Raw genomic sequence first — 100,710 nt, 5'->3', positions numbered from 1 at the left:
ATTTTTTGGGGTGATGGCCTCGTTCAATCCTTTTGGGTTGGGCGGGGCCATCACTGTATTCACCGGTTGTTGCTACCTGGCGGGGGCGCAGCTACCTCGCGCGAGGTTGCTGCGCCGCCGTCAGGTAGCAATTAGGAGAGGGGAAGGGTTGGAGACGAAGAGAATTGACGCTCTCAGAGCCGAGCTTGCTCGCGACGGCGAGGTTGCGATCGGGTTCAATCGGACGAAGCAGTTTCTGCGTAATCCTGCCGGTTTTCTCGGGCTGCGCCGTTCCTCCCCGCCCTCACCACAGGTGATCGTCAACAACTTCGGTCTGTGGGCCGCCGTGGACGGATTCCCCGAGAGAGGCGTGCCGTGGGCCCGTATTCTCGAAGTCCACATCACCAAGGTGAACGTCAGCTCGTATATCGACGTAAGCATCAGAACTCCCGATACGCCTGACCGCCGGCGTTCGCTGCGTCTGCCGCATATGCTCACGGTCGATCCGGAAGATCTGGCCAAATGGATCGTCATGGAACTGATGGAACGCGGCAACCCGATCTGACTTTCATCCCGACAGTCCAATGACGACTTTCAACCCGGTGTCCTCCTGAGGAGATCCCTTCCGGATGGTAGGCGACGCGTTCTCGCACCGAAGCTCACATGCTTGTCCATAGTTATGTTGCATGTCACGATGAAACTGTCCGCTGCGCCGGATGCAAGTGAATAGTGACATCCGAATAGACAGCAAGGGAGAGACCGCATGAACGTATCAACCATCATCTGGATCGTCGTCGCCATCGTCGTGGTCCTGATCATCGTCGGCATCATCATCGCAGTCAGCCGAAAGGCGGCGGCGAAGAAGCGCGAACACCAGCGGCAAGAGGCCGCCCAGATTCGACAGGAAGCTGCCGAATCCGAACATGATGTTCGCGCTCGAGAGGCCGAAGTCGAGAAACAGAGGGCAGATGCAAAGCGCGCAAAGGCTGAGGCCGATGCTCGAGCTGCCGAGGCTGATCGTCAGGCGGCCGAGGCTGAACAGCTGGATACTCAGGCCGCGAAGCGCGAAGAAGCTGTGAAGGCCGAACGGCTCGAGCACGACCGCAGGCTGCAACATGCCGACGAACTTGACCCGGATACACAGCAGGATTCCGGTGACGCTCGTCGTGCAGACAACGCCGGTGCTGCTGGGGCGGCCGCGGCCGGGGCTCATGGGACGTCGACGAACAGCCAGACTGAGCACCGCCCCGACGAAACCGTACCGCAGGACGGGCATCGGCCCGACGAGCCAGTCCAGCGAAACGATGTCCGCCATGAACAGCCTGTTCGGCCGGACGCACCTCGTCAGGACCATCCTGGTCATCGTGATCACGCCTATGTGGAACAGCCTGTTCGGCAGGATGCGCCGCGTCCGGACCAGCCTGGCTCTCAGGAGCCGGTGCGCCGCGATCCCTACGCACAGCAGCAGGACATCCGAACTGACCAACAACCGCCGGAAAACGGAGTCCGGCCCCACGCCGAGGAGCCGCCGGCCGAGGAGTACGATCCTCGAGTCGACCGACGCGGCACTCAAAGCCCATACGCTCGCGGCGATCGGAGGGTGGATCCGCTCGATGACGGAGGGGACCCCGACGTTCCGAAACACTGACGCATCATCGGCCTGAGTCAGATGAGACGGTGCCCGAACCACCCACGGTTCGGGCACCGTCTCGTTGGTCTCGGACCTCCGGGCACTGCGAGCGATCGTGCTTCGGATGGGAACTGCCGCCTCGGCGAGGGATCGAGCTGAGAACAACGACACGAATTCGTGACAAGCGGTTGCGTTGAAATCGATTGATGCTTCTGTAGTGTGTACGGCAAGATCCTAAGGAAGGCACCCTATGCTCGACAAGCTGCACGACGCACTTCGACTCCGCACCAACCCGGCCATCTTCTTCTCCTCAGCGGCCGTGATCATCATCTTCGTCCTGGGGACGATCTTCTTCACCGATCAGCTCGACGCAGGCGTCTCGGTCGCCTCGGATTGGCTGCTGACGAACCTCGGCTGGTTCTACATCCTCGGCGTCACCGTCTTCGTCGCGTTCCTCATCTACATCGCCGCCTCCCGCTACGGGCGAGCGAAGCTCGGCCCCGACGACGAACCCCCGGAGCATTCCAATGGCGCCTGGTTCGCCATGCTCTTCGCCGCCGGCATCGGCTCGATCCTCATGTTCTGGGGCGTTGCCGAACCCGTCAGCCACTTCGGCGATCCACCGCGTGCTTCCCTCGGCATCGAACCGGGCACGCCTGCCGCCGCGGTAGATGCCATGAACTTCACGTACTACCACTTCACCCTGCACACCTGGGCGATCTTCACCCTGCCCGCGCTGTGCTTCGCCTACTTCATCCACAAGCGGAACCTGCCGCCGCGGGTGAGCTCGATCTTCCAGCCCATCCTCGGTGAGAAGATCCACGGTCCCATCGGCAAGACAATCGATGTCGTCGCCATCATCGGCACAGTCTTCGGCATCGCCGTCTCGATCGGTCTGGGCACGTTGCAGATCAACGGCGGCCTCGCCCAGGTCATCGGCGTCCCCGAGAACGCTCTGTGGCAGCTGATCATCATCGGCGTCGTCTGCGGACTGGCTACGATCTCAGTCTCGCTCGGCCTCGACAAAGGCATCAAGGTCCTGTCGAACCTCAACATCGTCGTGGCTGTGCTGCTGCTCGTCTTCATCGTTGTCCTCGGCCCGACCCTGTTCATGGCCAAGGGCGTTTTCGAATCCCTCGGCACCTATATCCAACAGCTGCCCGAACTCGCGCTGTGGAACGACACATTCGCCAACACCGGCTGGCAGAACACCTGGACGGTCTTCTATTGGGCGTGGACGATCACCTGGTCGCCGTTCGTCGGCATCTTCATCGCCCGCATCTCCCGCGGACGCACCATTCGCCAGTTCGTCATCGGCGTGCTCGCCATCCCCTCGGCCTTCTCAATCCTGTGGTTCGGCATCTTCGGATACGCCTCATTCGACATCGAGCTCAACCAAGGCGGAGGACTGGTCGACCGAGTTGTCGATCAGGGCGACATCCCCGGTGCGCTGTTCGCGTTCCTTGACCACTATCCGCTGGCCGGTCCGATATCGGTGATCGCGATCGTCCTTGTGGTCATCTTCTTCGTCACCTCGGTGGATTCCGCAGCTCTCGTCGTCGACACGATGAACAACGGCCACGAAGACTTCAACCCGCTGCCGCAGCGTATCTTCTGGGCCCTTGCCGTCGCCGTCGTCACCGCGGCACTGCTGGTGTTCTCCGGTTCCGGCGGGCTCGAAGCGCTGCAGTCGACGATCATCCTCGTCGGCTTGCCGTTCTTCATCATCGCCTACTTCCAGATCTACGCACTCATGCGAGCCCTGCGCGAGGATGCGGGCGTTCTGCCGCGGGTGCGCATGCGCCGTTGGAAGAAGGTCCTGCCACCCGAAGAGGTCGAACGCCGACAGGGCGGAGACGAACAGTTCGGACACGAATACGACGACGATGAGGAAGTCGTTACCGAACCCGAAGCGGTCGAACCGGCACCGGAGTTCCGGGATCCGTATATCGAGGAATCCCGCGAGAAGAAGAGCCGGCGCGAGGGGACCTTGGCCAGCCGCACCGGCAGCCGTTCGAAGAGATCGGGCCACGGTAAGGGCGGTGACCCAGGGCAGGACGACGGCGCCGACTGAGGTGGCTCACCGTGGCCAGCGGCGACAGTCGATTGTCGCGGCCCGGAGCGATCAGCCTGATCGGCGCGGCCGGGCATGACGAAGGGGACGCTGCACATGCAGCGCCCCCTTCGCATCTTCGGATCAGATAGCTATGTCAGATCACTGACCGTTCTTGATCATCTCCGCGCACTTCTCACCCATCATCATCACGGTGATGTTCGGGTTGACCGTAGTGATCTCCGGCATCGCCGAGGCATCGACGACGCGCAGACGGTTGACGCCCTTGACCCGCAGCTGCGGATCCAGCGGCGACATCTCGTCTTCAGGTGCACCCATGCGCACCGTGCCGACCGGGTGGTAGACGGTGTTGTGGGTGCGGGTGATGTAGTCGGCGATCTGCTCGTCGGTCTGGACGTCCTTGCCGGGGAACAGCTCCTCGCCGGCCCATTCGGACATGGCGTCCTGGGAGACGATCTCGCGAGCCTTCTTGATGCCGGCGACCATGACGCGCATGTCATGGCCTTCCGGATCGGTGAAGTATCGGGGGTCGACCTTCGGCTTGTCACGGAAGTCCTTCGAACGCAGGCGCACGGTGCCGCGCGACTTCGCATGAGTGACATTCGGGGTGAGGCAGAAGGAGTTCTCCGAGGTCTTGTAGCCCTGACGCAGGGTGTGCATATCGAAGGGCACCGAACCGTAGTGCATCATCAGGTCGGGACGGTCGAGCCCATCCTCGGTGGGGGAGAAGATGCCGATCTCCCACCACTGGGTGGAATCCTCGACCATCGGCTTCTTGGCCTCCCAGGAGATGACGCCCTCCGGGTGATCGCCCAGGTGCTCGCCGACTCCCGGCGAATCCACGCGGGACTCGATGCCGACCTCGGCGAGGTGGGCCTTCGGACCGATGCCCGAGAGCATGAGCAGCTGCGGGGTGTTGATCGCGCCGGAGGAGACGATGACTTCCTTCTTCGCCTCGATCCGGTTGGTCTTGCCGAAGGCGTTGTTGACCACGAGCACGGCCGTGCAGTTGTCGTCCTCGTCGAACTCGAGCTCCTTGGCCTGAGTGTCGGTGAGGATCGTGAGGTTCTCACGGTCGAGGATCGGGTGGAGGTAAGACACCGAGGAGGACGACCGGGTGCCGTCGTCCTTGCGGTTGACCTGGAAGAAGTTCGCACCGTTGATGACGGTCTGGCCCTCGTTGAACTGCACGCGAGGGATGCCGGCCTGCTCGCAGGCGTCGAGGAGCGCGACACCACACGGATCGACCGGGGGCACGTTCATCAGACGGACGGGGCCGTCATGGCCGTGGTGATCGCCGGGCAACTCATTGTTCTCGAGCTTCTTGTACAGGCCGAAGGTGTCCTTCGAACCCCATCCGGCTGCGCCGTGCTTCTCTTCCCACTCGTCGAGATCCTCGCGCGGAGCCCAGAAGGCGATGCACGAGTTGTGGGACGAGCAGCCGCCGAGCACCTTGGCGCGGGCGTGGCGCATGTGCGAGTTGCCGTTCTCCTGCTCTTCGATCGGGTAGTCCCAGTCGTAGCCGGATTCGAGGAGCTCCATCCAGCGGTTGAGCTCAAGGACGACGTCCTTGTCCGTGTCGGTGGGTCCGGCTTCGAGCAGTCCGACGGTGACCTCGGGGTTCTCGCTCAGTCGGGCCGCGACCGCTGCGCCGGCAGAGCCGCCGCCGACGACGACGTAATCAAAGCTATGAGTAGTCTTCACTGTTCATCTCTCCTTAAACTGCGGTAATCGTCTACAGGCTGCGGCGGATCACTTGGTGTGATCGGGGAACCAGCCGGTGACCGCCGGCTCGAGGTTCTGGTAGATGTGCTTGGCTTCCTGGTACTCGGCCAGCCCCGTGGGTCCGAGCTCGCGCCCGAAGCCGGACTGTTTGTAACCGCCCCACTCAGCCTGCGGCAGGTAGGGGTGGAAGTCATTGATCCAGATGGTGCCGTGCCGCAGACGCTGAGCGACCAGCTGGGTCTTGCCCGCATCCTGGCTCCACACTGCCCCGGCCAGACCGTAGTAGGTGTCGTTGGCGATCTCGACGGCCTCATCCACGGTCGAGAAGGTCTCGACCGTGACTACGGGACCGAAGGCCTCATCGGAGACGACGGACATTCCGCGCTTGACTTGGTCGAGCACGGTCGGCAGGTAGTAGAAGCCATCGGCCAGATCGCCTTCACCGAACTTGCCGCCGCAGCGCAGACGCGCACCTTCGGCGATGCCCTTCTCCACGTAGGCGTGCACCTTGTCGCGGTGTGCCTCGGAGATGAGAGGACCGGTCTCGGCGTTCTCATCGAAAGGTCCGCCGAGACGGATCTGCTCGGCACGCTCCACGAGGCGGCTGACGAATTCCTCGGCGATGGAATCCTCGACGATGAGTCGGGCGCCGGCCGAACACACCTGACCGGAGTGGACGAAGGCGCCGTTGAGAGCATTATCCAGAGCCGCATCGAAGTCGGCATCGGCGAAGACGACGTTCGGGTTCTTGCCGCCGAGCTCAAGGGCGATCTTCTTGATCGAGTCGGCGGCGTTGCGGAACAGCAGACGACCGGTGACGAGGCCACCGGTGAACGAGACCATGTCGATGTCCTCATGCGTCGACAGCGGGGCACCGGCATCGGCACCCGCACCGAGGATGAGGTTGCCGGCTCCAGCCGGCAGACCGAGCTCTTCGAGCACCTGCATGGTGAGGATCGCCGTGTGCGGGGTGAGCTCGGCAGGCTTGAGGATGAAAGTGTTGCCAGCGGCGATGGCCGGGGCGATCTTCCACGCTGCCTGCAGCAGCGGGTAGTTCCACGGAGTGATGAGCGCGCAGACGCCGACGGGCTCGTGCACGATCTTCGACGCAACGGTGTCGGTGCCGGCGTCGACGACGCGACCGGCATCGTTTGCGGCGAGCTTGCCGAAGTAGTCGAAGCAATTCGCGATGTCGTCCATGTCGATCTGCGATTCGACGAAGCGCTTGCCGGTGTCCAGGGACTCGGCCTTCGCGAATTCGTCCTTGCGCTCACGCAGAACGGCAGCGAACTTCAGCAGCAGATCGCCGCGTTCGCTGGCGGGAACGGACGACCAGACGCCGGAGTCGAAGGCGCGACGAGCGGCCCTGATCGCCAGCTCGGTATCTTCGGGGCTGGCTTCGTCCACCTCGGCGACGAAGCTGCCGTCGGCTGGGTTGTGGATCTTCCGGGTTCCACCGTTGACGGCTGAAACCCACTGTCCGTCGATGAAGAGTGTGTTTGGCACGATTTCTCCTTTTCCTAGCGGGTGAACGAGTTGCAGTTCTGTGGAGTCGAGTGGTCTACGGGCCGTCTGACCTGCACGGCGACTGAGCTCTGCGGCGTCGACTCGCGTGCTTCCGGCAATCACAATAGGCGAAGTCAGGGGCCGAATGCGCAATCCGATGATGCTGGTCACATAGGCAAGTGATATTGCTCATGGCGCGGCAGGGGACTGCGGCTGAAGGGGCTGTGCTGTCGTTCGCAGAAAGCGCGACGGGCAGGTCGGTCGCCGCGGGGGAGAAGCGGGCGGTGCAGCCTGAAATTCTGATCGTGGAAAAGCGGAGACGTCCGTCATCCGCACAATGGGCTTCCACGTCAGGTGTCATTCATCTCCTGGTGTCGAGGCGGCGCAGATCTCCGCTGCCGCCGAACCTCTTCGATTGCCGTCGGTCGTGTTCGACTGGATTCGCCTTGATTCTAACAGAGCGCTGAGGCGGTGACCTGGGTCTCGACGCTCGTGACAGCGGGCACGATGGTGAGCAGAATCGGGGCGTTGACGTGTCCCCGCCCACACGGCGTTGGAGCAGTGAGTGCACTAGAATAGAGCGGAACATCAAAAAGACTTCATAGGGAGAATCGTGGCCCAAGGGGATTCGCGAGACAGCCAGGACAACCGCCGCGCAGATGGCGGTCACCGCTCAGATCGCGACAACAATCGCAACCGTCGACCGGACAACCGGGACGGCCGCGGGCCACGCCATTCCGACCGCCGTGGTGGTTATCAGGGCAACCGCCGGAACGACGATGATCGTCGCGGTGGCTACGGCCAGAACCGTCGGGACGACGACCGCCGTGGTGGTTATCAGGGCAATCGCCGCAACGACGATGATCGTCGTGGCGGCTTCAACCGTGACCGCCGCGATGGTGATGACCGCCGTGGTGGTTACCAGGGCAATCGCCGCAACGACGACGACCGTCGAGGCGGATACAACCGGGACCGTCGCGATGGGGACAACCGTCGTGGAGGCTATGGCCAGAACCGTCGTGATGATGACCGCAGGGGCGGGTTCAATCGTGATCGTCGTGATGATGACCGCCGAGGCGGTTACCAGGGCAACCGTCGGAACGACGATGACCGCCGTGGTGGGTTCACCCGCGATCGTCGCGGTGGCGACGACCGCCGTGGCGGCGACGAACGTCGCGGTGGCTATGGCCAGAACCGTCGGGATGACGATCGCCGTGGCGGCTACCAGGGCAATCGCCGCAATGACGATGACCGCCGAGGCGGCTTCAACCGTGACCGTCGCGACGGAGACGACCGTCGGGGCGGCTACCGCGGAAGCCGCCGTGACGACAACCGCGGAGGACGCGGCGGCCATGGCCGCAACGACAACGACCGTCGTGCATCACGCAAGACCGACACGGGCGACTACGCACGCGAACAGCGGGCCCGTCGCCCGCGCATCCAGGAACCCGAGATCCCCGAAGGCGTCACCGGCCGCGAACTCGACAAAGAGATCTCGTCACAGCTGCGTTCCCTCGATAAAGAGAACGCCGACATGGTCGCCAAGCACCTCGTCGCCGCCGGCGGCCTGCTCGACCTCGACCCGGAACGAGCCCACGAACATGCCAAGGCCGCCATGGCCCGCGCCGGTCGTGTCGCCGTCGTCCGCGAAGCACTCGGCATCGCCGCGTACTACGTGGAGCAGTACGACGAAGCCGTCCGCGAGCTGCGTACCCACCGTCGCATCTCCGGTTCGAACGACAACATCGCGCTGATCGCCGACGCCGAACGCGGCCGCGGAAAGCCCGAGAAAGCCCTCGAGCTGCTGAAGAACTCCGAGGAACTCGACCTCGAGAACGAGACCCGCACCGAACTCGTCATCGTCGCAGCCGGAGCGAAATCCGACCTCGACGACATCGCCGGTGCGCGCCGACTCATCGAAGCTGAGGACTTCACTCAGAAGCCCAGCGGCGGACTCGTCCGACTCATGGCCGCGTACGCCGAGGTGCTGCGCATCGACGGCGAAACCGAACTCGCCGACAAATATGAAGAGCTCTCCCGCCGCACCGCCAAGGCGACCGGCACCCTCTTCGGTGACGAGATGCCGGACCTCAACGCCGGCGTCGAGATCGAGACCGTCGAAGAGGTCGAAGACGAGCCCGAAGCTCCCGAAGCTGAGACCTCCGAAGAGTCTGACGCTGAGGCCGCTGACGCCGAGGCAACCGAGGGCGAGGCCGCGGACGCGGAGACTGTTGAGTCTGCGGACGACTCAACCAGCGAAGCCGATGATTCGTCGGCCGAAGCAGTCGCCGCTCCTGTCACAGCTGGCGAACCCTCGACGGAAGCCGACGCAGAGCCCGAGGCTCCGGCGGCAGCCCCGAAGTCGAAGACGCATGTCTCGGCGAAGGAACTGAAGTCGGTCAAGGTCACCGACGACGAGATCGAAGCCGAACTCGACGAGATCCTCGCCGATGCCGAAGCAGGATCTGACTCTGACGCAGACGGTTCCGACTCTGACGCAGCACCCGCCGAGGCCGACGGAGACCAGTGACACTGACCGCCGAACTGGACAACACAGCAGATGGGCGCCTGCCCGAGTCCCCGGGCACGCCCATCGACTGTGTCCTGTTCGACCTCGACGGAGTCGTCTACCACGGCAACCACGCCATCGACGGTGCCGCCGACGGCATCAACTGGCTCCACACGCAGTCGATCCCGGTCAACTACGTCACGAACAACGCCACCCGCACCGCAGAAGCTACGGCCGAAAAGATCACCGGCATGGGAGTCGACGCCTCCGCTGACGAGGTGATCACCTCGGCGCAGGTGCTCGCCGAACGCCTGGCCGAACGATTCGGACCCGGCGCCCGCGTCCACCTCCTCGGCACCACCGGACTGCGCATCGCACTCGAAGACGCAGGCCTCGAAATCACCGACTCGCTCGACGCTAATCCCGTTGCCGTCGCACAAGGACTCGACCCGGAGATCGACTACGCGAAGATCGTCCGCACCTGCGACATCATCCGCTCCGGCGCGGAATGGTGGGCGAGCAACCCCGACTTCTCCCTCCTCACGGAAACCGGGAAAGTCCCCGGCAACGGTGCCTTCGTCGAGCTCATCGCCCGACTCACCGACGCCACCCCCGTCATCGTCGGCAAACCCGCCCCGCACATGATGGACTTCGCGGCCGGCCGCCTTCGCGCGCACCGGCCGCTCATGGTCGGGGACCGACTCAACACCGACATCGAAGGCGGATGCGCCGCCGGAATCGACACGGCACTCGTCCTCACCGGAATCCACGACGTCCATGACGCCCTGCGCGCTGGGCCCGGGAGCCGACCGACCTTCATCCTGCCGAATCTGCGCGGACTCGAAGCCCTCATCACCGGCACCGACCGCGGGGAAGCCGGCCGGATCGAAGCCGAACTCCGGCGGGCATGGGCGGCCATCGATGCGGGGGAGACCGACGCCGAGGCGGTCCTGGCCGAAGGACGCCTGCCCCACCGGATCGGGGAGGACGAATGAGCGAGAACCAGACACCGACACCCGGGCCGACCCCGGGAACAATCCCCACCCCAGGCACGCCTTCAGCTCCAACCCCCGCCTCGGTGAGTGGGGACGTGCCGGTCGAGACATGGCGGGCCGGCCTCGCCGAAGCCAAAGAGGCACCGGCCGCAGAGCGCCATGAACACTTGAACTCCCTACTCAACGATCTCGACGCGCAGGTGGGTTCCTTGTGAGCAGACTCGACCGGGCTCTCGTCGACCGCGGACTGCTGAACTCTCGCTCCCGCGCGGCCCGCGAAATCGCCGCCGGCCGCGTCAGCGTCAACGGCCGCACCGCCTCCAAAGCCTCCCAAGACGTGAAAGACACCGACGACGTCACCGTCACCGAACCCGACCCCTGGGTCGCCCGCAGCGCCCACAAACTCCTCGGCGCGCTCGACGCCTTCGACCTCACCGACGAACTGAGCGGACTGACCGCCCTCGACGCGGGAGCCTCCACCGGCGGCTTCACCCAAGTCCTCCTCACCCGCGGAGTCGCGCAGGTCTGGGCCGTCGACGTCGGCCACGACCAACTTGCGCCCATCCTCCGCGTCGACCCGCGCGTGCACGTCCGCGAAGGACTCAACCTCCGCGAACTCGCCGACTCCGACGTGCCGACCGTCGACCTCGTCGTCGCCGACGTCTCCTTCATCTCCCTGCGCCTGCTCATCGCACCGCTGCTGGCCGCCACCGCCGCATACGGAGAACTCCTCCTCATGGTCAAACCCCAATTCGAACTGGCACGCGCGTCCCTGGACAAACACGGAGTCGTCACCAGCCGGGACAAACGCCGCCGCGCCATCGACTCCGTCCTCGAGTCCGTCACCGACCACGACGCGCGCGTCACCGACATCGCACCCTCACCGCTGCCGGGCCCGAGCGGGAACCGAGAGTACTTCCTGCGTGTTCGCCCAGGCCGAACACATGACCAGTCCGATAGGCTCGACCAAGCAGACATCCCCGCCCACCTGGACGAAATGATGAGAGGAGAGTCGTGACCAGACACATCATGGTGCTGCTGCACCCCCAACGTGATGAGTCGGCCGTGGCCGCAGTCAGCGTGTTCAAGGCCCTCCTCGACGACGGAGTCACCCCCGTCGTCCTCTCCGACGAGATCGTCGGCATCCGCGCCCGACAGGCCGAAGCCGTCGACGACGAACCCATCCTCAACCACTGCATCATCATCGATCCCTCCGAGCTGGGGGAGTGGAAGAACGCCTGCGAACTCGTCATCGTCTTAGGCGGCGACGGCACGATCCTGCGCGCCGCCGAACGCTTCCACGGCTCCGGCGCCCCGCTCATGGGCGTCAACCTCGGCCATGTCGGATTCCTCGCCGAAAGCGAGAAGGAAGACCTCGCCGAGGCGGTCCACCGCGCCTCCCAACGCGACTACTCCGTCGAGGAGAGGCTCGCCCTCGACGTGTCCGTGTGGCACGAAGGCGAGAACATCTTCAACGCCTGGGCGCTCAACGAGGCGACCATCGAGAAGACCTCGAAATCCCGGATGATCGACGTCGTCCTCGGCGTCGACGCCCGCCCCGTATCCTCCTTCGGCTGCGACGGCGTCATCCTCGCCACCCCCACCGGCTCGACCGCGTACTCGTTCTCCGCCGGCGGTCCCATCGTCTGGCCCGAGGTCGAAGCGCTCATCCTCGTTCCGATCTCCGCCCACGCCCTGTTCTCCAAACCTCTGGTCGTCAACCCGACCTCCCGCCTCGGCGTGGAGATCTCCCAGTCGAATCCCGAGTTCTCCGCCGTGCTGTGGTGCGACGGTCGCCGTGCCCTCGAACTGCCGTCCGGGGCGCGTGTGGAAGCCACGCGTTCGAAATCGCCGATCCGCCTCGCTCGCCTGCACACCGGCCCGTTCACCGACCGACTCGTCGCGAAGTTCCGCCTGCCCGTCTCCGGCTGGCGAGGACCGATCAAGGAGGCCTGAATGATCTCCGAACTGCGCATCTCCCACCTCGGCGTCATCGCCGAGGCCGCCGTCGAACTCGACACCGGCTTCACCGTCGTCACCGGTGAGACCGGTGCGGGCAAGACCATGTTCGTCTCCGCTCTGTCCCTTCTCATGGGCCGCAAGGTCGGCTCTGGAGTCGTGCGCAAAGGCGCGGAGAAGGCCGAAGTCGAGGGCATCTTCACCGGAGTTGCCGAACCCGTGCGCGAACGCATCGAGGAAGCCGGCGGCAGCGCCGACGACGAAGCGATCATCTCCCGTACCGTCGCACTCAAAGGCCGCGCCCGGGCGACGGCCGGCGGACGGACCGTGCCGATCTCCGTGCTCACCGACATCTCCTCGGACCTCATCACCCTCCACGGCCAGTCCGAACAGCTGCGCCTCAGGGGAGCCGCCCAGCAGCGGCACCTCCTCGACGCCGCCGGCGGGTCGGCCCTCGCCGAGGTGGCCGACCGCTACCGTGTCGCCTTCGAGAACTGGCGCGAGACGCAAGCCCGCGTCACTCGCATCAAAGACTCAACCGCCGCCCGCCGCGAACGCATCCTGTGGCTGCGCGGCTGCCTGGAGGCCATCGACAAGGTCCGTCCCGAACCCGGTGAGGACGAGACCCTGGCCGCGCAGGCGGCGAAGCTCGGGTCCGCCGCCGAGATCACCCGCGCCGTCGGCGCCGCCCACGACCTGCTGCTCGGTTCTGAGATCGACGATGCCGGGGCGGCCGTCGACCTCGTCCACCAAGCCATCAGCACGATTTCCGATGTCGAAGGCTCCGACAAGGAACTCGTCACCATCCGCGAGGCACTCAACGACGCTGTGCTGCGCCTGTCCGACTCCGCCGCGGAACTGTCGTCCTACCTCTCGGGATTCGACGAACTCGGCGAGACCTCGCTTGAGGAGACCGAAGCCCGTCGCGCGGAACTCGGATCTCTGGCCCCCTACGGCCAGGACGTCGCCGAAGTCCTCGACTTCGAAACCCGATCGGCCGCGGAACTCGCCGAACTCGAAGCCGAGGACCGCGACCTCGACGGACTCGACGCCGAACTCACCGAGGCTCGCGAGACCATGGAAGCGGCCGCCTCGGCGCTCACCGAGATCCGCAAGTCCACCGCGGAGGAGTTCTCCGCAGCCGTCAGCGAAGAACTGGCCGCCCTGTCGATGCCGAAGGCCTCGGTCGCCTTCGAGATCTCCGAACGCGAACCCACCACCCACGGGGCCGACGAGGTCCGGCTGACCTTCGCCGCCCACGAATCCTCCATCCCCGATGACATCGCGAAGATCGCCAGCGGTGGTGAGCTCTCCCGCGTCATGCTCGCCATCGAAGTCGTCCGCGCCGCCAGCGAATCCATCCCCACCTACGTCTTCGACGAAGTCGACGCCGGAGTCGGCGGCAAAGCTGCCGTGGAGATCGGTCGCCGACTGGCCAAGCTCGCCCGGAACGCCCAGGTCATCGTCGTCACCCACCTGCCGCAGGTCGCAGCCTGGGCCGACACCCATGTGACCATCGTCAAGGACGATGACGCCGAGACCGTGCGCTCGGGCGTGCAGGAGCTCACCGATGCCGAACGCGTCGTCGAACTCTCCCGCATGTTGGCAGGAATGGACGACTCCGCCTCGGCGAAGGCCCACGCGGCCGAACTGCTCGACAACGCTCGGCAGGTCAAGGAGGCCGGCGTTGGCAGCAGATGAGAGAATGGGCGGACCATGAAAGTGCGCAGACACCGTGAGAACCTCACCGCACCGACTCGGTCCGGTCCCGCCCCTGCCCGTCTGGACCGACGCACAAAGAATCTGACGAAACGCCTCCAAGCAGGCGATATCGCCGTCATCAAACACTCCGATATCGACCGCATCTCCGCCGAAGCCCTCGTCGCCTGCCGGCCGGCCGCGGTGATCAACGCGGACAAATCGATCTCCGGCCGCTACCCGAACCTCGGCCCGAGCATCATCGTCGACGCCGGCATCCCCCTCATCGACGCCGCCGGAGCGGAGATCTTCGACACCGTCGACGAGAACGCCGAGATCTCCATCGAAGGCGCCACCATCTACTCTGGCGAGACCGAAGTAGCCACGGGAGTCCTGCAGACGGCCGAGACGATCGCCGAGGACATGCACGCCGCCGAAGCCGGAATGAACTCCGTGCTCGTCGACTTCATCGACAACACGATCGAATACATCCGCAAGGACTCCGATCTGCTCTCGGCCGAACTCGTCGTGCCCGAGGTGAAGACGAAGTTCACCGACCGGCATGTGCTCATCGTCGTCCGCGGGTACCACTACAAGGAGGACCTGGCGATGCTGGCCTCCTACATCCGCGAATACCGGCCGCTGCTCATCGGCGTCGACGGCGGAGCCGACGCCATCATCGAAGCCGGATACCGACCGGACATGATCGTCGGGGACATGGACTCCGTGTCCGACACCGCTCTGACCTCGGGTGCCGAGATCGTCGTCCACGCCTACCGTGACGGCACGGCACCCGGCACCGAACGGGTCGAAGCCCTCGGCGTCGAATGCGTGGCCTTCGCAGCCTCGGGCACGAGCGAGGACATCGCCATGCTGCTCGCCGACGACAAAGGCGCCGAACTCATCGTCGCCGTCGGCACCCACGACACCGTCATGGAGTTCCTCGACAAAGGCCGCAAGGGCATGGCCTCGACCTTCATCACCCGACTGCGCGTGGGCTCGAAGCTCATCGACGCCAAGGGCGTGTCCCTGCTCTACCGGCAGCGCATCTCCAGCCTGCAGCTGGCCGTGCTCATCATCTCAGGCCTCGTCGCCCTCGGTGTGGCGATGACCGCGACCTCGGCCGGACAGACCTTCCTCGGCCTCATCGGCGCCCAACTCGACGGCCTCTTCGGCTGGATCGGCTCACTCTTCGGCGGCGACCCCACAGCATCGACCGATTCCGCCGGCCTCATCCAAGGACTGACCCGTGATTGATTTCCGCTACCACCTCGTCTCCCTCGTCTCGGTGTTCCTGGCGCTGGCCGTCGGCATCGTCCTCGGTGCGGGACCGCTGAAGGAGCCGATCGGCGAATCCCTGCAGAGCCAGGTCGACGCCCTGCGCTCTGACCGCGACAACCTGCGTTCGGATCTCGACGCGGCCAAGGGCAATATCGACAAGCAGAACGAATTCGTCACCGCCTCCGCCCCGGAACTCATCGGCGGCACCCTCGACGGGCAGGAAGTGAGCATCATCGCCGCCCCCGAAGCGGACTCCGAGCAGGTCGAAGAGGTGAGCAACCGGGTCAAGGAAGCCGATGGGACCATCGCCGGCGACGTCTCGTTCGTGCCGAACACGCTCAGCCTCGACGATTCCGATCAGTTCCTCAAGAAGCTGCGGATCCTCGTGCCGAACCTGCCGAAGGACGACTCGACCGCGATCCGCGCCGCCCTCGTCATCGCCCTGACCGGCGACGCCTCGATGCTCGAGGACGAGGACGACCAGGCGGATGCGGAGAAGCAGGCGGCGAAGCTCTACGACGCCTTCGTCGAAGCCGACCGTCTGCGCACCGACTCGGACCACAAGACGACCTCGCTGTTCATCGTCATCGACGATGAGAACTCGACCCTCGCCGAGGATACCGAGCCCAGTCCGCAGGCCTCCGACGACAAGGGCACCCGCACCCTCGTCACCGACTTCGTCACCGTACTCACCGCCGAAGCCACCTCGGTGGTCGTCGCCGGTGACGCCGGATCGGCACAGAACGGACTCGTCAACGTGCTGCGGTCGGAGAAGTCCCGCGCCAGCACCGTCGACGGACTCGGCCTCGGTGCCGGCCCCGTCATCACCGTGCGGGCACTGGCCTCCGGAGAAGACGGAAAACACGGGCACTTCGGATTCGCCGAGGATGCCGAAAGCATCCTGCCGGGCAAGATCGAAGACACATCCTCCGATGACACGCAGAACGGAGACGAGAAATGATCCGCTCCATCGTCAGCACCGCCGTGGCCGGACTCGCCGGCTTCACCGCGACGAAGGCCGTGCTCAGATCACGGCTGCGCACCCATGAGAGCGTGGTGCGCACCAACCACGCAGGACACGACGTCTCACTCGCCGAAGGCCCCGCCGTCACAGCGGGACTGCTGGCCGGGAGCCTGCTCATCGAAGATCCCCGTCAGCGGACGGCGACCCTGCTGGCCACGGCCGCGGCGGGCGGCCTCGGTGCTGTCGACGATTTCTGTGAGTCCGGGTCCTCCAAAGGCCTGCGCGGCCACCTGTCCGCACTGGCCCGCGGGGAGATCACGACCGGGACGTTGAAGATCACCGGCATCCCGCTCGCGTCGATCGCGGCCGCCGCGATCCTGCGCAGCCGCACCCGCCCGACTGGGATCTTCGGGATCAGCCATAAGGACGACCGGCCCTGGTACGCGGCCGCCGCGGATGTCATCGTCACCGGGGGAGTGATCGCCGGATCGGCCAACCTGTTCAACCTCCTCGATCTGCGTCCCGGCCGGGCACTCAAGGTCGGAGCACTCACGCTGGCCTTCACCGACCACGAACGCCGCGTGTCCTGGGCACCCTCAGGTGCGATCGCCGGAGTCACGGCCGCCGCCTGGCCCGATGACCTGGCCGGTGATGCCATGCTCGGAGACACCGGAGCCAACGCCCTGGGCGCGGCGATCGGCGTGATCCTCGCCGAAACCGCCACCCCGGCACAGCGACGCCTCATCCTCGCAGTCCTCGCCGGACTCACCCTGGCCAGCGAGAAGGTGTCCTTCACCTCCGTCATCGAATCAACACCGGGCCTGAGGGAGATCGACTCCTTCGGCCGCGAGGTCGTGTGAACAAGCTCGTTCGAGTCCTCGCCTCCACGGCGCTGCTCGTATCGATCATCACCCTGCTGACCCGACTGGTCGGCTTCTTGCGCTGGCTGGTGTTCTCGGCGACCGTCGGCGCCGGCACCGTCGGCACCGCCTACCAGAGCGCGAACCAGGTCCCGAACATCCTCTTCGAGGTCGTCGCCGGCGGCGCCCTGGCCGGAGCGGTCATCCCGCTGCTCGCGGTGCCGCTGGCCAGATCGGACAAGCAGACCGCGGGACGCATCGCCTCGGGCCTGCTGACCTGGGCGATCAGCGTCACCCTGCCTCTGTCGATCTTGCTGGCCGTCTTCGCCCCGCAGATCGCGAGGATCCTCGTCGACACGAAGACCAGTGACGCGGGAGTGCAGGCGACCGTAGAGCTGCTGCTCATGTTCTCCCCGCAGCTCGTCCTCTACGGAATCGGCGCCGTGCTCACCGGGGTGCTGCAGGCCCACCGGAGGTTCCTGTGGCCGGCTTTCGCCCCGCTCCTCTCCAGCCTCGTCGTCATCGGCAGTTATATCGCCTACAAAACAGTCGGCGGCAGCGACGACACCTGGCAGACCCACCTCGGTTGGCTCGGCTGGGGCACCACCGTCGGCGTCGCAGCTCTCGCTCTGCCGTTGGCCCTGCCGATGGCCTCGACCGGTTTGAAGCTGCGCCCCACCTTCACCTTCCCACCCGGAGTCGCCCACCGTGCGCTGCGCCTCGCCGGTGCCGGAATGTCGGCCCTGCTCGCCCAGCAGGCCGCTGTGCTCGCGACCCTGACTCTGGCAAACCACATCGGCGGGGACGGCACGCTCGTCCTCTTCAGCTACATCAACGCCGTCTACCTCCTGCCCTACGCCGTGCTCGCCGTGACCGTGGCGACCGTGGTCTTCCCGACGCTATCGACCTGGGTGGGACGATCCACCGACCCCGAGGCGACCGAGCACAGACGTGCGGAAGCCGGGAAACGCTTGCGGTCGGTGACCTCGACGACGACGGCGCTCATCATCGCCGTCGGCGGACTCGGCGCCGTCATCCTGCTCTCAGCTGCGGGCCCCCTGCAGACCTTCTTCATCGCCATCGACGCCGAAAACACATCCGCCGCTCCCTTCGACTCGATGGCACCGGCGATCATGGTCATGGCCCTGGCCGTGCCCGGTTGGTGCTTCGTCGCCTGGGGCACCCGCGTCTTCTATGCGCTCGAACGCTCCCGACACTCGGCCGCCGCCACGACGACGGGCTGGATCCTCGTCATCGTCGGCATGGTCGGGGCCATCCTCGTGACGAATGCGAACGGCAACGCGGGACTGACCCTCATCTGCATCTGCAGCGGCTACGTACTGGGCATGACAGTGGCCGGAGTGTTCCTCCTCGTGAACATGCACCGCGTCCTCGGACCCGCCGGACTCGCCCTCGTCGGACGTCGGTCGCTGCTCGCTCTCGGGGCCGCCGTCGTCGCAGGCACCGCCGGGGTCGTGACCTCGCAGTGGTTCGGGGGACTCTTCGACAATTCCGCGAGCTCGGCGGTCATCGCCGGAGTCGTGGCAGCCCTCATCGGCTGCGCGGTCTTCGGCCTCATCGTGCTCATCGTCGACCGCGGTTTCCTCGGCGAAGTCCGCAGTCTGTTGGCCGACCGCAACCGGGCAGGTGTCAACGACGAGACGACCGTCCACGCAGCAGAGACGCACAATAGAGACAACGGACCCAGCGACACAGACAACGGTTCCAGCGACACCGACAGGGAGGAAGACTCATGAGAATCGTCTTCACCATCGGCACCTCGACCGGGGGAGTCGGCACCCATGTGCACGCACTCGCCCGTGACCTCGCCGCCGCCGGGCACGAGATCGGAGTCATCGGACCGGCCGCCACCGACGAGCACTTCGGGTTCTCCCTGCTGCCCGGAGTCCGCTTCGGCGTCCTCGAACTCGGCACCGGAATCGGGGCCTCCGACGCCGCTCTCATCCGCCGCCAGCGCACACTGCTGCGCAGCTTCGCCCCGCAGATCGTCCACGCCCACGGCTTCCGGGCAGGGCTGATCACCCTGCTGACCCTGCGCACGCTGAAGAGCCGACCGAAATTCGTCCTCAGCCTCCACAACCAAGCCAGCGGACAGGGACTGCGCGGCCGGGTCGAAACCCGCGTCGAGACGATGCTCGCCCGCGGTACCGACCTCGTCCTCGGCGCCAGCACCGACCTCGTCGATCGTGCTCGCGAACTCGGCGCGCAGACCGCTCGCTTTCTTCCTGCCGCCGCCCCCGAGGTCACACCTGTATCCGCCGAGGCGGCCGCCGCCACCCGCGCGAACCTGGCCGAGGAATTCGACTTCGATCCCGGCGCACTCATCGTGCTCGCCGTCGGGAGGGTTGCCAAACAGAAGAACTACCCGATGCTCGTACGCGCACTCGCCCGCCTCGGCGAAGGAAACCGACAGGCCCAGGGGAACCGGCAGAACGAAGGAAACCGGCAGACCGAGGGGAACCAGCCGAGCGAGATCGTCGCGCTCATCGCCGGTGCCGCCGACGACGAAGTGCTCGCCGAAGTCCGCGCTCAATACGATGACGCCGCAGCCGCCTCGGCGATCCCTGCCCTGCATTTCCTCGGACCCCGCGACGACATCGCGGAACTCGCGGCCGCCGCGGACATCTATGCGCTCACCAGCGTGTGGGAAGCTCGTGCGCTGGTGCTCCAAGAAGCACTCATCTCCGGCAAGGCGATCGTGGCCACGGCCACCGGCGGCAGCGCTGAACTCGTCGGCGACGCCGGCATCCTCATCGACCCTGACGACGATGCCGCCTTCGCTGAAGCCGTGGCCGAACTCGCCGTCGATCCCGCCCGCCGCGCCGAACTCGGGACCCGGGCCCGGGCACGCGGGGCCGAGCTTCCCGATGAGAGGGAAGTTGCCGAAGAACTCGCAGGTCTTTACACGGAACTCGTGTCTGCCCAGGTAGGCTAGAACCAGCGTCGAACGAAAGAAGAGGATGAGGAAATGAGCGAATCCGGCGAGGTCAACCCACTGAGCGCAGACACAAGGATTCTGCACGTGCTCGCCGAGACCACCGGTCCCGTCGTCGAAGTGGCGAAGCTCGCCGTGCTCGGTCACCTCCGAGCCGGTTATAAGGTCGCCGTCGCCGCGCACCGGTCACTGCTGGGCACCTTCGGAGTCCCCGAGGAACTGGCCGGCGAATTCCGCGAGATCGAGCTCGCAGCACGCAGGCGCTTCACGATGGCCGACCCGAACACCGCCTTCACTCTTCACAAGTACTACCAGCACGTGGACATCGTCCACGCACACGGACTGCACGCGGCGACGCTCGCCGGCCTGGCCTTCACTGGTCTGCCCGCCCGCCTGCACCCGAAGGTCGTCGCCACCATCGAGTCCTTCGACTCCGCGAACGTCATCGAGAAGACCGGAGCCGAGATCGTCGGCCGCACCGCCACCGCAGTGCTCGGCACGACCGAACCCGTCGTCGACTACTACGGCGGCCGCGTCCCAGTCGTCGAACGCGCCGAACTCGTCCACCCGGACATCGACGTCGACCTCACTGTGCGCACCCCGCGCGCCGAGGTCCGTCGCGAACTCGGCATCGGCGAAGGCACCTGGATGGTTGCCAGCCCCATCGCCCTGCGCGACCACACGGCCCTGGCGACCGTCCTCGACGCCGCCGACCAGATCAACCAGCGCCGCCGCGACCGCAACGTCGTCTTCGCCCTCACCGGCACCGGCAAGGACCGCTCGACGATCTCCCGCGAATTCGCCGACCGCGGAGTCCTCGTCGCGCCCGCCGGCGACCTCGTCGATGTGGCGGCCGCCGCCGATGTCGTCATCGCCAGCGAAACCATGACCGGTCTGTCCCACGAAGACCTCATGCAGCTGTCGAAGCCGGCAGTCTTCATCGGCAGCGAACGTCGTGCAGGCATCTGGGGAGAGGCCGCGAAGGCCGTTCCCGCCGACGACACGGAAGCTCTGCTGCGTGAGATCAATCATCTTCTCGACGATCCGGCCGGACGCGGAACTTCCGCTGTGGCAGCAAAGAAGCGGGTCATCGACGTGAGCAACGGGGCGGCGATCTCCGAAACGCTGCTCGATCTGTACGCCGAGGTCGACGCCGTCTCGGATTCGTGAGCCGGACTTTGATAGAATCAAATCCCGTGGTGAATCGAACTGGCCCAGGCGGCACACATACGGCAAAGCACATCTTCGTCACGGGAGGCGTCGCCTCCTCGTTGGGCAAGGGTCTGACGGCATCGAGCCTCGGCCATCTGCTCACTCAGCGCGGTCTCACCGTGGCAATGCAGAAGCTGGATCCCTACCTCAATGTGGATCCCGGCACGATGAATCCCTTCCAGCACGGTGAGGTCTTCGTCACCGAGGACGGCGCAGAGACTGACCTCGACATCGGCCACTACGAGCGCTTCCTCGACAACAACCTCGACGGCGCAGCGAATGTGACCACCGGACAGATCTACTCCTCGGTCATCGCGAAGGAACGCCGCGGCGCGTACCTCGGCGACACCGTCCAGGTCATCCCGCACATCACCGATGAGATCAAGGCGCGCATGCGTGCCCAGGCCGAACGCCCCGAGGCGGACCGTCCCGATGTCATCATCACCGAGATCGGTGGCACCGTCGGCGATATCGAATCCCAGCCCTTCCTCGAGGCGGCCCGCCAGGTCCGTCACGACATCGGCCGGGACAACGTGTTCTTCATCCACGTCTCCCTCGTGCCCTACCTCGGGCCCTCCGGAGAGCTGAAGACGAAACCGACCCAGCACTCGGTGGCGACGCTGCGCTCCATCGGCATCCAGCCCGATGCGATCGTGCTCCGCTCCGACCGCGCCCTGCCGGATTCGATCCGCGCGAAGATCGCCGGCGCCTGCGACGTGGAGACCGAAGCTGTCGTGTCCTGCGTCGACGCCCCGAGCATCTACGACATCCCTAAGGTCCTCCACGACGGCGGCCTCGACGTGTTCGTCATCCGCAACCTCAACCTGCCCTTCCGCGACGTCGACTGGACGAAGTGGGACTGGGTACTCGAGCGCGTGCACAACCCGTCCCGGGAAGTCACCATCGGCATCGTCGGCAAGTACATCGACCTGCCCGACGCCTACCTCTCCGTCACCGAGGCGCTGCGCCACGGCGGATTCGCCAACGACGCGAAGGTCACGATCAAGTGGATCCAGTCCGATGACTGCTCCACCGAAGCCGGCTCGGAAGCGGCGCTGAACGGCCTCGACGCGATCTGCGTGCCCGGCGGATTCGGCATCCGCGGCATCGAAGGCAAGCTCGGCGCACTCGAGTACACACGCACCCACGGTATTCCGACGCTGGGCCTGTGCCTGGGTCTGCAGTGCATGGTCATCGAATACGCACGCAATGTCGCCGGCATCGAGGCGGCTTCGTCGTCCGAATTCGACCCCGAGACCACGGTCCCCGTCATCGCGACCATGGCCGAGCAGCTCTCGATCGTCGAAGGCGAAGGCGACCTGGGCGGCACCATGCGCTTGGGCACCTACGAGGCGAAGCTCACCGAAGGCAGCGTTGTGGCCGGCGTGTACGGAGACACGACGATCAGCGAACGTCACCGTCACCGCTACGAGGTCAACAACACCTACCGTGACCAGCTCGCCGAGGCGGGGCTCGAGTTCTCCGGAACCTCACCGAACGGTGAGCTCGTCGAATTCGTCGAACTTCCGAGTGATACGCACCCGTTCTACGTCTCCACTCAGGCGCACCCCGAGCTGAAGTCGCGTCCGACCTCTCCGCACCCGCTGTTCGCGGGCCTGGTCGCCGCGGCGCTCGAGCGTCAGTGACCGTTGTCCAACCTCACAGTGAATGCCGTCGGCCACAGCGCCGGCGGCATTCGCCGTTCCACCACCGTCGACATCCGGGAGGCAGCCGATGAACACACCGCACGATGAGATCCTGCAGGACGAACCGGTGATCCCGCCGATCACCTCTTCGAAGGTCGTCTACGAAGGCGCCGTATGGGACATCCGCAAGGAGACCTTCGACCTGCCCGAGGCCACCGGCCTCGTCCGCGACCTCATGGCGCACACCGGTGCCGTCGGAATCGCCGTCGTCGACGATCAGAAGCGGATCCTGCTGGCCCAGCAGTACCGGCACCCCGTCCGTGCCCGGCTGTGGGAGGTGCCGGCGGGCCTGCTCGACATCCCCGGAGAGGACCCGCTCGAAGCGGCGAAGAGGGAGCTCGTCGAAGAGGCCGACCTCACCGCCGTTCACTGGGACGTCCTCAGCGACTCCTGCCTGACTCCAGGCGGCAGCTCCGAGACGATGCGTCTGTACCTCGCCCGCGGTCTCACTGAGGTTCCCGAAGCCGACCGTCACGAACGCGGCGAGGAGGAGGCCGGGTTCCGCTTTGCCTGGGTTGATATCTCCGAGGCGCTCGATGCCGTCGCCGATGGGCGGATCACCAACGCGATCGCTCAGCTCGCGATCTTCCAGGTCGACCGCGTGCTGCGCGCAGAAGCGTCGGGAGCACGGGTGAAGTTCCGTCCCGTCGATGCGCCGAGGCGACTCGTCGACGGCCGCCCCGACTTCGGTCGCGGTGCGAGCGTCGAGACGACCGGCACGAGCGAGGATGCGCCGTCCACGCAGGTCGGCACGGGCGAGGACTGATAACCCGTGGCCCGGCACGGTGCTGAACTGCTGCCAGAGAATCTGCCTGACGATCTGCGTCGCGGTTTTGCGTCCTATCTGTCCTCCCTGCGTTTCGAACGGGGACTGTCGATGAACTCGATCGATGCCTACGCCCGTGACCTCGCCCGGTACGGAACCTGGCTGACCGAGGACGGGGTGAGCCGCCTCGGCGAGGTCGATCGACAGAAGGTGGAGAGCTATGCGCTCCACCTGCTCGATTCGGGATTGGCACCGCGGAGTCGTGCCCGCGCACTCGTCGCGGTGCGACGATTCCACACCTTCGCCCTCGGGGAGAACCTCACGTCCACGGATCCGGCCTCCGAGGTCAGCCCGCCGCAGGAGGGACTGCGCCTGCCCAAGGCCCTGGCGCTCGACGACATCGAAGCGATGATCGCGACCACGGACGGGGAGGAGCCGGTGCAGATCAGGGCCGCCGCCCTCCTCGAACTCCTCTACGCCACGGGGGCCCGCATCTCCGAAGCCGTGGGGGTCGACCTCGATGATCTCGACCTCGACTCCGGGCTCGTCCGGCTCTACGGCAAGGGCGGGAAGGAGCGGATCGTGCCCTTCGGATCCCATGCGGCCCGAGCCCTGGGCGCGTGGGTCTCACGAGTGCGGCCGTCGATGGCGGCGAAGGCGAAGTCCTCGGCTCCGGCCGGGGCACTGTTCCTCAACGCTCGCGGAACCCGGCTCTCCCGGGTCTCCGCGTGGCAGATCGTCAAGAACGCCGGGGAGGCTGCCAAGATCGACGCCCAGGTCTCTCCGCACACCTTCCGGCACTCATTCGCCACGCATCTTCTCGAGGGCGGGGCGGACATCCGCGTCGTCCAGGAGCTGCTCGGGCATGCCTCGGTGACGACGACGCAGATCTATACGAAAGTCTCCGAGGAGACACTGCGGGAAGTGTACGCGACCTCGCACCCTCGGGCGCGGTAGGGTTGTATGAAGAGCAACGAAAGGTGGCCATCCGAGTGATGAATACGCAAGAGGCGTTGGAGATCCCCCAGCAGAGGACCGCAGCAGTCGAGCCCCAGGATTTCCCGGAGCCGGCACCCCTGGATTCGCACGGACCCGCCCGCATCATCGCGATGGTCAACCAGAAGGGCGGGGTCGGGAAGACGACCTCGTCGATCAACCTCGGTGCTGCCCTGGCCGCCTACGGTCGCAAGATGCTGCTCGTCGACTTCGACCCGCAGGGCGCACTGTCCGTCGGACTGGGACTCAATCCCTATGAGCTCGATATCAGCATCTACAATCTGCTGATGAACCCGCGACTGGACCCGCACGAGGTCATCGTCGAAACGGAATTCGACAACATCGACATCCTGCCGGCCAATATCGACCTCTCCGCCGCCGAAGTCCAGCTCGTCGGCGAGGTCGCCCGCGAGCAGGTGCTCGCCCGTGCCCTGTCGAAGGTCGCCGACGAATACGATGTCATCCTCATCGACTGCCAGCCCTCGCTGGGTCTGCTCACCGTCAACGCTCTGACCGCCGCCCATGGTGTCGTCATCCCGCTCGAGACCGAGTTCTTCGCACTGCGCGGCGTCGCCCTGCTCGTCGAGACGATCGAGAAGGTCCAGGACCGGCTCAACCCCTCGCTCGAGGTCGACGGAATCCTCGCCACGATGTTCGACTCGCGAACGCTGCACTCGAAGGAAGTCATGTCGCGGGTCACCGAAGCCTTCGGTGACAAGGTATTCGAGACCGTCATCAACCGCACCGTGAAGTTCCCCGATGCCTCCGTGGCGGCCGAACCGATCACGAGCTTCGCACCGAAGCACGCCGGCTCCGAGGCCTACCGTCGACTGGCCAGGGAGCTCATCGCCCGCGGAGGCGCACCCTGAGCGACTCCGTAACCGACGAGGAGGAAGCGGCCCCCGATTCAACCGAGGCCGCTGCGGGCGATGCAGTCGCTGGTGATGTGAAAGTCGTTTCCGGCGAAGCATCCGCGGATGCCGAAGTCGCTTCCGGCGAGGGCTCTGCCTCCGGCAGCGAAGTAGTCTCCGGCGATGATGTCGCGCAGGGATTCCAGGTGCGGTTGGACAACTTCACCGGCCCTTTCGACCTGCTGCTCGGTCTGATCTCGAAGCGTCGACTCGACGTCACGGAGATCGCCCTGGCCGAGGTCACCGATGAGTTCATCGCCTACACCACCGAACTGAAGGATCAGGCGAATCTCGCCGAGATCTCCCAGTTCCTCCTCGTCGCGGCGACCCTGCTCGACCTCAAGACCGCACGGCTGCTGCCGCACGAAGAGGGAGAAGAGGTCCTCGACCTCGAACTGCTCGAGGCCCGCGATCTGCTCTTCGCCCGGCTGCTGCAGTACAAGGCGTACAAGTCCGTGTCCGGTTATCTGGCCGAGGCGATGGCCGCCGGGTCGATCCGCGCTCCACGTGACGTCGACCTCGAACCGGAGTTCCAAGACGTGCTGCCGCCGTTGGAGCTCAACATCGGTCCGGGTGAGCTGGCCGGAATCTTCGCCACCGTGCTCCAACGCGATCACACCCCGCCGAGCGTGGCCGTCGACCACATCCACCTGCCGCTGGTCAGCGTGTCCGAGCAGCGCGGGCACATCATCTCCCTGCTGCGGGTCGGAGACGTCGACTTCCAGGATCTGCTCGAATCGGCTGAGAACACTCTGGTGGTCGTGGCGCGGTTCCTCGCCCTGCTCGAGCTGTTCAAGGTCGGCCTCTGCGACTTCGACCAGCCCGAGCCATTGGGACGGCTGCTCATCCACCGGACCGAGATGAACGAAGACGGAGTCGACCTGCGCACCGAGGGTGACTGGAGCGGCGACGAAGAAGGGGAACACTCATGATCGATGACGAGATCCTCGCCGGCATCGAAGCCGTGCTCATGATCACCGATTCGGCTGTGACCGCCGAAGACCTCGCCGGCTCCCTCGGCCTCGACGAGGACACCGTCCTCGAAGCCATCCGCACCCTCAAAGCCGACTACGACGGAGATGAGAACCGGCGGCAGCGCGGGTTCGAGATCCGCCACGTCGCCGGAGGCTTCCGTATCTTCTCCCGCGGCGACTATCACGAAGTCGTCAAGGACTTCCTCACCGCCGGACAGAGCGCGAAGCTCTCCCAAGCCGCCCTCGAGACCCTCGCAGTCATCGCCTACCGGCAGCCGATCTCCCGGCCCCGCATCGCCGCCATCCGCGGAGTCAGCGTCGACGGCGTCATCCGCACCCTGCTGCTGCGCGGACTCATCGTCGAAGCCGGCAAGGAGGCGTCCACCTCGGCGCTGCTCTATGCCACCACGCGTACGTTCCTCGACACGATGGGCATGAACGCGATCGACGATCTGCCCGACATCGCCCCCTACCTGCCCGAAGACGCCGATGTCGCCGAACTCGGCGCCGAAGACACCGAGGTGCTCGCCGAGATCGACGGCGCCCTCGACGACGATCTCGACGATGAAACTGATTCGTCCGCCGAGATGTCACGAGTCGCCGATTGATTTGAGAGAATAGACATATGAGTCCCTACCGTGATCATCGCGCCCCCGGCGGGCGCCAGAACCGACCCAGCCGAAAACAGCGCGCAATGACGGCGAAACAGGCCTCCAACAAGGGCGGTACGGGTGCCGGTCAGACATCAGATGCCCACGTCAGCGGGGGTGTGCGGCTGCAGAAGGTGCTCGCCGAGGCGGGCCTGGGATCACGTCGTGCCTGTGAGCAGCTCATCGTCGACGGCCGCGTCGAGGTCGACGGCAGCATCGTGACCGAGCTGGGCACCCGGATCGACCCCGAAACGCAGTCCGTGTACGTGGACACAGTGAGAATTTCGACACAGACCAAGAAGGTCTACCTCGTGCTCAACAAACCCGCGGGAGTCGTGTCGACCATGAGCGATCCCGAGGGTCGCCCCTGCCTGGCCGACTATGTGCGCAACAACACGGAGCGCCTCTTCCACGTCGGTCGGCTCGACACGGAGACCGAAGGCATCATCCTGCTCACGAACGACGGGGAGCTGAGCAACCGCCTGGCCCACCCGCGCTACGAGATCCCGAAGACCTACGTCGCAAAGGTCAAGGGCCAGCTCGCGAAGGACGCCGGAGCCATCCTCAAGGCCGGAATCGACCTCGAAGACGGCTTCGTCAAGGTCGACGACTTCAAGCTCGTCGATTCGACCCCGGGCAAGTCCGTCGTCGAACTCACGCTCCACTCCGGCCGCAACCGCATCGTGCGCCGCCTGCTGGCCGAGATCGGCCACCCGGTGGAGCGCCTCGTGCGGCTGAAATTCGGACCGATCGTCCTCGACGAGCAGAAGCAGGGCAAGATCCGCCCGCTGCGCTCCGATGAGGTCGGCGCACTGTTCGAGGCCGTCGGTCTGTGAGAGTCCACATCATCGGCACCGGCCTGCTCGGTGCCAGCCTGGGGTTGGCGCTGAGCGCAAAAGGCCATCAGGTGACCCTCGAAGACACCTCACCGACCGCGCAGCAACTCGCCGCGGACCTCGGTGCCGGCCAGGTCGTCACTCCGAAGGCAACCGTCGCCGAGGCGGCCGACCCGAACGCTGCCACCGACGCTGCGTCGCCTGCCGCACACCCGGACATCGTCGTCGTCGCGACCCCGCCCGACGTCGCCGCCCGGGTCATCGCCTCGGCGCTCGAGAACTACCCGAACGCTACGGTCACCGATGTCGCCAGCGTCAAGACCCGCCTGCTCGAAGCGGTGCGCGAACTGACCACGGGCACTCAGCTCGATCGCTATATCGGCTGCCATCCGATGGCCGGACGCGAGAAATCTGGGGCGATCGCCGCCCAGTCGGACCTGTTCACGGCCCGACCCTGGGTGATCTGCTCGGACGAGGACACCCCGGCCGACCGCCTCGGCGAGGTCATCGCCATGGCCGAGGACACGGGCGCCTCGGTGCTCCATCTGGATCCGCGTATCCACGATGCGGCGGTCGCGAAGGTCTCGCACGTGCCGCAGGTCGTCGCCTCCCTCGTCGCTTCCCAGCTGCGGCACGCACCGCTCGAGGAGATCTCGCTGGCCGGCCAGGGACTGCGCGATGTCACACGAATCGCCGCCTCGGACCCAGGGCTGTGGACACAGATCCTGACCGGGAACGCTGAGGAGGTCCGCTCTGTGCTCGTCGATCTGCGCACCGAGCTCGATGAGGTCATCAGTGCTCTCGAACTCGGACCCGGTTCGACGGGACTGCTCGCCAAGGCGATCGCCCTGGGCAATGAGGGACACGACCGGATTCCCGGCAAGCACGGGCAGCCGCCGACCACCTATGCTGTTGTCACGATCCTGGTTCCGGATACGCCCGGAACCCTGGCCCGGCTGTTCAAGGACATCGGCGACCTCGGCGTCAATGTCGAGGACTTCCGGATGGATCACGCCTCCGGCCGGAAACTGGGCATGGTCGACGTGTCCGTGGTCCCGGCCATCCAGCAGGAGCTGGAGATCGGATTGCTGTCGAAGGGATGGCAGATCCCCGAATCCGCCATCGAGAAAGAAGGAACTGCATGAGCGTCGTAGCCATTGACGGACCGTCCGGAGTGGGCAAGTCGAGCACCGCCAAGGAGGTGGCGCGTCGGCTGGGCTACCAGTACCTGGACACCGGTGCGATGTACCGGGCGATGGCGTGGCTGTGCCTCAACCGCGGGGTCACCGACCCCGTCGACGTGCTCGAGCAGGTGCGCGGCGCGGACTTGGAGATCTCGCTCAGCCCCGACGAATTCTTCGTCTCCGTCGACGATATCGACGTCACCGAGGAGATCCGCGGTGAGGAAGTATCGGCGAACGTGCAGACGGTCTCCGGCGTCATCGACGCCCGCGAGGAGCTCATCGAGATGCAGCGGGCCTACATCACCGCCGCACCCGAGGGCATCGTCGTCGAGGGCCGGGACATCACGACCGTGGTCGCTCCCGATGCAGATGTGCGCCTCCTCATGACCGCCCGCGACGAGGTCCGTGTGGCCCGCCGCGCGAAAGAAGTGCACGGCAATGCCGACGCCGAGGCGATCGCCGCCACCCAAGACCTCGTCACCGGCCGTGACGCCAAGGACTCCGCCACGACGAGCTTCTTAGAGGCCGCCGACGGTGTGTTCACACTCGATACCAGCGACATCGACTTCGACCAGGTGGTCGAAACGGTGCTGCAGCTGGTGAAGGACTCACAATGAGCGAATCCGAATTCCACGAGACACCCGACGAAGACCTCGTCGACCGCGTCGAGAGCATCAGCGACGAGGAGGCCGAGCAGCGGGCGACCGCGCTCGAGGCCGGACTCGAAAGCTATGAGCTCGAAGACGAGGACCGTGCGCTGCTGCGCGCCTACGGCTTCGACGAAGACGAAGACGAGACCCTCGGTGCCGCACCGGTGCTGGCCGTCGTCGGTCGCCCCAACGTCGGCAAGTCGACGCTGGTCAACCGCATCCTCGGCCGCCGTGAAGCCGTCGTCGAGGACGTTCCGGGAGTCACCCGTGACCGCGTGAGCTACCGGGCGGAATGGAACCGACAAGAATTCACCCTCGTCGACACCGGCGGTTGGGATCAGGATTCGAAGGGCATGGCCTCGCGGATTGCGATCCAGTCCGAGGTCGCCGTGGACATGGCCGATGCCGTCCTCCTCGTCGTCGATGCCACGACCGGTCCGACCTCGACCGATGAGATGGTCGTGAAGATGCTGCGCCGGAAGAAGAAGCCGGTCCTCCTCGCCGCGAACAAGGTCGATGATGAGCGCGGCGAGCTCATGGCCGCCGAACTCTGGGGCCTCGGCCTCGGCCAGCCCTGGACAGTGTCTGCTCTGCACGGTCGGGGAGTCGCCGACCTGCTCGATGAAGTGCTCACGATCCTGCCCGAGGTCTCGGCCGTCGACACCCGTGTCGAAGAGGGCGGACCGCGGCGCGTGGCGCTCGTCGGGCGTCCGAACGTCGGCAAGTCCTCCCTGCTCAACCAGCTCATCGGCTCCGACCGAGTGCTCGTGGACAACGTCGCTGGCACCACTCGAGATCCTGTCGACGAGCTCATCGAGCTCGGAGACAAGCAGTGGCGCTTCGTCGACACCGCCGGCATCCGCCGTCGTGCCCATCAGGCCAGCGGTGCCGACTTCTATGCCGCACTGCGTACGCAGACCGCGCTCGAACGCGCCGAGGTGGCCCTCGTCCTCATGGAGGTCCAGGACCCGCTGAGCGAGCAGGACGTCCGCATCGTCACGACCGCCGTCGAGGCGGGACGTGCCGTGGTGCTGGCATTCAACAAATGGGATCTGCTCGATGACGAACGCCGCTTCTACCTCGAGCGCGAGATCGAACGGGACCTCGGCCATGTGGCGTGGGCACCGCGCGTGAACATCTCGGCGAAGACCGGACGTCACGCGGAGAAGCTCGTGCCGGCGATGGAGGCCGCTCTCGAGGGCTGGGACACCCGCATTCCGACGGGACGACTCAATGCGTTCCTCGGTGAGCTCGTCGCGGCCAACCCGCACCCGGTGCGCGGCGGCAAGCAGCCGCGCATCCTCTTCGGCACTCAGGCGCAGTCGCGTCCGCCGAAGTTCGTGCTCTTCACCACCGGATTCCTCGACCCCGGTTATCGGCGGTTCATCATCCGCCGTCTGCGTGAGACCTTCGGCTTCAAGGGCACCCCTATCGAGGTGTCGATGCGCATCCGCGAAAAGCGTCGGGGACGCTGAATGAACGAGGACGAGCAGGCGAAGGCGCCGGGTGCCGCAGACGGTGCGACCGGGCGAACCGGACGAACCGGGGATGCCGCGCGCCCAGATGAGTCTGCGTCGTCCTCACGACCGGCGGCTGAGCCGGGGTCGGCCGGACCCACCGCCTCGGCGGGGGCCGCCTCCCGACCTGCCGCCTCGGCGGGGGATCCGTCTGCGTCGGCCGCCTCGGTGATGGTGGGATCCAATTCTTCCAGCACAGAATCGGGCACGGCATCCGGCGCACAATCCGCACCAGAATCCGCACCAGAGTCCGACCCCGCAGGAGAGAAGCGGCCCTGGCACGCGCGGCCGCCGGCGCGAGCGCTGATGATCGCGGTGACGCTGGCAGGGCTGGCGTATGCGCTGATGTTCTTCCGCGGGCTCCAGGACATCGTGGCTCCGGTGTTCCTCGCGCTGAACTTCTACATCGTCGTCTACCCGGTGCAGCGGCTGCTTACCCGGGTCAAGGTGCCGCGGGCGATCGGGGCGTGCATCTCGGTCGTGCTCGTGTTGTGCATGATCTTCGCGTTCTTCGGCCTCACCGCGTGGTCGGTCGCCGAGCTCGTCATCCTCATCCCCAGCTACAGCAACGAACTCGTCAACACGTACCAGAATGCGTTGGCGCTGCTCTCGGACATCGGGGTGACCTCCTCGGTGATCCAGCAGCAGCTCTCGGCCTTCGACGTCCGCTCCGTCCTCGACGCCGTCTACCCGCTGCTGACGAATCTGTCGTCGGTTGCGGGCCTGTTGACCACTGTGATCATGGCGGTGTTCTTCGTGGCGATGGATTCGATGGGCATCGACAAGCGGATGGCGATGCTGCTCGATGTGAAGCCCACGCTGTCGGCGTCGATCGGTGATTTCGCCAGCGGTGTCCGCCGCTACTGGGTGGTGGCCACGGTCTTCGGTCTCATCGTCGCATTCCTCGACGTCATCGCCTTGGCGATCATCGACGTTCCGCTCATCTGGGTGTGGGGCGTGCTGGCATTCCTGACGAACTACATTCCGAACATCGGCTTCGTCATCGGCCTTCTCCCGCCGGCACTGCTGGCGCTGGTCGACAGCGGATGGCAGTCGGCGCTGTGGGTGGTCATCGCCTACAGCGTGCTCAACTTCGTCATCCAGTCGATCATCCAGCCGAAGTTCACGGGCGAATCCGTCGGCGTCACTCCCTTGGTGTCGTTCCTGTCACTTCTGTTCTGGGTATGGGTCCTCGGCTGGCTCGGCGCGCTGCTGGCATTGCCGGCCACCCTGCTCATCAAGGCTCTGCTCGTCGACGCGGATCCGAGAGCCAGGTGGGTGAATATCCTCCTCGCCTCTGATCCGAACACCGCGCGGGCCGAGCTGGTCAAGGCCTGAAGAAGCCCGAGGCTGCGGTCTGACGATACCCAGCCTCGTGCGCTGAGGAGCGTCTGCGGGTGACCCCTCGCACTGTGGCGGCAGAGTGGTTAGCATGAAGTATGGCGACACTACTGAATATCCATCCGGAGAACCCGCAGGACCGACTGATCGAGAAGGCCGCTGAGTCACTCAGGAACGGTGGCTTGATCGCTTATCCCACGGATTCCTGTTACGCCCTCGGCTGCGCCCTGGACAACAAGGAAGGCATCGAGCGGATCACCCGCATTCGGCACCTCGGCTCGAAGCACCATTTCACGCTGATGTGCCACGACTTCGCCCAGCTGGGTCAGTTCGTCATCGTCGACAATTCCGACTTCCGAGCCATCAAGTCGATGACGCCGGGACCCTACACGTTCATCATGAAGGCGACGAAGGAAGTACCGCGCCGGATGATGCATCCGAAGAAGCATTCGGTCGGCGCTCGTATACCGCAGAACGTCACGGCCCTCGCCCTCGTCGAGGCGATGGGGGAGCCGATCCTGTCGTCGACTCTGCTGCTGCCCGGCGACGAGGATCCGCTGACCCACGCCGAGGATGTCATGGACCAGCTCGGCAATGACCTCGACATCGTCATCGAGTCCGGAGTCCCCGGAGTCGTGCCGACCTCGGTCGTCGACTTCACCGGAAAGTTCCCCGAGGTGGCCCGCGTCGGAGCCGGGGACGTCTCCCGGTTCCTCGACGAGTGAGACAGCGGGCAACGTCTCCAATGATGTGTCCGGCTGGCTGAATTTTGACCGTGATGAGTCAGACGGAATGGAAGTCGGTCTTGATGAATCCGCCGCACTGAACGAGCGTGACCGAGGGTCTCAACGATCTGGCAGAATAGCTCAACGAAATCTCGCCGAGGTGGCCAAGCCGCCTCGGCGAGACTTCGTTTCCGCGATATCGCCGCCCTCAACCGAAAGACTGCGAACCGCCGTCAGAGGCCGAGGTAGGCCGCCTGCACGTCGGGATTGTCGAGCAGTCGTGAGGCATCATCAGCGAGGACGATCCGCCCCTCGGCCAGCACGTATCCCCGGTGGGCGATCGCCAGTGACGCCTTCGCGTTCTGCTCACTGAGCAGGACTCCGATACCGTTCCGATTGATCTGTGCGACCGACTCGAGGACCTGCTCGACGACGATGGGAGCCAGGCCCATCGACGGCTCGTCGAGGATCAGCAGGCTCGGATCCGACATCAGTGCCCGGCCGATTGCGACCATCTGCTGCTGTCCGCCGGACAGGGAGCCTGCCGGCTGCTTCGCCTTCTCCTTGAGGATCGGAAACATGTCGAGGACCTCAGCGTAGATCTCTTCGGTTCGCGACTTGTTCCGGTGGGGGTACGACCCCAGACGCAGATTCTTCTCCACCGACATCTTGCCGAACAGATGGCGACCTTCGGGACAGTGCGCGATACCGGCCTTGACGATGGCATTGGGACGCGCTCGATGAAGCTGACGCCCCTCATAGACGATCGACCCTGACCGAACCCGCATCAGTCCGCTGATGGTCTTGAACAAAGTCGTCTTTCCTGAGCCGTTCGCGCCGAGCACCACGGTGAGCTCTCCGGGCTGCGCGGTGATACTCACCCCATGGAGCACATCGGTGGCATCGTACCCGGTGCTGACATTGTCGAGCGTGAGCATCAGTTCTCCTCCTGTGCAGTGGAACCGAGGTAGGCGCGGATGACGTTCGGATCGGATTGGATCTCCGCCGGTGCGCCGAGTGCCAGCTTCTGTCCGTGGTCGAGGACGAGGATCGTGTCCGCGAGGTCCATGATCATCGTCATCTTGTGTTCGACGAGCAGGACGGAGACCCCTCGCTGCGGCAATGATCGAATGAGGTCGCCGAAATCGACAGTCTCCTCTTCGGGGATGCCGCCGGCGGGCTCGTCGAGCAGCAGCAGTTCGGGCTCCGTGGCCAGTGCCATTGCCACTGCGGTGCGCTTCTGCACCTCCTGCGGAACATTCGACGCCAGATCGTGTCGGTACTCCGCGACCCCGCAGTACTCAAGAGCTTCCATCGCCTTGTCTTCGTTGATGCGTGATTCACGACGGTGGCGCGGCGTGTGGAAGACGGCGTCGAAGACATTGGACTTCGAGCGGACGATCCGTCCGGCCAGGACGTTCTCCAACAGGGTGCTGTCATCGAACAGGTTCGTCGTCTGGAATGTCCGGGCGATGCCACCGGCTACGGTACGGTGCGGGGACGAATGCGTGATGTCCTCGCCTTTGAAGCTGATGGTCCCTGCCGTGGGCCGATAGAAGCCGTGGACGAGGTTGAACAGCGTTGACTTGCCGGCACCATTGGGACCGATGACCGCGGTGATCTGACCCGCTTCAACGTCCAGGCTCACGTCCTTGACCGCGTCGAGCCCGCCGAAGCGCTTACCGAGACCGCGAATTTCGAGCAGCGTCATTTCTCCTCCTCGGAGTTGGTGCCGACTGAGGCGGCTGAATCCGATCGTGAGGACTCGTTGTGTTCTGAACCGCGGGCCTCTGCACTCCTTCGTCGTCGATTGCGTTTGTCGACGAATCCGCCGAGGTATCCGACGATTCCCCGCGGTGCGAAGATCACGAGGGCGACGATGATGGGTCCCAGCACGATGAATCGATAGGCCTGGAAGTCTTGGAACAGTTCGAACAGGAATGTCACGATCATGCTTCCGAGCAGCGGACCTGCGACAGTGCCCATGCCTCCGACGAGGATGAACATAAGGAATTCGAAGGTCTTGTCGATCGATGCCGCATGGGGGCCGATGAATCCGACCACAGTTGCGTAGAGTCCGCCGCCGATTCCTCCGAGGACAGCCGAGGCGGCGAATGCGAGCTGTTTGCTGAATCCGACGCGCACACCTATCGCATCCGCCAGATCTTCGCTCGTCCTGATGCTCAGCAGCGTGCGACCCACACTCGAGCGCCGAATCGCGTACGTCGTGTAGATGCACACGAGCAGGATGGCGAAGACCAGGTAGAACATCGCAACCGGAGATTCGAAGTCGATGAGTCCTCCGCCTTCGGGGAACTTCACGTTGTTGACGCCGGAATGTGCGTGGGTGACGGACTCCCAACGGCTGATGACGAGGAAGATGATGAAGCCGATGGCCATTGTGAAGATGGCGAAGTACTCATCCTTCGTGCGCAGGGCGATCAGCCCGCAGAGGTAGCCGATGACCGCAGTTCCGATGACGGTTGCGACGAATGCGGTCCAGAAGCTCCAATCGTAATCGGTGGTGAGCAGCCCGACTCCGTAGGCGCCGATGCCGAAGAACCCGCCTTGGGCGAGGTTCAGCTGTCCCGTGAAGCCGAGGATGATGTTGAGGCCGTAGACAGCGATCGCCGCGCACATGCCGACGGTGATTACTCGCATCGTGTAGTTCTCCTGCGCAAACGCCAGGGGCGTCAGGCCGAGCAGGACGATGACGGCGATGGTGCCGATGATCCGAGGATTCTTCATTGAGCTCATCGCTGCACCGCCTTCGTGAACAGGCCGTTCGGTTTGATGGCCAGCACAGCGACGAGAACGACGAATGCCACGGCCTCTCCGACAGCTGAGGAGATGTAGGTCGCCGTCATCGTCTCGGCGATGGCGAGTGCGAATCCGCCGACGATGGCGCCCGGAAGCGACCCCAGACCACCGAGGATGATGATGGCGAACACTTTGAGGTTGAGCGCATCGCCCATCGTCGGAGACAGAAGATTGATCGGTGCGACGAGGCCCGCCGCGATCGTGGCCAGCAGGGCGGACAGCCCCAGCGTCAGCATCGATACCATCGACGGGTTGATGCCGACCAGCGATGCACCGACGCGGTCCTGTTCGATCGCTTCGATCGTCTGGCCGTGGATGGACCGCTTGATGAACATCGCCAACAGCGCCAAGACGATCACCGCGGTGACGATGATGACGATCCTCTGCGCAGAGATTTCAGCGCCGAGGATGCGCAGTTCGCCGGTGATCGGCGTGTCCATACGTCGGAAGTCGGCTCCCCAGATCGCTTGAGCCAGGGCCTGGAAGAAGAACATCGCACCGACGGCCGCGATCATGTGGTGAGTATGCGGGGAGTTGCGCAAGGGATGGAATACGAGGCGTTCGAGCCCGACACCGACGACGAAGAGCATGATCGCCGCAATGCCGATCGCGGCGATATAGGGAACGCCGACGGTCGTGAGGAAGAAATAGGTGATGTACGCGCCGAGCATATACAGCGCACCGTGAGCCAGGTTGGGAATGCGCAGCACTCCGAAAACCAGTGTCAGACCGATCGCAGCGAGGCAGTAGACACCGCCCAGCGCGAGGCCGTTGAAGAGCTGTTGGATGAAGAGAGTCATGATCAGTCGGGTCCTCTGCAGGCATGAGTTCGGCCGGGTGAGGCGCACTCATGCGCCTCACCTTCAATACAGCCGCTGACGGAAGTTACTTATCGTCGGATACCTGCTCGATCGGCACCTTGGTGTATTTGCCGTCCTCATTGAGGAACGCCGCCTCCAGATCGGGATTGAGGAGGTGGCCCTGCTCTGTGATCTCGTCGGGGAAGCCATTGACTTTGTACTTGTCATCGACCTCTGGCAGCGCCTCACCGATGGCTTCGCGAATCTTCTCCGGGTCGTCCGTTGTTCCCGCAACCTCCATCGCCTTCGCGACGATCGCAATGCCCTGGTAGTTCAGCGCCGTTTCGCTGGTCGGAACCTTCTTCTCTCCGGCCTTCTCAGCGAACTTCTTCAGGAAGTCCTTAGTGCCGGGATCTTCGTATTCGGAAACCGGCAGAACGCCGACAGAATTCTTGAGATTGTCGAGTTTCGTCACCGTGGCCATCTCATCCAGCTTTGCCTGATCCATGACGAGGAAGCTGCCCTTGAAGCCCTGCTTGCGAGCTTCTTCCATGATCAATGCTGTCGGTTGGGATGGTCCGCCGACGAAGATCGCATCGGGCTTCTCCGACAGGGCTTTCGAGACAGGGCCCGCGAAATCGGACACAGTTGCGTAGTCGACGCTGTTGTCGCCGCCGATCTTCCCGCCGGCTTCGCTCCATGCGTCCTTGATCGACTTGGTCCACTGCTGCCCGTACTCACTCTGAGTTCCGAGCAGAGCGAGCTTCTTGCCTCCGTGCTCCATGGCAGTCTCGGAGAATTCCTCAGCATAGGATTCGAAATTCGGAGGGATCATCATCGTCAGGGGGTTGTCCGCCTGCACGATCGCGGGATCGGACGTGTACGCAGAGATGAGGAAGTTCGACCTGCCGCTGTTGATCTGCTGAATCGCCTTGATTGCTCCGGCGTTCGGGGAGACGACCACAGGGGCCTTGTCCTGATCGGCCAACCGCTGAGCATTGCTCGCGGCGGTGGACGGTGCGTATTTGTCGTCGAGGGACTTCAGCTCAAGGGTCACGGGATTGCCATCGACCTCGACCCCGTCTGCGTTGAGATCGTCGATGGCCATTTCGAGACCGATCTTGACGTTCTCACCGTATGCGGCGCCACCGCCGCTGAGCGGTCCTGTATAGCCGATGACGACGGTGTCGCCCTCACCTGAACCGCCACCGCCTCCGCAGGCTGTGGCAGTCAATGCGATTGCGCCCAAAGCTGCTGCTGCCGATAGTCTCCGGCGGCGACTTCGCGAGACAGAGTTCATCTTTTCTCCTTTGAAAAGCTCCTGGAGCGAGCTTGCTCCACACGGTGTCCGGGACGTCGTCAGTGATAGTTCCCGGAGTCGTCGTCAATCCGTAATGGACTTCGACTGGTGTGAACATTTCCAAATCACTCTCGTGAAGTCAATGGTTTTGGGCTAGATTTTTGAACGTTCGATAATGTTCGGGGCTGGTCCAGGCTCGGAGAACATAAGGCGAGGTCGGACTGCATGCGTGCCGAATTTCTCAGATCGGCTCTGCGGTTCTGAAGCGTTCGACCTGGCCATGTGTCTGAAAAGTGAGCAAACAATCGTTCAGTGACGGAATTGGTCTATAGTGGGCATAGCTGCATGGGAGATCTGCATCACATCAGGTCCGATGCAGACGCGAACCGCAGGTGCCCACTCGGTTCCCCTCGGCAATGACGCAACATCATCTTTAGGAGCTTGTTCATGACTCGTACAGCAATCGTCACCGGTGGAGGCCGCGGCATCGGAGCCGCCATCGCCAAGCGACTCGGAGCCGACGGACTCAAGGTCGCCGTTCTCGATATGGGCCCCACCGACGAGACCGTTGCCGCCATCAAGGACGCCGGCGGCGAAGCCCTCGGCCTCGAGGCCGACGTCTCTGACGAGGACTCGGTCAATGCCGCGGTCAAGCAGGTTGCCGAGACACTCGGCGCGCCGACCGTCCTGGTCAACAATGCCGGAATCCTGCGCGACAACCTCCTGTTCAAGATGACTCACGAGGAGTTCAACAAGGTCCTCTCCGTCCACCTCGGCGGAGCTTTCCTCATGGCGCGGGCCGTGCAGTCCTACATGGTCGAAGAGAAGTTCGGCCGCATCATCTCGATGTCGTCCACTTCGGCACAGGGCAACCGCGGACAGACGAACTACTCCGCTGCCAAGGCCGGCATCCAGGGCATCACGAAGACCTGGGCGATCGAGCTCGGCAAGTTCGGCATCACCGCGAACGCCATTGCTCCCGGCTTCATCGAAACGGATATGACCAAGGCCACCGCCGAGCGTGTGGGCATGGGCTTCGAGGACTTCGTTGAGGCCTCGGTCCAGCAGATCCCCGTTGCCCGATCGGGAAAGCCCGAGGACATTGCTCACACTGCATCGTTCCTCGCCTCCGAGGGAGCCGGCTTCGTCTCCGGTCAGGTCATCTACGTCGCCGGCGGTCCGAAGGACTGATCGCCGCCGTCCTCACGACGAATCAACGAACATCTTCGAAAGGTGAGACCCATGAGGGAAGCAGTCATTGTGTCGACGGCACGTACGCCGATCGGCAAGGCCTACCGTGGTGCCTTCAACGACACCCAGGCTCAGGAGTTGGCCGGCCACGCGATCAAGCATGCCGTGGAACGCGCTGGCTTGGAAGGCGGAGAGGTCGAGGACGTCATCTTGGGCGCTGCTCTGCAACAGGGCAGCCAAGGTTCGAACGTCGCTCGCCAGGCAGCATTGCGCGCAGGCTTGCCCACGACGGTGCCGGGAATGTCTATCGACAGGCAGTGCTCATCCGGGCTGATGGGCATTGCGACCGCAGCGAAGCAGATCCTCTTCGACGATCAGGAGATCGTCGTCGGCGGTGGCGTGGAGTCGGTGTCGCTGGTTCAGAACGACAAGATGAACACGTTCCGGGCCAAGGATCCGTGGCTCGAAGAGCATGTTCCCGGTATCTACTATCCGATGTTGGCCACTGCCGAGGTCGTTGCCGAGCGCTATGGCATCAGCCGTGAAGCTCAGGACGAGTACTCCCTGTCGTCGCAGCAGCGCACCGCTGCTGCTCAGGAAGCCGGTCGGTTCGATGCCGAGATCGTGCCTCTGCCGACGACGAAGGTTGTCGTCGACAAGGAGACGAAGGAGACCTCGCGTCAGGATGTGGTTCTCGAAGCCGACGAGGGCAATCGCCCCTCGACGACGCTCGAAAGCCTCGCCAGCCTCAACCCTGTACTCGATCCCGGTGTGGCTTCGAAGGTTCCGAGCATCACCGCGGGCAATGCGTCGCAGCTCTCCGACGGCGCATCTGCTTCGGTGGTCATGTCAAGCGACGAAGCCAGCCGTCGCGGACTCGAGCCGATGGGCATCTACCGCGGCATGGCCGTGGCCGGCTGTGAACCGGACGAAATGGGCATCGGTCCTGTGTTCGCGATTCCGAAGCTGCTGAAGAACCATGGTCTGTCGATCGACGACATCGGGCTGTGGGAACTCAACGAGGCTTTCGCAGTACAGACCCTGTACTGCCGTGACCGCCTCGGCATCGACCCCGAGAAGTACAACGTCGACGGCGGCGGCATCTCCGTCGGACATCCGTATGGAATGACCGGTGCCCGACTCGTCGGACACGCTCTCATCGAGGGACGCCGCCGTGGAGTGAAGTACGTCGTCGTCACGATGTGCATCGGCGGCGGACAAGGTGCAGCAGGACTGTTCGAAGTCTGCTGAGGCATTCCGCCGGCAGTTCAACTTGAACTGAGGGCCGACGATATTCTGGTCGATTCTGACCGAATATCGTCGGCCCTTTCCGTGTTCGAGATCGGTGCGGAGGCTGACTTTGCTTGGGGCACCAGAGTGCTCTCAGAACGGCGGAGGCTCGCCGGAGTCCCAGAACCAGTTGCGCAGCTCTGCGTCATCCTTGCCTGACCGTGCGGTGCCAGATGCTTCGTCGGCACTGCGCGGCGCAGTCTTGGGTGCGAACGCATAGGGGTCGTTGGCAATGAACTCTCTCCAGCCTGGGCTACGGTCGGTCGCGGCTGGTTCCGGGCATTCCTGTGCCTGCTTCCGATCACCGGGAACGGGGTGTTTCACGTTTGGATCGCCGCTGTTGTGGGCAGACGCCGTTTCAGAGTCAGATTGACGCTCAACATCAGGATCGCCCTCGGCATCAGATTGATGCTCGGTGGCTGGAACACTCTCGTCGGCAAGTGGATCCTCGATGTTTGCCTGTTCCGATGTGACTGCTCGACCCGTTCGGGGGAGTCTAGCGCCGAATCGTTCGAGGAACAGCCGAGCATGCTCAATGCTGATGGGGTTATCCGGCGAGACGACCTCTGCAGTGACACCCTTGCGGAACACGTACTCCAGGTGGCCGGGTTCGGCCATCCGCACGTCGAAATTGCCGTTGGTCTTCTGCAGATGGTGGGCCTTGCACAGACAATGGAGATTTCCGAAGCGAGTGAGACCGCCCTGAGTCGGGTCGGAGTGATTGAACGGGTCAATATGATCGACCTCTGTCACCTCAGCGGGTTGAGTACATCCCGGGAAGGTGCAGGTCATGAATTGAGCGACAAGTGTTTTGCGCACGCTGTTCGGTATTGCATAGGACGTTGCCTTCGCATCAACAGGTGTTCCAGTTGCCGGATCGGTCAGCAGCCTGGTCCAGGTGGTGGAGTACCCGGCGACCCGTCGTGCCATTTCGGCTGGGATCGGTGACCCGTTTGGAAGCATGCCCGCCAGATCGCACACCTCTCCTGAAGTCAGAGGTACCTCCGATGGTGCTGGCGTCGAGACTTGCGATGATGTTGGTCCGTCAGGTGGTGCCGGCGTGGTTGAGAGTGTTGACGTTGGCGGTTCGTCGGGAGGCGGCGGGTCTGGGGGACCGGTAGTCGGTGGTGGCGGATTTAGGGGATCGACGGAGGGCGGCTGTGGACTCGACGGCTCAAGGGTTGGTGGCGGCGAACCGTCGTCATCCGAGTGGAATTGGCTGAGCAGAGTAAGCAGAGGAACGGTGATGAAGGTGCTGGCCTGATTCGCCAACCAATACTCGTTGGTCGGCATATCGAGGAGGAACTCAAAGCTGATGCGGCGCTCGCCGGCATCGAGGATGGGACTGCCGAATGCATCGACACCACCGGACGCGGCAGCTTCGGATCCCTCGGATGCGGGGCGAGCTCCGCTGGCACGTGAGCCGATGAGCGCCTCGAGCGCTTCTGCCGTGTCTTGATCCGTGGTGTTGTTGCTGCTGAGGATGGCCTCGAGCAGCTGGGATTCGAAGATGCGGTCAGCTGGAGTGGTGTTCGCAGGGCGGCTGGGCTCTTCTTCCGGTGCGGATGCCCGGCGGCCGGAGTCACACTGCGCGGACGCTTCCGAGCTGGCTGGCTCTGACTGTGTCGGTCCTGCGTGGCCGTTCGTGTCCATGTCGTCGAACACTCGCTCGATGTAGTCGAGCAGCGCCTCACCTTCCTGCATGGGGACGCCGTCGGGTCCGGCGAAGAGCCCATCGAGAGGGAAATCGGTGCTCGTCGACGTGTTGTCGGCCTCGTTTGTGCTGATGATACGCAGCTTGATCTGTGGACGCGTGCGCGTGAGTATGTCGAACATCAGGGCTGAGACCGAACGCTCCTCATCGAAGCATTCTCCTGCCTTCAGCTGATCCGAGAACGCGCTCGTATTGCTCTTATGAACCGCTCGGGCAAAGGCGTCGAGCCTTCTGTAGCAGGCTTGAAGCTCAGGTGCGGGCCCGGTCAGTGTGAGGTAGGCGGTTCCGTCGTCGCCGGTGCTGAAGTCGACCCGACGACGCAGTGAAACACTCTTCAGAGTGTCCTCGGCCGGTTGAATGACTGCGATCTTCAGAGCGACCGATCGCTTGAACGTCTCGATCGTGATGTCAGCGCGCCGGCGGGCGAGGTAGTCATCGAATTCCGGCAGATGCTCGAAGTGCAGGTCACGACACGCACGAGTGACACAATCGACGTGTTCGATCGTGAAGTCTCCATCCAAGCATCGCTTGAGGAACCGCGGAAGTCCGTGCACTAGCGTCATCGATGAAGTCATGTGTCTGAGCGAGTTGCTCGTCGTCGCGCCCAGAAGACTCGAATAGACGCCGGCCTCGGTCGGTTCGATATTGCCGCGCAGCCACGTGAAGAAGGTCAGCTTCGGATCGTAACCGGGAAAGTCAGGTAAGAGTGCGGGGTTGATCAGGAACTCCTTGGCCAACTTCCGCACTCGACGGTGTTGACGGCCGGTGGCACGGTTCTTCTTCCGTCCTGTGATTGCGCCGACTTTCGTCCCGATTTCGGCTTCGACCTGGGCCACAGCCTGTGTCCACGCAAGTGTCTCTCTGCGGGTCCAAGTTCTGAGCGGGGAGAACACGTCGTCGGCAGGAACGTCGACAACGCAGTCGTTGCTGTTGAGGGCAACTGTGGCTCGCTTGCCCACGGGCAGACGATAGCGTGCCGCAGTCCTGGTGAATGACGCGAACTCAAAGACCGAGTCGGGCTGACTGCCCAAGAGCCCGAGAGCGTAAGCGACGTCCTGAGCCACGACTTCACTCGTGGCGATGAAAGAATTGATCTGGGCGAGGCTGCTCTGAGCATAGACACCCAGCAGGTCGACGAGCTCATTGTCTTCGGCGATCTCCAGACGACGTCCGTGGGCCCGGCGGAACTTCGACAGAGCCCGGTGGTCTGCCTCCGCAGGGGGAGCGGTGGGCAGGCCGAATTCCCGTCCGTCGTTGTCTCCGATGTTCTTCATCGGTCTTTCACCTCTCCACGCCTCTGTGGAAGTTGATAGTCAGGGAAGTCGCCTATCTCAATTATAGAATCTGCGGATAGAAAAAGATGTCACAATACGATTACAAATAGAACAGATACCCCTATGTTCCAGAAACGAAGCAATTGTGGACCGTGTTTGTCAGTACCGATTTGTTTGTCCTCTGACTCTACGGTTCGGCACTGACACGACATTGCGATCGGACTGTCGACCTTTGGTGAACCGTCTGCGTATCGCCGTCCAATAGGGGCGGGCACTCAACAAGGGCGCATAACGATCTTGTGGGCCCGCGCACTGCCGGCCCTACTCCGGCCGATCCAGCAGATCAAGCCCCAATCCACCGACCCATAACAACCGGCCCCGCCGCCCCGGTTCGCTAGAATCGGGGACGTGGCAGCGATCGACAAAGATATTCTCCGTTTGGCACTTCCCGCACTCGGAGCCCTGATCGCCGAACCCATTTTTCTGCTCACGGACACGGCCATGGTCGGCCACCTCGGTGCCGGTGCTCTGGGATCGCTGGCGATCGCGTCGACGATCCTGCAGACGGTGCTCGGTCTGATGATCTTCCTCGCCTATGCCACGACTCCGCGCGTGGCGAAACGGATGGGATCGGGGGACCGGCCGGGCGCGATCACGGCAGGATTCGACGGAATCTGGCTGGCACTGGGCACCTCCATCCTGCTCATCATCATCGGACTGCCCCTGCTGAGCACCGCGATCGGAGCTTTCGACCCGGATCCGGCGATCACCGAGGGCGCACACTCCTACCTGGCGATCTCATGGTGGGGTCTGCCGTTCATGCTCATGGTCATCGCAGCGACCGGGCTGCTGCGCGGGCTCCAGGACACGAAGACCCCGCTGATCGTCGCGGCGGCCGGCTGCATCGCAAATATCGGTCTCAACGCCTTCTTCATCTACGGTCTCGACATGGGAGTCGCGGGATCGGCGATGGGTACGGTCATCGCGCAGGCCGGAATGTGCGCGGTCTACCTCACCATCTCCATCCGCGCGGCCCGTCGCCTCCACGCGAGCATCCGTCCCGACTGGTCAGGCGTGTTCACCTCGGCGAAGACCTCCGGTTGGCTGCTGGTCCGCAACGCCTCACTGCGCGCGGCCCTCATTCTCCTCGTGTTCCTGGCCACGGCGATGGGCACGACGGACCTTGCCGCGATCCAGGTCGCTCAGAGCATCTTCTTCGCCCTTGCGCTCGCCCTCGACTCGTTGGCCATCGCGGGCCAGGCGATGATCGGCCTCGAGCTGGGCGCGAAGAACACCGACGCGGTCGCCGCGATCAACCGCCGCCTGTGTCTGTGGGGGATCATCTTCGGCATCGTCGTCGGCGTCGCCCTGTTCGCCGGCTCCGGAATCATCCCCCGAGCCTTCGCCTCCGACCCCGCAGTGGTGTCGGCACTGGCCGCACTCCTGCCGGTGCTGGCGCTGAGCATGCCGATCGCCGGGTACGTCTTCGTCCTCGACGGCGTGCTGATGGGAGCCGAGGACGCGAAGTACCTGGCTCTGGCACAATTGGTCGCTGTGATCGGATACGCGATTCTGCTCATCCCGATCATCAACATCTGGCCGGGAGCCCCCGGGCTCTGGGCCGGCTTCTGCATCGGATTCGTCGGTTTCCGCGCCCTGACCCTGGGCTGGCGAGTACGCAACCGGGCGTGGATCGAACGCGCCGTCGAGAAAGGAATCTCATGAACGCTGCCCACACTGACGCTCATGATTCGCAGAACACCTCCGCCGAGGCGGCCGCCGCCTCCCTGCGCGGACGGATCCGTCCGCTGCCGGCCGAGACCGATGACGAGACCTTCCTGCCGTTCCTTGACCTGTGCTTCAACTGGTCGACGGACAAACCCCGGATCGAACTCGAGGACCTCCGCCACCGCAGCGACGCGGTCTTCTACTTCCGCGACTGGGGTCGCGATGGTGACATCGCCGTCGCCGCGCACGCCGAGGCCGACGCGCAGTCGCCGATCATCGGGCTCGCCTGGGTGCGCCTGGCCGATATTGAAGACGTTGTCGGGAAAGCCGAAAAACAGGTGGGCGGAGACTTCGCGGCCGCCCTGGATAAGACCGGCACCGAGGTGGTTCGCAGTGAGGTCGTCACCGACGGTGACGCCGAGGCTGATTCGAATGACGAGGGTGGCATAGCTACCGCCGAGTCGGCAGCCGCCGACCTGTCGCCGAGCGACGGTCGGGCGCCCTTCACCGGTTACGGCTGGGTCGCAGCCGATATCCCCGAGCTCTCGATGGCTGTGCTGCCCGACCACCAGGGGCAGGGAATCGGCGGTGCGCTCCTCGACACCATCTGTGCGCTGGCGCGGATGAGCGGTTACCCCGCCGTCAGCCTGTCCGTCGAAGACGGCAATGGAGCGGCGAAACTCTACGCCGACCACGGATTCGTGTCCGTCGGCCGCAACGGCGATTCTGACGTGCTCGTCCGCAAACTCGGCTGAGGAACAGTCTGACGCTTACTTAAGCGGCGGGAGTTCCAACTCCTCGAGCCAAGGACGGACCACCTCGGCGATGTCACGTTCTGCCACGTCGGAGACGCAGCGGATGAACTCCTCTGTGCTCACCGAGGAATGACGGTACCGCTTCGTCCATTCGGCGACGGCCGCGAAGAAGTCCTCATCGCCGAGCTCGAGGCGCAGGGCATGCAGGCACAGTGCACCGCGCTTGTACACGCGGTCGTCGAACATGTTCGGCCCGCCCGGATCGCCGAGCATGATGTCCTGCGGCTGGGCAGACAGATCGTCCCACCACTGCCGCGCGCGCTCGTCGGCACTCGCGCGGCCGGACTCCTCCGACCACAGCCACTCGGCGTAGCAGGCGAAGCCCTCGTTGAGCCAGATGTCCCTCCACCGCGAAGGCGTGAGCGAGTTTCCGAACCATTGGTGCGCCATCTCGTGTGCGACGAGGCGCTCGGCCTCCCACTCGGGACCCAGATGATTGGGCCCGAGCACGGACAGTGGCTGCGACTCGAGCGGAATCTCGAGAACGTCATCGGTCACGACCACGTCGTAGACGTCGAACGGGTAGGGCCCGAAGCGTTCGATGAACAGGTTCATCATTCCGTGCTGGATACCGAGGCGCTCGACCGCCACATCCCAATGATCGTCGGCATAGACGCCGAGGGGAACGGAAGATTCGGTCCGGCTGTGCGTCGTGCGCCTGCCCGACGAATCGTGAACGGACACGTCCTTGCCGGCAGCGCTGGCGACTCCTCGAGCGGCGCTCGACAGCGCGTCCCGGGCCGAACCCGCAACCGCGTCCTTCGCCGCGCCGAGCATCGCAGCACCGAACCGCGTGGCTCCGGAACTCAGAGGGATCTGCCCGTACTTGTAGCGGCCGATCTGCACCGTCGCCAGGTAAGTCGCCAGGGGAGTCGATGACTCATAGGTCCAGCGGGTCCGCCCGGCCTTGCGCGTCTTCTTCGTCAGGCTCCCGTTGGACACCACCGTGTACTCGGACTCGACGAGCACGGAGATCCTGTACTGGGATTTGTTCGAGGGGTGGTCGTTGCACGGGAACCAGGTCGAGGCACCGACGGGCTGTCCAGCCACGAGCACCCCGTCTTCGAGCTCCTCCCAGCCGATGTCGCCCCACGTGCCGATCGCCGGTTCCGGATTGCCCGTATAGCTGATGTCGATGACCACCGGCTGGTTGCTCTTCAGCACCGGGGTCGTCAGCCGCAGCTTCTTCCCTCGAGCGGAGAAACGGACCTTCTTGCCGTTGACGCTGGCCTTCGTCACCCGCAGACCTGTGAGGTCGAGGACGATCGATGAGGTGTCTGTGAGCACCCGCCCCTTGAGCACCGCCCTGGCCGAGAGTCGGTTCGGACCGATCCGGTAGTCGAGGTCGAGATCGTAATGGTCGATATGAAGGTCCGCGTTGCCGACACCCTGTGTATAGGTATCAAGCATGCGATCGGCCCGATCGTTCTCCGTCGTCGGGGTCTGAGCCGTTGTGACCGACGTCGTCTCGGCCTGCTTCTTCGCGACCGACGTCTTCTCGGCCTTCTTCGCTGAGTGCGGGAAGTTCTGGGGCATCCACCCAGGGTATGACAGGATTGCCGCTGAAGTAGGCATGGGCCGGCACGAACTCTCCGCGCATGACCAGAGACGTCGCTCCCACCGTGGCGTTCTCACCCAGCGTGGAAGCCGGGAGGATGACGCTGTTGGGCCCCAAAGTGGCACCAGGATCGAGCTGCACTGTATCGAGACTCATCACCCGATCATGGAACAGGTGAGTCTGGACCACACAGCCGCGGTTGACCGTCGAATTGTCGCCGAGGCGGACGAGGTCGGCCTCCGGCAGCCAGTAGCTCTCGCACCACACTCCGTGGCCGATCTTCGCGCCCATCGCCCGCAGGTACCACACGATCGCAGGCGTGCCCACGGCGTTCCGGGCGAACCAGGGAGCGGCCACGAGTTCGACGAAGCAGTCGGCGACCTCGTTGCGCCAGATGAATGACGACCACAGAGGATGCTCCCCGGGTCGGATGGGACCGGCGAGGATCCATTTCGCCGCCACGGCCAATCCCGCTGCCACAGCACCGGCGGCCATCATCACGATCCCCGAAGTAAGCAGGGCCAACAGGACCGAAGCGAAGAACGTCGTCGACTGCGCGGCCACCCCGCCCGGCAGGCCGAGGAAGAACCAGATGGTGAGGACGACTCCGGTGATGAGCACGCCGCCGGCGATGATCGACGAGATCCGCAGCGTCTCCCAGAAGGCACGAGCGGCCTTGACCCCGAAGGTCGGAGCATAGGTGAGTGACTCGTCGGATTCCACAGCGGCGCGACGCAGCTGCACCGGGGGAGAGCCGAGCCACGACGATCCCTTCTTCGCCTTCGCCGGCGCCGCTGAGAGCACCGCGACGAGGGAATTCTTCGGCACCCTGCGACCAGGGGATGCGATTCCCGAGTTGCCGAGGAAGGCGCGTTTGCCGACCTTCGCTCGCCCGGCGCGCATCCAGCCGTGCCCGAGTTCGTAGCTGGCGACCATGGTGTCATCGGCGAGGAAGGCACCGGCCGCGATCGTCGTCATCTTGGGCACGAAGACGACGGTCGAGATCTCCGTACCCGGCCCCACCTTTGCACCGAGGAGGCGCAGCCACCACGGGGTGAGCATCGACGCATAGAGGGGGAACAGCAGATCCCGGGCCATGTCGAGCAGACGCTCCGTCGCCCACACCCGATATCCGCGAGCCGAACGAACGGGGAACTCACCCTCTTCCATGCCGATCGCCAGAATCCGCACGGACACAAGGATGAGTAGGGCGGTGGTGAGGAACCACAGGCAGGCGACCACGGGGGACCATGCCACCAGCAGCCAGGGAGACTCGAGAACCTCGATCCCGGAGACCCCGAGCATGATCGCGAAGCCTGGCACTACCGCAAGATACGGCAGCAGCGCATTGATCTGGGAGCCGACGGCGTAGAACAGGAAAGGCAGACGCCGCCTGGGCGGGGGAGCCGGCCAGGACTTCTTCGCCTTCCCGACCCGCACCGCAGGCGAACCTGAATAGATCTGGTTCTTCCGCACCCGACCGGTCACCGCGGATCCGGCTTCGACGAGAGCTCCGATCCCCACCTCGGCGCCGGGCATGAGCGTCGACCGGGCACCGATCGTGGCGTTGCGGCTGATGTCGATGCGTCCGATGCGCAGCAGGTCGCCGTCGACCCACCAGCCCTTGAGATCGACTTCGGGTTCGACTGCAGCGCCCTCGCCGAGGGTGAGGAAACCGGTCACCGGGGGCACTGAGTGCAGATCGGCGTCGCTGCCGATCCGATTGCCCAGCAGCTTCGCATACCAGGTCACCCAGGGTGCGCTCGCCACCGAGACCGCAGCGGCGATGTCGGCGATGTGTTCGGCCAGCCACAGCCGTTTATGCACCCACCCGGATCGCGGATAGACCCCGGGCCGGATCCCGATCATGAGCAGGCGTGCCGCACCCGCGGAGATGAGCATCCGCCCCCACGCGGTGACGAAGACGAGGAAGAGGACGATAAGCACCGGCCACGGTGTGAAGGGCAGGTCCGCGCCGAGACCGACCCCGATATTGGCCGCGAGCATCGCCAGTACGACCCATCGGACCCCGCCGAGGATGTGCACCGGAATTCCGAGCAGCACCTGGAAGGCCTGCATGCCCCGGGAGGTCCGTGTGATCGTCCGCTTCGGACCTGCCGGTCCGATTCCGGCCCCTTCCTCGCCGTGGCAGAGCCTGGACAGGGCGCCGAAGCGCGGATGCGCGTAGATGTCGCCGACGGTGACGCTGGGATGGCGGGTGCGCAGTCGGGAGACGAGCTGTGCGGCGCCCAGCGAACCACCGCCGGCGGTGAAGAAGTCCGTATCGCTTCCCGGTCGGGCACCGAGGACCGCGGCCCACTGCTCGGCGACCCACTCCACGTCCTCGTCGAAGACCTCATCGGATCCGGCCGCCTCGGCGCCGTCATCGAGCGGCCACCGCAGGGCATTGCGGTCGACCTTGCCGGAGGTCTTCGTGGGCAGGTCATCGACGAGGGCCAGACGGGGAACGAGTGCGGCCGGCAGTTCGTCACGCAGCCGGGCCTCCCAGTCGGGAAGGTCGGCCTCGCCGGAACCGGCACCGGGGGCGAGGTAGCCGATGAGGACGTCCGTGCCGGCCGCCGTCTTCTTCACCGCGGCCGCAGCGCCTTCGACACCGGGCAGGGCCTGCAGGGCAGCGTCGATCTCGCCGAGTTCGATGCGTCGGCCTCCGAGTTTGATCTGCTCATCGGCACGACCGACGAAGATGAGCCCGGCCGGATCGTTGACGACGAGGTCGCCGGACCGGTACCCCCGGTCCCAGCCGAGACTCGGCATGGGGGCGAACTTCTCGGCGTCCTTGGCAGCATCGAGGTAGCGGGCCAGTCCGACTCCGCCGATGATGAGCTCGCCGGTCTCGCCCTCGGCGACGGGTACGCCCTCGGCATCGACGACGGCCAGATCCCAGCCCTTGAGCGGCAGGCCGATGCGCACCGGCTCGGACCCGTCGAGCATGGCCGCGCAGGCGACGACGGTCGCCTCGGTGGGGCCGTAGGTGTTCCACACTTCACGGTCGTCGTCGCTGAGCCGACGTCCGAGCTCGGGCGGGCAGGCCTCACCGCCGAAGATGAGGAGGCGGACATTGTCGAGGCTCTCCGCCGGCCACAGTGCGGCCAGGGTGGGCACGGTCGAGACGACGGTGATCTGCCGCGATGACAGCCACGGTCCCAGATCCATTCCGGACTTCACCAGTGCACGCGGGGCAGGGACGAGGCACGCGCCGTGCCGCCAGGCCAGCCACATCTCCTCACAGCTGGCGTCGAAGGCCACGGACAGTCCGGCCAGGACGCGATCGCCGGGACCCAGCGGCTCCTCGACGCAGAACAGGGCCGCCTCGGCGTCGACGAAGGCTGCCGCCGAACGATGGGTGACGGCCACGCCTTTCGGAGTGCCCGTCGAGCCGGAGGTGAAGATCACCCAGCAGTCGTCATCGGGGGTAGGCGAACGCAGCTCGGAACGGTCGAGAGGACCGCGGTCGGTGCGGGATTCGATGTGTGGTCCGGCGGTGACCACTCCGGTCACGGCCGCCTCGGCGAATACGGTGCGCGCCCGCTCATCCGGGTCGTCGACGTCGACGGGAACGTAGGCCGCGCCGAGCATGAGCGTGGCCAGGATCGCGAGGTACAGATCCACCGACCCCGAGGGGACGCGGATGCCGACCTTGTCACCGGGGCCGATTCCGGCTTCGGCCATCTCCAGCGCGAGATCGCGGATCGCGGTGATGAGCTCCGCGTAGCTGAGCACCCGAGTGCCGTCATCGAGGGCCGGTTGATCGGGATGGGCGCCGGCCGACTCGAGGAGGACGTCGATGAGGGTGCGGTCCTCGCGGGGCCGCACGGGGGACGGGAACTGCGGTGCGTATTCTCTCACGGATCTTCCGAGTCGTTCGGGAGCTGACTGGCGCCGGGCCGACCGGCATCGCCGGTGACCTTAGTCCAATAAGGTGTCGCGGACGTGAACACAGGTCGGGGCGCACGGAGCGCATCCCGGTTCCACGGACTGATCCTATCGCCACGGGACAGGCACTATCGTCACGGCTCAGGCGTCCGTGATAGATGTGAGTAGACGGCCGTCCGCGGTCGACCAGCTGATTTTCAACGATGAGGAGCACGCCCATGGTCACAGTTCTCACCCACGCCACCGTCTTCGACGGCACCCGCTTCCTGCCCGGCACCCGGGACGTCGTCATCGACGGAGGACGAATCACCTCGGTGACCGAAGGGGGACAGGGATCACACAACGCCGGGGACGACTACGTCGACTGCACGGGCAAGACGATCATTCCCGGAGTCATCGACTGCCACGTCCACCTCACGAGCTCCGGAGCGGCAGCCACCGCGAACTTCCACGATCCGTTCTCGCTGCAGTTCTATAATTCCGTGGCGAATATGGAAGCCACCCTCAAGGGCGGAGTCACGACCGTGCGCGACGCCGGCGGCACCGACCTCGGGGCAAAGGTGGCAGTGGAGACCGGCGTGGTGCGCGGTCCGCGCCTGACGATCGCCGTCAGCATCATGTCCCAGACCGGCGGGCACGGGGACTTCCACCTCGTCTCCGGAGCCGAATCGCCGTTCCTGGCCCCTCACCCGGGCCGGCCGTCGGGAGTCGCCGACGGACTCGAAGGGGTGCAGAAGAAGGCCCGCGAACTCCTGCGGGCGGGCGCCGACCACATCAAGATCTGCTCGACCGGGGGAGTGCTCTCCCCGCGTGATGACCCGCGCCACTCGCAGTTCACCGAAGCCGAGATCGCCGTCATCGTCGCCGAGGCGGCCGCTCAAGGTGCGTCCGTCATGTCCCATGCCCAGGGCGCACCGGGAATCAAGAACGCCGTCCGTGCCGGGGTGCGCTCGATCGAACACGGAATCTATCTCGACGACGAGGCCATCGACCTCATGTGTGAGCACGGCACCTTCCTCGTCCCGACCCTGCAGGCCCCACAGGCGGTCATCAAAGCCGCCGACACCGGCGCCGCACTGCCCGCCTCAGTCGTTGACAAGGCCCGCCGCGTCGTCGAGGCGCACCAGGAGTCGATCGCTCGGGCCCACGAGGCGGGAGTCCCGATCGCTCTGGGTACCGACGCCGGAGTCGGCCCACACGGGGAGAACCTCGAAGAGATCAGCCTGTTGGCCGAGGTCGGGCTCTCCACGACGGAGGCGCTCGCCGCCGGCACCTCCGTGGCGGCTCGCCTGCTCGATGACGATCGGGTCGGTCGCCTCGGCGCGGGCGGTCTGGCCGACCTCGTCGTCGTGGACGGCGACCTGCGCACTGCCGATGTCCGCGGAATCGAGAACCGAGTCAACGCGGTCTACCTCGACGGCGAACTCGTCTGAGTCGTTGACCGAACCGGAACGTCGCCGAGGCGGTGCGCCCTGATCGTACGTCTGCGAGGGCACGGCCGCCTCGGTGGGTGAGATCGGTCTCGCCTCATCATTTGGTGAGGGAACCCTAACCTGATGGGGCTATGATGAGGGTGACCGATCCATAGGCCGCAGCGCGTCATTGCGGCGGAAATGCCAGAGAGAGGAGTGCGCCTCAGCGATGAATCCGCTCGACTGGTCGTTTCCGATCGCCGTGACCTGGCTGATCATGTTCGGCATCATCATCTTCCGCGCCGGCGGCACCTTCCTCCTCGGCCGCTTCGCCCGGAAGGGGATCCGCAAGTTCGACCGGGTCGAGAAGATCATGTCCGGGCGCAAGTACCGTCGCGCCGAGGACACGATCGACCGTTTCGGGGCACCAGTCGTGGCACTGAGCTTCCTCACCGTCGGACTGCAGACGGTGGTCAACCTGGCTGCCGGAACCACGGGGATGCGCTACCGCCGCTATGTCCCGGCGCTCGCCGTCGGCGGATCGCTGTGGGCGCTCATCTACTCGACCGTCGGATTCCTCGGCTTCAAGGCCGTCGCCAAGGCCTACCAGGCCGAGCCGGGACTGACCGTCGGGCTCGGCCTCGTCTTCGTCGTCGCGATCATCGGTCTGTTCATCGGACTGCGCAAGGACCGAACTCCCGCCGAGGAAGAGGCCTCCGCCTCGGTGAACTGAGCGAACTGCGCTGCCGCCTCGGTGATTTGAAGGATCCAGCTGGGCGAACCGAAGGATCCACCTCGGAGTCCGTCAGGCAGACTGTGGTCCGAAGTGCCGCGCGCGTTCAGTAGAGTGGGACAGCGTCAGCGTCGACATGACGAGACTGCTCGTCGACAGTGAGTAAAAAGGAGTCCCCGGATGGTCGTGGCCTGGTGGAGCATCATCCCGTTCGTTCTGCTGCTCGGGTGCATCGCGGTGCTCCCGCTCATCCCGGCCACGGAGAAGATCTGGGATCGCAACCTCGTCAAGCTCATCGTCGCCTCGGGCGGAATCTTCCTCGTCGGAGACATCAAAGCGACACCGCGCAACAACACGATCTTCATCGTCGCGAACTGCGGTGGTCTGCTCACTCCGCTGGGCGAGACCCGCCGCTGTTCCTCGGCATGCTGCGCGGAGTGCCCTTCGAATGGACGTTCGGACTCTGGCCGTACTGGCTGTTCGTCAATGTCCTTCTGCTCATCAGCTACTTCGCCCTCGACTCGAAGATGTACGCAAAGGAACCGGCCGAGGCACTGGCCAAGGACGCCGAGTATGCGACGAAGCTCGGCCTGCGCGGCGCCAGCGGTCTGCTGTTCCTGGCGATCATCATCATCGCCGTCACGTTCATCCCCTCGGTCGACTTGCACGCGATCGAAACCGGGCATGCGACCGCCTCGGACTACGTGCCGCGGCGTGAGGTCGTCATGCTCCTCTCCGCGATGACCTCGTTCCTCGTCGGCGACCGTGGTGCCAGCTTCAACCTCAACAAGTTCACGTGGACGCCGATCCTCGAAGTCGGGGCGCTCTTCATCGGCATCTTCCTGACGATGATGCCTGCTCTGCAGCACCTCGGTCAGATCGCCCACAAGATCCCGCTGGGCGAGATCTCCCTGTTCATCTTCACCGGCGGCCTCTCCTCCGTCCTCGACAACGCTCCGACCTATGTCACCTTCTTCGAGATGGCCGCCCAGGTGCCGGGCGAGCCGAAGGTGGCGGGAGTGCCCGAGACGCTGCTCATCGCCGTCTCGCTGGGTGCCGTCATGGGCGGAGCCATCACCTACATCGGCAACGGACCGAACTTCATGGTCAAATCCGTCGCAGAATCGGCGGGCGTCGCGATGCCGAGCTTCGGCGGCTACGTCTGGTGGTCGCTGCGCCGCCTCATGCCGATCCTCGTCTCGATGGTGCTCATCTTCATGACCGGTTCGCTGTGGTGGATGCTGCTCGGAGTGCTGGTCGGACTCGTGATCCTCGGACCGGCCGGGCGAGACCTGCGTGCGGCGAAGGCCGTGAAGGCGGACTGAATCGTCATGCCCGGAACCAGTGAGTCACGCAGGTCGAATGCGGTGGGACTCTGAGTCCGCGCGATGAGGCTGGGCGGTCCGGTTCCGGCCGGGGCCGCAATGGTGTGAGCGCCGCTGCCGGAGTCGGCCTCTACTTCACCGGAAACGGGGCCGTCTTCGCGGCGCTGCTGCCGTGGTATCCGCTGCTGGTCGACCGCCTCGAGCTGAGCTCCTGGCAGTTCGGACTCGTCGTCGCCTGCTTCGCAGTCGGATCGCTGCTGTCCTCGGCCCTGCCCGCCGCGCTCATCGCCCGGTTCGGAGCGCACCGGGTCGTCATCGTCGGGACGGTGATGCTCGGCGTGGCCGCCTCGGCGACGGCATGGTCGGTCAACGGCGTGATGATGGCAATCTGTCTGCTCCTGCTGGGGTGCTGCGATGCGATCGTCGACGTCGCGCAGAACGTCGTCGGCATCTCCGTCCAGGAGCGGGCCGGCCGCTCGATCCTGTCATCGATGCATGCGCTGTGGAGCCTCGGCGGACTGCTCAGCGGAGCCGCCGCGACCGCGGCCGCCAGCGCAGGTGCCGACATGCGGGTGTGGCTGGCGATCATCGGCACCGCAGCCGTGCTCATCACGATCGTGGGTCGGCGCCTCATCGGCGGATATGCCTCGCCGAGGCGCGTCGCCGGTTCCGATCCGAGCTCGACGTCCGATTCCGGGGCCGACTCCGGATCGGAATCCGGATCGGACTCCCGTGTGGCTGATCTGACCGGAGAGGTTGAGCGCGCGAGCCGTGGCGGCGCCGGGGCCGCGGGACGTTCGAAACTTGCGGTTCTCTTGGCGGCGCTGCCCTTGGCGATCGTGGCGATCTGCGGTGCCGTGGTCGAAGACGTCGCGAACAACTGGGCAGGGCTGGCCGCGGTCGATTTCGCTGAGTTTCCGGCCGCCTCGGCGGGGATCGCCTTCAGCATCGTCATCGGCAGCCAATGTCTCGGACGGTTCAGCGGGGACGTGCTCGTGACGAGGTTCGGGGCCGGTCGGGTCGCACGCCTCGGTGGCGGACTCATCGCTCTCGGCGGGATCGGGGCCATCACGGCCCAGGAGCCGATCCTGCTGCTCATCTCGATGGGAGCGTTCGGATTCGGGTCTGCGACGCTCGTGCCCGGTGCACTCGGCGCTGCTGGCCGTCTGCCCGGAGTGGGCCGGGCCGGGGGAGTGACGCTTGTGAACTGGCTGATGCGGGTCGGCTACCTCGGGACGAGCCCGCTGATCGGGGTCGTCGCCACCGGAGCCGGACTGCGCTGGGGCCTCGGCATACTCGTGCTCGTCGGCATCCTGACGATGGTCTTCGCGAACCGCTTGGACGTGCGCCGGACCTGACGCCTGCCGGAGTCGGCGCGGGAGCGGGGTCGAGATCGCGCAATGTATGGGTGGGCTCGAGATTACGCAGGGTGCAGAACAGTTCCGGGAACGAAAAATGTGCCGCTACCTCGTTGATGCGAAGTGGCGACACATGTGGTGGTCGGGCTAGCGGGATTTGAACCCACGACCTCTTCACCCCCAGTGAAGCGCGCTACCAAGCTGCGCCATAGCCCGTTACCGTACTCCCTCGTGGGCAACGAGAACTAGCTTATACCGATCAAGGGCCAACTGCCAAAACCGCGTTCCGTGACCTTCGAAAAACAGGTATCATCCCAGGTAGATACCGAAGAAGCGGGACTTGCAGATGCCTGACAGGGTGACCCGGTAACATTTCCGTTTCGTGATTGTTATGAAAGTGGACTAGGCCGCTATGCTTGGTACACCGACAAACTAGAGGAGTCGACATGGCAGATCTGGATTATCCAGTGTCTTTGCGGTACTCGCGCGACCATGAGTGGGTCGCGACCACGGATGACAATGCAGTAGTCCGTGTGGGTATCACTGATTTCGCCCAGGAACAGCTGGGTGACGTCGTCTATGTCGACCTGCCTGAAGCCGGGGATTCGGTCACCGCAGGGGAGTCCTGTGGCGAAGTCGAGAGCACGAAGAGCGTCTCTGACCTGATCGCACCTGTGTCGGGGACCGTCACCGAGGTCAACGACTCACTCGACGACTCACCAGAGACCGTGAACTCGTCGCCTTTCGAAGGCGGGTGGATGTATCTCGTCGAACTCAGTGACCCCGCACAGCTCGAATCGCTGATGGACAGCGAGGCGTACAAAGAGCTCATTCAGAGCGAGGAGGCGTAATGTCGCAGAATCACGATCAGAATCGTCCGACCCCCTCGCAGCCCTGGTATGACAACGGACAGGTCCCGCAGTCGAAGAAGTTCCCGTTCGGGGCCGGAAACGGCAACGGCGGCGACGAGTCGGCGACTCGGATGAACCCTCAGGTCGACCAGAACAGCCAGGGGAACACCCCGCCCTACGGACAGCAGCCGGCCAACGGCGCCCCACAGGCACCGCAGTACGGCAACGGCCAGAATCACGGCGGGACCCCGCAGGGCGGTCAGCCCTACGGCAACGGCCAAAACCACGGCGGCACTCCGCAGGGCGGCCAGCAGTACGGCAACGGTCAGCAGTATGGCGGTGGCCAACAGTACGGCGGCACTCCGCAGGGCGGCCAGAATTATGGTGCGTCGCAGCCGGCCGACCAGCCCTACGCCGGAAACGGTCAGGGCGGCCAGAGCCAGCAGCAGTATCAGCCTCAGCAGAGTCAGTATCCACCGCAGAACTTCGACCAGCCGCAGAGCGGCCAGCCTCAGTCCGGTCAGCCTCAGGGCAGCCAGGGTCAGCAGTACGGAAACTATCCGCAGCAGGGCGGCCAGCCGCAGTACGGTTCGAACGGTGCCGGCCAGTACGGCCAGTTCGATCCCAACCAGCAGCAGGGAAGCCAGCCCGGCCCCGGCCAGTATGGTCAGCCCCAGTCGGGTCAGCCGCAGTCCGGTCAGCCGCAGGGTGCGCCGACGAACGGCGGTCAGGATCCGATGAACGATTCGGGCAGCCAGCAGTTCCGGGGAATCCTGGACCCGCATACCGGCGAGATCCACCCGGTTCCCGACCTCGAAGGTCTGCAGGATGCAGACGCTCTGCTCGTCGTTGTCTCCGGACCGGACTCCGGTTCGCAGATCCTGCTCGACACCGACGTGGTCACGGTGGGTCGCAGCCCGAACGCGGACATCTTCCTCGATGACGTCACCGTCTCGCGCAAGCATGCCGAGTTCATCCGTACTCCCAGTGGTTTCACGCTGCGCGACACGGGCTCGCTCAACGGCACCTATGTGGGGCGTCAGCTCATCGACTCGATCGAACTGCAGAACGGTGCCGATGTGCAGATCGGCAAGTTCCGAATGATCTTCCAGCAGCGTCCGCGCTCCTGACCGGGGGATAATGTCAAAAGTTGAAGTCGAGGTTGTCGGCGTCCGCATCGAAATGCCCGCCAACCAACCGATTCTGCTGCTCAAAGCCAGCGAACCTGCGTACTATCTGCCGATCTGGGTCGGTGCGATCGAAGCCAATGCGCTGTCGATCGCTCAGCGGGGACTGACCCCGCCGCGTCCCATGGCGCACGCGCTTCTGCTCGACGTGCTCGAGAAGTACGAAGCCGAGCTGCAGGACGTGACGATCACCGGCAAGGATGGTCAGATCTTCCTGGCCGAGCTGCACACGAACGACGGGAAGTCGATCTCTGCGCGCCCCTCGGACGCGGTGACTCTGGCGCTGACAGCGCACTGCCCCGTCTACGTCGAAACACAATTGCTTGAAGAGTCCGGAATCGAAGCTCCCGAGGCCGATGAAGAGGAAGTCGCACAGTTCAGAGACTTCCTCGACAACGTCTCGGCCGAGGACTTCGAAACCGGTACCGAAAACCCATGAAAGTGAAACAGTGAGTCTCCACACCGATCCGGTTCTGTCCAACAGAGAAATCGCCGCTGCCGGCCACGACAACCTCCGCGGTCTCGACGACTGGCGAGAGATGGATCCGAAGCAGCAGCCGACGTATCTCGACAGCGCCGCGCTCGACGAGGTGCTCACCGACCTGCGCAACTCGCCTCCGCTGGTCTTCGCCGGTGAAGCCGATGTGCTCAAGCAGCGGATTGCCGCTGCCTCTCGCGGTGAGGCCTTCGTCCTGGCCGGCGGCGACTGCGCCGAATCCTTCGACGGAGCTCAGGCTGACAAGATCCGGGCTCGTGTGCAGACTGTTCTGCAGATGGCTGCAGTGCTCACCTACGGCGGTTCGATGCCCGTGGTGAAGATCGGCCGTATGGCCGGTCAGTTCGCGAAGCCGCGCTCGGCCGATATGGAGACCCGCGACGGAGTCACCCTGCCGTCGTTCCGCGGCGACATCGTCAACGGCTATGAGTTCACCGAGGAATCCCGTCGCCACGATCCGGAGCGTCTGCTCAAGGCGTACCACATCTCCGCATCGACGCTTAACCTCATTCGTGCGTTCACCCAGGGCGGTTTCGCAGATCTGCGGTTCGTGCACGACTGGAACCGCGGTTTCCTCGCATCGAACCCCGGCTACCAGCGCTACGAACAGACCGCTGCCGAGATCGACCGCGCCATCCGCTTCATGGATGCCTGCGGAGCCGACTTCGACGCTCTGAAAACCACCGAGTTCTACGCCGCCCACGAAGCGCTGCTGCTCGAATACGAACGTGCACTGACCCGCATCGATTCACGCACCGGCGAAGCCTACGACGTGTCCGGCCATTTCCTGTGGATCGGTGAGCGCACCCGCGAGATCGACGGTGCTCACGTCGACTTCCTGTCGAAGGTGCGCAACCCCATCGGCGTGAAGCTCGGACCCACGGCGACCGCAGACGACGCTCTGGCCCTGGCCGAGAAGCTCGACCCCGACGCCGAACCCGGCCGTCTGACCTTCGTCACCCGCATGGGTGCAAGCCAGATCGGCGAATCGCTGCCGGCTCTGCTGGCGGGAATCGGCGATCGGCTGCCGCACGTGACCTGGGTCTGCGACCCGATGCACGGCAATACGATCACCTCGAACACCGGGTACAAGACCCGCCGCTTCGAAGACGTCATGGCCGAGGTCGAAGGATTCTTCAACGCCCACCGCGATGCAGGCACGATCCCCGGCGGACTGCACATCGAACTCACCGGCGATGACGTCACCGAGATCATGGGCGGAGCCACGGAGATCGACGACGAAGGCCTGCGTCGCCGCTACGAGACTCTCGTCGACCCGCGCCTCAACCACGATCAGTCGCTGGAGATGGCGTTCCAGGTCGCCGAGTACCTCACTCGCCGTCAGTAACAGCCACCACCGACAATGCCGAGGGCTCCGCAGAATCTCTGCGGAGCCCTCGGCATTTGTAGAAGCGACGAGTCATTCGTATGAGCGACAAGGTTCGTTTCTCTGACGAGTCATTCGTCACGAGCGACGACCATTAGTCTGACTGACACGATTTGTCTGACCACCGGTGCCAAGATGAGTCCTACTTGTCTTTGTCCTCGTCCTTCTTATCGTCGGACTTCTTGTCCTTGTCGTCGTCCTTCTTCTTCTCGTCCTTCTTGTCGTCCTTCGAGTCGGAGTCTTCCTTCTTCTCCTTGCCCTTGGACACGCGGACGATGATCAGCGAGTTCGCGGGCTTCGACTCGGTGCTCTTCGGGAACTGCGAGACGACCTTGCCCTTGGGCACGTCGTCGGAGAACACCTCGTCCTTGCCGACGCGGAATCCGCGCTTGGCCAGGGTCGCATAGGCTGCGTCAAAGGTCAGTCCCTCGACGTTGGGCACCGGGATCGGGGCGACGCCCTTGGAGACGACGAGGTCGATCTTCTCGCCCTTCGACAGCTTCTTCCCGGGCTTCTGCGAAGCGGAGATGACGGTGTCCTTGGCGACTGTGTCGCTGAACTCCTCGTCGACCTTGCCGACCTCGAGATTGACCTTCTTCAGTGCGCCTTCTGCCTCGTCCCGGCTCATGCCTTCGAGCTTCGGGACCGCGAACTTCTCCTCGCCCTTGGACACGACGACGGTGACGGATGAGTCGGGGGCGAGCTCCGCACCGCTGACAGGTTCGGTGCCGATGACGGTGCCGGCGGGCACCTTGTCGTCGAAGACTTCCTTGGGCTCAGCCTTGAGGTCGTTGTCCTCCAATTGCGAGGTGACCTCTTCGACCGGTTTGCCTGCCAGTTCGCCGGGGACGATGGACGTCGGAGCCGGGAGGTTCGCCACGACGAACCATGCGACCAGGGCGAGGACGGCGACCACGGCGACGAGTCCGGTCAGTACTCGACGTCGGCGTCGTTTGGCAGGGGATGCCCCCGCCGAGGCGGCCGCGGAGCCGGCGACGACCGCGGCCTTGTCGTGGCGATCGGATTCCGAATCCTTCGATTCCTGCTCGTCATCGGAGTCCTCCTCGCCAGATGAATCGTTCGATTCGTCGGCATCTGCGGAGTCGTCGGAGGCAGACGCGGCGGTGGAGTCATCTTTTGCACCGGAGGCGGCGACAGCTGCGGCACCGGCACCGGCCACACCGGCTCCGGACGCAGCGATGGTGGCTGCGCCGGCAGCGTCGTCCTTGCCATCGTCAGCATCGGAGTCGTCAGTGTCAGCCTCGTCGGCAGCATCCGCGTCGTCGGAATCATCCGTGGCGGCCGCCTCGGCGGAGATGTCGTCTCCATCGGAATCTTCGGAATCGTCTGGAGCACCAGTCTCGTCGGCATCCTCGGTGTCGTCCTCTTCGCCTTCGAGATACGGGATCTCGTCGGTGCGGGAGCGCTTCTCCTTCGGGACTTCCTCGCCAAGGTCGATGCTCGCGGTGAGCACGGGGGAGTGCTCACCGGCCGCGATCTGCGGATCTCCGAGGTCGAGTTCGGCCTCGCTCATCTCCGCACGTGCTTCGGCCAGGGCCAGACGGAACTCGGCGGCATCGGCAGGACGGTCCTCGGGATCCTTCGACGTCGCCCACAGCACGAGCGCGTCCAGGCGCGGGCTGAGGCGGGCAACGACGTCCGACGGCGGCGGAACCGTGTCGTGGACGTGACGGTAGGCGACCTGGATCGGGACTTCGTCGGTATAGGGCTGAGCGCCGGTGAGCATCTCATAGAACATGATGCCGACCGTGTACAGATCGGTGCGCGCATCGGCTCCGGCCCTGGTCACGAGCTCGGGAGCGACATAGCCGACGGTGCCGATCAGCGTCTTCGTCGTCGTCGCCGTGGTCACGGCACGCGCCAGACCGAAGTCGGCGAGCTTGACCTGACCATCGGTGCCCAGGAGCACATTGTCGGGCTTGAGGTCACGGTGGATAATGCCCGTCGAATGCACGGCCTCCAACGCGGCGAGGATTGCGTCGAGGACGACGATCGCCTGCCTGGGGGTGAAGGTGCCGCGGTGCTTGAGCTCACGGCGCAGAGTCACTGACGGCAGGTACTCCATGACGAGGTAGACGATATCGCCGTCGCGAGCCTGATCGTGGATGGCCACGAGGTTCGGGTGGGTGAGACGACCGGCGTTGATCGCTTCCCGGCGGAAACGTTCGACGAAGGTGTCATCGGAGATGAGGTGCTCGTGCATGACCTTGATCGCGATCTCGCGGTCGAGGCGCAGGTCGGTGCCGCGGTAGACCATGGCCATGCCGCCGCGGGCGATCTTGGCATCGATGCGGTAGCGGTCATTGAGCACCGTGCCGATGAGGGGATCTCGGCGAGCGGTCACAGGGCCTCCTCCAAACGCGCACGCTGCAGCTGGACACCGCGGACGAAGGCCTTCGTCTCCGACAGCAGTCCGTCGGCGCGAACCGAGCGCAGGTCCTGGTAGTAGCCGGCGATGGCTTCGTTCTCCGACTCGGCGGTTTCGACGAGCCAGCCGAGGATGACGGTTCCGGCGACGATATTGTCCTCGATGTCGAGAAGGTCGAGTCCACGGCCGACGATATCGGACGCCCAGCGACCGGAGCGTGGAGTGATCTGCATGATGCCGATCGCGTTTCCGGCCGAGACCGTCGTGTGCTGGAAACCGGACTCCTGCGCCGCGACAGCCTGCATGAGGGCAGGATCGGCGCCGAGTTCGAGCGCGAGCGACGCGACGAGCAGCTTTGCCTGCGCCGGGGCGGGATGGCGACGGTGCAGCAGAGTGTATTTGTTCAGCCGGGCCGCGTGGAGCACAGAGGGACGGATGCCCTCGACCTGCGCGCTGGCGGCGACACGGGGGATGTCACTCGGGGCTTCGGGAGCGGTGCGACGCGGTCGGGCCTGCGATGGGCGGAGAAGAAGGAGTTCGCCGACTTTGATGAACGAGTCATCGCCCATAGCGTTGGCCCGGCGCAGGGTCGCGGGCGAGATTCCGTGCCGCGCGGCGATTCCCTGCAGGGTCTCGCCGGGGGCGACGACGTGCGAGGGATCATCATCGGGCAGATCGTTCTTCTCCGGCAGGGACAGGACCTGACCCTGGTGGAGATTCTGCCGCGGCGAGATGCGGTTGAGTTCGGCGAGTGCGGGCACGGAGACGCCGTGCTTGCTGGCCACACCATAGAGGGTATCCCCCTGCTTGACCTTGTAGGTGCGGCCGCCGTGGGTGACGGGAACGGTCACACTCGCGGTGCCCGAAATCCACTGGGGTCCGGTGGTCGCGGCCGCTGCGTTCTCGGCAGATGCTGAGTCTTCTTCTGCCGCCGAGTCTTCTTCAGCAGACGGTGCGTTCTCGTCGGGGGAGTCGGTGGTGGGGGACACCTCGGTGGGGGATTCGTTTTCGGGGTCGACCCGTTCGGCTCCTGGGATCGGACCGGTCGAATTCACTTTCGAGGCGGCGCGGATGTCAGGAGCGGCGGTGACGGGCTTGTGCCGTCGCGGTCGTGTCATCTGTCACCTGTTGACTTCATGTCGAATGGGGAAGCTACGGTCCCCAGCCTAACGAGTACGCGGGCGCGACCCGAGCATTCGGCACCGCATGGCGGGGTGTTTCTGCCGAATATTGCTACGCTTGGGGGCGTGAATACCGAAGAACTCGTCAAGGACTGGGCCCCGCTGCCCGACATCGCAGAACTCACCGGACTCGGCATCTCCCAAGTGCGGAGGCTGCTCGAAGACGGCGCCATCTGCGGAATCAAGATCGGCTCGCCGAAGGTTCTGCGGGTTCCGCTGGCATTCTTCATCGACGGCGAGGTCGTCAAGCCGCTCAAAGGCACCCTGCACACGCTCTTCGACGCCGGATTCGACTACGAAGAAGCTATCGTGTGGCTCTTCACCCACGACGAGACCTTGCCCGGCCGTCCCATCGACCTGTTGCGCGCAGGCAATAAGAAGGAAGTGCGCCGCCGAGCTCAGGCCCTCGCGTTCTGATCCGAGCGCTTATTCGTCAGCGCTCATTTCCGTCAGTTTCAGCTGGATCGGTAGCTCAGCGCTTTCGCGAATCCCTTGAGTCTGTCCTGAGCGGCCGAACCGATGTGCACCCGCGCCGAGGCGGCCGACCCTTCCGCTGACACTGCACCCGAATCGGCTCTCGCCCACGTATCGACGATCGTCGTTGCGTGGGCGTGTTTGTCTGCGATGAAGGATTCGACGGCGGCGAGGCCGCCGGAGTCCGTGATCATGTCGACGCATTCGGCCACTTCGGCGTCGGTGAGGTTCGAATCTCCCAGCCGTGAGGCGAGGATCTCGAGCTGCTCGGCCGAGATCCGGGCAGCGGTCTCGGCGATGAGCACGGTCCGTTTGCCTTCACGGATGTCGTCACCGGCGGGTTTGCCCGTGGCCTCGGGGTCACCTGCGATGCCGAGGACATCGTCGCGGAGCTGGAACGCTTGGCCGAGTGGGAGGCCGAAACCGGAGATCTCCTCGAGCTGTCGACTATCCGCCCCCGCAAGGGCCGCGCCGAGGAGGAGCGGCTGCTCGACCGAATACTTCGCGGACTTATAGCTCAGCACTTCCCACGCACGATCGGCGATCCGGTCGTCGTCGAGGGGGATGACCTCGGCGAGCACGTCGAGGTACTGGCCGACCATGACATCGCGACGCACGGTTCCGCGCAGCTCGCGGGCCATGCGGTTGCCGCCCAGCGCTTCCTGCGATCGCTCGAAGAGCTCCTCGCTCAGGGCCAGGCAGATATCGCCGATGACGATGGAGGCGGAGACGCCGAAGGAGGCGCCGTCGCCGTGGAAGCCGGAAGCCTGATGGCGGGCTTCGAACTGTCGGTGCAGGGCGGGTCGACCGCGGCGAGTGTCCGAATTGTCGATGACGTCATCGTGGATGAGCGCGGCAGCGTGGAGCAGTTCGAGCGATCCGGCTGCCTGAGCCAGGCCGACGGCGACATCGGCAGATGTGCCGGTCGCTGAGCTGGCAGAGGTGCCTGTCGTAGGGCTGACAGAGGTTCCACTCGTCGTGCCGGCGCGGACGTCGCCGCCGGCGAGCTGGAAGCCCCACCACAGCAGGACGGGACGGATCCTCTTGCCGCCGCGGGTGAACTCGATGAGGGCTTCGCCGACCGCTGCCGCATCGGGTGAGATCGCCTCGAACTCGGCGGCCTTCTCGGCGAGGAACGCCTCGAGCTGGTCGGACACCTCGGCGGCGATGGCCTCCGGAGAATCGAGAGACTCGATGAGGACGGGAACGGCGACGGGATCGGCCGTCGGGACGGACTTGTCCGACGTCGAGGGTGCAGAGGACGAAGCGGACCCGGAGGTATCGCCGGGCGTCACAGAACTGTCCGAGGTCATGAACCGATGTTTCCGCCGACGGTGACGATCGAATTCGCCTTGTCCTCGGAATCCTCGGCGACCGTGACGACGAGAACGCTGTCATTGTCCTTGTGCTTGAAATTGACCACGCGGGCGCTCTTCGTCTTCACCTCTTCGCCGAGGGGTTCGAAGTCGGCTTTGCCGAGCTCCTTTTCGTAGAAGGCGAAGATGTCCTTGGCGTCGGCCTTGGCGCGCACGACGAGGCTGACCTGTTCGGGCAGCTTCTTATCTTTGTCGTTGTGAGCCTTGACGATCGACGCCGAGAGCACCTCTGAATCCGGGTACGGCTTGATGTACTCGGGCAGATCCTTCACATCGTTCGAAGTATCGGGATCCGAGCCGGTGGCCTCGGTCGATGCTTCTGCCGAGGCGGACTCGGTCTCGGTCGAGGCTGCGGAGGCCGAGTTCTCCTGGGACGCCGAAGGGGTCGATTCGGCCTTGTCTCCACCTGTTCCCGAGCATCCCGCAAGAGCGAGAGCGGCCACGATGGGCAGTGTCATGACAGCGGTGCGCGATACCATGCTTCAAGAGTACCTGGACTGTTCGGCGGAGCCGAAAGGAACGAGCGCGAGGGGCAGGCGATGAGTCGGAAGCAGCTGGCACGATCCGGAGGTGATCTGAGCCGACTGGGCACGGACGACTCCGGTGCCACCATGCTCCACCTCGACATGGACTCGTTCTTCGTTTCCGTGGAGCTGCTCAGCCGTCCGCACCTCGTCGGCCGACCCGTCATCGTCGGCGGGCGCAGCGGCCGCGGTGTCGTCGTCTCGGCCAGCTATGAAGCGCGCGAGTTCGGAGTGCATGCGGCGATGCCGATGTCGCGGGCCATGAACCTGTGCCCCTTCGCCGAGGTGATCCCACCGTCCCATGGCCTGTATTCCTCCTACTCCCGCCAAGTCTTCGACCTCGTCGCCGAAGTGACCCCCGATGTGCGCCAGGTCAGCGTCGACGAAGCCTTCATCGACGTTTCCGGAGCTGTGCGTCGCCTGGGCTCCCCGGTGGAGATCACTACGCAGCTGCGTGCCCAGATCCAGGAACGCACCGGCCTGAGTGCCTCGGTCGGCATCGCCGTCAGCCGGGTCGTGGCCAAACTCGCCTCGACGAGGGCGAAGCCGAACGGTCAGCTGCTCGTGCCCGCGGCCGCGACTCAGGAGTTCCTCGACCCGATGCCGATCGAGGCGCTGCCCGGAGTGGGGGAGAAGACGCAGGAAGGGTTCTCCCGCTACGGAATCCGACTCATCGGCGATCTCGCCGCCGTCGACGAGGACTGGGCCGCACGCGTCTTCGGCGCCCACGGCCATCAGCTGTGGCGGGCCGCCCACGGCCAGGACTCCTCCGGATTCGACCATCAGGCCAAGGAACACACGATCAGTGCGGAGAACACCTTCGGCGAGGACATCTGGGACATCGCCGTGCTCGAACACGAACTGCTGCGTCTGGCCGACAAAGTCGCGTACCGCGTCCGCGCGGAGGGGAAGGTGGCCACGAGCCTCGGACTGAAGTACCGCCTCGGCGATTTCACGACTCTGTCGAGGTCGGTGACCCTGTCGGCTCCGACGGATCTGGCCCGGGAGATGTACGAGGGACTGCGCCCGGCGCTGCGCAAGCTGCGCGAACAGCGCTCCCAGGGAGTGAGGCTGCTCGGAGTCCGGGCCGCCGGCCTCAGCGACTTCGCCGTCACCGGACGGCAGGCCACCTTGGACGAACCGGAGCATTCGGGACGCGAAGCCGAGGTCGCCCTCGACGAGGTGCGCCGTCGGTTCGGCAGCGAAGCGATCTCGCAGGCCTCGCTTCTGCGCAAGCGCCCAGATGCCTGAGAACGGGTGAGCGGGAGCACAGTCTGAAGACCCCGTGGGAATCCGGCTCCAGACGGCCCCCGAAGATGTTTTTTCGGGCATCAGAGACTATGATTGAGCTAAAGACTTGAGTATTGAAACGGGGGTTCGAGATGCCACTCTCCGATCACGAACAGCAGCTGTTGGATCAACTGGAGAAGCAGCTGCGCAGTGAAGACCCTCGTTTTGCCCGGAATATCTCGGAAACCCAGGCCGCGGCCACGGGTCCCGGATTCTCCGCCAAACGCTTCGTCCTCGGCATCCTCATCGCTCTCGCTGGACTGGCCGCGACGATCCTCGCGATCTCGCTCGTCTCCAGCTCTGTATGGTGGATCGCCCTCGGTGTCGTCGGATTCGGCCTCATGGTCACCGGAATGTACTGGGCATTCAGCCGTCCCGGCCACGTGCACACGACACAGACCGATTCTCGGAACGCCAACTCGAAGTCCAGCAGCAAGGGCAACTCCGGTTTCATGAGCCGAATGGAAGACCGGTGGGAGAAGCGCCAGCGCGGCGAATGATCCTGCTCGACACGATCAAGGCACTCTCGATATGAGGGTGCCTTTTTCAATGCCCACTCGAGTGCTCGTGACCGCCGGTGCCGTCTTCGCCGGCATCTTCGCCTTCGCCGAGGCGGCCCACTGGAGATCGAGCTACAAACGTCTGGGAGACCACGACGTCGCCCGTGGACGCCGACCTTGGAGCGATCCATGCTCGAGCCCTGGCACCGGGACACTGACAGCGAAGGACAGCGATCAGATCATCGTCGTCCTCGGATACGGCAATCGCGGGGAGCGACCGAACGGAATCAACCGGTTCCGTGCCCGTGCCGGTCTGCGCTCGATCGATCCGATGGCGCGTTCGGCCCTCCTCATCTTCTGCGGGGGAGCCGTCACGGGCAGAACGTCGGAGGCGGCCATCCTCGATCGCTTCGCCCGAGAGGAACTCGGCTTCACCGGCAGATCACTGGTGGAGGATCAGAGCACGACGACGTGGGAGAACATCGCCAACGCGATCCCGCTCATCGACCGCGAACTCACCCCCTTCACGACGATCAGCATCGTCTCGAACTCCCACCATGCGGAGAAAGCCCGAGATCACCTGTGGCAGATGCGCCCGGACCTGGCACGTCGGCTTGTCCCCGGAGGAGACTATCGGTTCGGAGAACACCCGCTGATGAAAGCCGTCGCCGCCATACGCGGACTGATCGCCCTGGCTGCACTCGACCGAGAGAACGCGAAGCGGGCTCGCGAGAGCTAGCTGAGAGGCGGGCACTCGGGAGCTGACTGAGGAGCGCCACGATTGCACCCAGACAGCGAAGAGGCGGCCCCGTAGGACCGCCTCTTGCACTTTGACCACTGTCAATTCGACCAGCAGCGTCAGACCATCATTTCGGACGATTGAACAGGCTGGCCGGCCAGATCTTCGCGGAGATCCGACTGCCCGGCGTGGCTCGCTCCGACAGGTCCGTCTTCACCTCGTCGACGAGTGCACTCACCTCGGAGTCGTCGAGAGACGCGGGTGCGGCACCGTAGCGCTGGGCTTCGAGAGCATCGACGAACGCTCCCAGGGCCGAATCATCTTGGCCCGATTCGCTCGGTCCGGACGGGGCCGGGCTGCTCAGACGCCGCAGTCGTTCATCCGAACGATCGAACGCCGAGGAACCGGCTGCTCCCGCACTCGCTCCGGTGGCACCGGAACCGGCGGCCGCCTCGGCGGCGGACTTGCGCACGGGTTCACCCGTGTTCGGGTCGACCTCGGGCGCAGTGGAGCCAGCATCAGCACCGGTCGAGCTCGTGGCATCCGTGGAATCGGCGCCGTCCCCCGCAGCGCCGCCGGCAGCCCCAGCAGCACCGGCCGCCGGCACGGCACCGGAGAGCACGAGTTCGTTGAAGCGCAGCGTCCGACTCGAATCCAGGCTCTGCCCGTAGTCGGTGGCCAGAGCGCGCACCTCGGTCCACACGGCTTCGAGATCGTGCGGATCCTTCGTCCTGCGCGACCGCAGGATCGAACGCCAGATCGCCGGCAGCGCGACGAGCAGCAGCAGGACGAGCACGATCACTACAATGCCGAAGACCGTGCTGAGGTTCGAACCGGCAGGCTCAGCGGCCTGAGTGCTCGTCTCCTCCTCGGTGGGCTCGTCGGCGCCACCGGTCGGCGACGCTGATTCGGTGGGCTCTTCGCTCGGGCTCGCCGACTCCGACTCGTCGTCGTCCTTCTGCTGGTCGGCTCCATCGGCAAGGGTCCACTTCGGCGGATCGCCGGCAGGACCACCGGGGGTGGGCTCGAAGCGCACCCAACCGGCGCCTTCGAAGTACAGCTCCGGCCAAGCATGCGAATCCTGCATGCTCACGTCATAGCCGTCCTCACCCTGATCCGCGCCGGCGTATCCGACGCCGATGCGCGCTGGGATACCCATCGTCCGAGCCATGATCGTCATGGCCGAGGAGAACTGGACGCAGTAGCCCTTCTTATCGGCCAGGAAGTCCGAGATCGCATCGCCGCTGGCCCGTTCGGGAGCATCGAGCGAATACTCGAAGTCGCCGCCGCGGAAGTACGCCTGCAGCAGGACTGCGGCCTCCCACTGGTTGTCGGCATCGGCCGTGACTCTCTCCGCGGTCTCCTTCACGCGGCTCGGCAGAGAATCGGGGACGGCGAGTTCGGTCTCGAAGTCACTCTCGGAGACCGGAGTCGCCGACTGCAGATCCTTGACATCGGGATTCGGGGACAGATAGTCCATCGAGTACTGCAGCCCACCGGTCTTCTGGCCGTTGCCCACGACTGTCAGAGTCTTCTCGTCGAAGATCCACCTACGGTCGAGGTCCTTCGGCTGCTGCGGAGCATAGGGAGACGGCAGATACTGCTGATCGTACTTGTCGCTGACAGCGACGCTGATCGTCTCCTCATTGAAGTTCTTGTCCCGCGGCATCCCCTCGGGCCACGGCATGCCGTCGGCGGCGATCGCGAAGGGATCGAGGCTGAACGGGCTCGGCGCCCAGTTCTCCCCGTCGAAGTCATCGATCGAGGTCAATCGGATCGGATCCGTTTCCTTCGCCGTCGTCTGGTAGCTGAACAGCGTCGAATCGTCACGATCGCCGAGGTTCTGGCGCAGGTTGAGGAACGGGTTCGTCACCGTCAGATCGCCCTGGCCCTTCGACGCCCGATCAGGCAATGTCGGCACCGGCGGCAGCAGAAGGGGCAGTGCGATGCCGATCGCCAGCGCCAGAGCTCCGGCCAGGACCGCCGTCATCCCTCCGCGCCACCGGGTGGCGGGCAGATAAGGGCTGAGCATGAGCAGCAGGAACGCCGCGAGGATCGCGACCACATGCCACCACTTCACTTCCTGAGCGGCGAAGTAGACGGGGATCATCCACAGCACGAGCAGCAGCACACCGCCGACCTTCGGCGCCCGCAGATCCGAGACGAGACCGTCGATGAGGATCGTGATGAGAGTGAAGGCGATCGTGAGCATCGCGATGAAGCCCGGTGTACTCGCGGCCGGGGGAGCGGTCTCATAGAGGTCGGTGACGCCCTCGGAGAGCAGGTCGATCACCGTACCGAAGGACTGACCGGACGGGATGAACCCGAGCAGCAGCGAATCCCCGGCACAGACGACGAAGACGGCGATGAGACCGGCCACGCACTGCGCGATGACCGCGGTTCCGGTCGAACGCAGCACCGGAACGGTGCGGAACACGGCACCGATGACGACGACCACGGCGACGGAGACGAGCACAGGCGGCAGCCAGGCGAAGTCCTTGAACACCGCCGACACGGCGACAGCGGTCAGGGCCATGGCGATGAAGACGACGAACGCTTCGAGCCAGCCCGTGCTCGGACGCTCATCGTTCGTCGTCACAGGTGCCGATTCGTCCTGCGCCGGAGGCCTGGAATCGGCTCCGCGCGGACGGGTGTCAGGAGTATCGAGACTCATCGGCGCACCCCCTGCGGAGCCGAGCTCGCGGCACCCGGAGCTGCGGAGGCAGCACCGGCAGTACCCGGCCCGGGCTCGGCCGAGGCCCGACCGGTGCCACTGCCCGAGCGCTTGGATTCGAAGGTCGTCCACGATTCTGGCAGGTCCTCACTGAGGCCGAGCATCGTCAGGTCGTCGATCTCGCTGAGGGTGCGCAGAGTCACCGGCACGCGACGGGAGAAGTGCGAGGCCAGCTCCTGCCCGCGCTGATCACCGACGGAGCAGATGACGATGTGATTCGGGTTGTCGTGCGAGGGCAGTTCGACTCTGCCCGGACGCACGAGGGCGGAGAGCAGACGCAGCTTGTCGATCTCGCGGGCTCCTTTGAATCTGATCTGGTGTCCGGGAGCGACGACATTGACCTCGTAGTCGGCCCGGAGGAACGCGGTGCCTGCGGCGGTCGCCGCGGCCAGCAGGAATTCGATCTCGAGATCGCTCGGCTCTTCGGCGCCCTCATCGGCGACGAGGTCGATGAGGATGAGCGAGTAGAGCGTCTCCTCATCGGCTTCGTGCCGGACCATGAGCTCGCCGGACTTCGCCGTCGAGGGCCAATGCACATGCCGCAGATCATCGCCGGGGACGTATTCACGTGTGTGGAAGTCGCGGGTGGTGTGACCGGTGCGGACCTTGCCGTCATCGAGGCGGGCCGGCCGGATCGACGAATCCTGCGGAATTCGCGCAGGCAGAATCGGCACGGACACGGCGACGGGGAACGCCCCGTGGACCTTCTTCTTCATCTTCACCAGGCCGAAGGGACCGAAGACCGTGATGAGGACCGATTCGATCCCGGAGACACCACGTCGGTTGGGGGTGAAGGACGTCAGCACCGTCTGCGAAGCCCCATGGGCCAGAGCCGGAACATCGCCGGAGGTGGAATCGCCGAAGCCCTCGGCCGGAACGAAGTCGATGGTCGCGGCAGGAATCGCGAGCTGGCCGATATTGGTCACGCTCGCCTGCAGTTCGACCTCTTTGCCCTCGGCAGCCAGAGGGTAACGGTCTCCCGAGGGAGACAGCGCCACCTCGTGGAGGTTCGTGCTCATCGCGATCGACACCCGACGGGTGCCCCAGAGGATGAGCAGCGCCGAGAGCAGAACCAGCCCAAGTAGCAGCAGACCGGCCGGCAGCAGGCCGGGCAGCGCGAAGCGGTAGGCCGCGATGATCAGGGCCGCCCCGGCAAGGACGAAGATGATGCCCGAAGTGCTCAGTCGCATGCGGTCACTGGTTCGTCGAGACGGGCACGCGGGACAGCACTCGGCCGATGAGGTCGGCTGCGAGGTCTGCGTCGTCGCCGTCGCGGGGGATGATGCGGTGGGCGAGGATGTACGGGGCAAGGGCCTGCACATCGTCGGGAGTGACGAAGGTGCGCCCGGACAGGGCGGCACGAGCCTTCGCCGCACGCAGCAGGTGGACACCACCGCGAGGGGAGCTGCCGAGCAGGATCGCCTGATCGTTGCGCGTGGCATGGAGGATCGCCACGATGTATTCGCGCAGCGCCTTGCTCGCAGACACGTGGCGGACGATGGTGCGCGCCTGAGTGATCTGCTCGAGGTTCGTCACTGCCGTCGCCGTTTCCAGCGGGTCGTTCTGGATCTGGTTGTCCAGCAGATCGACCTCATCGGCGGTGGCCGGGTAGCCGAGCGAGATGCGTGTGAGGAAGCGGTCACGCTGCGCCTCCGGCAGAGCGTAGGTGCCCTCCATGTCGATCGGGTTCTGAGTCGCGACGACGATGAATGGTGTGGGCATCGGATAGGTCTGCCCGTCGATCGTCGCCTGACCTTCGGCCATGCACTCGAGCATCGCCGACTGCGTCTTCGGGGACGCACGGTTGATCTCATCGGCGATGACGATGTTCGCGAACACCGGGCCCTGCCGGAACTCGAAGTGACGAGTCTCCTGGTTGAACAGGTTCACGCCCACGACGTCGGTGGGCAGCAGATCCGGAGTGAACTGGATGCGGCGCACTGAGCCGTCGACGACCTTGCCCATGGCGCGGGCCAGCAGGGTCTTGCCGACGCCGGGGACGTCTTCGAGGAGGACGTGTCCGCCGGCGAGCAGCGCAATGAGCGAGAGCCCGACGGCCTCATCCTTGCCTTCGAGGACCGAGTTCATCGCTGTGCGTGCCCGTGAGGTCAGATTCTGCACCCACTCGATGTGTTCGGCGCCGATCACGGAATTGGTCTGTGTACCTTCTTGGCTGGTCGACATACCTTCCATTGTCCCCTAAAGCCGGCACCCCAGCCACACGAGCTTCTTTCAGATTCGTCACTCCCTGTTCCTCCCCACTCCCTTTCCCTCCCCGAGGCGGCCCCCACTCCACTCCCTACCCTCCTCCCCACTTTCCTCCACGCGGACCCTCCACTTTCCTCCCCACTTGCCTCCACCTCGGCGCGGTGATCGTGTGAGATCCGCGGATTCTCGCGGATCTCCGCTGTTTTCCGTGTTCTCGCCGAGGCGACCCACCCCCACCGTGAACGCGCCGATTTCCGTGCTTCCGACACTCCAGCGACGCGCCTCTGGGAAATTTTCCCCACTTTCCTCCACCTATCTGACCTGGGAAAACGATGGGTTCGGAGCATCGGTGGGTCAAAAAGCTGGAATACGTGGAGGGAAGTGGAGTACTGTGGTTGCTATCGGAGCCGAAGGGTTTCGAAAGGGGTGAGACGACATGTTCTTGGGCACTCATATGCAGAAGCTCGATGACAAAGGTCGCCTCATCCTGCCCGCAAAGTTCCGCGAGGAGCTGTCGCCCGGACTCGTTCTGACCCGTGGCCAGGAGAACTGCCTCACCCTGTTCCCCACCACGGAGTTCGAAGCCGAGCACGCGCGAATCCAGAACGCGCCGAAGACGAATAAGGAAGCCCGCGACTACCAGCGCGTGTTCCTGTCGGCGGCATTTGCGGATCAACCGGACAAACAGGGACGCATCACGGTCCCGAACATATTGCGGCAGTACGCATCACTTGATCGGGAAGTCGCAGTGATCGGCATGGGCAACCGAGTCGAGATCTGGGATGCACCGACCTGGGAGGACTACCTCGTCGGCGCTCAGCAGGCCTTCGCCGAACGCGAAGAGGAGGTGATTCCCGGAGTGATCTGATTCTGCTCGGGTTTGATCCTTGCCCGCCGTGCTCGAGTTTCGGGGAACTTCCCCGTTTCCGAAGCTCGGACGTCCTGACACACTTCCCCGGTGGCAGGGCCACGGCGGTCAAGGTTCTGGCTCCAGCAGCGCACCTCCGACCACCCCCGTATGAAGGACCCACGAATGACAGCTCAGCACGTACCGGTGCTCCTGACGCGCGTGGTCGAACTCATCGGCGTCGGAGTCGAAGCCGCACGGGAGGCCGGAATCACCCCGGTCGTCGTCGACGGCACCCTGGGAATGGGCGGGCACGCCGAGGCGGTGCTCACGGCCTTCGACGATGTCCACCTCGTCGGCATCGACCGTGACCTGCAGGCCATCGACATTGCCACCGAACGTCTGGCCCCCTTCGCTGACCGCATCGACATCGTCCACGCCGTCGATGACGAGCTTCCAGACGTCCTCGCCGACCTCGGCATCGACGAGATCAGCGCGATCCTGCTCGACCTGGGAGTGTCCTCCCTGCAGCTCGACGAAGACGAACGCGGATTCTCCTACTCCCGGCCAGCGCCTCTCGACATGCGCATGGACCGCACCCAGGAACTCACCGCCGCGAAGGTACTCGCGACCTACTCCGAATCCGAGCTGCGCCGCATCCTCCGCGAATACGGCGAGGAGAAGCTGGCCGGCAAGATCGCGAAGATCATCGTCACCGACCGGGCCGACACCCCATGGGAGACCTCGGATCAGCTCGCAGCCATGCTCTCGCGAGTCATCCCGCAGACGAAGAAGAAGTCCCACCCCGCCAAACGCACCTTCCAGGCCCTGCGCATCGAGGTCAACGACGAACTCGGAGTGCTGCGCACCGCACTGCCGGCGGCACTGGAAGCGCTGCACCTCGGGGGAGTGGCCGTCATCGAGTCCTACCAGTCGCTGGAGGACACGATCGTGAAGAAGACCTTCCGGGCGGCCACAACCTCCTCGGCACCGCCGGACCTGCCGGTCGTGCCCGAAGAGCACCAGCCCTGGCTGAAGGAGATCATCCGAGGCGCCGAAATGGCTGATGAGAACGAAGCAGAGAACAATCCGCGGGCGGCGAGCGTCCGGCTGCGGGCAGTGCAGAAGATCAGGGAGGCACGATCGTGAGGAATTCCCAGGCGACCGCCGGTCAGCCCCACTTCACCGAACGCTCCCGCCGGCTCGAAGAGGCCGGTGGTCAGCAGGGCGGGGCGAAGCTGCGGCTGCTCAAGTTCGAACTGCCCAAGTCCCGTCTGCCGTTTTCGATGCTGTGCGTGGGGATCCTCCTCGCCACCCTCGTGGCCGTGCTCCTGCTCAACATCTTCGTCGCGAACACCTCCTACAAGGTCGACCAGCTGACGAGCGAGAAGGAAGCCCTGGCCGAACAGAAGGACCGCCTCGTCGAGGACAACTCGTACCGCGAGTCCCCACAGAACATCTCACTGGCCGCCGAAGAGCTCGGCCTCGTCCGCGACTCCTCACCGGAATTCCTCGATGCGAAGACCGGGAAGATGATCGACGCCCCCGGAATCGACGTCAGCGGTGAGAAAGAGCCCACAGTGGTGCCCGGCCCGCGTGCCGATACACGTGATGACCTCCGACCCAATCTACGATCGGATGAGAAGCTCCCGGTCGTCGGGGGCAGCCCGAGCCAGGACGTGGCGGCTCCCAGCCAGGAGGCGCCGAAGTAGTCCGAGCTCACCGGGACCAGGGAACGGCCTGACCGAAACATTCGCCGATCACACCAAGGACCGAGGACGGAGCAATGGGCTCAGCCAAGACCCGACTGAAGAGGAAGCGCAAGGGCGATGGCCCCAATCTGCGCTGGCGGATGGGCATCATCGCCGCACTGTCGGTCCTCGCTCTCCTCATCACCGCCTGCAGGCTCGTGTCGATCCAGGGCATGGATTCGATGAAGCTGGCGGAGAAAGCGCTGTCGAACCGCCTCGTCACTCAGACCCTGCCCGCCGATCGCGGACAGATCCTGGCCTCCGACGGCACCGTGCTCGCCGACAGCGTCTCCCGCTACCAGCTCGTCGTCGACCAGCAGAACGTCGCCCAGTACGAAGTCGACGGCAAACTCGTCGGCGCCTGGGGCGCAGCCGAAGCCCTGTCGAAGCCGCTCAACACCGACCCAGGTCTGCTCTACCCGAAACTCGTCGGCGACAAGCGCTGGAACCCCGTCGCCAAGGGCCTGACTTCGGAGACCTGGCGTGAGGTGAAGGACCTCGAAGTCCTCGGCATCTCCGCTGAAGAATACGCCGTGCGTTCGTACCCCGCCGGCGGAGTCGCCGGCAACCTCGTCGGCTTCCTCAGCTCGGACGGCACGGCCCAGGCCGGACTGGAGAAGGCCTATGACGAACAGCTGTCTGGCAAGGACGGGCAGCAGCAGTACGAACGCGGTGCGCGCGGAGAGATCATTCCGCTCGGCGACAACAACATGAAGGACGCCGTCGACGGCGAAGGCCTGCAGACGACGATCGATCCCGCGATGCAGTACTACGCTCAGCAGGCCATCGAAGAGCAGCGGAAGAAGCACGAAGCCGAGTCCGCGTCGATCGTCATCAAAGAGATCAAGACCGGACGCATCATCACCGCCGCCGATGCTCCCAGTGTCGACCCGAACTCTCCAGGCAAGGTCGACGGACCCGACCGCGGCTCGCGCATCTTCACCGACATGTTCGAACCCGGTTCGACCGCGAAGATGGTCACCGCCGCCGCACTGCTCGACAAGGGACTCGTCACTCCGGAACAGGAATTCACCGTCCCTGACAAGTGGAAGGCGCCGAACGACGAAGAGTTCCGCGACTCCCACGAACACCCCGACGAGAAGCTCACCTTCGCCGGAATCCTCGCCCAGTCCTCGAACACCGGCACCATCCTCGCCGGCAAGGAACTCACCGAGGCACAGCGTTATGAGTACATGAAGAAGTTCGGCTTCGGTTCGAAGTCAGCCATTGGTTTCCCCGCCGAGACCTCAGGCATCCTGCACCCGTACGAGGAGTGGGACGGACGCACGAAGTACACCGTGATGTTCGGCCAGGGTGTGGCCGCGAACGCGATCCAGACCACCGACGTCATCTCCACCATCGCCAACGGGGGAGTCCACGTCCCGTCGCGACTGGTCGACGGCATGGTCTCACCGAAGGGACGTACGATCTCGACCCCGGCCGGAGAGAAGCAGCGCGTCGTCAGCGAGAAAGCCGCCGACGAGACCCTGCGGATGCTCGAGGGCGTCGTCGCCGAAGGCACAGGCAAGTCCGCCCAGGTCTCGGGCTACCGAGTCGCCGGCAAGACCGGCACCGCACAGGCACCGGCTGCCGAAGGCGGAGGCTACGACGGATACACGGCTTCCTTCGTCGGCGTCCTGCCCGCCGAAGACCCCGAGCTCGCGATCTCCGTGACTTTGCAGCGGCCACGCAACGGCTACTACGGTGGACAGGCCGCTGCCCCCGTCTTCTCCGACGTCGCGGGCTTCGCCATGCGGCATCTGAAGATCCCACCGTCGACGCAGAAGCCCGACCTGCCTGCGCGAGAATGGAAATGATGCGTTTTTCACAGCTGCTGCCGATCGCACCCGGCACCCTCCACGGAGACCCCGAGACAGAGGTCACCGGAGTCTCCCATGACTCGCGAGCGGTCTCACCCGGACAGCTCTACGCTGCCCTGCCGGGAGCGAACGTCCACGGTGCGAAGTTCGCCCCCGACCTGATCCGCGCTGGCGTGACTGCCATCCTCACCGATGACGCCGGCTGGCAGCTCATCTCGGATGCCCTCAGCACGGACGAATCCGACAGGGAGCTGCTCGGCGGAGTCACCGCACTCATCGTCGAAGCACCCCGCGCCGTGCTCGGGTTCGTCTCCGCCGCCGTCTACGGGACCACCTCGGTGCCGGATCTCATCGGAATCACCGGAACGAACGGGAAGACGACGACGACCTACCTGGCCGACGGAATGCTCGCGGCGCTGGGCCACCGCACCGCCGTGATCGGCACGGTCGCCATCCTCATCGCCGGCGACACCGTGCCCAGTGTGCGAACGACACCTGAAGCTCCCGAACTGCACGCCCTGTTCGCGAAGATGCGTACGGCCGAGGTCGACACCTGCTCGATGGAGGTCTCCTCCCACGCGCTCAGCCAGCACCGCGTCGACGGGGCGCACTTCAACGTCGCAGGATTCACGAACCTGTCCCAAGACCACCTCGACTTCCACAACACGATGGAGGAGTACTTCGAGGCCAAGGCGCAGCTGTTCACACGCACGTTCTCCGACAAGGCAGTCATCGTCATCGAAGACGAATGGGGCGAGCGGATGACGGAGGCCGCACAGGTGCCGGTGCGCACCTTGGGACGCGACGACCGCAGCCAGTGGCGCATCGAACACACCCCGGGTGAGGCGGACTTCGTCCTCCACCTCGACGACGGGCAGAGCATCCGCCTGCGCTCACCGCTGCCCGGCGACTTCAACGTCACGAACACTGCCCTGGCGGCCTCGATGCTCATCGAATCGGGCATCCCCGCGGCAGAGATCGACGCGATCGGTCGCAGCTTCATGGCCACGGTGCCCGGACGGATGGAGATCATCGACGTCCTCGGACCTCGCGCCCTCGAGGAATCACCCCCTGAGCTGCTGCCGCGGGCCATCGTCGACTATTCGCACACCCCCGACGCGATCGCGAAGGCCTTGGCGACCCTGCACGCTGATTCCGATGAGCTCATCATCGTCTTCGGAGCCGGAGGCGACCGTGACCGCGGCAAACGCTTCGGAATGGGACAGGCTGCGGCACGTGAGGCCGATGTGATCGTTCTCACCGACGACAATCCCCGCACCGAGGATCCCGACACCATCCGCGCCGCCATCAGGCAGGGAATCGACGCCGAGGTGGATGCGGGCCGCGCCCGTGTGAAAAAGATCATCGAGGTGCCCGATCGCGGTGCCGCCATCGATGAGGCGATTGCGGAAGCAGACCCCCGCGCGACCGTGCTGATCGCGGGCAAGGGGCATGAGACAGGCCAGACCGTGGGCACCACGGTCACCGATTTCGACGACCGGGCCAGGACACGCTCAGCGCTGTCCATGCGACTGGGCGGCGAACAACCAGGTAAAGTTCACAGATGATATGAAGCGACTGACTGCAGCCGAAATCGCAACCGCCCTGAGCGGCGAGTTGTACGGCATCGACCCCGAGATCCCATTGACCGCCGGTGTGGTGACCGACTCGAGAGAAGTCGGACCCGGCGATATCTACGTCGCCCGCCGAGGCGAGAGCTTCGACGGCATCGAATTCGCCGCCGCCGCCGTCGAGGCGGGAGCGGCCCTGATCATCGGCGAATCCGTCCCCACCCTCGACGACGAACCGCTGCCGGTCGTCGTCGTCGCCGATGCCACCGAAGCGCTCGGCCAGCTGGCCAAGCACAGCATCGAAGGCCTGCGCGCAGACGGTGAGCTCACCGTCATCGCGATCACCGGATCCGTGGGCAAGACCACGGTGAAGGACCTCGCCGCCGATCTCCTCTCCGGGGAGGCCGAGACCGTGTGGCCGCCGAACTCGTACAACAACGAGGTCGGTGTTCCGCTGACGGCGCTGCGGGCGGTCGAGTCCACCCGCTTCCTCGTCCTCGAGATGGGAGCCCGGTCGATCGGCAACCTCGCCTACCTGACCAGCCTCATCCGACCCGATATCGCCGTCGAGCTCGCCGTGGGCACCGCCCACTCCGGAGTCTTCGGTTCGATCGAGAACACCGCTCGGGCCAAGGCCGAACTCGTCGAGTCCCTGACCGCCGGGTCCACCGCCGTGCTCAACGCCGACGACACCCGCGTGTCCGCGATGCGCGAGGTCCTCGCCCCCGACGTGTCCACGCTGTGGTTCTCACAGCGCGAGTCCCTGCCCGAGTGGGTCGGAGAAGACGACCGCGTCGTGCGCGGCACCTCAGTGTCCACGGATTCCTCCGGCCACCCGACGTTCACCCTCACCCTGCCCGGTGAGGAGCCGCGGGATGTGCGCCTGGCGCTCATCGGCGAACACCACGTCGGCAACGCTCTGGCGGCAGCTGCCATCGCCCACGCCTGCGGAGTCACGACGAAGTCGATCGTCACGACTCTGTCGACCTCCTCGGCGGCCAGCCGCTGGCGGATGGAGCTCATCGATTCGCCGTCGGGCGTGACAGTGCTCAATGACGCCTATAATGCGAACCCCGAATCCATGCGGGCCTCGCTGAAGACCCTGGCCTCGATGGGCCGCGGCGACGAGGAGACCAGCCCGCGACGCACCTTCGCCGTGCTCGGCGAGATGCTCGAACTCGGTGACGAATCGGTGTCCGCGCACTCGGCCATCGGCGAGCTCGTCGTGCGCCTCAATATCACTCGCACCATCGTCGTGGGAGAGGGCGCCAAGCCGATCTTCAACGCTGCGAACCTCGAGGGCTCCTGGGGCAACGAGGCGGCCTGGGTCGCCACCGCGTCCGAGGCCAAGGATCTCCTGAACGCCGAACTCGCTCCCGGCGACATCGTTCTGTTCAAATCCTCCCGCGACGCCGGTCTGCGGTACCTGGGAGACGAAATCGCCGGAGTATCGGGGGCCCAATGATTGCCGTACTGCTCGCAGCCTGCCTGGCTCTCATCTTCGCCCTCGTCGGCACCCCGCTGTTCATCCGGGTGCTCGTCAAGAAGGGGTACGGCCAGTTCGTCCGTGACGACGGTCCGACCTCGCACGCGACGAAGCGCGGTACCCCGACCATGGGCGGTGTCGTCATCATCGGCGCCGCCGTGCTCGCCTACCTGCTCGGACACCTGTTCACCGGTTCTGTGCCCACCGCATCGGGTCTGCTCGTCCTGTGGCTGGCTGCGGGTCTGGCAGTCGTCGGGTTCCTCGACGACTTCATCAAGATCAAGAAGCAGCGGTCGCTGGGTCTGCGTCCGGTGCCGAAGCTCATCGGCCAGGCCTTCGTCGGAATCTCGTTCGCCGTCCTCGCCCTGCAGTTCCCGAACTCCTTCGGCGAGACCCCTGCGTCGACGAAGATCTCGTTCATCCGCGACACGAACCTCGACCTCGCGTTCGGATCGGCGATCCTCGGCCTCATCCTGTTCGTCATCTGGGCGAACCTCATCGTCACCGCCGTTTCGAACGCGGTGAACCTCACCGACGGTCTCGACGGTCTGGCCGCGGGCGCCTCGGTGGTCGTCTTCGCCGCCTATGTCGTCATCGGCACCTGGCAGTCGACCCAGAACTGCAACCTCATGTCCGAGGCCACGAACGCCTGCTACTACATGCGCGACCCCCGCGACCTCGCAATGGTCGCCGGGGCCATGGCCGCAGCCTGCTTCGGCTTCCTGTGGTTCAACACCTCGCCCGCGAAGATCTTCATGGGCGACACCGGTTCGCTGGCCATCGGCGGCGCCTTCGCCGGACTGGCGATCATGTCGCGCACCGAACTGCTGCTCATCGTCCTCGGCGGACTCTTCGTCATCATCACCCTGTCGGTGATCATTCAGGTCGCGTCCTTCAAGACCACCGGCAAACGCGTGTTCCGCATGGCACCGCTCCAACACCACTTCGAGCTCAAGGGCTGGGCGGAAGTGACGATCGTGGTGAGATTCTGGATCATCGCGGCCCTCTTCGTCATCGCCGGAATCTGCCTGTTCTACGCCGATTGGGTGGCGCGCATTGGCTGATGAACCCACCGCTACCAAGGAGATCCCGACCGCGCTGAGCGGACCGAGCTCCTCCCTGGCCGGACTGCGCATCCTCGTCACCGGACTCGGCGTGACCGGATTCCCCGCCGCCGTCCACCTCGGCGAACGCGGAGCCGACGTCATCGTCATCGACGGTGACGCCACCGCCGATGTCAGCGAGAAGGCGCAGATCCTCGAGGTCTTCGACGTCGACATCCGACGCGGACCCGAACACGTCGAGGCTCTGCCCGAAGGCGAACTCGACCTCGTCGTCACCTCACCCGGATGGCGTCCCGACCAGCCCGTGCTCGCAGCGGCCGCGGAAGCCGGTATCCCCGTCATCGGCGAAGTCGAACTCGCGTGGCGGATCCGCGGCACCAACGACGCGAAATGGCTGGCCATCACGGGCACCAACGGCAAGACGACGACCACCACGATGCTCGAGTCGATGCTGCTGGCCGCCGGACTCAAGGCGAAGGCCTGCGGAAACATCGGCACTCCGTTGCTCGAAGCGGTGCTCGAACCCGGACTCGAAGTCCTCGCGATCGAACTCTCGAGCTTCCAGCTGCATTGGCAGGAGTCGATGAGCGCCGACGCCGCGGCAGTCCTCAACATCGCACCCGACCACCTCGACTGGCACGGCAGCGCCGAAGCCTATGTTGCGGACAAGGCGAAGATCTTCCACAATGCGAAGCTCGCCTGCGTGTACAACAGCGCCGACGAAGTGACTCTGCACATGGTCGAGGACGCCGACGTCATCGAAGGGGCCAAGGCCATCGGCTTCACCGGCGGCGTACCTCACCCCGGCGAACTCGGCGTCGTCGAGGACCTGCTGGTCGACCGGGCCTTCATCCCGCAGCGCTACTCATCGGCCGCAGAACTCGCCTCCCTCGACGATGTGGCAGCCGCCACCGGAGTCGCAGGTTCGCGACCCGCCCCGCACCAGATCGCCAATGCACTGGCCGCCGCCTGCCTGGCGCGCGCAATCGACGTGCCCGGTCAGGCGATCTCCGCAGGACTGCGCAGCCACTCGCTCGGCGCACACCGCATGGTCACCGTCGCCGAAGCGGACGGCATCCGCTGGGTCGACGATTCGAAGGCGACGAACACGCACGCCGCGAATGCCTCCCTGGCCGCCTTCGACTCGATCATCTGGATCGCCGGGGGACTGCCCAAGGGCGCCGACTTCACTTCGCTGTTCGCCGACCACCGCGACCGACTGAAAGCACTCGTGCTCATCGGCGAAGACGACTCGGCCTTCCGCGAGGCCATCGCCGCGACCATCCCCGACCTCGAGGTCGTGAGGATCGAACCGGCCCTGGCCGTGGACTCCGGAGTCCCGAAGCGCCGCGGAGAGGCCGTCGCCGCTGCCGCCGTCGACGCCGCCGCACAGCTGGCCGAATCCGGAGACACGGTTCTCCTGGCACCCGCTGCCGCGAGCATGGACCAGTTCCTCAACTACAACACTCGCGGCGAACTGTTCACCGAGGCCGTCAACACGCTCCTGGAGCGCTGAGATGGGACGGCAGACCACCGCGAAGGCGGATGAACGTCGCCGCCGCAAGCAAGCGAAGACGAGTGTTTCCGCCTCCGCTCCGACGCGGCCGCAGAACGCCGGAGCGACGGCTGCGACGAAGCCATCGGGCGTGAAGACCGCCACGAAGGCACCTGCCGCGAAGCCCGGCACCACCGTGTCTGCCTCGAAAGCGTCTGCCACGAAATCCGCCTCGGCGAAGAAGACCGCAGTCAGACGACCGACAGCCACCGGCACGTCGAAACCTGTCTCGCGCGGCACCGCGGCCAAGGCCGCAGGCGCGAAGAAGCCGGTGACGAAGTCAGCGAGAGCCTCCGCGAAGAGCGCCCCCGGCAAGAGCGCCTCCAGCAAGAGCACTCAGAAGCCCGCCTCGGTGATCAGGAACGCCTGGAATCATCTGCGCGGTGACATCGCCAGCCTCTCCGCTCATCCGCTGACGACCTACTTCCTCATCCTCGTCTGCGTCGTGCTGCTCACGGGACTGGGCCTGGTCATGGTGCTCTCCGCCTCATCGATCACCTCCTACGACGGGGGAGCAGGCTCCTCGTTCGCCTACTTCAACAAGCAGGCCATGTTCGCCGGGGTCGGCCTCGTCATCATGTTTGCGGCGAGCAGGATGTCTCTGCAGTTCTGGAAGCGGACCGCGTGGTTCGCGATCCTCGGCGGACTCTTCATGCAGGCTCTGGTCTTCGCGCCAGGACTCGGCAAAGAGACGAAGGGCAATGCGAACTGGATCGGCTTCGGCGGATTCCAGATCCAGCCCTCGGAGTTCCTCAAGGTCGCCCTCGCCCTGTGGCTCGGCTTCATACTCGCCAAGAAGGCCGGGAAGATGAACACCTTCGGCCACGCCATGATCCCGATCGTCCCCGGTGTCCTCGCTGCCGCCGGACTCGTCGTCGCCGGCAACGACCTCGGCACCGGACTCGTCATCATGGCCATGGCGTCCGTCTGTCTCTTCGTCGGCGGATTCCCGATGAAGTACTTCATGATGCTGGGCAGCGTGCTGGTCGCAGCCGTCACCTTCTTCGTCCTCAGCTCCCAGAACCGCCTCGACCGCATCCAGGCGATGCTCACCGGGCACGCCGATCAGAGCGCAGCGGACACCATGGGCCAAGCCTGGCAGTCCAACCACGGACTGTTCTCCCTGGCATCGGGCGGATGGCTGGGAGTCGGACTCGGCGCCAGCCGTGAGAAATGGTCCTGGCTGCCCGAAGCCCACAACGACTTCATCTTCGCCATCATCGGTGAGGAACTGGGGCTCGTCGGCACCCTCGTCGTCATCCTCATCTTCGCCGTCCTCGGATACGGCATGGTGCGCGTGGTGATGCGCTCGAACAGCCTCATGGTCCAGGTCGCCACCGCCGGCTTCTTCGCCCTCATCATCGGCCAGGCCGGAATCAACATCGGCGTCGTCACCGGACTGCTGCCGGTCATCGGCCTGCCGCTGCCGTTCGTGTCCTACGGCGGCTCCTCGATCATCGCCTCACTCCTCGCAGTCGGAGTGGTGCTGTCGTTCGCCCGCACAGAGCCGGGCGCCGAGGCGGCCATTGCCGCCAACAAGGATCGCCTGCGATCCTCCCTCGCCGTGCTTGCCCGCAAGAAAAGGAAATGAGATGACGAGTATCCTCCTCGCCGGTGGAGGCACCACCGGCCATATCTCGCCGATGCTGGCGATCGGCCGTGAGCTGCGTCGACAGCACCCCGAGTGGGATGTCTTGGCGCTGGGCACCCCCGACGGGCTCGAAGCCGATATCGTTCCTCGCGCCGGGTTCGAACTGCTCACCATCGACAAGGTGCCCATGCCCCGGTCGATCAGCCCTGCCCTGCTGAAATTCCCGGGACGCTTCCGCGGCAACATCTCTGCCGTCAAGCAGATCATCTCCTCCCGCAGCATCGATGCCGTCGTCGGCGTCGGCGGATACGTGTGCCCACCGGCGTTCCTCGCCGCCAAACAGGCGAAGATCCCGCTCATCGTCCACGAAGCCAACGCGAAGCCGGGAATGGCCAACCGCCTCGGCGCCCGACTGACCACATCCGGACGCGTCGGCATCACCTTCCCGGACACCGAGCTGCGCAATTCGACCCTCGTCGGCATGCCCATGCCCACGGAGATCACAGACCTCGACCGCAGCGATGAAGGACAGCGTGCGGGATTCCGCGCCGATCTGGGGCTGCGCGATGACCGCCCGGTACTCGTCGTGACCGGCGGATCCTCCGGCGCGCAGAAGATCAACGAAGCCTTCCTCGCCACAGCGACCGCCTGCCAGGAAGCAGGCATCCAGGTCCTCCACATCACGGGAGCCGGAAAGGGCGACGCGCTGCGCGAGGTCGCGGCCGAACTGCCCGACTACCACGTCGTGGACTATGTCGACGGAATGCACCGGGCCTATGCGGTCGCGGATCTGCTCGTCGCCCGCTCCGGAGCCGCCACTGTCTCCGAAGCCACGGTCGCCGGAGTCCCGGCCCTCTACGTGCCCCTGGCCATCGGCAACGGCGAACAGCGCCTCAACGCCTCCGGCAGCGTCTCGGCCGGGGCCTCCCTCATGGTCGACAACGCCGAATTCTCACCGTCGACGGTCGTCGACACCATCCTGCCGCTGCTCGCCGACGAGTCCCGACTCGCGCAGATGAGCGAAGCGGCACTGCAGCTGAACTACCCCACCGATGCCGCGGCCCGCATGGCCGCCATCGTCAACCGCGCGCTGGAAGGCTGAACATGACCTCTGCGAACACGAGCCCCGCGAACATCGTTCCCGTCGGCGAACTCGGAGCCGTCCACTTCATCGGGATCGGCGGTTCGGGAATGTCCGGAATCGCTCGGATCATGGTCATGAATGGAGTCGAAGTCTCCGGATCGGATGCGAAGGAATCCAACGTCGTCGACGTGCTGCGGACCCTGGGCGCCACGGTGATGATCGGGCATTCGGCGGACAACCTCGGCGAGGCCGATACGCTCGTCATCTCCTCGGCCATCCGCAAGGACAACCCCGAGCTCGTCGAAGCCCAGCGTCGGGGACTGCGCATCCTGCACCGCTCCGGAGCTCTCGCCTCGCTCATGGTCGACCGGCGGGCCGTGGCCGTGGCCGGCACGCATGGGAAGACCACGACCACGTCGATGACCACCGTTGCGCTGCAGGCCTGCGGAGTCGATCCGTCCTTCGTCATCGGGGGAGTGCTGTCGACGACGGGCACGAACGCCCACCTGGGCACCGGCGACGTCTTCGTCGCCGAAGCCGACGAATCCGACGGATCGTTCCTCCTCTACGAACCGGCCATCGGCATCCTCACGAACGTCGAAGCCGACCACCTCGACCACTACGGGACCCCGGAGAAGGTGCGCGAAGCCTTCATCGAATTCTGCGACGGCATCCAGACACGGGGCGGAACGATCATTGCCTGCGCCGACGACCCGGGATCCCACGATGTCGCCCTGCACTCCCGCAGCCAGGGCGCCGACGTCGTCCTCTACGGCACCTCCGAGGGCGCCGACGTCGTGCTCCGCGACCTCGACTCCGGAATCGGCTCGACCTTCGTCCTCGACCTGCCCGACCGGGACGAAGAGCTGCGGGTCGAACTGCGGCAGCCGGGAATGCACAACGCACTCAACGCCACCGCCGCCATCGCCGTGGCGCACAGCCTCGGCGCCGATGTCGAACGCGCGGCCACCGGACTCGCCGGCTACGGAGGGACCCGCCGCCGCTTCGAGGAACGCGGAATCGCGGCCGGAGTCCGCGTCATCGACGACTACGCCCACCACCCCACCGAGGTGCGCGCCGTGCTCAGCGCCGCCCGCGGAGTCGTCACCGACGGAGGACGAGTCTGGGCGATCTTCCAGCCGCACCTGTACTCGCGGACGATGGAATTCCGTGAGGAGTTCGGACAGGCCCTCGGCCTTGCCGACGAGGTCGTCGTCCTCGACGTCTTCCCCGCACGCGAAGATCCCGTGCCCGGAGTCACCGGTGCGCTCATCGCCGATCGGGTCCCGCACGAGAACGTGACCTTCCTCGAGTCCTTCGCCGAGGCGGTCCCCTTCGTCGCCGCCCGTGTGCAGCCCGGAGACCTCGTGCTCACCGTCGGAGCCGGTGACGTGACGATCCTCGGACCCGAGCTGCTGAGCGCACTGGAGGGCTGAGGCCCATGGCGCCGCTTCCCCCGGCCCAGGCCGGTGACAACTCCACCGCGGACCTCACCGGAGTCATCCGAGCGCGCCGCCGGCAGACCTGGCGTCGCCGCCTCATCGCCGTCGGCATCGTGATTGCCCTCATCGCCCTCGTCGCCGTCGCTTGGTTCTCACCCCTGCTGTCTCTGCAGAAGGTCCAGGTCAGCGGCAGTCAGTTGGTCGACACCGACGAGGTCAGCAGCTTCGTGCTCGACGAACAGGGCGGCACCCCGCTGCCACAGGTGCGCCCCGGCACGGTCGAGGACTCCGTGCTGAAGGAGTTCCCGAAGGCAGAAGCGGCCTCCGTGCACTACTCCGGGCCCAGGTCTCTGAAGATCACAATCACGGATCGCACTCCAGTCATCGCGATCGAAGGCGAATCCGGCTTCAGGCTCTATGACTCCGAAGCCGTCGACCTCGGAACGGTCGACAAAGCACCCAAGAAGCTCACCTTGCTCAACGGCGGCGGGCACCAACCGGACAGAGAGACCGTATCCGCGGTCATCCGCTTCATGGGCGAACTGCGACCGGAGCTGCGCCGTCAGCTCGTGACGATCGAAGCCAAGGACGCCATGAGCCTCAAGGGCACCCTCGACACCGGAAAGCAGAAAGCCAAGGTCGTCTTCGGCGATTCCTCGGATTCCAGTCTCAAGGTGCGCACCGCAGCCCAACTCGCCGCCGAAGGCCGCACGGAGATCGATGTCTCCGTGCCCTCGGTGCCCGTGACGGACTGAGCCTGCGACTCCCGGGCTTGCACGTTGTTGCGCCCTCCGGTTCAGACCCCGACCTCGGAGGCGCCACTATTGCCTCCGTTTGGCCCCGACACACCGGGAATGAAGTTTGGCCGAAGCCCGACACTCCGGGGAGAATGGTTGCAGTGATGTTGTCCCGCCCAATAGCCTCAGGGCAGAGAACACAGACCGATTGCACACGCAGACCCTGCGTGACCGAAGCGCTTGAGACGAGGAACCGACTTGGCTGAATTCCCACAATCCGGAGCGGATATCAAGGTTGCCGGAACCGGCGGCGGCGGTGTCAACGCTGTGCAGAGGATGATCGACGTCGGCCTGCGCGGCGTGGAGTTCATCGCAATCAACACCGATGCCCAGGCGCTGGTCCTCTCGGACGCCGATGTCAAGCTCGAGATCGGCCGCGACCAGACCCGCGGACTCGGCGCCGGTGCCGACCCTGAGATCGGCAAGAAGGCCGCAGAATCCTCCGAAGACGCCATCCGCGATGCCCTCGAAGGTGCGGACATGGTCTTCGTCACCGCCGGCGAAGGCGGCGGCACGGGAACCGGCGCAGCCCCTGTCGTGGCCCGTGTGGCCCGTTCGCTCGGCGCACTGACCATCGGTGTCGTCACCCGCCCATTCACCTTCGAGGGACGTCGTCGTTCCGCGCAGGCGGAAGCCGGAATCGCGGCCCTGCGCGAAGAGGTCGACACCCTCATCGTCATCCCGAACGACCGTCTGCTCTCGATCTCCGACCGCAGCGTCTCCGTCGTCGAAGCATTCCGCTCCGCCGATGAGGTCCTGCGCTCCGGTGTTCAGGGCATCACCGACCTCATCTCGGTCCCGGGCCTGATCAACCTCGACTTCGCCGACGTGAAGTCGGTCATGCAGGATGCCGGAACCGCGCTCATGGGCATCGGCGCCGCCACCGGTGACGACCGTGCCGTGCAGGCTGCCGAATCCGCCATCGCCTCCCCGCTGCTGGAAGCCAGCATCGACGGAGCGCACGGAGTGCTCTTCTGCATCACCGGTGGTGGAGACCTCGGACTCTTCGAAGTCAATGAGGCCGCACGCCTGGTCCAGGAGGCCGCGCACCCCGAGGCGAACATCATCTTCGGTGCCGTCATCGACGACAACATCGGCGACGAATGCCGCGTGACTGTCATCGCCGCTGGATTCGACAACACTTCGCCGAACGCGGAGACCGCCGGATCCGACCAGATTCCTGCCCCGATCCCGGCAGCAGCTCCGGCGGAGACCGAATCCGAGTCGCCCGTCGTCGCCGAGCCCGAAACCGAGACCCCGGAAGCCGAAGAACCGGCAGCCGCTCCGCGACGCAGCGAGGAACACCAGATTCCCGCCTCGCTGCCGGGTGAGCGCAGCTGCTCGAACTTCGACTCCGACCTCGATATCCCGGACTTCCTCAAGTAATATGCTGCGCTCGAGGTTCGTCATCCCGGGCGGGCGCACCGCCCACGTCGCCTTCACCGATCGGCACGGCGGTTACTCGAGCGGGGACTTCTCCTCGTTCAACCTCGCCCGCCACGTCGGAGACGATGACGAACTCGTCGCAGCCAACCGAGCCGCTCTCGCTCAGGTCATCGGCCTGAGCGGAGAGCGGCTCTCGTTCGTCTCCCAAGTGCACGGAACCGACGTGCACACCATCAGCGACGAAGCGCAGCTGCGGCAGGCGCCGGTCGAAGCCGACGCCCAGCTGACGACCGTGCCCGGGCTCGGACTGGCGATCATGGTCGCCGACTGCACGCCGGTCATGCTCGCCGATGCCGACGCCGGTGTCATCGCCGCCGTCCACGCGGGACGCCCGGGGATGGCAGCGGGAGTCGTCGGCAATACGGTCGCGGCAATGCGCGAAGCCGGTGCCAAGAACATCCACGCGGTCATCGGACCCTCTGTCTGCCCCCGCTGCTACGAGGTCCCGGCCGAGCTGAGAAGCGAGGTCGCGGCGATCGAGCCCACGGCCGCCTCGGTGTCGGTGACCGGCACACCGGCACTCGACGTTGCCGGAGCCGTGGCCGAACAGCTGCGCCGGGCCGATGTGACCATCGATCATTTCTCGCGCACCTGCACGAAGGAATCCGAGGACCTCTTCTCCTACCGCAGGCAGAAGCGGACGGGACGGTTCGCCGGGATCATCTGGCTGCAGGAAGAAAAGACCGCGACACACCCATAGGACTCACCAGCCTAGATGCTCGCGTGCGATAGTTTGGGCGACAGGTGAGCAAGTGCCGAAGTCCGAGGAGCTTTAGACATGTCAGCAATCAAGAAGACGCTGGAATACCTGGGTTTCGTCGAAGAAGAGGACGAGACCACCCAGCACACCGACCGTCGTGAACCCAACCACCGGGACCGCGAGGTCGTCGAGTCCTTCGATGACGCCGACGAGTACGACGAACCGGCAGCGGCGGAGGAACGGACTCCGGCACCGGTGACACCGATCCATCCGTCACCGATCCGTCCCGTAGACACTCCGGCGCCAGGAACCTCAATGAATCGCATCAGGACCATCCACCCCCGCAGCTACAACGACGCCATGGTCATCGGCGCCGCCTTCCGTGAGGGCACCCCCGTGATCATGAACCTCTCGGAGATGGACGAGAACAACTCCAAGCGCCTCGTCGACTTCTCCGCCGGCCTCATCTTCGGCCTGCACGGGTCGATCGAGCGCGTCACGAACAAGGTGTTCCTGCTGACCCCCGAGAACATCGAAGTCGCGGGCGAGAACGAAGCCGATTCGGACACTCAGGCCAGCTTCTTCAACCAGAGCTGAACGCGACTTCCGAATCTCTCAACTCGTCCTCAGCTGGAACCGCTAGGCTGAAGCGTCGGAACTCAAGCAACAACGAAAGGCGCGGGGGACCCACGTGGCCATCATCTTCTACATCCTCGGTACAGCGCTGAGCCTTTACGTCTACGTGCTCCTGGCGCGAGTCGTGCTCGACCTGGTCCAGGTGTTCTCCCGCGACTGGAGGCCCACCGGCTTCCTCCTCGTCCTCGCCGAGATCGTGTACACGCTCACCGATCCGCCGCTGAAGCTGCTGCGTAAGATCATTCCGCCGCTGCGTCTGGGACAGGTCTCGCTCGATCTGGGATTCATCGTCCTGCTCATCGGCATCCAGATCATCGCGTCGGTGTTCTTCAACCTCTCGCACGCTTCCGCCTGATCCCCGTCCTGACAGTGATCTCGGCTGACTGATCACTGTGATCGGGTGCCGGGATCTGCCTGAATAATGAGTCGGCCGATTAGCGGGATTTCATTGAGTGAATACCGGATAAATGGTGAATATGCTCACCAGAATTGGCTGTTTGCCTGTCCGAGTTGTTAGCCTCGAATGCGTAAAACTTCGTCATTGAATGCGAGACACGCCATTACTGCGGGACAAAACTGCAGGTGTTACGCTAATGTGACGTTGAAGCCGTCCTTCTGGGCGGCAGCGTAATGAATGTAGATCGACCGAAGGTGACCTCATGGCGCTCACGCCTGAAGACGTAGTAAACAAGCGGTTCCAGCATGTGAAGTTCCGCGACGGGTACGACCAGGACGAAGTCGACGATTTCCTTGATGAGGTCGTCGTTGAGATTCGCCGTCTCTACCAGGAGAACGACGAACTGCGTCAGAAGCTCTCCACCGCCGAACAGCGTGTGAAGGAACTCGAAGCCGGCGGCGCCTCCGCTGCACCGGCTCAGGACATCGACGCCACTCAGGCGATGCCCGCCGCAGTTCCTGCACCCGAAGAGAAGGAAGAGGCTGCGGCTCCGGCCGAGGCACCTGCTGCTCCGGCACCGGTCGAAGAGACCCCGGCTCCGGTCGTCAAGGAAGCCGCTCCCGCTCCGCAGGACAACAACTCTGCCGCACCCGCGATGGCCGCCGGTGCTGCCGGTGGAGCAGCAGGCGCCGGTCTCGGTGCTGCCGCAGCCGGTGGCGACGGAGACGCTCATGGTCTCATCGCTCTGGCTCAGCGCGTCCACGACGAGCATGTTGCTGAAGGTGAGCGCAAGCGCGACGAACTCATCAAGAGCGCCGAGAAGGAAGCTGCCGACATCGTCGGCAAGGCCGAAACCAAGCGCGACGAAACGCTGTCGACCCTCGAATCGCAGAAGTCGACCCTCGAGCGTTCGATCGACCAGCTCTCGAACTTCGAGCGCCAGTACCGCACTCGACTCAAGAGCTACCTCAACGATCAGCTGCGTGACCTCGAGAACTCCACGAGCCTGGCTCCGGAGACCCTCGACGGGAACAACCCTCTGGGCGGTTCCTCGAACCACAAGCTCTGATCTTCAAGTACCACCGACCGAGGTCCGGGAACTCTTCGGAGTACCCGGGCCTCCGTCGTGTTCGCACGCTGAACGAGCACAGGGCTGAGTCGGACCCATTCGGCTGTGGTCTAGAATGAACCAAATGAACGATCCTGCCTCACGGGTGAAAAGACCCCGTGCCGCCATGATGGCCCTGCTGTTCACAATCGCGGCAATCGTGGTCGTGATCGATCAGTTCACCAAATTCCTCGCCGTGAGCCTCCTCGAGGGCCAACCGCCCGTGCCGGTGATCGGCTCTCTGGCCGGATTCACCTTCTACCGCAATCCCGGAGCCGCGCTCGGCATCGGCTCGAGCGTGACGTGGATCTTCCCGATCATCGCCATCGGAGTCTTCGTCGCGATCCTCGTGATCTCCCGCAAACTCGGTTCGCGAGCCTGGGCGATCGGGCTCGGTCTGCTCCTGGGCGGACTCTTCGGCAACCTCGTCGACAGGCTCTTCCGCGAACCCGCATTTCTGCACGGCGCCGTCGTCGACTTCATCGATCTGTCGCTGTTCATCTGCAACGTCGCGGACATCGCGATCTCTGCAGCCGCAGTGACCCTCGTCATCGTCAGCCTCAGAGGCATCGACATCGACGGCTCCGACTCCACCCGTGTGAAAGAGGACTCTTATGACTGAACGCTCCATCCTCGTCCCCGAAGGACTCGACGGCCAGCGCGTCGACGCTGCGATGTCGAAGCTGCTCGGCCTCTCCCGCACTGCGGCCGCCGATATCTGCGCCGACGGGGGAGTGGAGATGTCCGGGCGTCCGGTCATCAAATCCGATCGTGTCATCGCCGGCGAACGACTGGACATCATGATGCCCGAACCCAAGAAGCCGCTCGAGGTCGTTCCCGACCCCGTGCCGGGAATGCGCATCGTCCACGACGAGGATGCCTTCGTCGTCGTCGACAAGCCCGTCGGCGTGGCAGCCCACCCGGCTCTCGGCTGGACCGGACGCACCGTCGTCGGCGGACTCGCCGCAGCGGGCTTCCGCATCGCGACCTCCGGCGCCCCCGAACGTCAGGGCATCGTGCAGCGCCTCGACGTCGGAACCTCCGGGCTGATGGTCGTGGCGAAGAGCGAATACGCCTACAGCGTCCTCAAACGCGCCTTCAAGGAACGCACTGTCGAGAAGACCTACCACGCGGTCGTGCAGGGGCTGCCCGATCCTGTGCTCGGCACCATCGACGCACCGATCGCCCGGCACCCGAAGCACGACGGGCTCTACGCGGTGCGCACCGAAGGCAAGAACGCGATCACCCACTACGAAGTGATCGAAGCCCACCGTCGTGCCGCCCTCGTCGAGATTCATCTGGAGACCGGACGCACCCACCAGATCCGCGTCCACTTCTCCGCCACCAAACATCCCTGCGTCGGCGATCTGCCCTACGGCGCCGATCCGGTGCTGGCGAAGGAACTCGGTCTGGAACGCCAGTGGCTGCACGCCGTCAAACTGGGCTTCCAACATCCCGACACGCAGAAGTGGGTTGAATTCGAAAGCGGCTACCCCGAGGATCTGCAGATCGCGCTCGACCGCATCCGACCGAACTGATCCCGGTGCCCGGCGCTGTCTGGGCCGGGCCGAAGTGCCGGGAACAACAGTCCCGAAACCCCTCTCCTCAGATGCTGATGGACTAAGCTGGATAGGCAACACCGGCAACTTCAGGAAGGCGGCGCCCAGTGCCGAATGAGGACTTCGTCCACCTCCACGTCCATACCGAATACTCCATGTTGGACGGTGCGGCCCGCCTCGCCGATCTGATGGCCGCGACGAAGGCATCGGGAATGTCCGCGATCGCCACGACCGACCACGGATACCTGTTCGGAGCCTTCGACTTCTGGTCCCAGGCGACCGCCGCCGGAATCAAGCCCATCATCGGTGTCGAAGCCTATGTCACCCCCGGCACGGACCGTCGGGACAAGACGCGCGTGAAGTGGCGTACCGACGAATCGCAGAAGAGCGACGACCTCTCCGGCGGTGGTCTCTACACACATATGACCCTGCTGTCTCGGAACAACACGGGCATGCGGAACCTGTTCAAGGCCTCCTCCTACGCCTCCCTGGACTCGGTGACCGCGAAGTGGCCCCGGCTGGACCAGGAGCTGCTCGAAAGCTATTCCGAGGGACTCATCGCCACGACCGGCTGCCCGTCCGGAGAGATTCAGGTGCGGCTGCGTCTGGGGCAGTACGAAGAGGCCAAAGCGGCTGCCGGGAAATACCGTGAGATCTTCGGCAAGGAGAACTACTACGTCGAACTCATGGACCACGGTCTGTCCATCGAGAAGCGGGTGACGAAGGACCTCATCCGACTGTCGAAGGAACTCGACATTCCGCTGGTCGCCACCAACGACCTCCACTACACGCACGAATCGGATGCGAAGGCGCACGAAGCGCTGCTGGCCATCCAATCCGGTTCCAAACTCATCGAACCCACCTACGATCAGGGCGGTTCGCGGTTCGCCTTCTCCGGCTCCGGCTACTACCTCAAGACGCCCGCAGAGATGCGGTCGCTGTTCAAGGAATTCCCCGAAGCCTGCGACAACACCCTCGAGATCGCCGAGAAGTGCGAAGTCTCCTTCGATACCTCGGCGAACTACATGCCGAAGTTCCCGTGCCCTCCCGGTGAGGACGAGACCTCATGGCTGATCAAGGAAGTCGCCAAGGGACTCGACTACCGCTACCCCAACGGCGTTCCCGACGAAGTCCGCAAGCAAGCCGACTACGAGCTCGACATCATCATCTCGATGGGCTTCCCCGGCTACTTCCTCGTCGTCGCCGACTTCATCAACTGGTCGAAGGACAACGGGATCCGCGTCGGACCCGGCCGTGGTTCGGGTGCCGGTTCCATGGTCGCCTACGCGATGCGCATCACCGACCTCGATCCGCTGCAGCACGGACTGTTCTTCGAGCGCTTCCTCAACCCGGACCGTGTGTCCATGCCCGACTTCGACGTCGACTTCGATGATCGTCGCCGCTCCGAGGTCATCGACTATGTGACCGAGAAGTACGGCGATGAGCGTGTCGCGATGATCGTCACCTACGGCACGATCAAGACGAAGATGGCGCTGAAGGACTCCGCGCGTGTGCTCGGCAAACCCTTCTCGATGGGTGAGCGGCTGACGAAGGCGCTGCCTCCGGCCGAGATGGCCAAGGACATTCCGCTCAAGGACATCGAGGACACGCAGTCCAAGCGCTATAAGGAAGCCGGCGAGTTCCGCGAACTCGTCGACACCGACCCGGAGGCCCGAGAAACCTTCGAAACCGCGAAGGGCCTCGAAGGGCTGAAGCGGCAATGGGGCGTCCACGCCGCCGGTGTCATCATGTCCTCGGACCCGATCATCGACGTCATCCCGATCATGCGCCGGTTCCAGGACGGTCAGGTCATCACCCAGTTCGACTATCCGACCTCTGAGGGCCTCGGGCTCATCAAGATGGACTTCCTGGGACTGCGAAACCTCACGATCATCTCCGACGCAGTGGAGAACATCAAAGCCAACCGGGACTATGATCTCGATCTCGAGCATCTGAGCCTCGACGATCCGGCGGCGTATGAGCTGCTGACTCGCGGTGACACCCTCGGCGTGTTCCAGCTCGACGGCGGCGGTCTGCGCGCCCTGCTGCGGATGATGAAGCCTGATAACTTCGAGGATATCTCCGCGACCCTGGCGCTCTACCGGCCCGGTCCGATGGGTGCAGATTCGCATACGAACTATGCGCTGCGCAAGAACGGGCTCCAAGAGGTCACCCCGATCCACCCGGAGCTCGAGGAGCCGCTCAAGGACATCCTCGACACCACCTACGGCCTCATCATCTACCAGGAGCAGGTGATGGCGATCGCGCAGAAGGTCGCCGGATACTCCCTCGGCCAAGCCGACATCCTCCGCCGTGCGATGGGCAAGAAGAAGAAGTCCGAGCTCGACAAACAGCAGGTCGGCTTCTTCGGCGGAATGAAGGAACGCGGCTTCTCCGAAGGTGCCGCCCAAGCACTGTGGGACATCCTGCTGCCGTTCTCGGACTACGCGTTCAACAAGGCGCACTCGGCCGCCTACGGCGTCGTGTCCTACTGGACCGCATACCTCAAGGCCCACTACACGGCCGAATACATGGCGGCCCTGCTGACCTCGGTCGGTGACAATAAGGACAAGCTCGCGATCTACCTCAACGAGTGCCGTCGCCTCGGCATCACCGTGCTGCCCCCGGACGTCAACGAATCCGCGCTCCACTTCACCCCTGTCGGCACCGATATCCGCTTCGGCATGGGAGCGGTCCGCAACGTCGGCGCCCATGTCGTCGAAGGCATCGTCGAAGCCCGCGGAGAGAAGGGCGCCTACACCTCGTTCACGGACTTCCTCGACAAGGTGCCCAGCCACGTGTGCAACAAGCGCACCATCGAATCGCTCATCAAGGCCGGCGGCTTCGACTCGCTCGGCCATAGCCGCCGCTCACTCGTCGAAGTCCACGAGGAGGCCGTCGACTCGGTCATCGGCGTCAAGAGGCAGGAAGCCAACGGACAGTTCGACCTCTTCGCCGGGCTCGGCGGGGACGACGACTCACCCGGCTTCTCCGTGACCATTCCCGACCGTCCGGAATGGGAGAAGAAGGAGAAGCTGTCTTTCGAGCGCGACATGATCGGCCTCTACGTCTCTGATCACCCGCTCAACGGTCTCGAAGGTGTGTTGGCCGCGGAATCCGATGCCTCCATCGCCGAGGTGGTCGATCCGGAATCGCATCGCCACGACGGATCCCAGATCAAGGTCTGCGGAATGATCACGCAGGTCACCCGCAAGGTGTCGAAGAACTCCGGTCGTCCCTATGCGATCGTGACTTTGGAGGACCTCGAAGCCGAGATCGAAGTGATGTTCTTCGGCGACACCTACGAACCGGTGGCGAGCCTGCTTGCCACCGACCTCGTGATCTCGCTGACCGGTCGCATCCGCACCTCCGATGACCGGCCGACCTCACTGATGGCGATGTCGATGACGATTCCCGATGTCACCGACCCCAATGACCGGCCGCTCAACCTCATCATGCCGATGGAGAAGGCGACCGAGGACATGGCGACGAAGCTCAAACGGATCCTCGAATCCAACAAGGGGCAGACGGACGTCCATATCATCCTGTCTCAGCCGGGTCGGCAGACGGTGATGCGTCTTGATCGGTCGATCCGGGTCGATCCGAATCCGAGCCTCTACGGAGATCTCAAGGCGCTGCTGGGCTCCCGCTGCTTCAGCGTCTGAGGCCGTCCGCACTTCGGGCCGGGGGACTCACCTCTTGCTGCGGAGACTAGAATGGTGCGGGTGAACATTCTGGACTTCCGTGGTGAGACCCTCAATAAGCGATTCCTGGCGCAGAAGCTGCCTCGGGCCGCCGAGACCCATGCCGATATCGAACGACGGGTGGCCGAGCTGCTCGACACCGTCGCCGGCGGGGGAGCGGCCGCGGTGAAGGACTTCACCGAACGCTTCGACGGAGTGCGTCCCGAAGCCCTGCGCGTGCCTGAATCCGCACTGGCAGAGGCCGCGGCGGAACTCGATCCCGCGATCAGGGCTGCGCTCGTCGAGTCCATCGACCGCGCCCGGAAGGTCGCCGCCGATCAGCGCCCCGTCGACGTCCGCACGGAATTGGCCTCCGGTGCTTTCGTCACCACCCGCCACCTGCCGGTCGAGCGCGTCGGACTCTATGTGCCAGGCGGACTGGCCGTATACCCGTCGACGGTGATCATGAACGTCGTGCCCGCGCAGACCGCCGGTGCACACTCGCTGGCGATCGCCAGCCCGCCGCAGAGCAATGGTCTTCCCCACCCGACCGTGCTCGCCACTGCCCACATCCTCGGCATCGATGAGGTCTGGGCGATGGGTGGAGCACAGGCGATCGGCGCCCTGGCATATGGCTTCGACGACGATGAGGAACTCGAGCCCGTCGACCTCATCACCGGCCCCGGAAACGCCTATGTGGCCGCAGCTAAGTCCCTCGTGCGCTCCCGGGTCGGCATCGACGCGGTCGCCGGACCCACGGAGATCATCGTCCTCGCCGACGATCAGGCCGACCCGCGCTTCGTCGCCGCCGACCTCATCAGTCAGGCGGAGCACGACGAACTGGCCGCCTCGGTGCTGGTCACCGACTCAGTCGAACTCGCCGAAGCGGTGCAGAAGGAGTTGGACGTGCAGGTGCCTGAGGCGATGCACACCGAACGGATCGCCACGGCTCTGGCCGGACGGCAGTCGGCGATCGTCCTCGTCGACGACCTCGATGCCGGGATCGCCGTCGTCAACGGATATGCCGGTGAGCACGTCGAGGTCCACACGGCCGATGCCGCATCGGTCGGGGCACGGATCACGAACGGGGGAGCGGTCTTCCTCGGCGATTGGGCTCCGGTGTCGCTGGGCGACTACTGTGCCGGGTCGAACCACGTGCTGCCCACGATGGGCACTGCCGCTCACGGTTCGGGTCTGGGTGTGCACTCATTCATCAAGGTCAGCCAGGTCATCGACTATGATCGGGCGGCCCTTCACGAGGTGGCCGAACACATCGGTGTTCTCGCCGCCAGCGAACAGCTTCCGGCCCACGGCCGTGCTGTCGACATCAGGTTCGAGGAGTAGAGATGCGCTGTCCGTTCTGCCGTGAGTCCGATTCGCGGGTCGTCGATTCGAGGACCAGCGAAGACGGAGCCGCGATCCGCAGGCGCCGGCAGTGCCGTCACTGCGGTCGCCGCTTCACCACGATGGAGGCCACGAGCCTGTCGGTGATCAAACGCTCCGGCGTCACAGAGGAGTTCTCCCGTCAGAAGATCATGTCGGGTGTGCGCAAGGCCTGCCAGGGCCGTCCGGTCAGCGACGATGATCTTGCGAAGCTCGCACAGCGGGTGGAAGAGAACATCCGGTCGCGCGGAATCGCGGAGATCGACGCCGACGAAGTGGGTTTGTCGATCCTCGACCCGTTGCGCGAACTCGACCAGGTCGCCTACCTGCGGTTTGCCAGCGTGTACCAGGGATTCGACTCGCTCGAGGACTTCGAAGCCGCGATCGATTCGCTGCGTGCCGATGCGCTGCTGCAGTCCGGGCAGACCCGCGAACCGACCCCTGACGACTTCGCCGACTGAACGTCGCGGAGCGTGCGCGTGACCGGATCCTGAGACTGCTGAGATTTCCGTCAGAAATCTTCGTTTCGAGTACCGCGGTACAGAAATAGTTGTGTAGTATTGAACGTGCGCGCTACGGCGCGCGGCCGCTTGCGGTTCGGAGGGGAAGCCGAACCCAAGCGGCCTTTCAACATTCAT

General features: G+C 64.9%; 83 protein-coding genes and 1 tRNA gene. 64 read left to right on the top strand and 20 right to left on the bottom strand.

Annotated features, from left to right (window positions below):
* On the top strand, window positions 1–544 hold a 544-nt coding region (locus BEP01S_RS16930; RefSeq protein WP_167348274.1), incomplete at its 5' end, for a hypothetical protein.
* Window positions 545–751: 207 nt separating this feature from the next.
* Here the strand turns inward: BEP01S_RS16930 and BEP01S_RS11160 are convergent.
* Entirely contained in the window at window positions 752–1,624 is an 873-nt protein-coding gene (locus BEP01S_RS11160; protein WP_062243226.1) for a hypothetical protein, read from the bottom strand.
* A gap of 235 nt (window positions 1,625–1,859) precedes the next feature.
* Between BEP01S_RS11160 and BEP01S_RS11155 the strand changes: the two genes are divergently transcribed.
* Entirely contained in the window at window positions 1,860–3,683 is a 1,824-nt protein-coding gene (locus tag BEP01S_RS11155) for a BCCT family transporter (protein ID WP_062243223.1), read from the top strand.
* A 141-nt stretch (window positions 3,684–3,824) separates the two neighbouring features.
* Here BEP01S_RS11155 and BEP01S_RS11150 read toward each other — a convergent pair whose 3' ends face one another.
* The 3 genes from BEP01S_RS11150 to BEP01S_RS11140 form a co-directional block, all read right to left on the bottom strand.
* Complete coding sequence (locus BEP01S_RS11150; RefSeq protein ID WP_062243222.1) at window positions 3,825–5,387, bottom strand: GMC family oxidoreductase; 1,563 nt, start codon at window positions 5,385–5,387, stop codon at window positions 3,825–3,827.
* Between the two features lie 48 nt (window positions 5,388–5,435).
* Complete coding sequence (locus BEP01S_RS11145) at window positions 5,436–6,914, bottom strand: aldehyde dehydrogenase family protein (RefSeq protein ID WP_062243219.1); 1,479 nt, start codon at window positions 6,912–6,914, stop codon at window positions 5,436–5,438.
* Between the two features lie 673 nt (window positions 6,915–7,587).
* Complete coding sequence (locus BEP01S_RS11140; protein ID WP_062243216.1) at window positions 7,588–8,268, bottom strand: hypothetical protein; 681 nt, start codon at window positions 8,266–8,268, stop codon at window positions 7,588–7,590.
* 180 nt (window positions 8,269–8,448) lie between these two features.
* Between BEP01S_RS11140 and BEP01S_RS11135 the strand changes: the two genes are divergently transcribed.
* From BEP01S_RS11135 to BEP01S_RS11025, 24 genes are all read left to right on the top strand, one after another.
* Window positions 8,449–9,444, top strand: coding sequence for a hypothetical protein (locus tag BEP01S_RS11135; protein ID WP_062243213.1), 996 nt, complete (start codon window positions 8,449–8,451; stop codon window positions 9,442–9,444).
* Window positions 9,441–10,418, top strand: a complete 978-nt coding sequence (locus BEP01S_RS11130; protein ID WP_062243210.1) for an HAD-IIA family hydrolase — start codon at window positions 9,441–9,443, stop codon at window positions 10,416–10,418. Before BEP01S_RS11135 ends, BEP01S_RS11130 begins: the two co-directional genes overlap by 4 nt.
* On the top strand, window positions 10,415–10,633 hold the full coding sequence (locus tag BEP01S_RS16635) for a hypothetical protein (RefSeq protein ID WP_083532669.1): 219 nt from the start codon (window positions 10,415–10,417) through the stop codon (window positions 10,631–10,633). Before BEP01S_RS11130 ends, BEP01S_RS16635 begins: the two co-directional genes overlap by 4 nt.
* Complete coding sequence (locus BEP01S_RS11125; RefSeq protein ID WP_062243207.1) at window positions 10,630–11,436, top strand: TlyA family RNA methyltransferase; 807 nt, start codon at window positions 10,630–10,632, stop codon at window positions 11,434–11,436. Before BEP01S_RS16635 ends, BEP01S_RS11125 begins: the two co-directional genes overlap by 4 nt.
* A complete protein-coding gene (locus BEP01S_RS11120) occupies window positions 11,433–12,374 on the top strand; it encodes an NAD kinase (RefSeq protein ID WP_174521230.1) in 942 nt (313 codons plus the stop codon). The genes BEP01S_RS11125 and BEP01S_RS11120 overlap by 4 nt, the downstream gene beginning before the upstream one ends.
* Entirely contained in the window at window positions 12,375–14,078 is a 1,704-nt protein-coding gene (gene recN, locus BEP01S_RS11115; RefSeq protein WP_062243205.1) for a DNA repair protein RecN, read from the top strand. It abuts the gene before it with no gap.
* A gap of 15 nt (window positions 14,079–14,093) precedes the next feature.
* Window positions 14,094–15,332 (top strand): putative cytokinetic ring protein SteA, encoded by a 1,239-nt coding sequence (steA, locus tag BEP01S_RS11110; RefSeq protein ID WP_062243202.1) that lies wholly within the window; start codon window positions 14,094–14,096, stop codon window positions 15,330–15,332.
* Window positions 15,325–16,317: a copper transporter gene (locus tag BEP01S_RS11105; protein ID WP_062243198.1), complete on the top strand. Its 993-nt coding sequence runs from the start codon at window positions 15,325–15,327 to the stop codon at window positions 16,315–16,317. Before steA ends, BEP01S_RS11105 begins: the two co-directional genes overlap by 8 nt.
* The gene (locus tag BEP01S_RS11100; RefSeq protein WP_062243195.1) at window positions 16,314–17,180 is read left to right on the top strand and encodes a hypothetical protein; all 867 of its coding nucleotides are present in this window, start codon (window positions 16,314–16,316) and stop codon (window positions 17,178–17,180) included. The genes BEP01S_RS11105 and BEP01S_RS11100 overlap by 4 nt, the downstream gene beginning before the upstream one ends.
* Window positions 17,177–18,937, top strand: a complete 1,761-nt coding sequence (gene murJ / locus BEP01S_RS11095; RefSeq protein WP_083532668.1) for a murein biosynthesis integral membrane protein MurJ — start codon at window positions 17,177–17,179, stop codon at window positions 18,935–18,937. Before BEP01S_RS11100 ends, murJ begins: the two co-directional genes overlap by 4 nt.
* The gene (locus BEP01S_RS11090; protein WP_062243193.1) at window positions 18,934–20,136 is read left to right on the top strand and encodes a glycosyltransferase family 4 protein; all 1,203 of its coding nucleotides are present in this window, start codon (window positions 18,934–18,936) and stop codon (window positions 20,134–20,136) included. Before murJ ends, BEP01S_RS11090 begins: the two co-directional genes overlap by 4 nt.
* Before the next feature lie 33 nt (window positions 20,137–20,169).
* Window positions 20,170–21,306, top strand: a complete 1,137-nt coding sequence (locus BEP01S_RS11085; protein ID WP_039208266.1) for a glycosyltransferase family protein — start codon at window positions 20,170–20,172, stop codon at window positions 21,304–21,306.
* Between the two features lie 8 nt (window positions 21,307–21,314).
* Window positions 21,315–22,994: a CTP synthase gene (gene pyrG / locus BEP01S_RS11080; protein WP_062243190.1), complete on the top strand. Its 1,680-nt coding sequence runs from the start codon at window positions 21,315–21,317 to the stop codon at window positions 22,992–22,994.
* Between the two features lie 88 nt (window positions 22,995–23,082).
* The gene (locus BEP01S_RS11075) at window positions 23,083–23,820 is read left to right on the top strand and encodes an NUDIX domain-containing protein (RefSeq protein ID WP_083532667.1); all 738 of its coding nucleotides are present in this window, start codon (window positions 23,083–23,085) and stop codon (window positions 23,818–23,820) included.
* A gap of 6 nt (window positions 23,821–23,826) precedes the next feature.
* Window positions 23,827–24,777 carry a site-specific tyrosine recombinase XerD gene (gene xerD / locus BEP01S_RS11070; protein ID WP_062243187.1) on the top strand — a complete coding sequence of 317 codons (951 nt, stop codon included), beginning with the start codon at window positions 23,827–23,829 and terminating at the stop codon, window positions 24,775–24,777.
* A gap of 38 nt (window positions 24,778–24,815) precedes the next feature.
* Window positions 24,816–25,685, top strand: a complete 870-nt coding sequence (locus tag BEP01S_RS11065) for a ParA family protein (RefSeq protein ID WP_062243183.1) — start codon at window positions 24,816–24,818, stop codon at window positions 25,683–25,685.
* 77 nt (window positions 25,686–25,762) lie between these two features.
* Window positions 25,763–26,659 carry a segregation and condensation protein A gene (locus tag BEP01S_RS11060; protein ID WP_244882200.1) on the top strand — a complete coding sequence of 299 codons (897 nt, stop codon included), beginning with the start codon at window positions 25,763–25,765 and terminating at the stop codon, window positions 26,657–26,659.
* Window positions 26,656–27,309 (top strand): SMC-Scp complex subunit ScpB, encoded by a 654-nt coding sequence (gene scpB, locus BEP01S_RS11055; RefSeq protein WP_062243180.1) that lies wholly within the window; start codon window positions 26,656–26,658, stop codon window positions 27,307–27,309. Before BEP01S_RS11060 ends, scpB begins: the two co-directional genes overlap by 4 nt.
* Window positions 27,310–27,395: 86 nt before the next feature.
* Complete coding sequence (locus BEP01S_RS11050; RefSeq protein WP_236853090.1) at window positions 27,396–28,187, top strand: pseudouridine synthase; 792 nt, start codon at window positions 27,396–27,398, stop codon at window positions 28,185–28,187.
* Complete coding sequence (locus BEP01S_RS11045) at window positions 28,184–29,332, top strand: prephenate dehydrogenase (protein WP_062243174.1); 1,149 nt, start codon at window positions 28,184–28,186, stop codon at window positions 29,330–29,332. The genes BEP01S_RS11050 and BEP01S_RS11045 overlap by 4 nt, the downstream gene beginning before the upstream one ends.
* Entirely contained in the window at window positions 29,329–29,988 is a 660-nt protein-coding gene (gene cmk / locus BEP01S_RS11040; RefSeq protein WP_062243171.1) for a (d)CMP kinase, read from the top strand. The genes BEP01S_RS11045 and cmk overlap by 4 nt, the downstream gene beginning before the upstream one ends.
* Window positions 29,985–31,496, top strand: a complete 1,512-nt coding sequence (der, locus tag BEP01S_RS11035) for a ribosome biogenesis GTPase Der (protein ID WP_062243168.1) — start codon at window positions 29,985–29,987, stop codon at window positions 31,494–31,496. The genes cmk and der overlap by 4 nt, the downstream gene beginning before the upstream one ends.
* Window positions 31,497–32,876 carry an AI-2E family transporter gene (locus BEP01S_RS11030; RefSeq protein ID WP_244882199.1) on the top strand — a complete coding sequence of 460 codons (1,380 nt, stop codon included), beginning with the start codon at window positions 31,497–31,499 and terminating at the stop codon, window positions 32,874–32,876.
* A gap of 101 nt (window positions 32,877–32,977) precedes the next feature.
* Complete coding sequence (locus BEP01S_RS11025; protein WP_062243165.1) at window positions 32,978–33,604, top strand: L-threonylcarbamoyladenylate synthase; 627 nt, start codon at window positions 32,978–32,980, stop codon at window positions 33,602–33,604.
* A 233-nt stretch (window positions 33,605–33,837) separates the two neighbouring features.
* Here BEP01S_RS11025 and BEP01S_RS11020 read toward each other — a convergent pair whose 3' ends face one another.
* From BEP01S_RS11020 to BEP01S_RS11000, 5 genes are all read right to left on the bottom strand, one after another.
* The gene (locus BEP01S_RS11020; RefSeq protein ID WP_062243163.1) at window positions 33,838–34,542 is read right to left on the bottom strand and encodes an ABC transporter ATP-binding protein; all 705 of its coding nucleotides are present in this window, start codon (window positions 34,540–34,542) and stop codon (window positions 33,838–33,840) included.
* Window positions 34,542–35,315 (bottom strand): ABC transporter ATP-binding protein, encoded by a 774-nt coding sequence (locus BEP01S_RS11015; RefSeq protein WP_083532666.1) that lies wholly within the window; start codon window positions 35,313–35,315, stop codon window positions 34,542–34,544. Before BEP01S_RS11015 ends, BEP01S_RS11020 begins: the two co-directional genes overlap by 1 nt.
* Window positions 35,312–36,352, bottom strand: a complete 1,041-nt coding sequence (locus BEP01S_RS11010; protein WP_244882198.1) for a branched-chain amino acid ABC transporter permease — start codon at window positions 36,350–36,352, stop codon at window positions 35,312–35,314. The genes BEP01S_RS11015 and BEP01S_RS11010 overlap by 4 nt, the downstream gene beginning before the upstream one ends.
* A 5-nt stretch (window positions 36,353–36,357) precedes the next feature.
* Window positions 36,358–37,224 (bottom strand): branched-chain amino acid ABC transporter permease, encoded by an 867-nt coding sequence (locus tag BEP01S_RS11005; protein WP_062243160.1) that lies wholly within the window; start codon window positions 37,222–37,224, stop codon window positions 36,358–36,360.
* A gap of 85 nt (window positions 37,225–37,309) precedes the next feature.
* A complete protein-coding gene (locus BEP01S_RS11000; protein WP_062243157.1) occupies window positions 37,310–38,524 on the bottom strand; it encodes an ABC transporter substrate-binding protein in 1,215 nt (404 codons plus the stop codon).
* Between the two features lie 447 nt (window positions 38,525–38,971).
* Here BEP01S_RS11000 and BEP01S_RS10995 point away from each other — a divergent pair, with 447 nt between their 5' ends.
* Together BEP01S_RS10995 and BEP01S_RS10990 are read left to right on the top strand one after the other, a co-directional pair.
* Window positions 38,972–39,715: an SDR family oxidoreductase gene (locus BEP01S_RS10995; protein WP_062243154.1), complete on the top strand. Its 744-nt coding sequence runs from the start codon at window positions 38,972–38,974 to the stop codon at window positions 39,713–39,715.
* 51 nt (window positions 39,716–39,766) lie between these two features.
* Window positions 39,767–40,966 carry an acetyl-CoA C-acyltransferase gene (locus BEP01S_RS10990; protein ID WP_062243151.1) on the top strand — a complete coding sequence of 400 codons (1,200 nt, stop codon included), beginning with the start codon at window positions 39,767–39,769 and terminating at the stop codon, window positions 40,964–40,966.
* 132 nt (window positions 40,967–41,098) lie between these two features.
* Here BEP01S_RS10990 and BEP01S_RS10985 read toward each other — a convergent pair whose 3' ends face one another.
* Window positions 41,099–43,555, bottom strand: a complete 2,457-nt coding sequence (locus tag BEP01S_RS10985; RefSeq protein ID WP_244882197.1) for an HNH endonuclease signature motif containing protein — start codon at window positions 43,553–43,555, stop codon at window positions 41,099–41,101.
* An 846-nt stretch (window positions 43,556–44,401) separates the two neighbouring features.
* Here BEP01S_RS10985 and BEP01S_RS10980 point away from each other — a divergent pair.
* Together BEP01S_RS10980 and BEP01S_RS17125 are read left to right on the top strand one after the other, a co-directional pair.
* On the top strand, window positions 44,402–45,718 hold the full coding sequence (locus BEP01S_RS10980; RefSeq protein WP_062243145.1) for an MATE family efflux transporter: 1,317 nt from the start codon (window positions 44,402–44,404) through the stop codon (window positions 45,716–45,718).
* The gene (locus tag BEP01S_RS17125) at window positions 45,715–46,476 is read left to right on the top strand and encodes a GNAT family N-acetyltransferase (RefSeq protein WP_062243142.1); all 762 of its coding nucleotides are present in this window, start codon (window positions 45,715–45,717) and stop codon (window positions 46,474–46,476) included. Before BEP01S_RS10980 ends, BEP01S_RS17125 begins: the two co-directional genes overlap by 4 nt.
* A 15-nt stretch (window positions 46,477–46,491) precedes the next feature.
* Here BEP01S_RS17125 and BEP01S_RS17120 read toward each other — a convergent pair whose 3' ends face one another.
* Together BEP01S_RS17120 and BEP01S_RS10965 are read right to left on the bottom strand one after the other, a co-directional pair.
* The gene (locus BEP01S_RS17120; protein WP_062243242.1) at window positions 46,492–47,946 is read right to left on the bottom strand and encodes a M1 family metallopeptidase; all 1,455 of its coding nucleotides are present in this window, start codon (window positions 47,944–47,946) and stop codon (window positions 46,492–46,494) included.
* Window positions 47,939–51,961, bottom strand: a complete 4,023-nt coding sequence (locus tag BEP01S_RS10965; protein WP_083532664.1) for a Pls/PosA family non-ribosomal peptide synthetase — start codon at window positions 51,959–51,961, stop codon at window positions 47,939–47,941. The genes BEP01S_RS17120 and BEP01S_RS10965 overlap by 8 nt, the downstream gene beginning before the upstream one ends.
* A gap of 245 nt (window positions 51,962–52,206) precedes the next feature.
* On the opposite strand from BEP01S_RS10965, the gene BEP01S_RS10960 reads away from it, so the two are divergent.
* The 4 genes from BEP01S_RS10960 to BEP01S_RS10940 all read left to right on the top strand — a co-directional run bounded on the left by BEP01S_RS10960 (window position 52,207) and on the right by BEP01S_RS10940 (window position 56,816).
* Window positions 52,207–53,421 (top strand): metal-dependent hydrolase family protein, encoded by a 1,215-nt coding sequence (locus BEP01S_RS10960; protein ID WP_062243139.1) that lies wholly within the window; start codon window positions 52,207–52,209, stop codon window positions 53,419–53,421.
* Between the two features lie 208 nt (window positions 53,422–53,629).
* Window positions 53,630–54,133, top strand: a complete 504-nt coding sequence (locus BEP01S_RS10955) for a DedA family protein (protein ID WP_062243135.1) — start codon at window positions 53,630–53,632, stop codon at window positions 54,131–54,133.
* Between the two features lie 437 nt (window positions 54,134–54,570).
* Window positions 54,571–55,458, top strand: coding sequence for a sodium:proton antiporter (locus tag BEP01S_RS10945; protein ID WP_244882196.1), 888 nt, complete (start codon window positions 54,571–54,573; stop codon window positions 55,456–55,458).
* Window positions 55,459–55,562: 104 nt separating this feature from the next.
* Window positions 55,563–56,816 carry an MFS transporter gene (locus BEP01S_RS10940; protein ID WP_062243126.1) on the top strand — a complete coding sequence of 418 codons (1,254 nt, stop codon included), beginning with the start codon at window positions 55,563–55,565 and terminating at the stop codon, window positions 56,814–56,816.
* A 139-nt stretch (window positions 56,817–56,955) separates the two neighbouring features.
* On the opposite strand, the gene BEP01S_RS10935 is transcribed toward BEP01S_RS10940, so the two are convergent.
* Window positions 56,956–57,032: transfer RNA gene (locus tag BEP01S_RS10935), tRNA-Pro, on the bottom strand.
* A 230-nt stretch (window positions 57,033–57,262) separates the two neighbouring features.
* Between BEP01S_RS10935 and gcvH the strand changes: the two genes are divergently transcribed.
* The 4 genes from gcvH to BEP01S_RS10915 are packed head-to-tail and all read left to right on the top strand — an operon-like array spanning window position 57,263 to window position 60,698.
* Window positions 57,263–57,667: a glycine cleavage system protein GcvH gene (gene gcvH / locus BEP01S_RS10930; RefSeq protein WP_062243123.1), complete on the top strand. Its 405-nt coding sequence runs from the start codon at window positions 57,263–57,265 to the stop codon at window positions 57,665–57,667.
* Window positions 57,667–58,797 (top strand): FHA domain-containing protein, encoded by a 1,131-nt coding sequence (locus BEP01S_RS17280; protein WP_062243121.1) that lies wholly within the window; start codon window positions 57,667–57,669, stop codon window positions 58,795–58,797. The genes gcvH and BEP01S_RS17280 overlap by 1 nt, the downstream gene beginning before the upstream one ends.
* A 10-nt stretch (window positions 58,798–58,807) precedes the next feature.
* Window positions 58,808–59,293 carry a bifunctional nuclease family protein gene (locus BEP01S_RS10920; protein WP_062243117.1) on the top strand — a complete coding sequence of 162 codons (486 nt, stop codon included), beginning with the start codon at window positions 58,808–58,810 and terminating at the stop codon, window positions 59,291–59,293.
* A 10-nt stretch (window positions 59,294–59,303) separates the two neighbouring features.
* Complete coding sequence (locus tag BEP01S_RS10915) at window positions 59,304–60,698, top strand: class II 3-deoxy-7-phosphoheptulonate synthase (RefSeq protein WP_039208333.1); 1,395 nt, start codon at window positions 59,304–59,306, stop codon at window positions 60,696–60,698.
* 181 nt (window positions 60,699–60,879) lie between these two features.
* Here BEP01S_RS10915 and BEP01S_RS10910 read toward each other — a convergent pair whose 3' ends face one another.
* Both BEP01S_RS10910 and BEP01S_RS10905 read right to left on the bottom strand, forming a co-directional pair.
* Window positions 60,880–63,102 carry a protein kinase domain-containing protein gene (locus BEP01S_RS10910; protein ID WP_062243114.1) on the bottom strand — a complete coding sequence of 741 codons (2,223 nt, stop codon included), beginning with the start codon at window positions 63,100–63,102 and terminating at the stop codon, window positions 60,880–60,882.
* Window positions 63,099–64,244: a LysM peptidoglycan-binding domain-containing protein gene (locus tag BEP01S_RS10905; RefSeq protein WP_062243111.1), complete on the bottom strand. Its 1,146-nt coding sequence runs from the start codon at window positions 64,242–64,244 to the stop codon at window positions 63,099–63,101. Before BEP01S_RS10905 ends, BEP01S_RS10910 begins: the two co-directional genes overlap by 4 nt.
* Before the next feature lie 129 nt (window positions 64,245–64,373).
* Here BEP01S_RS10905 and BEP01S_RS10900 point away from each other — a divergent pair, with 129 nt between their 5' ends.
* Window positions 64,374–64,724, top strand: a complete 351-nt coding sequence (locus tag BEP01S_RS10900) for an Rv2175c family DNA-binding protein (RefSeq protein WP_039208338.1) — start codon at window positions 64,374–64,376, stop codon at window positions 64,722–64,724.
* A 38-nt stretch (window positions 64,725–64,762) separates the two neighbouring features.
* Here the strand turns inward: BEP01S_RS10900 and BEP01S_RS10895 are convergent, their stop codons facing one another.
* Complete coding sequence (locus tag BEP01S_RS10895) at window positions 64,763–66,094, bottom strand: polyprenyl synthetase family protein (protein WP_052239860.1); 1,332 nt, start codon at window positions 66,092–66,094, stop codon at window positions 64,763–64,765.
* Window positions 66,091–66,636: a hypothetical protein gene (locus BEP01S_RS10890; RefSeq protein WP_244882195.1), complete on the bottom strand. Its 546-nt coding sequence runs from the start codon at window positions 66,634–66,636 to the stop codon at window positions 66,091–66,093. Before BEP01S_RS10890 ends, BEP01S_RS10895 begins: the two co-directional genes overlap by 4 nt.
* Window positions 66,637–66,696: 60 nt before the next feature.
* Between BEP01S_RS10890 and dinB the strand changes: the two genes are divergently transcribed.
* The 3 genes from dinB to BEP01S_RS10875 all read left to right on the top strand — a co-directional run bounded on the left by dinB (window position 66,697) and on the right by BEP01S_RS10875 (window position 69,210).
* Window positions 66,697–67,932: a DNA polymerase IV gene (gene dinB, locus BEP01S_RS10885; protein ID WP_039208341.1), complete on the top strand. Its 1,236-nt coding sequence runs from the start codon at window positions 66,697–66,699 to the stop codon at window positions 67,930–67,932.
* A gap of 131 nt (window positions 67,933–68,063) precedes the next feature.
* Window positions 68,064–68,471, top strand: coding sequence for a DUF3040 domain-containing protein (locus BEP01S_RS10880; protein ID WP_039208342.1), 408 nt, complete (start codon window positions 68,064–68,066; stop codon window positions 68,469–68,471).
* A gap of 49 nt (window positions 68,472–68,520) precedes the next feature.
* Window positions 68,521–69,210, top strand: coding sequence for a YdcF family protein (locus BEP01S_RS10875; RefSeq protein WP_083532663.1), 690 nt, complete (start codon window positions 68,521–68,523; stop codon window positions 69,208–69,210).
* A gap of 127 nt (window positions 69,211–69,337) precedes the next feature.
* Here BEP01S_RS10875 and BEP01S_RS10870 read toward each other — a convergent pair whose 3' ends face one another.
* The 3 genes from BEP01S_RS10870 to BEP01S_RS10860 are packed head-to-tail and all read right to left on the bottom strand — an operon-like array spanning window position 69,338 to window position 74,128.
* Window positions 69,338–71,884 carry a transglutaminase TgpA family protein gene (locus tag BEP01S_RS10870; RefSeq protein WP_083532662.1) on the bottom strand — a complete coding sequence of 849 codons (2,547 nt, stop codon included), beginning with the start codon at window positions 71,882–71,884 and terminating at the stop codon, window positions 69,338–69,340.
* Complete coding sequence (locus BEP01S_RS10865) at window positions 71,881–73,134, bottom strand: DUF58 domain-containing protein (protein ID WP_082819369.1); 1,254 nt, start codon at window positions 73,132–73,134, stop codon at window positions 71,881–71,883. The genes BEP01S_RS10870 and BEP01S_RS10865 overlap by 4 nt, the downstream gene beginning before the upstream one ends.
* Before the next feature lie 4 nt (window positions 73,135–73,138).
* Window positions 73,139–74,128, bottom strand: a complete 990-nt coding sequence (locus tag BEP01S_RS10860; protein WP_039208346.1) for an AAA family ATPase — start codon at window positions 74,126–74,128, stop codon at window positions 73,139–73,141.
* A 460-nt stretch (window positions 74,129–74,588) separates the two neighbouring features.
* Here BEP01S_RS10860 and mraZ point away from each other — a divergent pair, with 460 nt between their 5' ends.
* From mraZ to nrdR, 22 genes are all read left to right on the top strand, one after another.
* Window positions 74,589–75,020 (top strand): division/cell wall cluster transcriptional repressor MraZ, encoded by a 432-nt coding sequence (gene mraZ, locus BEP01S_RS10855; protein ID WP_039208349.1) that lies wholly within the window; start codon window positions 74,589–74,591, stop codon window positions 75,018–75,020.
* A gap of 165 nt (window positions 75,021–75,185) precedes the next feature.
* Window positions 75,186–76,148, top strand: a complete 963-nt coding sequence (gene rsmH, locus BEP01S_RS10850; protein WP_083532661.1) for a 16S rRNA (cytosine(1402)-N(4))-methyltransferase RsmH — start codon at window positions 75,186–75,188, stop codon at window positions 76,146–76,148.
* Complete coding sequence (gene ftsL / locus BEP01S_RS10845; protein WP_039208352.1) at window positions 76,145–76,711, top strand: cell division protein FtsL; 567 nt, start codon at window positions 76,145–76,147, stop codon at window positions 76,709–76,711. The genes rsmH and ftsL overlap by 4 nt, the downstream gene beginning before the upstream one ends.
* Before the next feature lie 74 nt (window positions 76,712–76,785).
* Window positions 76,786–78,567, top strand: coding sequence for a peptidoglycan D,D-transpeptidase FtsI family protein (locus tag BEP01S_RS10840; protein ID WP_062243103.1), 1,782 nt, complete (start codon window positions 76,786–76,788; stop codon window positions 78,565–78,567).
* Window positions 78,567–80,138, top strand: a complete 1,572-nt coding sequence (locus BEP01S_RS10835) for a UDP-N-acetylmuramoyl-L-alanyl-D-glutamate--2,6-diaminopimelate ligase (protein ID WP_083532660.1) — start codon at window positions 78,567–78,569, stop codon at window positions 80,136–80,138. The genes BEP01S_RS10840 and BEP01S_RS10835 overlap by 1 nt, the downstream gene beginning before the upstream one ends.
* A 1-nt stretch (window position 80,139) precedes the next feature.
* Window positions 80,140–81,606 carry a UDP-N-acetylmuramoyl-tripeptide--D-alanyl-D-alanine ligase gene (locus BEP01S_RS10830; protein ID WP_062243097.1) on the top strand — a complete coding sequence of 489 codons (1,467 nt, stop codon included), beginning with the start codon at window positions 80,140–80,142 and terminating at the stop codon, window positions 81,604–81,606.
* On the top strand, window positions 81,603–82,691 hold the full coding sequence (gene mraY / locus BEP01S_RS10825; RefSeq protein ID WP_039208360.1) for a phospho-N-acetylmuramoyl-pentapeptide-transferase: 1,089 nt from the start codon (window positions 81,603–81,605) through the stop codon (window positions 82,689–82,691). The genes BEP01S_RS10830 and mraY overlap by 4 nt, the downstream gene beginning before the upstream one ends.
* The gene (gene murD / locus BEP01S_RS10820) at window positions 82,684–84,207 is read left to right on the top strand and encodes a UDP-N-acetylmuramoyl-L-alanine--D-glutamate ligase (RefSeq protein ID WP_083532659.1); all 1,524 of its coding nucleotides are present in this window, start codon (window positions 82,684–82,686) and stop codon (window positions 84,205–84,207) included. The genes mraY and murD overlap by 8 nt, the downstream gene beginning before the upstream one ends.
* A 1-nt stretch (window position 84,208) precedes the next feature.
* Window positions 84,209–85,837 (top strand): putative lipid II flippase FtsW, encoded by a 1,629-nt coding sequence (gene ftsW, locus BEP01S_RS10815; RefSeq protein WP_062243094.1) that lies wholly within the window; start codon window positions 84,209–84,211, stop codon window positions 85,835–85,837.
* Between the two features lies 1 nt (window position 85,838).
* A complete protein-coding gene (gene murG / locus BEP01S_RS10810; protein ID WP_062243090.1) occupies window positions 85,839–86,939 on the top strand; it encodes an undecaprenyldiphospho-muramoylpentapeptide beta-N-acetylglucosaminyltransferase in 1,101 nt (366 codons plus the stop codon).
* A 2-nt stretch (window positions 86,940–86,941) separates the two neighbouring features.
* Window positions 86,942–88,357: a UDP-N-acetylmuramate--L-alanine ligase gene (gene murC, locus BEP01S_RS10805; RefSeq protein WP_062243087.1), complete on the top strand. Its 1,416-nt coding sequence runs from the start codon at window positions 86,942–86,944 to the stop codon at window positions 88,355–88,357.
* Between the two features lie 5 nt (window positions 88,358–88,362).
* Window positions 88,363–89,118, top strand: coding sequence for a cell division protein FtsQ/DivIB (locus tag BEP01S_RS10800; RefSeq protein WP_062243083.1), 756 nt, complete (start codon window positions 88,363–88,365; stop codon window positions 89,116–89,118).
* 240 nt (window positions 89,119–89,358) lie between these two features.
* Complete coding sequence (gene ftsZ, locus BEP01S_RS10795; protein ID WP_062243079.1) at window positions 89,359–90,546, top strand: cell division protein FtsZ; 1,188 nt, start codon at window positions 89,359–89,361, stop codon at window positions 90,544–90,546.
* Window position 90,547: 1 nt separating this feature from the next.
* Window positions 90,548–91,306 (top strand): peptidoglycan editing factor PgeF, encoded by a 759-nt coding sequence (gene pgeF, locus BEP01S_RS10790; RefSeq protein ID WP_062243076.1) that lies wholly within the window; start codon window positions 90,548–90,550, stop codon window positions 91,304–91,306.
* A gap of 78 nt (window positions 91,307–91,384) precedes the next feature.
* The gene (locus BEP01S_RS10785; protein WP_062243073.1) at window positions 91,385–91,903 is read left to right on the top strand and encodes a cell division protein SepF; all 519 of its coding nucleotides are present in this window, start codon (window positions 91,385–91,387) and stop codon (window positions 91,901–91,903) included.
* A gap of 94 nt (window positions 91,904–91,997) precedes the next feature.
* On the top strand, window positions 91,998–92,297 hold the full coding sequence (locus tag BEP01S_RS10780) for a YggT family protein (protein ID WP_062243070.1): 300 nt from the start codon (window positions 91,998–92,000) through the stop codon (window positions 92,295–92,297).
* A gap of 304 nt (window positions 92,298–92,601) precedes the next feature.
* Window positions 92,602–93,408 carry a DivIVA domain-containing protein gene (locus tag BEP01S_RS10775; protein WP_062243067.1) on the top strand — a complete coding sequence of 269 codons (807 nt, stop codon included), beginning with the start codon at window positions 92,602–92,604 and terminating at the stop codon, window positions 93,406–93,408.
* Window positions 93,409–93,532: 124 nt separating this feature from the next.
* On the top strand, window positions 93,533–94,069 hold the full coding sequence (locus tag BEP01S_RS10770; RefSeq protein WP_062243064.1) for a signal peptidase II: 537 nt from the start codon (window positions 93,533–93,535) through the stop codon (window positions 94,067–94,069).
* On the top strand, window positions 94,062–94,985 hold the full coding sequence (locus tag BEP01S_RS10765) for an RluA family pseudouridine synthase (RefSeq protein ID WP_039208392.1): 924 nt from the start codon (window positions 94,062–94,064) through the stop codon (window positions 94,983–94,985). The genes BEP01S_RS10770 and BEP01S_RS10765 overlap by 8 nt, the downstream gene beginning before the upstream one ends.
* 176 nt (window positions 94,986–95,161) lie before the next feature.
* Entirely contained in the window at window positions 95,162–98,671 is a 3,510-nt protein-coding gene (gene dnaE, locus BEP01S_RS10760; protein WP_052239884.1) for a DNA polymerase III subunit alpha, read from the top strand.
* Between the two features lie 51 nt (window positions 98,672–98,722).
* Complete coding sequence (gene hisD / locus BEP01S_RS10755; protein ID WP_039208394.1) at window positions 98,723–100,033, top strand: histidinol dehydrogenase; 1,311 nt, start codon at window positions 98,723–98,725, stop codon at window positions 100,031–100,033.
* 2 nt (window positions 100,034–100,035) lie between these two features.
* On the top strand, window positions 100,036–100,533 hold the full coding sequence (gene nrdR, locus BEP01S_RS10750) for a transcriptional regulator NrdR (protein WP_039208396.1): 498 nt from the start codon (window positions 100,036–100,038) through the stop codon (window positions 100,531–100,533).
* Window positions 100,534–100,710: the final 177 nt, after the last annotated feature.

This window comes from Brevibacterium epidermidis NBRC 14811 (assembly GCF_001570805.1).
Taxonomy (GTDB): domain Bacteria; phylum Actinomycetota; class Actinomycetes; order Actinomycetales; family Brevibacteriaceae; genus Brevibacterium; species Brevibacterium epidermidis.
Note: the sequence above shows the minus strand (reverse complement) of the source record. Positions and strands in the feature narration are given on the sequence as shown.

Bases quoted from the DNA above. Each gene is read 5' to 3' on its own strand.
- BEP01S_RS11155 (WP_062243223.1), top strand. From the start codon at position 1,860: ATGCTCGACAAGCTGCACGACGCACTTCGACTCCGCACCAACCCGGCC.
- BEP01S_RS11140 (WP_062243216.1), bottom strand. From the start codon at position 8,268: ATGGCCGCCGCGTCCTCCGCGGTTGTCGTCACGGCGGCTTCCGCGGTA.
- BEP01S_RS11135 (WP_062243213.1), top strand. From the start codon at position 8,449: ATGGTCGCCAAGCACCTCGTCGCCGCCGGCGGCCTGCTCGACCTCGAC.
- BEP01S_RS16635 (WP_083532669.1), top strand. From the start codon at position 10,415: ATGAGCGAGAACCAGACACCGACACCCGGGCCGACCCCGGGAACAATC.
- recN (WP_062243205.1), top strand. From the start codon at position 12,375: ATGATCTCCGAACTGCGCATCTCCCACCTCGGCGTCATCGCCGAGGCC.
- steA (WP_062243202.1), top strand. From the start codon at position 14,094: ATGAAAGTGCGCAGACACCGTGAGAACCTCACCGCACCGACTCGGTCC.
- BEP01S_RS11100 (WP_062243195.1), top strand. From the start codon at position 16,314: ATGATCCGCTCCATCGTCAGCACCGCCGTGGCCGGACTCGCCGGCTTC.
- BEP01S_RS11090 (WP_062243193.1), top strand. From the start codon at position 18,934: ATGAGAATCGTCTTCACCATCGGCACCTCGACCGGGGGAGTCGGCACC.
- BEP01S_RS11085 (WP_039208266.1), top strand. From the start codon at position 20,170: ATGAGCGAATCCGGCGAGGTCAACCCACTGAGCGCAGACACAAGGATT.
- BEP01S_RS11075 (WP_083532667.1), top strand. From the start codon at position 23,083: ATGAACACACCGCACGATGAGATCCTGCAGGACGAACCGGTGATCCCG.
- BEP01S_RS11065 (WP_062243183.1), top strand. From the start codon at position 24,816: ATGAATACGCAAGAGGCGTTGGAGATCCCCCAGCAGAGGACCGCAGCA.
- scpB (WP_062243180.1), top strand. From the start codon at position 26,656: ATGATCGATGACGAGATCCTCGCCGGCATCGAAGCCGTGCTCATGATC.
- BEP01S_RS11050 (WP_236853090.1), top strand. From the start codon at position 27,396: ATGACGGCGAAACAGGCCTCCAACAAGGGCGGTACGGGTGCCGGTCAG.
- cmk (WP_062243171.1), top strand. From the start codon at position 29,329: ATGAGCGTCGTAGCCATTGACGGACCGTCCGGAGTGGGCAAGTCGAGC.
- der (WP_062243168.1), top strand. From the start codon at position 29,985: ATGAGCGAATCCGAATTCCACGAGACACCCGACGAAGACCTCGTCGAC.
- BEP01S_RS11030 (WP_244882199.1), top strand. From the start codon at position 31,497: ATGAACGAGGACGAGCAGGCGAAGGCGCCGGGTGCCGCAGACGGTGCG.
- BEP01S_RS11025 (WP_062243165.1), top strand. From the start codon at position 32,978: ATGGCGACACTACTGAATATCCATCCGGAGAACCCGCAGGACCGACTG.
- BEP01S_RS11020 (WP_062243163.1), bottom strand. From the start codon at position 34,542: ATGCTCACGCTCGACAATGTCAGCACCGGGTACGATGCCACCGATGTG.
- BEP01S_RS11015 (WP_083532666.1), bottom strand. From the start codon at position 35,315: ATGACGCTGCTCGAAATTCGCGGTCTCGGTAAGCGCTTCGGCGGGCTC.
- BEP01S_RS11010 (WP_244882198.1), bottom strand. From the start codon at position 36,352: ATGAAGAATCCTCGGATCATCGGCACCATCGCCGTCATCGTCCTGCTC.
- BEP01S_RS11005 (WP_062243160.1), bottom strand. From the start codon at position 37,224: ATGACTCTCTTCATCCAACAGCTCTTCAACGGCCTCGCGCTGGGCGGT.
- BEP01S_RS11000 (WP_062243157.1), bottom strand. From the start codon at position 38,524: ATGAACTCTGTCTCGCGAAGTCGCCGCCGGAGACTATCGGCAGCAGCA.
- BEP01S_RS10995 (WP_062243154.1), top strand. From the start codon at position 38,972: ATGACTCGTACAGCAATCGTCACCGGTGGAGGCCGCGGCATCGGAGCC.
- BEP01S_RS10990 (WP_062243151.1), top strand. From the start codon at position 39,767: ATGAGGGAAGCAGTCATTGTGTCGACGGCACGTACGCCGATCGGCAAG.
- BEP01S_RS17125 (WP_062243142.1), top strand. From the start codon at position 45,715: ATGAACGCTGCCCACACTGACGCTCATGATTCGCAGAACACCTCCGCC.
- BEP01S_RS17120 (WP_062243242.1), bottom strand. From the start codon at position 47,946: ATGCTTGATACCTATACACAGGGTGTCGGCAACGCGGACCTTCATATC.
- BEP01S_RS10960 (WP_062243139.1), top strand. From the start codon at position 52,207: ATGGTCACAGTTCTCACCCACGCCACCGTCTTCGACGGCACCCGCTTC.
- BEP01S_RS10955 (WP_062243135.1), top strand. From the start codon at position 53,630: ATGAATCCGCTCGACTGGTCGTTTCCGATCGCCGTGACCTGGCTGATC.
- gcvH (WP_062243123.1), top strand. From the start codon at position 57,263: ATGGCAGATCTGGATTATCCAGTGTCTTTGCGGTACTCGCGCGACCAT.
- BEP01S_RS17280 (WP_062243121.1), top strand. From the start codon at position 57,667: ATGTCGCAGAATCACGATCAGAATCGTCCGACCCCCTCGCAGCCCTGG.
- BEP01S_RS10920 (WP_062243117.1), top strand. From the start codon at position 58,808: ATGTCAAAAGTTGAAGTCGAGGTTGTCGGCGTCCGCATCGAAATGCCC.
- BEP01S_RS10905 (WP_062243111.1), bottom strand. From the start codon at position 64,244: ATGACACGACCGCGACGGCACAAGCCCGTCACCGCCGCTCCTGACATC.
- BEP01S_RS10895 (WP_052239860.1), bottom strand. From the start codon at position 66,094: ATGACCTCGGACAGTTCTGTGACGCCCGGCGATACCTCCGGGTCCGCT.
- BEP01S_RS10890 (WP_244882195.1), bottom strand. From the start codon at position 66,636: ATGGTATCGCGCACCGCTGTCATGACACTGCCCATCGTGGCCGCTCTC.
- dinB (WP_039208341.1), top strand. From the start codon at position 66,697: ATGAGTCGGAAGCAGCTGGCACGATCCGGAGGTGATCTGAGCCGACTG.
- BEP01S_RS10880 (WP_039208342.1), top strand. From the start codon at position 68,064: ATGCCACTCTCCGATCACGAACAGCAGCTGTTGGATCAACTGGAGAAG.
- BEP01S_RS10875 (WP_083532663.1), top strand. From the start codon at position 68,521: ATGCCCACTCGAGTGCTCGTGACCGCCGGTGCCGTCTTCGCCGGCATC.
- BEP01S_RS10870 (WP_083532662.1), bottom strand. From the start codon at position 71,884: ATGAGTCTCGATACTCCTGACACCCGTCCGCGCGGAGCCGATTCCAGG.
- BEP01S_RS10865 (WP_082819369.1), bottom strand. From the start codon at position 73,134: ATGCGACTGAGCACTTCGGGCATCATCTTCGTCCTTGCCGGGGCGGCC.
- BEP01S_RS10860 (WP_039208346.1), bottom strand. From the start codon at position 74,128: ATGTCGACCAGCCAAGAAGGTACACAGACCAATTCCGTGATCGGCGCC.
- mraZ (WP_039208349.1), top strand. From the start codon at position 74,589: ATGTTCTTGGGCACTCATATGCAGAAGCTCGATGACAAAGGTCGCCTC.
- rsmH (WP_083532661.1), top strand. From the start codon at position 75,186: ATGACAGCTCAGCACGTACCGGTGCTCCTGACGCGCGTGGTCGAACTC.
- BEP01S_RS10840 (WP_062243103.1), top strand. From the start codon at position 76,786: ATGGGCTCAGCCAAGACCCGACTGAAGAGGAAGCGCAAGGGCGATGGC.
- BEP01S_RS10835 (WP_083532660.1), top strand. From the start codon at position 78,567: ATGCGTTTTTCACAGCTGCTGCCGATCGCACCCGGCACCCTCCACGGA.
- BEP01S_RS10830 (WP_062243097.1), top strand. From the start codon at position 80,140: ATGAAGCGACTGACTGCAGCCGAAATCGCAACCGCCCTGAGCGGCGAG.
- mraY (WP_039208360.1), top strand. From the start codon at position 81,603: ATGATTGCCGTACTGCTCGCAGCCTGCCTGGCTCTCATCTTCGCCCTC.
- ftsW (WP_062243094.1), top strand. From the start codon at position 84,209: ATGGGACGGCAGACCACCGCGAAGGCGGATGAACGTCGCCGCCGCAAG.
- murG (WP_062243090.1), top strand. From the start codon at position 85,839: ATGACGAGTATCCTCCTCGCCGGTGGAGGCACCACCGGCCATATCTCG.
- murC (WP_062243087.1), top strand. From the start codon at position 86,942: ATGACCTCTGCGAACACGAGCCCCGCGAACATCGTTCCCGTCGGCGAA.
- BEP01S_RS10800 (WP_062243083.1), top strand. From the start codon at position 88,363: ATGGCGCCGCTTCCCCCGGCCCAGGCCGGTGACAACTCCACCGCGGAC.
- pgeF (WP_062243076.1), top strand. From the start codon at position 90,548: ATGCTGCGCTCGAGGTTCGTCATCCCGGGCGGGCGCACCGCCCACGTC.
- BEP01S_RS10785 (WP_062243073.1), top strand. From the start codon at position 91,385: ATGTCAGCAATCAAGAAGACGCTGGAATACCTGGGTTTCGTCGAAGAA.
- BEP01S_RS10775 (WP_062243067.1), top strand. From the start codon at position 92,602: ATGGCGCTCACGCCTGAAGACGTAGTAAACAAGCGGTTCCAGCATGTG.
- BEP01S_RS10770 (WP_062243064.1), top strand. From the start codon at position 93,533: ATGAACGATCCTGCCTCACGGGTGAAAAGACCCCGTGCCGCCATGATG.
- BEP01S_RS10765 (WP_039208392.1), top strand. From the start codon at position 94,062: ATGACTGAACGCTCCATCCTCGTCCCCGAAGGACTCGACGGCCAGCGC.
- dnaE (WP_052239884.1), top strand. From the start codon at position 95,162: ATGTTGGACGGTGCGGCCCGCCTCGCCGATCTGATGGCCGCGACGAAG.
- hisD (WP_039208394.1), top strand. From the start codon at position 98,723: ATGGTGCGGGTGAACATTCTGGACTTCCGTGGTGAGACCCTCAATAAG.
- nrdR (WP_039208396.1), top strand. From the start codon at position 100,036: ATGCGCTGTCCGTTCTGCCGTGAGTCCGATTCGCGGGTCGTCGATTCG.